The sequence below is a fragment of the Lentilactobacillus senioris DSM 24302 = JCM 17472 genome, from assembly GCF_001436555.1.
GTDB classification, from domain to species: Bacteria; Bacillota; Bacilli; order Lactobacillales; family Lactobacillaceae; genus Lentilactobacillus; species Lentilactobacillus senioris.
Genome location: NZ_AYZR01000004.1, coordinates 1 through 115,343, shown reverse-complemented (window position 1 = coordinate 115,343; position 115,343 = coordinate 1). Strand labels below are relative to the sequence as shown.

Below are 115,343 nucleotides of genomic sequence, written 5' to 3'. Positions count from 1 at the left end.
AATGTAACACCAACAATGTTGGAATACCTTAAGACTAAAGGAATTACTGATAAAGAGTTGATTTTGATCACGGATGACGCTGGGGGCAAGTACTCACTAAATGGTGGGTCCTGTAGCTTAGGGGCTAACTTCACCATTATCGTGTTGGATCAGCCGGACCCAGATTATCAATTGAAAATGGAAAATAACGCTGACCTTCACATGTGGACTTCTAAATACGATACGATGTTTTTTGAATCTGGTTTAACGCTAGATTACAAGAATCACAGTGTTGAAATTAGGGATAACGCCCATATTTTGGATAACGCAGTCCAAATTGCTAACGGGCAGGAAGTGCTTAATGCTGCTGGTAAAGGGATGCAAGCTAGTGGTGGTAATTGCTAAATAATATTTTGACCGATGTTAACAAAACATCGGTTTTTTATTTGTTAAATTCAGAGTAATGGTTTATTGTTGCCTCAAGGGGTGATCAAATGTTAACCATTAAAAAAACAGCAGAATTAAGTAGCACGGAACTTATTGAAATTATGAAACAGCGGGTGGCGGTTTTTGTAGTGGAACAAAACTGTCCCTACCAAGAAGTTGACGATGCTGATTTTAACGATTGGCACATTATTTTGCACGAACACGAACACATTCAAGCCTATGCGCGAGTCATCGATAAGGGTGATTACGTTACCTTTGGCCGCGTGTTAGTTGCTGAACCATTTCGGGGTCAAGGATTAGGTCGTCAGATTGTTAGTGCGGCCTTAGAAATGATCGCCGATAATTTTACTGGACGCCCAATCAAGATTCAGGCCCAGGCTTACTTACAAAAATTTTATGAATCGTTTGGCTTTCAAGCCACGTCAGCAGTGTATTTAGAGGACGATATTCCACACTTGGACATGCAAAAAATTAATTAAAAAAGGAACAGCGACCAAATGGTCAAGTTGTTCCTTTTTATTAGGCTTATTAATATTAAAAGTTAGTCTACAAACTTAACTGCAGTACCGTACGCAGTCACGGTTTCCATCCCCGCATCAATTGAATCGGTATCGTAACGCATCATAACTACGGCGTCAGCGCCCATTGCGGCCGCATTTTGTCGTAATCTGTCAACGGCGGTGTCTCGAGTTTCAGACATCAATTCAGTGAAGGCTTTAATTTCCCCACCAATTACGCTCTTTAGGCCGGCACCAATGTTTTTAACAACGTTTTTAGATTGGGTGGTCAAGCCGAAAACTTCGCCAATTACTTCATAATTTTTACCAGGAATATTTTCAGTGGTAACTACTAAAATTTGTGCCATAATATTATCTCCCTTACTGGATGTGATTTATTAATCCAACAGTACCATAGCGGTTATTTAGAAACAAATAAAACGCCGTGGAAATTTTAGACTGGCGACGGTTTGCTATAATAAAAGCAATTAATTTTTGTAAAGGAGGCCTCTTCATGTCATTTTCTATAGAAATTGTTCCTCCTAGTAGTCCAGATAAAGTGCCGGATTATGAAGAAATGTTGGCTGGATTAGCAGATTTACAGCCCACTTCGGTGGCAGTTACTTTGGGTGCCGGGCAGACCACAACTGCTAAAGAGGCTAGTTTAGTGACCTTAACTAGGGTGCAAAACCAAATGGGGCTGCCGGCGATTGCCCATTTGACTGGCCTCTATGAAACTAAAGCCAGTGTTACCGCCTTTTTAGAACGATTGAGAACCATTAACGTCCATCAGATAATGGCGTTGCGGGGAGATTACCAAGCTGATCGACAAGTGGGGGACTTCTTACATGCTAGCGACTTAATTACCTATCTTAAAACTCAAGGTGATTTTCAAATTAGTGCGGCTTGTTATCCGGCTGGTCATGCGGAAGCTGATTCATTGGCAGCAGATTTGCAGTATTTGCAGTTGAAGGTAGCAGTTGGCGCTGAGCGATTAATTTCGCAAGTTTTCTTTGATAATCAGGTCTTCTATGATTTCACTGATCGGGCGCAAACTGCTGGCATTAACGTCCCAATTGTGGCCGGAGTTATGCCGATTTTGAGTTTGCATTTGGTCGAGATTTTGACTACTAAAATGGGACTAACGTTAACGCCAACGTTAGAACAGTTGGTTTCCAGATATGGTGACGATCCAGTAGCCTTTCGCCAAGTGGGATTGGAGTTTACGCAACGGCAAATTGAAGATTTACAAACTCATCAAGTTGCTGGGATCCATCTATTCACCATGAATGATTTGGCGGCCACCAAAGCCCTTTGCGGTCTGAATTGACAACCAGGTTATAATTAAAGACAGCGAATATCGAAGCATGAGGAGATTTTTTCATGAAACAAATTGTAACTGGGATTGTGGCCCACGTGGACGCAGGCAAAACCACGTTATCAGAGGCACTGCTGTACCAAACTGGAACTGTCAGACAACTAGGGCGAGTGGATAACGGTGACGCCTTTTTGGATTCTGATAGTTTGGAACAAAAACGCGGTATTACGATTTTTTCTCATCAAGCCAACTTGCAATACGAAGATTTAGCGTTAACACTGCTAGATACTCCGGGACACATGGATTTTGCTAGCCAAACGGAGCAGGTCTTAAGTGTTTTAGATTATGCAATCTTGGTGGTTTCAGCTACCGATGGGGTGAGAGGTTACACTAGAACCCTGTGGCATCTGCTGGAACGTTACGAAATTCCAACCTTCATTTTTGTTAATAAAATGGATGTGCCCGGAGTTGACCGCAATGCTGTTTTACAAGATTTACAAACTAATTTAGCGGATGGTTGCGTAGCCTTTGACACCGCTGAATTAACTGAGGCAACTCAAGAAGAAATTGCGATGCAGTCCGAAAAAGCGTTGGATGAGTTCATGGAAGTAGGGGAGTTGAGCGAGCAAACCGTTCAACGGTTGATTCAAAACCGCCAAGTTTTTCCAGTTTATTTTGGCGCAGCCTTGAAGTTGGCAGGCGTTACTGAGTTACTGGCTGGAATGGCGAAATGGACACTTGAAACGCGAACCGAACGCGAATTTGGCGCGCGGGTGTTCAAAATTTCTCGTGACGATCACGGTGAGCGCTTAACCTGGTTAAGGGTGACTGGTGGCGACTTACAACCGAAAATGATGGTAATGGACAAGCAAAAGATTAACCAGTTAAGAACATATAACGGAATTAAGTTTGCGAACCAAACGCGAATTAACGCGGGACAAGTTTGCGCTGTGACTGGCTTAACTGGAACGTATCCCGGCCAAGGCTTAGGCAATCAAGTTGACTCCTTGAGCCCAATGCTCCAACCGGTTTTAAACTATGCGGTCCAACCCGAAACCGTAGATCTACAAACCACTTTGGCAGCATTACGGGAACTCGAAGATGAAGATCCCCAATTGCACGTCCAGTGGGACAGCCATTTGCAAGAAATTCGGGTGCAATTGATGGGGGCCGTGCAACTAGAAGTACTACAACAGCTTTTGCTAGCCCGGTTTGGGTTACAGGTGCAATTTGGTGAAGGCAGCATTTTATATCGCGAAACCATTACCGAAACCGTAGAAGGAGTCGGGCACTTTGAACCCCTTAGACATTATGCGGAAGTCCACTTATTGATGGAACCGGCTCCGGCTGGCAGTGGCCTAGAATTCGTGGCGGATTGCCCGGTAGACGTGCTCGGCAAAAATTGGCAACATCAAGTGATGGCTAATTTAGCTGCTAAGGAACAACTGGGCGTACTAACTGGTTCCCCATTGACCGATGTTAAGATCACCTTGATTAACGGAAGAGCCAGCAACGTCCATACCGTGGGCGGGGATTTTCGTGAAGCTACCTGGCGAGCAGTTCGCCAAGGATTGATGCTATTGAAACAACGAAATGTGTGCCAGTTACTAGAACCCTGGTATCAATTTAGATTGGAGATCGGTAGTGACCAAGTGGGGCGCGCCTTAAACGATATTCAAAAAATGAACGGGACCTTCGAAGCGCCCACTAATGCTGGTAATGCGGAAATGGTTACGATTGTTGGAACTGCGCCGGTTTCTGAGATGCAAGAGTACTCTCAGGATGTTAATGCTTATACTCATGGGCAAGGACAGTTAGAGTGCGTATTTGCCGGTTACCAGCCATGTCATAACGCAGCCGAAGTGGTAGCAAACACTGATTACGACCCAGTGGCAGATGTCGCTAACACCCCGGATTCCGTCTTTTGCGCCCACGGTGCTGGTTATCCAGTAAAATGGGACAAGGTACCAGCGATGGCGCATGTGGGATATTTACAATAAAAAAACACCAGTAATGATCTAGCTAAAAAGATCATCGCTGGTGTTTTTATTTGTATGACTGAACCGATTGCAATTTTCCTTGGACTACAATCCGGTCTGGTTCGTTCCAACGCCAAGAGGCGCAAGTGATAAGGGTGATTAACTTACGTCCTGGTTGATCATCTAAGACTTCCACGTCGTCTTTATCGACAATTTGATTGCTAATGGCTTGGTAGGTGTAGACCTTTTTCATGTCAGTAATGATAATGCGGTTGCCCTTTTGGACGCGTTTGATCGGGGAAAATAAAATGCGGGTGTTGGTCATATAATGACCAGCTAGGGCGTAGTTGCCTTCTCCCATTTTTTGGTCGGGTTTTAAAGTTCCGGCCCCGCGTACTAAAACGGCGTTACTAACCCCGATGCCAATTGGTAAATACAAGCCCACGGCGGGAATCATGAGGCGGCCGGCTGGATAATAATTAGAGCTTCCACCTTTATAGCCACTAGTATCTTTATTAGAACTGAAGCTTTTAATGACATCTTGAGCTTGATAATTAGCGACGGCGACAGGATTTAGTTGCCCAGTTTTAGCGTAGTTAAAATCATCGCTTTGACTACGATTTTGGCGTTCCACTTTAGCTGCTTTAGCGATTTTATCAGCTGTTATGTCATCGTATTCTTTTTTACCCAGGTGCTTGATGGCTGGTGATTCAGTGAGAGCCACGGTTAAAATAATGATCCCAATCAGAAAGGTAAGGATTAACAGCCAAGAAGCTGGATGTTTGGAATGTCTAGATTTCATCTGAATCACCTCCTTTACGGTTCCGGAAGTAACGGATTAATCGGTAGATGAGGTAAGCGACTACTGCAACCCCTAATGCCACCATCAAAATCTTGTACCAGTCCCAAACAAAATGGGCCTTAGGAATCGACTTGGATTCGTTAGGAATGCGGTGCCCAGTAACTAAGAGCCGATGGGTGTTGATCATGTAAGGGGTACAGGTCATCAGAGTCACTTGGTTAGTCTGAGGATCTCGCTGAACCGGGTTAGCAGTGGTTGGCTTGATGGTCTTGATATTATCAACTTCATAAGTCATCAACCCATAAGCGTTTTTGAGGTAAAACTTATCGCCGACTTCTAGACGGGGTAAGTCAGTAAATAACTGGGCTCCTGGCAATCCCCGGTGAGCGGTAATTAAACTGTGTTGGTTTTTCTTACCTATGGGAACGTCGGTGCCTTGAACTAAGCCAGCGTAACGATTTAGGGTCTTATCACTAGTCCCTGGGAAAACCGGTAGTTCCACGTCAATTGCTGGAATGGAAATAAAGGCGAGGGGATCTGTCCCGTAAGCGGTGCTAGAATGATCGCCGAAAGGATCGTTAACGGTCTGCTGTTGGTAAGTTTGCTGCTTGAGAAGGCTTTGTTGTGCTTCTTTAAGTTTCTTTTTACTTGCGTATTGTAGACTAGTTTTATATTCATTAAGGGTGCCTTGTTGGCGAAGAGAGGTATAGTAGTTGCTAACCATGGGGAAACTAAGTAGCCCCAGGCCAAGAATGAATAATAGGATTGCGAGCCATTTGCGCATGGTTAGTTCCTCCTCTCGGATATGTAGAACGAAGCCGAAGCCTCGTTATTAATCTATTGAATTATACGTTGCGTTGCTTCTTGTAGTAAAGGTAACCTGAACCACCCATTAATGCTAAACCAGCGATAACGAAGAGCCAGATACCCATGCCACCGGTGATAGGAAGTGAGTAGCGTTTGTTTTTAATGAGTTGGTCTTTGGAACCCATTTCAAAGTTAAGTTGTGAGTCGTTAGCAGCTAATTTTGCATAGCCTGATGGTGCTTGGGTTTCAACTAAGGAATACTTAGTTACTTTTCCTTCAGCATCGTTGCGTTTGTCATAAACGTAAGGAATACCAGTAAAGCCGAATGTTCCATCATCTTTTGATACTAATTGTGTAGATGCTTTGGCTTCATCTATAGTTCCCCAGCCAGTAAATTCGTAAGAGTTATTAAATTTAGCGTATTCTGTGGTTGGGTTTCCACTTTCGTCAAAACTTTCTTTCTTAACGATAAATTTAGCACCTTCTAGTAATTTAGTATTTTCATCTGCATCCACTTTGATAAAGTCAGCGCCACCTGTAATTAGGTAGTTTTTAACCTCGATACCAGTAACGTTTCCACTTTTATCTTTAGTAATAATGAAGTAATCGTTATTTTTTTGACTAGTAGTAATGGTACCATCTTCAGCTACAGTAAAATTCATAGAAATTGGATTTTCAGCTTTCATTTGTTGGTACCAAGGAATAGATGAAATGGAAGTTTCTGTTATGGTGTATTCGCCTGGAGCCAAGTTACCAAAAGTGATATTACCATTGGCATCTGTAGTTACTTTTTTATTGTAACCACTGCTATTTGTAATAGTAAACTCAACATTTTCAAGCTCTAATAAGTTTGTAATGTTGGTTGGAGCTAATGGGTCAATTCCTTTTTTAGTTAATTGAGTTGTGGTGTCTTTAGGGAACAGGTTCTTAGCATATAGGTGAGCAGTACCGCTCACACCAGTGATTGGTAAGTTAAAAATTAATGGGGCAGAGATTGAAGTGATATCTGTTAAGTTAGCTGCCTTAGTTTCTAAAATCAAGTAAGTTCCATTGTTGGTGATGTTATTAAATTCAAGAATCCCTGAACTATCTTGTAATGTTAGAGCTTTTGAGTTAGTTAAGTTGTTATTTGCAGTATTAGTCTCAATGAAATCATTTTGATTGTCTATAATCTCTGAAGGGGTGGTTGCTCCTTTTTTGATTTGAGAAATTAAAGCATCACGAGCTGTAGCATATTCCGCTTCTGTCATGTTATCTGGATCTAATAAACCTTTACCAACTTTGAAGATTGTAAATTCAACATTACCGTTTTTAGTAGCATCGTATGGTGTCATCCCGTTTAAAGCTTCACCAGTTAACTCGCTACCAGTATTGGTAATAGTTTTACTTGAGTCGGTGTTAAACATCTTGTGCAACTGGATATTTACGTTTTCATCTGGTGCTGGAGTACTTTTAACCTCTGCGCTTGCGTTAATTGCAGATCCACCGACAAACATCAGGGCGGTGACTGCTAACGTCCGTAGTATTTTTTTGAATTTCATGGTCTTATCCTCCTCTTGAGTGAGTGCGCCGAATGGCGAGAGACAGTGAGATAGAGATTAATCCAATAATGACAATCCAGATAATTCCGGATCCCCCCGTAACAGGTAAGCTGTAATGAGTGTTTTCGATTTTCTTGATCTGAGCATCACCTCCTGAATCTTTGTTAACTATGAATATAGTTGGATTTGAATCTAATGAATAACCGTTTGGAGCTTCAACCTCGATTAATTCATAAGTGTTATACGGTAAGCCACTGATACTAATGAGTCCATCCGTATTACCAACAGATTTACTTTCCAATACTGTAGCTTTATCTTGGCTTGCTACTGTACCGGTCATTTTACCGTTAGCATCAAAGGTTAAATAGTCGTTACCGTGTTTAACTACAAACTTGGCTCCATTTAATCCGTTTTTGGATGCGCTATCAATTTTTTGGAAGTTGTAACTACCGCGAGTAATGGTGTTATTAACCGTAATAGTTTTATCTGAAATAGTTGCCTTTGGATTATCAGAAATTGTCCACTTCTTATTTTCTTTATCGTATGAAATAGTTATAGCGGGAACTAGTGGATCGTAACCATTCATAGTATTTTCAGTTAAAATGTACTTCTTAGAGCGGTCCAAGTCGATTAAACTAATTGTGCCGTCTGCGCCAGTAGTATATTCAGTACCATCTCCAGTTGCGCCTTCTTCCTTAAGGTTAAAGGTGGCGCCTGGAAGAAGGTTATACTGACCAGGATTCCAGGGATTTTCACCTTTCTTAACTAATGTGAGATTGTCTGTATCAATAACAAATTTAGTAACTACCTCGTTAGTATCATTGTCCCAAGTATAATCAACTCCAGAATCAAATTTAACGTTAGCCTTATTAGTAAATGTACCAATAAATTTTTCTGAGAACGTAACTTTCATCTGAATGGCGAAGTGGCCACCATTAAACTCTAAAGCTTCAATTTCTTTGTTAGAAAGAGAGTAAGTTATAGATTGACCTACAATATTGATATTCCCTTTGGTAGCAGTTACGAGATTACCATCGGTATTGTAGAGCCTGATATTTGAACTTGTAACGCTCATCCCTTCTGGCAAGGTGTCAGTAAAAATGATTTTGTTAGGCTTAGCGATTGATTTATCTGGAATATTGTAAGTTTTTTGATAAATGGTGTAGTAAAAACTATTCATGTTTTCATCATTTCTATCAATTGTTACTTTATCCAAATTATTATTATCTATACCAATGTTTTCAGTTCGGTGAACAGTTTTAATTGGTTTTTCTGGTTTCAATGGCCTTATAGAGCCACTAGAAATGGATTGCCAAGTAAAACCATAATCACTACGGAGTTTGAATTTATGGGTTACACCAGAAATAGGGAAGGATACGGCTCCTTGTTCATAGTCAGTAGAACCTAAAAAGTCACCCCATTGATTTGCGCCTGAGTAGTCATGCCCTTTTTCCCAAACTCCCTCACCGATACCTTCGTACCAGCCATTATATTTACCATTGCTATCATGCCCTTTTTTAACTAAAGATTCATCTGAAAGAATTCCTTCAATGTAATTGCCATTTTCATCTACAGTGTTAGTACCAGCCCATTCATTACCATTGGAATTTCCATTAAGAGATCCAAAGGTAATAAATGATTTATTACTGTCTGTGCCAGGACTTACAGATAGTGCTTTTGTGCCATCGGCAGTAGTAAAAGTAATATCGATATCGAAACTTTCAATATTGTTGTAAACTAATCCGGAATAAAAGTTATTAGAAAAATCGATATATTTATTTGAAGTTCCGGTAGGTTGCTTACTACTATATTTAATATTGGAGATTTTTATGATAGCTCCCATTTGCTGAGCTAGCGTTTCTTCAGCATTATCTTCGTAGTAAACACCAACGTTATCGTATTTAACGTAGAATGATGCATTACTTTGATTCGTCGGAAGCTTTACAGCATAGGCTTTAGACTGCATGGTATCGTTAGGATTACTAGGATCTTTAACATATGTTTTATATGACTTATAGTAGTCATTTTCATAAGATGCATCATTCCAATAGCCACCGTCTAAATTTGTTTTGTCGCCGTAAATAACAGATCCTGGGATATTTTTTGTATCAATACTCAATTTGCTTGACCAACTATCAGCAGAAACTTGAGTTCGATAAACATCCAGTTTATCATCAGGAACTTTTACTGTTTCAGAAGGTGTGATTGCTTGTGGCTTTATAGTCTTCTGCTCCTCACCATCTTCATCATCTGCTTCCTCTGTAGCTTCTGCTTTGGTAGAGCTACTTTCCGCTTGTTTCTTAACTTGTCTGGCAGTTACTTGTTTTTGAGATGCCTTACTTGCCACCTTTTTGTTGGTGTTGGTAGGTTCTTCTTTAGTAACTTCTTTTGAAGTAGAAGTGTTTGAGGACTGTTCTTCAAACACAGAACTAGAATTTGGATCTGCAATTTTTGATTCTTGATTATTGTTACTCAAGTTAAATTCAGGAATGTCGTATTTTTCCTGATCATGATTCAATAATAGTTGGAGCTTTAATTTGTCGGCAGTAGTTTGATAATTGATTGCTAGAGGAACTTCTAATGTTACGGTTTGAGCTTTTGAAGTTATATTTTCCACCATTAGTCGTTCTTGGTTATCCTTATCAAGGTCAGCCTTAATTTGTTTTTCATCAATCTTTATTTCTGACTCGTCATCAAAATTAGCTTGTTCATTATCAGCCAACTCTAAATTGACCTCTTCGTCTGCATCAAGGTCTAAGATTATTGATAACTTTGCTTGATCTGATTTTGAGTCACTTATCTTTTCAACAGTCGCATTTTTGATAGTTGGGCCACGTTCCTGAGCTTGAATAATTACTAGCGGAAACGGTGCCGCAATGACCAAAAAACTTAAAAAAAACACAATTCGGAGCCATTTTTTCATGAGGAGTACCTCCATTTCGAAAGTGGTTAGGGATTGCTTTATTAATTTATGGTGATGATAACAAATAAATGTGGGCAAAATGTGACTGAAATATGTTTATAATTAAAGCGTAATCGAAACCCTTACATAACAATGGTTAATGGCCTATCACAATTTCAAAAGATGTTATAAGCACAAGTAATAATAAAAGAGGAGTGTGGTTATAAGGTCATTTCATGACTTTTGCCCCCCTCCTTTTTAATTTAAAATTTATTTTCCCTCTAAAAATACGGCGCCAAGTTAAGGAACTGAGCTGACAATTCCTTAAATAATGTGTGTGCTAAAATGTTTTTAACTTATTAAAGGAGTAATCTAGAATGGATTTTTACACTTATCAATACCTCCAAAACAATCAAAATAATTGGCAATATGTTCATATCGGCGTGATTATTATTTTGGTGATTTTATTCATTGCCTTTGGGATTAGGTACCTAAAAAATCGGTGGGACGTTAAATATAAAGACTTAACCATTATTGTGGGGGTCCTGTGTTTGCTGATTGTGGGGATTCAGGCTAATGATTATACGAATTTGCGTAATTCCATTAAACAAACCGGTCAGGTTACGCAGATAGTGCAACAGGTGGCGACCAAACTAAAGGTGAAGCCCCAACGGGTATTGATTAATGCCACTCAACTTAATAACACTACTAACTTATTAGTTAAAACTCCTAAGGGCTATTTTCGTCTTTTGTTTAGCGAGGATGGCACTCAGTTTGTATTAGAAAAAATTCAACTATCTCATCCCGAGATTAAAATTCAGGAGGATTAATTATGTTCACCTATTCAGACATTATTCTTAAGCTAATTGTCGGTTTTTTATTTATCACCTTTTTAATTAATTTTACCGGTAAGGGCAATCTGGCTCCCACTTCGGCTCTGGACCAAATGCAAAACTACGTCTTGGGTGGCATTATCGGTGGGGTGCTTTATAATCCGGCAATTACGCTGACCCAATTTGTGGTGGTTTTGCTCATCTGGTCCCTGTTAATTTTAGTTACCCGTTACGTTAAGACCCATGTCCACTGGGTGGGAAAGTTGATTGATGGTGAGCCGGTCACGATTATTAAAAACGGACGGATTTTGGTAGATAACTGTTTGAAGGTTAATTTATCCGCTAAAGAAGTCGATTTTAAGCTAAGAACCGCTGGGGTTTATAACATTAGCGAGGTCAAACGAGCTATTATCGAACAAAATGGCAGTCTCACCGTCCTCAGACAGGGGGATGGCAGTATTCGTTATCCGGTAATCGTTGATGGTCAAATTGATAACGATGTCTTGGAAATTATGGGTAAAGACGAGAAATGGCTTACCCAAGTTTTGGCTCAACACGGGGTTACCAATGTTAAAGATGTTTTCATGGCGACCTTTAAAAATAACGAACTCCAGGTGGTTCGATATACTGAAAATGATTAATGAAAATAGGTAGTAACAAAACGGTTTACTTCCACACCATAGAATTTAAAAGTAGCTAAACCCTTGTTCTTGAATTGAAAACGCTATAAGATGAATACTAAATTATTTAGGAGGTTGTCATGACACAAAACGGGCATTTATACGAAACATTTCAACCAGAGCATTATGACTTAAATATCGATATTAACCGGGCTAAGAAAAAAATCGCTGGGACTTCAACGATTACTGGGAACGCGGTGGACCCAACCATTGCGGTGCACCAAAAATACTTAACGATTGAATCCGTCATGGTGGATAACCAAGAAGTAACGTTTGAAACCGATGATGAAGCGGAATTAGTGCGCATTAATTTGCCAAGGGCGGGGAAGGTAACCGTGATGATTGCCTATGAAGCACCCTTAACTGACACGATGATGGGGATTTATCCTTCATACTATGAACTAGATGGCAAACGCCAAGAAATTATTGGGACCCAGTTCGAAACTACGGCAGCTCGACAAGCCTTTCCTAGCGTTGACGAGCCAGAAGCCAAAGCTACTTTTGACTTGGCAATTAAATTTGATGAAAAACCTGGTGAAACCATTTTGGCTAACATGCCGGAAGTGCGTGAAGAAAATGGCGTTCACTACTTTGACACCACTAAACGGATGTCGACTTATTTAATCGCGTTTGCCTTCGGTGATCTTCAAAGCAAACAAACTACTACCAAAAGTGGAGTTAAAATCGGTGTCTACTCCACCAAAGCCCATGATATTAATGAGCTCGATTTTCCGTTAGACATCGCTAAACGCTCAATTGATTTTTACGAAGAATACTACGAAACTCCATACCCATTACCCCATTCTTGGCAGTTAGCCTTACCAGACTTCTCCGCCGGAGCAATGGAAAACTGGGGTTTGGTCACCTACCGTGAATCTTACCTATTATTTGACCCAGCCAATGCTTCCATGGCTACCAAACAACACGTGGCAACTACTATCACCCACGAACTAGCTCACCAATGGTTCGGGGATTTGGTAACCATGAAGTGGTGGGATGATCTGTGGTTGAACGAAAGTTTTGCCAACATGATGGAATACGTGGCAGTAGATGCCTTAGAACCAGATTGGCATATTTGGGAAACTTTCCAAACTTTAGAAGTACCACGGGCTTTGCAACGGGATGCTATTGATGACGTTCAACCCGTTCACGTGGCGGTTGAAGATCCCGCTGAAATTGCGGCGCTGTTTGACAGTGCCATCGTTTACGCTAAGGGTTCGCGGATGCTGGTAATGGTCCGTTCCTTAATTGGTGATGAAGCCTTACGTTCTGGCTTAAAGAACTATTTTGCAGCCCACCACTACGGTAATGCTACCGGTGCTGATCTATGGGCAGCGCTAGAAGAAGCTTCCGGTCAAAACGTGGGAATGATTATGAATTCCTGGTTAGAACAACCTGGTTACCCAGTAGTATCTGCCTCCGTGGTTGACGGTCAATTAACGTTAAGTCAACAACAGTTCTTTATCGGAGATGGCAAAGACCAGGGACGTATCTGGCAAATTCCGTTGAACGGTAATTATGATGTGGTGCCAACCATTATGGCCGGCAAAGAAATTAAGTTGGGTGACTATCAGGAATTGCGGCAACAAGCCGGGCAGGCGTTTAGATTAAACGTCGGCAATAATTCCCATTTCATTGTGAAGTATGATGAAACCTTGTTGAACGACTTATTGAGTGAAATGGCTGACTTTGATGCCATCACCCAATTACAGTTCTTACAAGATTTACGGTTATTAGCGGAAGGTCAACAAATCAGTTTTGCAAAAGTCATCCCATTACTACAACAATTTGCAGCCAGTCATTCGGCAATTGTCATTACCGCTCTTTACCGAATTACTACCGACCTCAAGAAATTTGTAACACCAGATTCTGCTGAAGAACAACATTTACAAGCCTTCTTAGGTCAATTAAGCAAGGGACAAGTGGAACGGTTAGGGTTGACTAAACGCGATAGCGATACGCCTGAAGATTTAGTAATCAGACCCGCGGTTATAAGCGCCGCCTTGTATGCGCAGGATAAAGCAATGATTGCCCAAGTCCATGAATTATTTAATGAACATCAAGCTGACTTGATTAATTTGCCGGCAGAAATTCGGGCTTTAACGATCAGCAATGAAATTAAGCATTACAACAGTATGAAATTATTTGATCATCTAATGGACTTGTACCGCAAGTCTAGTGATGCCAGCTTTAAGGCGGATTTACAAGTAGCCTTAGCTGAAACTCCAGATGCTAAACAAGTGGCTAAGTTGATTGAAGATTTTGAAAAACCAACGATCATCAAGCCACAGGATTTACGGGCTTGGTTCCCAGCGGTCTTAGCTAATGATGCTGGTCAACAGGCAGCTTGGGATTGGATCCGCAACGATTGGGGTTGGATGCAAAAGACGGTTGGTGGTGACATGGAATTTACTGGTTTTATTACTTCAATTGCCAATATCTTCAAGACGCCAACGCGGTTACAAGAGTTTAAGGACTTCTTTATCCCTAAACTCAACACTCCAGGATTAACCCGTGAAATCACGATGGATGAACGAATCATTGTTGGGCGAGTGGCGTTAATTGAAGCGGAACAAGCAGCAGTCAATGATGCATTTGCTGCTGAAAGTAAATAAGCCAACTGACTTTATTAACCAGAAACTTCAATCGCAAACCTACCGCACCATGCCCGTTATCATGGGATTGTGGTGGTTAGCGATTCGAAATTATTAATCGGGTTATCAGAAAAAACACTACCCAAAAATTAAATTTCGTGTTAGGTTAAATTAACTAATCAATTGAATATCGTAACTTTAAATTAGTCCCGTGAGGCTAGGAAGTTGAAGGTTTAAATACCAGTGGCAAAATTAAGAAACCACTGTAAATTAAACGGACCAAATACTAGCCTCTTGTCTCTTGTAGACCTGAGGCTTTTTTAGTGCTTGTTTTTAAGTAAAGTTCGTTATTTTACGCAAAAAAATAAATTTAAACGGTATATAAGCCTTTAAAACGGTAAAACACGAACTTGAATCGAAAAATAAATTGACTAAGTTCGTTTATTGGGGTTAGGATGGGATGTGAATCAAATACACTATTGGAGGGACCACTTGATGAGATTTAATCACCGTGCCAAATATGGAGTCGCTATTATTTCCTTGCTATTACTATCTGTCGGCTTGACGGGTTGTGGCAAGTCTAGTGCCAAAAAGGGGGATTATACTCCTAAGAAGTTAACCGTTGAATTCGTGCCTTCGTCCAATGCTGGTACCATCGAAGCTAAGGCCAAACCATTAGAAGGCCTACTGAAAAAGGAACTGGGGATTCCCGTTAAGGTAGCTGTTTCTACGGATTACAACACGATCGTAGAAGCTATGGGGTCTAAAAAAGTCGATGTTGGTTATCTCCCACCTGATGCTTATGTTTTGGCACATAAACAATACAATGCCAAGGTTTTATTACAAGCTCAACGTTACGGGGTTAAGGAACCTAACGATCAATCAACCGGCAAATTAGTTGATTACTATCGTTCTCAAATTTTGGTCCGGAAGGATAGTGGCATTAAAGATATTCAAGATTTAAAGGGCAAAACAATTGCAACCCAGGATACTACCTCAACTGCCGGTTGGATTTATCCAGCCGTAGAAATGCTAAACCACGGGGTTAATATTAACAAAGACGGAATTAAGACCGTTCAAGTGAAGGGTCACGATCAAGGGGTTCTGTCGGTTTATAACAAAAACACCGATGCAGCCTTTGTTTTCCAAGGAGCCCGGTTATTAGTACAGGGCGATGAACCAGACGTCATGAAAAAGGTAGTGCCAATTTATACCACGGGCAAAATTCCTAACGATACCATTACGGTTCGTGGTGATATGAGCTCTAAGTGGCAAAAGAAGATCTCCAAAGCGTTTAAAGACATTGCCAAAACCAAAAAAGGGCACCAAATCATCTCGAGCGTTTACAGTCATGAAGGTTACGTCGACTCTAAGGACAGCAACTTCGATATCATTCGTAAATACGATAAAGAAGCTACTAAGTTAGATAAATAAAACCCCAAAACTGTGATTGTAAAATTAATACTGAAAATGGCTGCTGAAATATTCCGAATGGAGATTATTTCCAGCCATTTTTTTGGAGGAAAAGGGAAATGGATGCAAAACCAATTATTGAATTTAAAGACGTCAATAAAATTTACGATAACGGCACGGTGGGCTTAAAAGATATTAATTTGACGGTGAAGCCGGGCGAATTTTTGGTGGTAGTCGGATTGTCGGGGGCTGGCAAAAGTACCTTGATGCGAACCATCAATAAAATGCATAATCCTAGTTCTGGCAAGGTGTTAGTTGATGGAGTGGAAGTAACAAACCTTAAAGGACGGTCATTGCGAGAACTTCGCCGCAAGATTGGCATGATATTTCAAAACTTTAACTTGGTGAAACGAACTAGCGTGGAACACAACGTTTTGTCCGGTAAAATTAGCTACTATCCCACTTGGAAGAGTATCTTGAACTTGTATAGTAAAGCCGATAAACAACAGGCCGCTGTGGCGTTAGACCGGGTAAACTTACTCGAAAAAATTTATATGCGGGCTGATGAATTGTCCGGGGGCCAACAACAACGGGTAGCGATTGCCCGAACTTTGATGCAAGATCCCAAAATTATTTTGGCCGACGAACCAATTGCTTCCCTGGATCCGTTGACCACTCAAGCAGTAATGAACGACTTGAAAAGATTGAACGAAGAAGACGGCATTACCGTGGTGGTGAACTTGCATTCGGTTCCGTTAGCTTTACAGTATGCGGACCGCATTATTGGGATGCGCGGGGGGCAATTAGTTTACGATCAGCCGATTGACCAGGTAACTGAAGACGCCTTAAGCGCCATTTATCAACCGATTTAGGAGGACCTCCATGGAAGTCATGAAAAAACTCCCCCACCAATCCTGGGGGCAAAAGTATCACGTCAAAACGGTTAGTGTAACGGTCGTCATTATTGGGTTAGTAATTTTATCTGCCAAGGTGGCGGGCGTGGACGTTGCCATGTTCTTTACTAACTTAGATCAATTTACTGATTTATTAGTTCGAATGTCACATCCAGATTGGAGTTACATCGCCATTATTTGGCAGCCGATTTTAGAAACAATCCAAATGGCGGTAATGGGGACCACGATTGGGACGTTGTTTGCCATCCCCTTTTCCTTCTTGGCAGCTAGTAATATCGTTAAAAACTCCTGGGCGCACGGACTAATTCGTTTCTTCTTGGATTTAGTTCGGACCTTACCAGACTTACTGTTAGCGGCGATCTTTGTGGCCATCTTTGGCATTGGTTCCACCGCTGGGGTAGTGACCTTAGCAATTTTCTCGTTTGGGATGGTTTCTAAATTGTTTTACGAAGTAATCGAAACGATTGATGAAGGCCCCATTGAAGCGTTGGAATCAGTAGGCGCGCGGAAATTACAAATCATTCATTTCGCGGTGGTGCCCCAAGTAATGAACCAATTTATCAGTTACTTTTTATACACATTAGAGATTAACGTGCGGGCTTCAACGGTGTTAGGTTATTTAGGAGCTGGCGGGATTGGGGTTTATCTGCAACGGTCACTCAATGAATTTAATTACAGCCAAACGGCGGTTATTATTTTGATGACGTTGGCAGTCGTTATCGTGATTAACGGAATTAGTAATTATCTAAGGGAGCGGTTAATTTAATGACAAAATCACCAGAACTAAAAATAGAAAAAAACTACTATGACCGCTACGGTTGGTTACTTTGGGCGTTTATTATCTTAGTGATTTATGGTTGGGCGTTAAAGGGGCTAAAATTAAGTGGAATTCAGGATTCGGCAGGCCCGGTGTCCAAATCTATTTTGCACGGTATTTTTCATCCGGATTGGGCCTACGTTTACAACGGTAGTGGGGAAGATTTGGTTTCGTTAATTGGTCAAACCCTGGCGATTGCCTTTTTAGGAACCATTATTTCAGCAGTGATTAGCGTGCCCTTTGCCTTTTGGGCGGCCCGAAGCAAAACTGAAAAATGGTATCTCCGTTCTGGCAGCGGCAAGTTAGTGCTCACTTTGATTCGTACCTTCCCAGAAATTGTATTGGCAATTATGTTCATCAAAGCGGTGGGCCCGGGTTCTTACGCCGGGGTGCTAGCAGTTAGTGTGCACTCCGTGGGGATGTTAGGGAAGCTATTTAGTGAGGCTATCGAAAATATGGATGGTGGGGCTGAAGAAGCGATTGTTAGTGTGGGGGGCAATGCTAGTCAGGTGTTTATGCTGGCGACGTTACCCACGATCATGCCAGAATTTATTTCCTACACCCTTTACCGGTTTGAAATCGCCGTGCGGTCAGCTACCATTTTAGGGATGGTAGGCGCCGGCGGAATCGGGACCCCCATGTTGTTTGCCATTCAAACGCGAAACTGGCCCCGGGTCGGCATCATTTTGTTAGGGATTATTATTATGGTACTGGCCATTGACAGTTTGTCTGGCCGGTTGCGAAAGAAGTTGGTTTAATAATGAAAGTTAAAATTTTATCGACTAGTGATGTCCATGGTTACGTTTATCCCACGGATTACAGCACGCCTAATAACATTGCTGATTACGGGATGTTAAAGGCCGCCACTTTGATTAAGCAACAAAAGCAAGCAGCCGCCGCAGATGAAATCGTGATTGCCGTGGAAAATGGTGATTGGATTCAAGGCTCACCGTTAACTAGTTATGTGGCTAAACAAACCACGGCCAAACAGCAAGGCATCTTTAGCCAAATTACTAGTAACATCGGCTATGACGCGGGTGTATTAGGTAATCATGAGTTTAACTACGGCCTGGATTATTTAAGAGCGGCTGAACACTATCGTAACTATCCGCTGCTAGGTGCCAACATTGCTGGTGGACGGCAACAACAAATTGTGGACGCCCCTTACACGATTGTGAAACAAAAGGGCATTAAGGTTGCCATTTTAGGGCTAACAACTGCCTATATTCCCGTTTGGGAACAGGCTAACCATCTAACCGGATTAAATTTTAAGTCAGCACTGGAAACTGCCAAACTGTGGGTGCCGCGATTACGTGAAATGGCAGATGTGGTCGTGGTGGCCTACCATGGCGGGCTGGAGAGTGATCTAAAAACGGGGCTACCCAGTGAAAAAATCACGGCTGAAGATGAAGGCTACCGGATTTTGACCCAAGTGCCTGGAATCGATGCATTGATTACCGGTCATCAACACCGTCAAATCGCCGCAGTTTACAACGGCTTGCCAGTTACCCAGCCAGGAGAACGGGGCCGATTTGTCGGCTGTATTGAACTTCAGCTGGAGAAGAATAATGAAGTGCAAGGCTCAACTGCCACGTTACTAGCGACTGAAGAAATGATACCGGATTCGACGTTAACGCAAATGACCGCCAAGCTAGAACAAAAGGTTCAGACGTGGTTGGATCAACCACTAGGACAAGTTAATGGGACGGCAATGGCGATTGTTGATCCAATGCAGGCTAGGTTACATGGGCATCCATATTTACAGTTTATTAATCAAGTTGAAATGGCAGCCACGGGGGTCGACATTGCAGCTACGGCGTTGTTTAACAACGAAGTCCGAGGCTATGAAGCGGAAGTTACCATCCGCCAAGTCTTAAACAGTTATGGTTATCCCAATACGTTAGTCGTGGAACGGATTACCGGAGCGGATTTGAAAGCGGCTCTGGAACGGTGTGCTAGTTTTTTTGAGGTTCAAGCGGGCCAAGTAGTGGTGGCAGCGGCGTTTGTGAAACCGAAAGTGCAGTATTATAATTACGATTTTTATAGTGGCATTGATTATGAATTTGATTTGCGCCAACCGGTTGGTTCCAGGGTAACCAAGCTTAAGTACCATGGCGAAACGGTAACGGCAGAGCAAACCTTGCAAGTAGCGATGAACCAATATCGTGGTAATGGTGGCGGTGAATATGACATGTTTGGCACCGCCAAAGTAGTCAAAGAAGTGAATCTGGATATGACCGAACTAATTACCGATTATTTTGAACAAAACAACCCCGTGACGGCCACCCAACCCGAAAATTTTCAAGTTAAATGGTAAATTTGCGACTATACTAAGGGAAACGGCTTCATTAAAAATAGTGGGGTGATAGTATGAACATGGTTAATTTTAAAGGCCAAGCGGTACTGCCGATTGGACTAGGAACTTGGCATATGGGTGATGAACCGCAGCACCGAGCCACCGAAATTGCGGCCTTGCGGTCCGGAATTCAAACCGGGACGGAGTTAGGGACGTTGGCGATTGATACGGCTGAAATGTATGGCGAAGGGCGATCCGAAACATTAGTAGGGGAAGCCATTCAGCCAGTTGAGCGGCAGAAACTGTATTTAATTTCTAAGGTGTATCCCTGGAATGCTTCTGAGGATTTGTTGCCTAAGAGTTTGGACGCTAGCTTAAACCGGTTAGGTGTGGATTATTTGGATTTGTATTTACTACATTGGACCGGTAATATTCCGTTAGCGGAAACGGTTTTGGCAATGCAACGGGCCCAAAAGGCCGGCAAGATTCGGCATTGGGGTGTTTCCAATTTTGATACTAGTGATATGCAGGAACTTTGGCAGGTTCCGGATGGCGACCAATGTGTGACTAACGAGGTGCTATACAATCTGGGGTCACGGGGAATCGAATACGATTTGGTTCCGTGGCTGCAGGCTCATCAGTTACCGGTGATTGCTTATTCCCCCGTAGCTCAGGGAGATAGTTTAGGCAATGATTTAACTGCTGATCCATTGCTTAACGAAATTGCGGCTGCCCACCACGTTTCTGTTTTCCAATTACTATTAGCGTGGGTAATTCGAAACGGCGAAACGTTGGCTATTCCGCAATCTAGCAGTGCAGACCACGTTCAAAATAATTTGGCCGCGGCTAAGTTAGAATTGACCGCGGATGAGTGGCAACTGATTCAAGCAAAGTACCCAACGCCAACTAGAAAACAACCGTTAGATGTGCTGTAAAAACGTCCTATGATAATGGAGGGCACAAAAATGTGCCTTATTGCCATTTAGGTAAAACGGTATTTATAATATACCTACAAGTTCTGATAGTGGTTTTACTTGGAAAGGAAGTAGATTATGGAAAATCAAACTTTAAGTAACGGGGTTACCATCCCTATGATGGGGTTTGGAACCTACCTAATTGATAAGGCCGATGTTAAAGACATGATGCAAACTGCCTTGGATGCTGGTTACCGGCACTTTGACTTTGCCGAAATTTACGGCAATCAAGCAGAAATTGGTGACGTGTTAAGCCAAACTGATGTTGCTAGAGAAGATTTATTCTTAACTTCCAAGGTTTGGAATACTGATCAAGGTTATGAAAGTACGTTAAAAGCTTTTGATAAAGCCATTAATGACCTTCAAGTTGATTATTTAGATTTATACTTAATTCACTGGCCTAACGAAGATAACTTCCAATTGTCACTAGATACTTGGAAGGCCTTAGAAACCCTCTACAAACAAAAGAAAGTTCGTGCCATTGGGGTTTCTAACTTCTCAGAAGATCAATTAAAACAAGTTTTTGATATGGCTGAAATTAAACCAATGGTTAACCAAATTGAACGCCATCCTTACAAAACTCAAGCAGAGCTAGGGGCTTTTGATACTGCCAACGGTATTGTTAACGAAGGCTATTCTCCAATCGGTCACGGCCACTTGATTTTAGAAGATCCGGTCATTGTGGAACTTGCTGATAAGTACGGTAAGACTCCTGCTCAGGTAGTTTTGCGTTGGCAAATTGATACTGACTTCGTGGTCTTTCCTAAGTCCAGCAAACCAGCTCGAATCAAAGAGAATATTGATATCTTTGATTTTAAGTTGGACGCTGATGATATTAAAAAGATTAACGCTTTGGATCAAGATAAACATTTGAACTACGACTAAATCAAAATAGGCTTTAACCCATTTTTGCGGGTTAAAGCCTATTTTTGTAATTATAAAAAGTCCCCTAATGCTTGAGGTGTCAAGGAAACGGGGGTTATTAATCTAAGATTTTTAGGACATCGCTAACCGGTTCGCGATCGGTGTGCAGTTGGTTGATTTGGCGAGTATCGTCAACGTAACCTAATCCGATGCCCATGGCAACCGCTTCTTTAGTGGGAACGTCTAGTACGCCGTAAGCCAGTTCAGGATACTTAACGAATTCGTAGGATGGCACGGTGGCAATTCCACGATCCGTGGCTGCTAGCATCAATGTTTGAGCGAAGGCGCCCAGGTCGTAAACAGACCAGGCTAAACTGTTTTTGGGAATGGTCAAAATTGCGATCGCTGGAGCATTATATAATGCGTACTGACTGTTAGAATAGATGTATTGCATGCCATCTAAAGTCTGGGCAAGTTGCACGTTCCATTTGGCCATATTGACTTGTTCCTTAGGATGCCATTGACCTTGTGCCATAGTTTCTAAGAAGGCTTTCGGCTTCTTGTTAGCTTCATTTAAGCTTTGAAACCGGCGTTTGTATTCTGCCAAACTGTCGCCAGTAGCGATATAAACTTTCCAGGGTTGGGAATTGCCCCAGGATGGAGTTCGTTGGGCGTCTCTGACGATATCGATTAAGTCAGCTTGGGGAACAGGGGTGGACTGAAAGTCCCGAATGGCACGGCGATGATTGATCGCAGCTTGAGTTTCCATAAAAACGACCTCGCTTTGTTTTTAACTAAGTAATTGTAAGTATTTAATTTACTCCTTTTTGTTTAGATTTGTCAAAAAAGAATTAAGCTTGGTGTTAAGTCAGCGCAGAAACTTGTTATTATGATTAGTTTTGAGATAATGAAGAAGTTATTAATACAAGGAGGAAGTTAACATGCAATCACAAATGTACGCCTATTTTCACTTTATTAATGCTAGAGAAGCGATTGAATATTACCAAGAAGTTTTTGGGGCGACCAATGTGTTTCGGGTGAGTCCAGATGAGCAACAAGCTAAGGTGCTACATTTGCCTGAGAACGCTAACCTGGACAACATCACCATGAATGGCGGTTTTGACGTTTTAGGTAGCCACTTTGTGTGTGCCGATTCCTTTTCTGGAGCGCTACGAATTGGTAACCAAGTTTCCGTTATGTTGGATTTGGATGCTAACGATGAAGAGAGTGTTAAAGCGGCGGCTGAATTTTATGACCGCGTTAAAGTTAGTGGACTGGTTCAAATTACTATGCCATATACTGATCAATTCTGGGGTGGTAAGTTAGGAATCTTCACTGATGAGTATGGAATTGAGTGGATGCTGCATGTAGCTCCTTGGAATAAATGATTTTATTAGTTTAACTTGCTCCATGTAGTGGGGCTTGTTACACTAAGCTCAACTAAAGATATGTAGAAAGAAGGATCTAAATTGATAATTGCGATCGTAATCATTGCTGTTATTGTGATAGCAGCAATTTTAATTTATAACGGCATGGTTAGTGCCAGAAACTCCGTGGATGAAGCGGAGAGCCAAATTGGGGTGCAACTCAAACGACGGGCCGATTTGATTCCTAACTTGGTGAACACGGTTAAGGGTTATGCCAAGCATGAACACGATACATTTATGGATACCATTGCTGCTAGAAATGAAGGTACCAATGGTTCCACTCTTGATAACTTGGAAAGTGATGCTGCTACCATGGCTGATGATAATGCGGATTTGGCTCAACGGGTTAAAGCCAGTGATGCAGCTAGTGCCGGTCTTGGACGTTTGTTTGCCATTGCAGAAAACTATCCTAACTTGCAGGCTTCCCAAAACTTCAGTCAACTTCAAGAAGAACTGACTAGTACTGAAAACCGAGTAGCTGCTAGCCGGACTAACTTCAACCGGGTGGTTCGAGACTACAACACTCGAATTCAATCATTCCCTGCTAACTTATTTGCAGGCATGTTCCACTTTACTAAACGAGACCAACTTCCTACTGACCCAGCGACTGAAAAAGTCCCAGAAGTTAAGTTCTGAGGTGATTTGATTGGCTAGATTAGATACTTTAGGGGCCCAAGTGACTGCTAATAAACGGCGGTCTGCGTGGACAATTGCAGTTTTCTTACTGCTAATCAATGTCATTTTTGTGGTGTTAGCTTACTTTTTCACCGGTGGTGATTTAAATAGTATGATCAGTTCGCTGATTTGGTTAGAAGTAATTCTGGTACTGTACATCTTGTATCGTTACTGGCAGGGTGGGATGGAAATTGTACGCATGAATAAAGGCCAAGAAATTCCAGAAGATACGACCGATCCGCAATATAAGCAGGTTTACAATATTGTAACTGAATTGAGCTTAGCAGCGGGGATGCCAATGCCACGGGTATTTGTAGTACCGGATGCTTCTCCGAATGCGTTTGCTACCGGAATGAGTCCTGCTAAGGCTAGTGTTTCGGTAACTCAAGGTCTACTAGATATCATGGATCGTGAAGAATTAGAAGGGGTAGTCGCTCACGAAATGAGTCACGTGAAAAACTATGATATTCGGGTCACTACCCTCTCAATTGCTTTGGTTGGGTTTATTAGCTTAATGGGCTACGGTTTAGTTCGAGTGGGACAATCAATGTCGTACTTCGGTGGCTTTAGCAGTGATGACGATCGAGAAGGCAACAGTTCAGCGATGATTGGAGTTGCTTTGATGGCAATTGGCTTTGTCATTGTAGTTGTAGGCTTGCCGATTAGTTACCTACTAGAAAAATTCCTATCCAGAAAACGAGAAGCGTTAGCGGACGTGTCTGGTGCGGAATTAACTAGCAATCCCCAAGGGTTGATTAGTGCACTAGAAAAATTACAAGAGCCACAACCGGCTGCTAAAATTTTGTCCCCACAAGCTGCCGGATTATATTTAGTGGAGCCATTGTTTGGCAAAAATAATCAACGTTCATGGTGGTCGCGGATGATGGATGATCATCCTCCATTGGATGAACGAATTGCGAATTTAAAACGGGTATTGGGAGAAACTGATATGGACGATTCTTCTAATGACCTACGGTGAATCTTAAGAAGAGTGATAATGGCTTAATTAAGGCCGCTACCACTCTTCTTTTAGTTTATAATGGGGGCGAATTACCAAAAAAATAATTAAAAACTAGTAAATGTTATTGGTATTAGTTAACTTAGGCCATATAATTAAGCCTTCTAGACTATATTAAGGAGTTTGTTTAACTTTTGAAGAACACGATCTATGTTGGAGGAAATAATGACTAAAAATAAAACTAACAAATTTATGTTAATGGGAGCTGCGGGGTTATTAAGTATATTGATTATGATTGCAGTGATGGCAATTAATCATGTGACACCTTTTGGCAACCGTAACTTATTAGCTAGTGATGTGGGGGCCCAATACTCGCCGTTTTTGACGATGTTACAGCACATGTTAAAAACGCATACGTTGAGTTTATACTCATTCAACGTTGGTATTGGAAGTAACCTAGTCGCATTAATTTCCTATTATTTGATGAGTCCGTTTAATCTGTTACTGATTTTCTTTAAATCCTCACAAGTGCCGATTTTTATAACGTTAGTTATTATTTTAAAAATTGGACTTAGTGCAGTAGCAATGAATTATTTTTTGCAACGCCACTTTGAAACTCAAAGCTGGGCCACGGTTTTATTTGCCAATGCTTATAGTCTCTGTGGATTTGTAGCTACTAATTACTTTAATTTAATGTGGTTAGATTCTTTGATCTGGCTACCTTTAATTATTACAGGTGTGGATCAACTGTACCGTAATAGAAAATTTGGAATGCTATTTGGATGGTTATCAGTATCGATTATTACTAATTACTATTTAGGTTATATGACTTGTATATTTGTAGGTTTGTATGCAGTTTATCTGGTATTTGCTAATCGAGAAGAAACGCAATCTATCAAATCGACTTTGAAAAATGCATGGTCATTTATCGGCAAAGTCCTTCAAATCGGTATTTTGAGTGCATTAACATCGATGGTGGTTTTATTACCTACCGCATTAGAAATGTTTAAAACTGCTAAAGTAAATACTAATCAAAATTTACCGTGGAACCAATTTGGACTAGATATTTTGACCCAATTAGGAATGGGTGGAACAAACTTTAACAGTCATTTAGTGCATGCTCCGACAATTTATAGCTCGTTGTTTGTAGCTTTACTAGTATTATTTTATTTTGTTCATCCAGCTATTTCACGTATTTATAAAAGAACCGCTCTTGTAATGTTGCTAGTATTATTACTTACTATGTGGATTACTCCCTTGAATCTGGTATGGCATATGCTTCAAGAACCAGTTGGTTTTCCGTTCCGGAATGTTTTCTTTTATAGCTTTTTTGCAGTTATGCTGGCATTTCAAGTTTGGCAAGCTGGAATCCGTCAAATCACTGGCAAGTGGCGGTGGTTAATTCCTGGTGGATTAATTGCGGCGTTATCAGTTGGATTTGTAGCCGCAAAGTGGGGACCAAAGCTCACAGATGGTGGAATTCCTATTGAAAATGTTGATACTCTTGTTAAGCTAACGATTAATTGTGGTTATGTAGTGGTCTTAACAATTGTGTTATTTTGGCTTTCTAAGCGGGTAGCCCAGGTTGTTTTAGTTGGTATGGTTGCCGGAGAATTATTTGCTAACTTTTATTCTGGAATGCATGGTTTTCAATTTGGTAATCAGGCTAATTATGAACGGCAATATCAAAAGGAAACGATGCAATTTCAACCAGTAGCCAATACTTCTAATTTGGTTCGGGCAATTAGTAAAAACCGAAATATTAATGTGGCTCTACAACGCTATCGTAACTATAATGACAGCGCGCTCTTTAACTTTTCTGATGTCTCTTCATATACCTCTACGTTAACCGTGCAAGATATTGATTTATTAAATAACTTTGGAGCTTACGTTAGAAATGCTCGGCGAGTTAGCAATATGGGATTAGTTAATCCGATGTCAGCAATACTGGGAGCCAAATATAATGTCACCACTAAAGGCGCTGTTCACCGAATTCCAGAATATCAAGGAACCGGGATGACGGTACCAGTGGCTTTCACTAAGGTATCAGGTAAGCAACCGTTTATCTCTGATAATTTAAATGACATTATGACCAGTTTAGACAATAAGAACACGAAGTTTATAATGTTGCCTAAGGTGATTGATCAAGTTACTGATTTAAAGACTAGATCACGATACCATTATCAACACGTGGAACGAATTAAGATTAATCGTACCGGTAAACTGTATTTGGATGCGCAAAGTTACGGAATTAATTATGGTCGGACTACTGTAAACGGTAAGCCGCTCTATAATTTCAGAAAAGGGACTCGAAGATTTTATCTGATTGGTCATTTCCGTAAGGGACAAACGGTTATTGTTAAGACACGGGCACGTGATCGGACCAATAAGCGTATTAGATTTGTAATGCTAAATAATCAAAACATTCGTAAAACTCTCAAGCAACACCCTAGTGCGGTGATTCGTAAAGTAGGAAATGATTCACACCTTCAATTTAAAATTAAGGCCAATAGTGGTCAGTATTACTACCTTCCTATTCCGATTGACAGTGGTTGGCACGCAACTGTCAACGGAAAATCAGTGGAGCTTAAATCAGTATTGGGAGGGCTAACGGCCGTTCCTTTAACTAGTGGAACTAATCAAGTGAAGTTAGCTTACCAAGCTCCGGGTATCAAAGCGGGACTACTATTGTCCTTGCTAGGATTGATTGGATTTGGATGGTTAGAATTTAGAAATCGAAAACGCAGTTAAATATTTAAAGCCATAATGGAAAGCTGCTATGGCTTTTTTATTTGCTTAAACCCGTCTTGAATTTCTTTCTCAAGGTTGTTTGCTAATCTAGGAAGTCGTAAGATGAGTTCAGCATTTTGGATCACTGGTTTAAACTGATGAACCAACATTTTAGGAGGACGATGATAATGGCCAATCAAGAATCTGTTCAGCAATTAAAAGATTCCTTTACTGACTGCCAACCTATGTTAGAAGCCTTGGGGACGTTAACCGGCAAAATATTTTACTAACTCTATGTGATACCAGCTGTACAACTGGGCTGAGGGTGGGCGATATTACTGAAGCGGTAAATTTGTAGCGACCAGCAGTTTCTCATCACTTAAAAATTTTAAAGGACTCAAAATTGGTTACTATGCGTAAAGAAGGATCAATGAACTTTTATTTTGCGGATATTCATACTAATTTTGCAAAATTAACGCAGTTACTTGCTAGCTTGGACGCTTTAAAGGAGATTAATAATCGTAATGACTAAAACAATGCAGGCTTTTGTGGCAAAAAATAAACGAGCTACTCCCCAATTGACCGAAATAGTTGTTCCAAAGATTAAACCCAATGAGTTATTAGTAAAGGTAGCAGCGGCAAGTATTAATCCAGTGGACCAGAAATTCGCGACGGTAGGGTTGCTGTCTCCTGGAACCGTTCAGTATCCGGTAACTTTAGGAAATGACATGGCTGGTGAAGTAGTTGCTGTAGGTAGTTACGAGAATTGACCCGGTTAGTTGAAGCTGGTAAAGTGAAACCAATTATTGATCGAACTTATCCATTAGCGCAAATTCAATCTGCATTTGAGTACTCTAATGCCGGCCACACCGTTGGTAAAGTGGTTATTGAAATGCCAAACTAAATAAAACGAGCGTCTCCTAAATAGTTCAGGGAGACGCTTTTTTAATGATAAATAAAATACATTGAGTTTGATAAATAGTTAACGCGTGTTTAAGCACAAACATAATATAATTAAAGTGGAAACGCAATTATTTTTCAATATTATTGAAAGCGCTTTAATTATTTTGAGAAGGAGTGTTTAACCATGTCCAAAACGGGTAAGAAGAAACGATTTAAGTTGAAAATGCCAGGAGCTTTCGTGATTCTGTTTATTTTAACCATTGTGGCTGTGATGGCAACGTGGATTGTTCCTGCCGGTTCCTATTCCAAGCTGACTTATAATCAGTCTAATTCTCAGCTGGTGGTAACTAAACCTCACGGTGAAGTAGAAAAATTGCCTGCAACCCAAGCAGAGTTGGACAAACTTGGGGTTAAAATTAAAATCAGTCAGTTCAAAAGCGGCGGAATTACAGACGCCGTTTCTATCCCGAATACATATGAACGGTTGAAGCAGCGTCCAGCAAGCCTAGGAGCAGTTACGGGTAGTATGGTTAACGGAACAATTGAAGCCGTGGATATTATGGTTTTCATTTTTGTTTTGGGTGGTTTGATTGGAGTAGTTAAAGCTAGTGGTGCGTTTGAATCTGGTCTGTTAGCTTTGACGAAAAAGACAAAAGGACACGAATTTTTATTGATTTTCTTGGTGGCCGTTTTAATGGTTTTGGGAGGCACACTTTGTGGGATTGAAGAAGCGGTGGCCTTTTATCCAATTCTGGTTCCGATCTTTATAGCGATGGGATATGATTCGATAGTCTGCGTGGGAGCGATTTTTCTTGCTAGTTCGGTAGGAACTGCGTTTTCGACTATTAATCCATTCTCTGTTGTAATTGCGTCCAATGCTGCGGGGATTAATTTTACTGAAGGGATGATGTGGCGCGTTTTTGGTTGTATTGTCGGAACCATCTTTGTAGTAACTTACCTTTATTGGTATAGCAATAAGGTTAAAGCTCACCCAGAATTTTCGTATTCTTATGAAGACCATGAATCGTTTGACAAAATGTGGTCAGTGGTTCCTGGTAACAACGAAGTAATTGAAAGCACATTTTCCTTAAGAAAGAAAATTATCCTAGTCTTGTTCGTAGTTACCTTTCCCATCATGGTCTGGGGCGTTATGAGCCAGGGCTGGTGGTTCCCAACCATGGCTTCATCATTTCTGTTCTTTGCAATTATAATTATGTTTTTAACTGCTACCGGACCAAATGGTTTGGGAGAAAAGGGAGTAGTAGATGCCTTTGTGGAAGGAGCTTCGAGTTTAGTTGGGGTATCCTTAATTATTGGTTTAGCACGGGGGATTAACTTGGTATTGAATAACGGGATGATTTCAGATACCATGCTGAACTTCTCTTCGTCATTAGTTGCCAAAATGAGTGGTCCAGCTTTCATCTTGGTTATGTTGGCAATCTTCTTCGTTCTTGGGTTTATTGTTCCATCATCCTCAGGATTGGCAGTATTATCAATGCCAATTATGGCGCCATTAGCTGATACGGTAAATATTCCACGGTATGCGGTAGTGACGGCCTATCAATTTGGTCAATATGCAATGCTCTTCTTAGCTCCTACCGGATTGGTAATGGCAACGTTGCAAATGCTTGATATGAAATATTCTCATTGGTTGAAATTTGTTTGGCCGGTAGTAGTATTCTTATTGGTATTTGGTGGTGGCTTATTAGTAGCCGAAGTAATGGTAAATTAGAAAAGGCAGATTACCTTTTGGGTAGTCTGCCTTTTTATAATTTATAATGCTTGATTTACTTTGCGAACTTGACGGCGATATAAATACCAACCTAAGGCAGCCGTCAAAACGTCAGCAACTGCTTGGGACCAAATAATTCCGTTATAACCAAATAATAAGTTACCAATCACAATCGCGATAGTGAAGAAAACGCCCTGCCGGGAAACGGACATGACTAATGCGTTGAAAGCTTGAGCCGTGGATTGAAAAACGGTGGTATAAACCAAGATAGCGCCGGCGAATGGAGTGGTTACTAGCAAGATTCTAAGTAACTGAGTTCCATAATGAATAACATTAGGATTCTTTAAGAAGAGACTTACAATCCAAGGAGCAACTAAAATCATCAGAGAAGCCATAACTAAGGACCAGAGAACTTCGACAATAATATCAAATCGAATAATAGCCTGAAGCCGTTTATGGTTTTTAGCCCCGTAGTTGTAACCCACTAATGGTTGGGCGCCAAAGGCAAAGCCCACCATGATGGCATTAACCACTTGTGAAACTTTCGTGGCGATTCCTAAAGCGGCCACCTGATCTGCACCATAACGGGCTAAGTAGTTATTGAACAGGGCAGTTTGGTAGCTGATCATTAGATTGGTTACCGAAGCGGGAATTCCGATGATTAATACTTGCCAGACAGAGTCTCGTTGTAAACTCATTTTACGCCAATCAACAGTGATAACCCGACAGCGTTTGATAATGTAAACTACTAATAAAGCATCAGAGAGCAGGTAGCCTAATAAGTTGGCTAAGGCAGCTCCAGCGGCTCCCATATGAAATCCTAAAATAAATAAGGGGTCAAAAATAACGTTAATTACGATACCTAATACCGTAGCCACCATGGTTTCACGGGCACGGCCTTCAGTTCGCATTAAATTACCGGGAATGATTGACATGGTTACTAAGACAGCTCCCACGTTGAAAATCCGATAAAATTGGGCAGCATAAGCATAAGTACTTGCGGTAGCTCCCATTAACATTAAGATTGGTCGTTCAAAGATCAACATTAAAATGGCAACTGCAATACTACTAAAAATACCAAAGTAAAAGCACCAGCTACTAACGTGGCGGGCTAATTCAATTTTATGTTGCCCGAGGAGTCTAGAAATGTAGGCACTGCCACCTAATCCAAAAATATCGCCTAAAGCGATCATCAAATTAAAGAGAGGCGCACAAATGGCGACACCAGCCACTAAATCGGTATTTTGGGTTAAGGACACGAAATATGTATCGGCTAGGTTGTAAATCATGCTGGCCAGCATACTAATTACGACGGGCATTGCCAACTTAAAGTAGGCCTGTCGTATGGGTGCTTTTTCAAATAATTCTTCCAAGGTGGAAAAACCTCCTGTTTTTTCTCGATTCTTCTAGCATACTGGATTTTAAAAAAGGTGTCTAACTGTAAAATGATAATTTGTGTCAGCGAAATTATTATATCTTTCACAATGTATAATTGAATGAATTTCAAGTGTTCAAGCAGAAGTGGATTTAGTAATGGTGGTACATGTTTCATGAAATGAAACACGTGTCATCTCCCTCAATCCCAGTATCAATAGCTTTGAAAACGCTTTTAAAATAATTGCTAGTCTTTTATGATGTGTTTGTAAATTAAAACAAAGACAAAAAGGAGATTACCTATTATGACAAAACGCGACTTTGTAGATACTAACACATACACTCAAGAAGAAATTCAATACATGATTGATTTGGCTTTGAAGATCAAAGAATCAATTAATAACGGTTACTACCCACAACTATTGGCTAACAAAACTTTGGGAATGATTTTCGAGCAAAGTTCAACTCGGACTCGGACATCTGCTGAAGCAGCTATGACTGAATTAGGTGGTCATGCTCAATACCTTGCCCCAGGTCAAATTCAACTTGGTGGTCATGAAACTATCGAAGATACTTCTCAAGTCCTAGGCCGCATCCTAGATATTATTGGTGCCCGGACTGATCGTCATAAGACAGTTGCTGAAGTTGCTAAATACGCTAAAGTTCCAGTGGTTAACTTCATGAGTGACTACAACCATCCTACTCAAGAACTTGGCGACATTATTACTATGACTGAACACCTACCAAAGGGCAAGAAGTTAAGTGATTGCAAGATCGTCTTTGTCGGTGATGCAACTCAGGTTTGTGTTTCTACTATGTTTATGACTACTAAGATGGGAATGGATTTTGTTCAATACGGTCCTAAAGATTTCCAAATGAAAGACGATGTAGTTGCTATTGGTAAAGAAAATGCAAAACGTTACGGTGGTAGTGTCACCATGACCGAAAATGAAGACGAAGCAATGAAGGATGCTGACTTTGTTTACACCGATGTTTGGTACGGATTATACGATGCCGAAATGCCTAAGGAAGAAAGAATGGGAATCTTCTATCCTAAGTACCAAGTAACTGCTGACATGATGGCTAAAGCTGCCCCAGATGCTAAATTTATGCACTGCTTACCAGCAACTCGTGGTGAAGAAGTAACTGACGAAGTTCTTGATTCAGATTACTCAATTGTTTGGGATGAAGCTGGTAACCGTAAGACTGCTATGCGTGCAATCTTTGTTTACTTATTAAACCCAGAATTAGAATATGCTTCTGAAAATGTTGCTGAAAAGTACAATGCTGAATTAGAAATTATGTTAAGAAACGCAATTGACAACCGTAAAAACTAATCTAATACCTGTAATTCTTGGTTTATAGATGGGAGACTCTATCATGACAAATGGTAAAAAAAAGTTCAGGTTGTTTGATGCAGTTTTAATGGCGGTAGTAGTAGTTCTGGTTGTTGAATCAGCAGCTCCAGCGGCAGCAATTGGAACGTCACAATTCTTTTGGTGGATCTTTTTACTAATCTTGTTCTTTCTTCCTTATGGATTGATTTCCTCGGAGTTGGGAACTGCGTATGCTGGTGATGGTGGCCTTTATGATTGGGTAAAGCAAGCTTTCGGAGCCAGATGGGGTGGCCGATTAGCTTGGTTCTACTGGATTAATTATCCAATTTGGATGGCCAGTTTAGCAGTTTTGTTTTTCCAAACTGCCGAAAAAATCTTTGGGTTGCATTTAAGTACTGCTGTTTCAATCATAGTGCAATTGATTTTCGTTTGGGTAGTGGTATTTGTGGGTAACAAGCCAGTATCTGAAAGTAAATGGATTATGAATTTAGCAGCGTTTGCTAAAATATTTACGATTGCATCATTAGCTATCTTAGGTATTTATGTGGCAGTTACCAAGGGAGTCGCCAATGACTTTTCGCTACATAACTTACTTCCCCAATTAAACGTTAAAAGTTTAAGCAACCTGTCTGTAATTATATTTAACTTTTTAGGATTTGAAGTTGTTGCCACAATGGCGGATGATATGGATAACCCTAAAAAACAAATTCCACAAGCGATTATTTATGGTGGTGCGTTAATTGCTTTCTTCTATTTAATCGCAGCATTCGGTATGAGTGCAGCAATTCCAACCGATAAATTGTCAGCATCCAGTGGATTAATCGATAGTTTTATCTTACTGGTTGGTAACTTAAACTGGTTTGTAATCTTGATTGGTGTGTTGTTCTTATACATCTTAGCTTCAGAAATGGTTTCCTGGGCATTAGGAGTTAACTATGTTGCGGATTACGCAGCTAAGGACCACGTTTTACCATCTATTTTTGGTAAAGAAGACGCCAAGGGGATGCCAGTAGGAACCGGTTATTTAAACGGAATTGTTGGTACCATTTTAGTGGTAGTCGCTCCATTTATTCCTAACCAAGATATTTTCTGGGCCTTCTTCTCATTGAATGTTGTTGCCCTTCTGATTTCCTACACTATGATGTTTCCGGCATTTCTTAAGCTTCGGTATTCAGATCCTGACCATGAACGGCCATTTAAAGTGCCTGGTAATAAATTTATGATTCAACTAATGACTTGGATTCCAGAAGTTTTATTAATAGCAACCATTGTATTGACGGTAGTTCCACTAAATGGCAGCCAAGAAGAAATCTCAGCTAAAATGCCAATTTTGATTGGGGTCATTATTACGGTAGTCATTGGAGAAATTGTTGTTCGTTATGCCGAGCATAAAAGCAAGGTAGGTACACCGGTTGCTAATCATATAAATTAAGGAGAGATAGTTATGAAAACACTTGATAGTACCCCAAAACGTGATGGATATAGAATGCCCGGCGAATTTGAACCTCACCGTGGAGTATATATGCTTTGGCCTCAACGCCCAGATAACTGGCGTGATGGTGGTAAGCCAGCTCAAAAAACATTTGCTGAAGTGGCCAAAGCCATTTCTAAGTATGAACATGTTACCGTTGGGGTTAATGATGATCAATTTAACAATGCTCGCCACATGTTAGCTGATGAAGTAGAGGTCATTGAACTTTCTAACGATGATTCATGGATTCGTGATTGCGGGGCAACGTTTGTTAAAAACGAACAAGGTCAACTTAGAGCAGTAGACTGGACCTTTAATGCTTGGGGCGGTTTGGTTGATGGCTTATACTTCCCATGGGATAAAGACGATCGGGTAGCCCAAAAGATGGCTGAATTAGAACATACTGATCGTTACCGGTTGGATGACTTCGTATTAGAAGGTGGTTCAATTCACGTTGATGGTGAAGGGACTTTAATCACTACTGAAGAATGTTTGTTATCTGATGGTCGTAATCCACAACTTTCTAAAGAACAAATTGAAAACGTCTTAAAAGAACATTTGAACCTAGAAAAAGTCATTTGGTTGAAGAAGGGGATTTACCTTGATGAAACTAACGGCCACGTTGATAACATTGCTAACTTTGTTAAACCTGGTGAAGTAGTTTTAGCCTGGACCGACGATAAAAATGACCCTCAATACGAAATTTCTAAGGAAAATTTGGAAATTTTGGAAAATGCTACTGATGCTAAGGGCCGTAAAATTAAGGTAGATAAGCTTTACGTTCCATCACCTGTTAAAATCACCAAAGAAGAAAGTGAAGGAGTAGACGCTGTTGATGGTACGCTTCCTCGTCAAGAAGGAGACCGGTTAGCTGCTAGTTACGTTAACTATTACACCGCTAACGGAGCCATCATTGTTCCTCAATTTGGCGACCCAATGGATGAAAAGGCTAAAGAAACATTGGCTGAATTGTACCCAGACCGTGAAATTGTGGGTGTTTATGCTCGCGAAATTCTCTTAGGTGGCGGTAACATTCACTGCATTACTCAACAAGTTCCAGAAGGTAATAAGTAAACTAGGTGGGCCAGGACTTCTGTTTTGGTCCACTAATCTTAACCGGGTGGAGGAAATAAAAAATGGCAAGAAGAATTGTAGTGGCACTAGGCGGAAATGCAATTTTATCCAAAGATGCATCGGCAGCTGCTCAACAACAAGCATTAAAAAATACAGCTAAATATTTAGTTGAATTTGTTAAAAACGGCGATGAATTGATTGTCTCTCATGGTAATGGCCCTCAAGTAGGTAATTTATTATTACAACAAGCTGCGGGAAGCACCGATACTAACCCAGCTATGCCAATTGATACGGCAGTAGCAATGACGCAAGGAAGCATTGGTTATTGGCTCCAAAATGCCTTAGATGAAGAATTACGTAATAATAATTTAAGTAAAACAGTGGCTACTGTTGTAACTCAAGTGGAAGTTAGTGAAAATGACTCAGCCTTTACTAACCCAACTAAACCCATCGGTCCGTTTTATACTGAAGAAGAAGTTACTAAGCAACGGCAAGAAAATCCAGATTACACGTTTGTAGAAGACGCAGGTCGGGGTTACCGGCGGGTGGTCCCATCACCTAAACCAATTAACGTTGTTGAATCAGAAGTGGTAGACACGTTAGTAGCCAACAACGTAATTCCAGTGTCAGTTGGTGGCGGTGGGATTCCGGTAGTTAAAGAGGGTAATCATTTAGCTGGCCGAGAAGCGGTAATTGATAAAGACTTTGCTTCTGAAAAATTGGCAGAACAAATTGATGCGGATTTATTAATCATCTTAACGGCTGTTGATCATGTTTTCGTTAACTTTAATAAACCAAATCAAAAGGCCTTAAGCCATGTTACAATTGATGAGTTAAATCAATATATTCAAGAAGATCAATTCGCTAAGGGGAGCATGTTGCCAAAAGTGCAAGCCGCAATTGATTTCGTTCAAAACAAAGATGATGCTCAGGCAGTCATTACTTCTTTGGATAATATCTCTGGCTTCCTGGCAAATGGTGATGCAACTGTTGTTACCAAATAAGCAGTAACTAAATATTCTAGATAAAGTTAATAAATGAAGTGGGGTGTGTCAGAAAATATATGTTTCTGGGACACTCTTGCTTTGTTGAGAAGGGATTTTGCATAATGGAATTAGTAACTAATACAACTCCAGCTCAAGATCAATTTAGATTACCAGCAGAATTTGAACCGCATCAATCGGGATACTTAATTTGGCCGCAGCGTCCGGATAATTGGCGTAATGGTGGTAAGCCAGTTCAAAAGCAGCTTGTCCAGTTAGCACAAATATTGGACCGCTACCAAACTACAACCGTGTTAGTTAATGAATCCCAGTATAGAAATGCAAGAGCAATGCTGCCTAACAACATCAGAGTAATGGAAATGAGTAGTGACGATGCTTTTATTAAGGATACTGGTCCGTTTTATGTAGTAAATGCTGATAGTGAAGTGCGCTGTGTTGATTTTCAATTTAATGCTTGGGGTGGCTTGACTGATGGTTTGTATTTTCCATGGGACAAAGATAATCAAATTTCCGTTAAATTAGCGGATATTGATAATTTAGCGGTGTATCAAAATTCAATGATTCTAGAAGGTTGCTCCGTTATTGTTGATGGTCAAGGCACTTTAATTACTACAGAAGAGGTAGTGTTATCTGAAGGTCGCAATAAGAACATGACTAAAGAACAGGCTGAAAAAATTTTTGCGGATTATTTTGGCGCCCAAAAAGTAATTTGGCTTGAGGAAGGTTTTTACTTAGATGAAGCTGGTGGGGATATTGATAACCTGGTCAATTTTGTTAGACCTGGGGAATTAGTTCTTTCCTGGACTGATGATTCTAATGATCCCCAAGCTGCTATTAGTCAGGCTGCTTATGAGCAACTGCAGCAAGTAACCGATGCTGCCGGGAGAAAATTTAAAATTCATAAAATGAAATTGCCAGCTCCTCAAGTGTTATCGGCAGAAGAAGAGCAGGGCGTAGAATCAATTAATGGGATGTTACCAAGAAATATGGGACAAAGATTAACGGCCACTTACGTTAACTACATTACCGTTGATAAAGCAATTATTTTTCCGGAATTTGATGATCCCAATGATGAATTAGCTAGGCAACAATTAATGAATTTATACCCAGAACGAGAAGTGGTTGGCATTAAAGCTCGTGAATTTCTAACTGGGGGTGGAGGAATTCACACACTAGTAACGAGTGTCCCAGGTAATTTAAAGGAGAGTTAAAGATGAACTTCTTTGAAATTGTTAACGCCCATATTAGTTCATTGACGAAAAGCGAACAAGCCCTGTTTGATTACGTGGTTAAAAATATGGATCAAGTGAAAAACCAAAGTATTCGAGAAGTGGCTGCTGAAACCTTTGTTTCTACGGCTACGTTTTTAAGATTTGTAAAGAAAATTGGTTTTACTGGATTTAGTGAGTTTACCACCGTGATTAAATATACCGTCTTGAATAATCAAACGGCTACTAAGCCAATGCCATTTACCGTCCAACAACGTGATTATCGAGAAGAGTATTTAAAAAATATTACCGAATCTGTTCGGGTAATTTCACCAACTAAAATTAACGAGATAGTTAACCATTTAGCTACTCACCCTAATGTTTACCTGTTTGCTAAGGGCATTAGTAAGTACGCAACGGAGTATATTTATTATTTATACAGCATGGCCGGTTTTTCGGTTACATATCCCAAGGACTATGAATTTCGACAAGTAACTATGAAACAGGTTCAAAAAGATGACCTAGTGTTTATTATTTCTTATGATGGTCAAAATAGTGAATTCTTAGAAATGATGCATTCCTTTGAAGCCTCACACCAAAGACCTTTCATAGTTTCGATTACCGAAGCTGATAATAATACTATTCAGAATTTAAGTGACGTTAACCTCTACGTTTTTACGGATCAGGTAACTGTTAACCAAACTGAAATTAGTTCTCAAATTTCAACGATTGCATTATTGGAATTAGTGTTATATCAGTACATTGAAGACTATGGAAAGCGGGATTTTAACTTTATCAAACAATAAAAAACGCAAACTTCGGGGAAAGTTTGCGTTTTTTGATTGCTATTATTTAATGTGAAGCAAGCGAGCCGCATTATCATAAGCAATTTGTTGCTTGATATCTTCTGGCAGACTTAGTTGGTCAAACCAGTTAGCAGCGTCAGAGTTATTTTCATATGGATAATCTACTGAAAACATTACTCGATCAGGGCCAAATGCTTCGATGGCACTTTCCAGTGCGTCGGTGTCATAGTGGCCGGAAGTAGTGCACATGAAATTAGTGTGCAAGTATGAGGTGAGTGGTTTAACGTTTTTGGCGTTCACTTCACCATTTCGTTGCCGGAACAAGCGATGTTCAGTTCTAGGCAAAGTTTGGGAGAGCCCTTCACCTAAGTGGCCTAAGACAACGGTGAGGTTAGGGTAACGATCGAACAAGCCACTCATAATCAAACGAATTGCATGAACCGCGGTTTCTTGAGTGAAGCCCCAAGCAGAACCGATTAATTCTGGATAGCCTTGATAAATTTGAGTAGAAGCTGGCATTGGTTCTCTAGGATGCAAGTAAACTGGAACATCCAATTCACTGATCTTTTGCCAGAAAACATCCACTTTAGGATCATCTAAGTACATAGGAGTGTTAACATCACCCATATTGGTGTAACCGTTAATCAAAATTCCCTTAGCACCCAAATCCTTTACAGCATGTTCAGCTTCCTTAGCAGCTTCGTTGGGATCTTGTAAAGCAACTGCGGCAAACATACTAAATTGCTTTGGATTGGATTTTACATAGTGGTCATAGGCATCTTGATTACTACTATGAGCTAAATCCACTGCAGTTTTAGGGTCATCGATTCCTTGAACCCCAGGAGAAGTTAATGACATTACGGTGTGAACTATGCCTAACCGATTTAATTCATCTTGATAAGCCTTGTTATCATCCCACAACCGATCTACGATAAAATCAGTATAACTTTTACCATTGCGATCTGCCTCGCCAGAGTCATTCCAGAGTTTACTATTTTCTGGTGTGGAAAAATGTTCCTCAATTGCAATTTTTTTAACAACCATTTAAAAAGCTCCTCCCTACATATTTACTAAATTACCCGTTAAATGTATAGCTAACAGTGGAAATGGTCAAAAAAATTAACGTTAATTTGGGGAATATGATAAGTGCATAAATGCCCATTTAATAAGTACTTTAAGGTAAAATAACAATTAGTAAAAAAACTGGTTATACTCATAAGACAGGTGAAGGAATATGACTATTCGAATTCCGCTATATCAAAAATTAGAAAATACTATTATTAAATTAATAGAGTCTAAGGTCCTTTTACCAGGCACTAAGTTGCCTTCGGAAAGCAAACTACATAGAGATTATCAAATGAGTCGGATTACTATTCGGCGAGCATTAAAGGACTTAGAAACTAGTGGTTATATCGAAACTTTTCAGGGAAAAGGCTCCTTCGTTAAAAAACGCGAACACGAAGTAGGCGGAATGCATTACTTTAATGTTTATGAAGCAATTAAGGAAATGGGAGGTCAGGCCGAGGTTAAATTAGCGTCGTTTCGGTTAATTGTGGATGATAGCCTACAAAGTATCCGGAAAAAACTAAAAATTAATGATGATGATTATATCTATGAGATCAAGTATGTTACTACTTTTGATGGTCAAGCCGTCTTTTTTGATTCGGTTTATCTGCCGTATCTACGTTATCCGCAAATCTATCGAAGTGAGTTAACTAACTCTTGGCTATTAACGCTGCTGAAACATAAGTACCAGTTTGATGGGAAATTTCATACAATGTCGACTAATGTAGAGGTAGCAAAACCAGGTGAAAAATTAGTGCAAGAGGCTGTGCGGGTGGAAACTTCAGCTTATGAACTACAAAACGGACAAAGGAAAATGGTCTTGTGGAGTCGGGCCTATTCGTTTGGGGACTTAATGAGGTACTTGAAGCAAAATCATTAATTAATGATATACTTAAAATTAAACATAACGTATTATTAATCGATTTAAAACACGGGAGAGCGGAATGGAATTTACGGAGCGACAAAAAAAGATTATTGAAATGCTAAAGGCAAATAGTCCAATGACGGGGGAAAAAATTGGTGAAAGTCTAGGATTAAGTGTCCCAACTATCAGAGCTGATTTAAGATTATTAACAGCGGTGGAAATTTTGGCTGCTCGGCCCAAAGTAGGTTACATTTACCAGGGAAATCCAGCTAACCGGTTGAACTACAATGAACTATACGATCTGCCAATTGAAGATATCCTCTTACCAGCCACTAAAATTAGTGAAGATACTAGTATGCAAGCTGCGATTACTAAGTTATTTATTGAAGATGTTGGTTCTTTGTACGTGGTGGATGACGATTCAGAACTGGTAGGATTGATTTCAAGAAAAGATCTTTTGCGGGCTACGTTTACTAGCGATGACCCTAAGGTGGTTCCAGCTGGAGTAGTTATGACCAGAATGCCTAATATCGTGATGGTAACGCCGCAAACTACCATCCTAGAAGCAGGCCGTTTGTTGTTAACCCATGAAGTTGATTCTCTACCGGTTGTTGATAAGTCGGGAAGTCGGTCCGTGATTGGTAAAATTACTAAAAACCGCATTTTCCAACACTTTATTGAAAATGGTCAGGCTGATTCATAAATTAAAATAAGTCTTTAAATAAAAAACAAGTTACCAAGGTGTTTAGCGCTTTAGTAGCTTGTTTTTTATTTTTAACTTTAGAAAACGTTTGCATTATTTTAGAAGATAAGTTACATTGTAAATAATAATTGTAATGTATTATTTTCCAGAAAGAAGGATATTATGACTCAACTAGTTTATAATTTTGCTGAAGGAAATATGAACATGCGCGATTTATTAGGTGGTAAAGGGGCTAATTTGGCCGAAATGACCGGATTAGGTTTGCCAGTCCCTCAAGGATTTACCCTGACCACGACTGCTTGCCATGATTACCAAGTCAATCACCAACTGGGCCAAGAGCTATTACACCAAGTAGACCAAGCTTTGGAACAGTTAAGTGAAATTAGTGGCAAACGATTTGAGGACGAACACAACCCCTTATTAATTTCTGTGCGCTCTGGGGCTGCTATTTCGATGCCCGGAATGATGGACACAATTTTAAATATTGGTTTGAATGATAAAACGGTTGCTGTATTGGCTGAATTAACCGATAATGAACGGTTTGCTTACGATAGTTACCGCAGATTACTAGCTATGTTTGGTAACGTAGTTTATGGAATTGCCGAAGATGCCTTTGACCAGGTTTTAACGGATATTAAGACTCAAAAAAACTACGAATCAGATTTGGATCTAACAACTGAAGATTTAAAGGCGATTGTAGCCGAATTTAAGCAAATTTACCGTGATTCAGATAAAGGCGAATTTCCTCAAAAGCCGAAAGAACAATTACTTGCTGCCATTAGGGCGGTGTTTGAATCCTGGGATAATCAACGGGCTCGTATTTACCGTCGAGAAAATCAAATTTCAGAAGACCTAGGAACTGCGGTTAACGTTCAAGAAATGGTATTTGGTAATGCCGGCGCAGATTGTGGAACCGGGGTAGCATTTACTAGAAATCCAGCCACTGGGGAGAATAAGTTGTTTGGAGAGTATTTACAAAATGCCCAAGGTGAAGATGTGGTAGCGGGAATTAGAACTCCACAATCAGTTGAAGTGTTAGCCACGGAAGTGCCACAATTATACGATCAACTCCAAGATATTGCGAAAACCTTAGAGCAACATTATCATGATATGCAAGATTTAGAATTTACCATTGAACACGGAAAGATGTTTTTATTACAAGCTCGGGACGGTAAACGAACGCCAGCTGCGGCCGTTAAAATCGCAATTGATTTGGTTAATGAGGGGCTATTGAGCAAACAAGAAGCCATCTTAAAAGTTAAGCCGGAATCATTAACCGCATTACTGCACCCAGAATTTGATGCGGAGACAATGGCTGAACATCCAGTTTTAACTACTGGTTTACCAGCTTCTCCTGGGGCTGCTACCGGACAGGTATACTTCACTGCAGCAACCGCTAAGCAGGCTAGCGATGAAGGTCATCGAGTAATTTTAGTGCGTCAGGATACTTCCCCAGAAGATATTGAAGGAATGATTGTTAGCCAGGCGATTGTAACGTCACGAGGTGGAATGACTTCCCATGCGGCCGTGGTTGCTCGGGGAATGGGGGCGACCGGAGTTGTTGGAGCAAGTGAATTAAATGTCAATTACGCTAAAAAGCAAGCTAATGTAGGGGACCAATTGATTGAAGAGGGGGATTGGTTGTCTGTTGATGGGACTACGGGTAATTTGTACTTAGGACCAATTGAAACTACCCCAGCCACCATTAAAGGGGATTTATCGGTATTGTTAGAATGGGCGAAGAAATTTGCTAAACTAGGTGTGTATACCAACGCTGATACTCCCAGAGATTTTCAAAAGGCGTTGGAATTTGATGCCGACGGAATTGGTTTGACCCGGACAGAGCATATGTTTTTCAAGCCGGAACGATTATTGCAAATGCGCCGAGTTATTTTGGCTAGAACGGCTGAACAACGCGCAGAACCTTTATCGCACTTACTAGAGATGCAACAGGCAGACTTCTATGAGCTTTACAAGTTGGCTGGTGATAAAGAGGTAACTATCCGATTACTTGATCCACCGCTTCACGAATTTTTACCACATGATATGGCTGAAATTCAAGAAGTAGCAGAACAAATCAATGTATCTGTGGATTACTTAACTGAACGAATTGACTCGTTAAAAGAAATTAATCCGATGCTGGGGCATCGAGGTGACCGATTAGCAATAACCTTCCCTGATATTTATCAAATGCAGGTTAAAGCCATCATGACCGCTGTACTACGGTTATCTGATGAAGGTCAGATTGTTCATCCCCATATTATGATTCCGCTAACTGATTCGCAAACCGAAATGGGATGGGTTCGCAAACTAGTTACCGATCAAATAACTGAGATGTTAGCTGATAAAGAGATCACTATCGACTACACCGTGGGAACCATGATGGAAATGCCTCGAGCATGTGTTACTGCAAATCAAGTAGCTCGAGAATCTGATTTCTTTAGTTTTGGAACTAATGACTTAACGCAATTGACATTTGGTTATTCCAGAGATGATGTAGGGTCATTTTTGCCAGAGTACATTAAGAAAGGAATCTTACCGGCAGATCCATTTCAGACCATTGATGTTGAAGGGGTCGGCGAGCTTATGAAAATGGCTGTTAATAGGGGACGCTTAACTAAACCAGACCTACCAATTGGAGTCTGTGGAGAAGTTGGTGGCGATCCAACTTCAATTAATTTCTTCGAAAAAATCGGAGTAACCTATGTTTCCTGTTCGCCATTTAGGGTACCTGTTGCTCGTTTGGCGGCAGCACAGGCACATATTTTACAAACTGCATAATTAAAAAGAAGGTAGAAGAATAAATCTTCTACCTTCTTTGGCAAAGTTATATTAATTTAGTCCTTGGTAAATTAATGCCGCCCCTAAAACGATTAAAATTATAGCTGTAGTATTTTCTCCGTATTTATGGAAGAAAGTTTCAAAATCCTTGAAGTGGGTGAACCATAGACCTAATCCGCACCATAAGCAGATTAAGAATACGAGGTAGAGGTTCACTAGGATTAAATCAGTGTTATTTAAGGTAGAAAAGAATGGTATGTAGACCCCTAAATTATCGCCGCCATCTGCTAAGATAGTGATGAAAACAAATCCCACTGAAACTACATGTTGGTTGATACTTTTCTTTTGGTGTTCTCGGCGAGCATGCCGCTCAGTCCAAAAAATTTCAAACCCCATAAATAAGGGGATCGCACCTAAACCAGCAATGAAATCTTTGGATAGCATTCTGACGCCTAAGCCGCCTAAATCGGCTAATAAAACAATGACGATAAATCCCAGTATCTGACCAATAAAAACTTTAATGATGTCCTGACGTTTTTTATCAGCGGCTTCACTGACGGCGACCATTAAGAAGGTAACTAGTAAAAAGAGGTCGTCCATGTCAGTTGCCAAAAAGGCTAGAGTCGCCTTGATTAGATTTGCAAACAAGTAATCTCCCCTAACTTTATCAAAACAGAATTTGTCTCCATTTTAGCGCTGGAAGATTTTAAACGGGGAAAAATTAACTTACTTATCTTTTCAAATGTATAAAAATTAACGTTTTTCAATAGCCATTGCATAAAAAAACATTAACCGTTATAATTTTTTAATAACTAAGAGAAAAAGGATGCGATGATAATGAAGGTACAGTCGAAGATTTCTCTGACCGGCTTAATTTTAATGATTTTTTCTACGATTTATGGATTTGCTAATACAACGGTGGCATTTGCCCAGATGGGTTATGCCAGCATTATCTGGTACATATTTGCGGCAATTGTGTTCTTTTTACCATCAGGACTAATGTTCGCCGAGTATGGCTCCGCGTTTAAGGATGATCATGGTGGTTTTTATTCATGGTTATCCGAATCAGTTGGTGAAAAAACTGCCTTTGTAGGAACTTTTATCTGGTTATCTAGCTGGGTAATTTGGTTAGTTTCTACCTCTTCTAAGGTTTGGATTCCGCTAACTACGTTATTAACCGGTTCTGATAAAACTCAGACTTGGCATTTTATGGGCTTGACCCCAATTCAAACGGTTGGGATTTTAGCGTTGATTTGGATGATTGCAATCACCTTCTTCAGTAGTAAAGGGATTGATTCGATTGCCAGAGTTGGGTCCATTGGTGGGACCTTCGTAATGATTTTAACTGGTATTTTCGTGGTAGCTTCTGTAATTTTATTATTTGCCAATCATGGTCAATTACAAGAGCCAATTCACGGGGCAGTGAGCTTCATTAAGTCACCAAATGTTGGTTTTCAATCACCGATCGCAGTTTTCTCTTTTGTAGTGTATGCTATCTTTGCTTATGGCGGGATGGAATCCATGGGGGGGATCGTGGATGATCTCGACAAGCCAGAAAAGAACTTTCCTAAGGGAATTCTAATTGCTACCTTGTTTGTTACGGTGTTCTACTCTCTTTGTATTTTTCTTTGGGGGATTAGTACCAACTGGAGCAAAGTTATTGGTGGCGACGACGTAAACTTAGGTAACATCACTTATGTTTTGATGAATAACTTAGGCCTGTTCTTTGGTCATAGTTTAGGCCTTTCTCATGCAACGTCTGTGATGCTAGGTTCTCTACTAGCTCGGTTTACCGGTTTGAGTATGTTCTTGGGGTACTTCGGTTCTTTCTTCATTTTGACTTATTCTCCATTGAAATCATTTATCATGGGTTCACCTAAAGAACTTTGGCCAGAAAAAATGACTAAGCTGAATAAAAACGGTATGCCAGCATATGCAATGTGGATTCAAGCAGCGATTGTTTCAGTGATTGTCCTATTGATTTCCTTTGGTGGTTCTGGAGCCCAAAAATTCTATTTGATCTTAACTGATATGGGAAATATTTCTACTTCTGTGCCGTACCTATTTTTAATTGCAGCTTTTCCATTCTTTAAAAGCAAACAAAATATTGAACGCCCATTTGTGGCTTTTAAAAATAAAACCTGGACTAATATCATTGTTGCCTTCATTTTAATCATTTTGTCCTTAGGAATTATTTTTACTGCCGTGGAGCCAATCTTACAACATGACTACACAACCGCATTTTGGACTATCATTGGTCCAATCTTCTTCGGAGGAGTAGCGTTGATCTTTTATTCAAGTCAAAGCAAACGACTTAAAAAATAAAAAAAACGATAGCACTTACCAAATTATGGTGAATGCTATCGTTTTTTTATGTCTATTTTTGGGACCGAAAAACCTTAAATAAAAGAAAATCACTAATTAGTGCCAATATTAAAAATAATAAGAATGATATTTGGGTACCAGTTGCCGTTCCTGCAACTAAACTATTACCGACCTTACCAGTTTGGTAGGCAGCAAGCACGGTCCCGGAAAGAGCAGTACCTACTGATCCAGAATATTGCTGAGATGCGTTGAAGAACGCATCACCATCACTTTGCTGCTGATTAGTCAACAAACTAATTCCACTAGTTTGAAGATTACCAGTGGTTAGCCCAATTCCTGACATGAAGATAAAGTAAATAACAACCGCTTCCCAAATGCCTAAGTGATGGGCGGTACTAACGACAAATAATGCTAATCCTAGCGTTAACAAAATCGTTCCTAGTCCAATTGTCTTTTTAGCACCTAATTTATCTAATAAGGTACCGCTAGCTGGAGAAATTAACGCTGACAATAATGAACCGGGTAATAAGATTAAAGCAGCTACCATAGCAGAATTGTGGTCTACTGTCTGAACATAAATTGACAATAAAAAGCCAACAGCTGGAGGAGCAACTTGACTTAAGAAGAAGGAAATATTTTGGTCTCTAAAGTCACGGTTGTGAAAAACGGTGACGTTTAAAATAGGATTAGTTTGTTTAGCAGAATATTTAAAAAACCAGATGGTAGTGATGACAGCTACTACTAGGCTACCAATGGAAATTACCGGGCTGATTACTGAACTACTAATAAACGAAAGACCAAATGTTAAGCAACTTAAAATAATGGTAATTAGAATCAGGCCACCCCAATCTAGCTTGATCGGCTGGGGCTTAGTCAAAGGCTCTACCGTCTTAAATCCTAACGCCAGGCTGATAAATACCACGATCAGCATTAAAAGAAATAGCCATGGTAGGTTAAAGAAGTGAAGAACTAAGCTACCATAAAGGGGACCTAAAGCAGGTCCCATGGTTAACAATAGCGTTCCAACACCGATGAAGGTTCCTCGCTGATTCTTGGGAACCTTGTCGATAATGATGTTGAACATTAAGGGAACGGAAAGGCCGGCAGCTATGCCTTGGATGACCCGTCCCGTAAGTAAAATAGCGAAGTTGGAAGCCAGTCCACTAATTAAAAGTCCCACTGTAAAAATTGCTATAGAGCTACGAAATAACTGAGAAGTAGCAAAACGCTTCAAAAGGTATGGTGACATGAGGATGCAAATTCCCACAATCAAAGAGTAGGCACTATTAACTAACTGTCCTAAATCAGTTCCAATATCATAGGTTTTTAGGATTACGGGCATAGCTATATTTAACCCGGTTAATAAATTAGTTCCTAAAAAACTAAGCAATCCAGTTGCAATAATGGCAAATAATGTTTTATTTTTTTCAGTCATGACTTCCCCCGTTCATGAAATCCTTTTACACTATTTATCCAACTTTTGACGGGGAAAAGCAATTATTCTGAATTGTTAATTGACGTTGAAAAGATACTAAATTGAAGTTAGATTAAAATCCCTTCACAATGATCGATTTCATGTTGGATGATTTCGGCGACAAAGCCGGTAAATTGCTGAGTTTTTGGTTGAAATTGTTCGGTTTGGTATTTAACGGTAATGGCTTGATAACGGGTAGTTGGTCGCTCGCCACTTAAAGAGAGGCAACCTTCACTGGTTGAGTAAGCTTCTTGATGTTTGGTAATGATGGGATTCACCATAATTAATGGGAAAGCACCAATTTCAGCAATGATAATATGCTTATTTTGACCAATCATGTTAGCTGCCATTCCAACACAGTGTTCCTTGTGGGCTGCTAAAGTATCTTTTAGGTCGATAATAATTTGGTGATCAGCAATCGTAGCAGGTTGAGCTTTGCTGGTTAATTGCAGGGGATTAGTTACAATTGGTTGAATCATTTTATTCTCCTATAAAAATTAAGATTAATTACCAGCGCTTATTATACGCTAACTAATTGAGTAATTAAAATTAGCGGAGATTGTGAAAAATAATACTTATTTATAAAGTGAATTTAATCGCAGAATTAACATGTGTATTTAGGAATAAACACTATTACTACGGTTATTGCAATCGATTCCATTATTGATAATATCACAAGTAATAATTTAATAAGAAAACGGTATGGGAGTTGGATTTAAATGGAATATGATCTAAGAATATTTAGTGAAATTTAAAAATGTTATTGCAATCGTTTGCATGTGATGATATTATATTTTTGTCGCTTAACCGTTTTACTAAAAAATAAACTATCAAGTTTATTTTTTTGCTTTAAAAGTAAAAAGGTTTACTAAAACGTATAACCTAGTTGAATGAGGAGAAACAATTATGAAAAAAACTACTGTGATTAACTCAGAACTATCAACAGTGATTGCCGGAATGGGCCACATGGATTGGCTTTCAATCGGTGATGCTGGAATGCCAGTTCCTGCAGGTACCAAGAAAATTGATCTTGCTCTTACTAAGCAACTTCCTAGCTTTATGGACGTTTTGAAAAACGTATTAGCTGAAATGGAAGTTCAACACATTTACTTGGCAGATGAAATCAAGGATCAAAACCCAGAACAATTAGCTGCTATTAAAGAAGTTTTACCTGATGTGGACATTACCTTTGTCCCACATAGTCAACTTAAAAAAGATCTTAGCAAGACCCATGCTTTCGTACGAACTGGTGAAATGACACCTTACTCAAACATTATTTTAGAAAGCGGAGTTACATTTTAATTAAGGAGGAAAATAATTTGCAAGCAAAAGAAGTCGAATCAAAGCACGGTTGGATTCAATTATCCGACGGTTATTTGAATAAAACCCCAATTTTTCAATTTATCTTGGTTTGTTTGATGTTCCCATTGTGGGGAGCCGCAGCTTCATTGAACGATATTTTGATCACTCAATTTAAGACGGTGTTCATGTTAAACGATGCTGCTACTGCCTTTGTTCAAAGTGCCTTTTACGGTGGTTACTTCTTAATCGCCATCCCTGCATCAATTGTTATCAAGAAGATGAGTTACAAGTTTGCCATTATGATTGGTTTGATTGCCTACATCGTAGGTTGTGGCTTGTTCTTCCCAGCTTCTCAAGTGGCCACGTACGGAATGTTCTTAGCTGCCATCTTCGCCATTGCGATTGGACTTAGTTTCTTGGAAACTTCTGCTGAAACTTACAGTTCAATGCTTGGACCTAAGAAGTCCGCTAACTTCCGAATTAACTTTGCTGGAACTTTGGTACCTTTAGGGGATATTTTAGGAATCGTCTTAGGTAAGTACTTGATCTTTGGTACCGTTGGAAATCTATCTGAAAAGATGGCTAACATGCATGGTGCAGCACGACTTGCCTACGGTGAAAAGATGTTGCAACTTACCTTGCGACCATACAAGTACATTTTGATTGTTTTGGTTGTAATGTTGATCATCTTGGCATTGACTCCAATGCCAGCTGCTAAAGCTACTAATACTTCTAGTGATGGAGTGGAAGAAGAAAAGCCTTCATTGGGTGAAACTTTCCGCTACTTAGTTAAAAATGCTCGGTTTAGAAAAGCCGTTGCAGCTCAATTTGTTTATGTTGGTATGCAAACTACTGTCTGGTCATTTACCATTCGTCTAGCTTTGAAGATGGGCGATCATTTGACTGATAGTGCTGCTTCTACCTTCATGATTTACAGTTACATTGCTTGGTTTGTTGGTAAAGTGGTTGCTAACTTCTTAATGGGTCGTTTCTCAATTACCCGGGTTCTTGCAATCTACTCAGTATTTGGAACCATCGCATTGATTTTAACTATGAGTATTCCAAATATGACTTCAGTTATCATGGCTATCGCTGCTAGTTTCTTCTTTGGTCCTCAATGGCCAACGATTTACTCCCATGCTTTAGATACTGTTACTGAAAAGAAGTACAACGAAACTGCCGGAGCTTTCGTGGTTATGGCTATCGTTGGTGGGGCTATTGTTCCAGCTATCCAAGGTTGGGTATCTGACATCACTGGCTCAATGCAATTCTCATTTATCGTTCCAATGCTTTGCTTCTTGTACGTAACTATCTACTGGGCATTAGAATACCGTTACGATAAAAAACACCCTTACACGGTAGTAGAAGATTAATTAGTTATAAATTAATAGGGCCTCAACACATTGTGTTGAGGCCCTATTTTTTTGAATCTATATCACTGTATAGAATTATTCTTTAGGTTCATCTGGATCAGGTAATTCGGTGTAATCAAAGTTGTTAAATTCAGCAGTAGAATTATACCCAGAGTAATCAACAGCTGCTAAACCAACGAACGCACCTGTGAAAAATCCACCATAAGTGGAAAGAACATATTCATCTGAAAGGATTTTGGCGTCCAATTTAACCGGAACTTCATGCCATTCTTGACCATCGAATGAGTATTCGTAAGTATAGAATTGTTTTCTAACCTTAGTTCTGAACCAAACTGATTCAGTTCCCTCTGGAATTTGAATGGCGTCATCCTTCAAGAAGGAAGTGTAATTGTTATTGTCGTTTTGGGCAACTTCGATGACGTGGCCTTTTTCTTCGTTCCAGGTAATAAAGATCCAAGAATAATGTTTATCGTTGTAGAAGTTAGTAAGACCAGCCATTTGTTGGTAACTAAATGGATTGAATTTAACTTTAACTGATGCGTCAAAGTTAAATGCTTGCCACCGCATAGCGATCATAGAAACGTCAAACGTACTGCTTAACGAATCGTGTCCAATTAATTTCAGACTACCATCACCAGTGGAACCCATGTGATCAGTAAATGGAATTCGTAAGGTGTTCCAGTTAGTAGTATCTAGTTTACCAGTAAAGTCATCATGGAAGGAATGATCTTTAGGAGCTTCAGTTAGGATGGCATCTTTAGGGGCATCTACAAATGTTTCACCACCATGACCACCAACGATGCGAGGCCAGCCTTCATCATCCCATTCCACTTTTTGAATGGAAGTTTCACGGCCTAATGGACTCCAACCGCGAGGGTCAGTTGCTGATTCAGTTTCATGATGCCAAGGACGAGCAGAGAGGGAAGCGTAGTACCATTCGCCACCTGGGGTAGAAACTAAAGCACCGTGACCCTGTTTTTGGATGTATGAATCAGGAGTATCAAAGTTAGTAATGAATGGGTCACCAGGTTCAGTAGTAAATGAGTGAGCGTCTAAAGTTTTAGAACGAGCCACTACTTCTTGGTGAGTCCAAACAGTTCCACCTTGAGCAGCAAAGAGATAGTATTCACCGTTGATCTTGTACAAATGAGGTCCTTCGACTAATTTAACGTCGGTGCCATCATAAATTGTCCGAGCGGTTTCTGGCATCACTTCTAGGGTATTAGGATCAATTTCAGTTAAAGTAATACCGTCAAATGGATGCTTGTATTCGCGATGATCCCAAGTTTGTTGCACGATGTATTTACGACCATCATCATCGTGGAATAGGGACTCATCAAAACCAACACCGTTTAATAGTACGGGCTTAGTCCAAGGACCATGAATATCTTTGGCAGTAGTAACGTAGTTGTGCATATCTTTAAAAGGTCCTTCAGTAACCTTAACATCGGTAAAGATTAACCAGAACTTACCATCTGCGTAAGATAGATCTGGAGCCCAGATTCCGCCAGAAGCAGGATTGCCTTTCATGTCTAACATATCAACATCTGCAAGTGGAGAAGGGAGTTCATTCCAGTGAACCAAATCTTTTGATTCATGGAGACGAACACCGGGGAACCATTCAAAGGTCGAGTTAGCGATGTAATAAGTATCATCTACGCGAATAATACTAGGGTCTGCATTGAATCCGGGTAAAACAGGGTTTTTGATTTTCATGAGATAATGATCCTTTCTTTTTAACTTTAAAGATTTTGTTTTTGCCGTTGAGCTGCTAGTTCATGGTTCATTTTATTAACGTCAGCATCTGTTAATGGGTAACGACTCATTACCCACATGCCAACTAATGCTAATGCAATTGGTAACCAGATCATGGAAATAACGATCCCGTTTAAAGCACCGGCACTTTGGGTTGCTTTGTTACCGTCGAAACCAACTGCAGCATTGATATAACCGGGGATAATTCCACCAAGTGCTAAACCAATCTTGAAGAATAAGCCCATTAAGGAGTTAATTAAGGCAGCTGAACGACGGTGAGAGGTGTATTCGCCGTAAGTAACAACTTCAGGAACCATTGACCACATGTAACCAGTAGCAGAAGTGATCCCCCATTGTTGAATGAAACGACCAATGTAACCTAAAGCAATAGAGTTCTTAAATTGTGGGAAACTCCAAACCCAAAGAATTAAACTACCAACGATGAAGAGAGCCAAGAAGAAGTAGAAGAAGCCTTTTTTACCGAAAACTTTTTTAAGTTTAGGCCATAAGAAAACTAAGAAGATACCAGGAATAGAACCAATTAAACCAATTGAACCCATCCATTCGGCATGGCCAATGTTGTATTGGGTGTAGAATGCCCAAACGGTGTTACCAAAGAACATAAAGGTAAATCCAATTAAGAAGAACAAACCTAAAATTCGAAGAGGACGGTTACGCTTAAATTCTGTGATTAAATCAGAGTATTTAACGTTTTCAGTTTCTTCTTTAGTAGCAACTACTCGTTCTTTAACGCCGAAGTAAGTAAGCATTAATAAACAGAAACCGATAATCATGTAGATACTCATAACTTTAAAGTAGGCGGGACCGGCAGCACGAGAAGCATAATTACCAAGGTCTAAGTGAATTCCGAACAAACCGATATCTTTAGTGACTTTGTCAGGTGAAACTAATTGAATAAATAGTGGTAAGAAAGTATAAACCATTAAGTTACCAATATTGGCTTCAGTCATCCGAACAGTAGTCAAACTAGAAATTTCATCACTATCCCGAGTCATTGATGCATTCAATGAACCATAAGGGATGTTTACTAGTGAGTAAACCATAGCTGTTGCTAAGTAAGATAGGAAAGCATACAAAACATTACCGTGAACAGCTGGAATTGGTAAGAATAACATTGCTGATAAAACAGTTAATGGAATTCCAAACCAAAGTAAATAAGGCCGGTATTTACCTGATTTAGGGTTGCGTTTATCGATCCAGGCTCCAACAAATGGATCCCAGAAAACGTTAACCCAACGAACAACTAAGAAAATGGTAGCGCCAACAGCGGCTGAAATTCCATCAACCGTAGTTAAATAGAATAATAGCATGGAACCGATGGTACCGAAAATCAAGTTTTGAGCAAGATCTCCAGCGCCATAAGAAATTTTTTCAAACATACTAAGTTTGGCGAATTCATCGGAATGAGTTTGCGATGAAATGCCTGTTGCTTTGACATTTTCTGCCATAAACTAACATCCTTTCCTGGAAAAAATAAAAACTATAGAACAATAATTGCTTTATTGGGTTAGTTGGTTGTTAATTCCAACTAACTGATGCGATAAGTATACTATTTTTATTTTTATTTGTAAACGATTTCTTGATGAGATGTTATGGATTGCACAAGATAATTGCTTAAAAATCATGAGTAAATGTGCCTTAATTAGAATGTTTTAAGCTGATTAAATTCGATAATATGTATAATTTAATTTTTTTGTGAAATATGTACTTTATGTTTAATTGGATGGACTTTACCTAGATGTACTTAGAAAGGACTAACAATGTAAAAATTTCGGGTTCAGTGCTTGCTGATCATCAATGTGAGCAAAACGTTTGTTGCAAATAAAATTCAGCGTTATATTATGATTGATTTGAGATTAGTTATTTAAAGGGGGAGATTTATATGACTGTTCAAAGTAAACTTGATGTGGTTTATGATGATAAAAATGAACTAGCATTAGACTATTATTGGGATCCAAGTATTACCAACAAAGGGGTTTTAATTGATATTCATGGTGGTGGCTGGTTTAGAGGCGATAAGAGTAAAGATTCTGACTGGGCCACTAGATTAGTTGGTGAAGGTTATTTTGTGGTAGTTCCTAACTATCGCATTACTCCACAAGGTTATTATCCCGATCCATTAACTGACATGGATAATGTAGTTGCTTGGGTTCGTGATCATGCTGATCAGCTAAGTTATGATGCTAACAAGATAGGAGCAGTAGGATCTTCCGTAGGGGGAAACATGAGTGTTGAGCTGGCTATCAAGTACGGAATGCCCGCGGTTTCTCTTTCGGGGATTTTAGATATTGATAGCTGGTTATCTAATCATTCAGATGTAGTGGCTAAACAAGATGCCCGCCAAAACTTTAACGGTGCCAGCTCTGAGATAAATCAAAATGGGGCTAATGACTCGTTTTATAAGTGGTTCGTGATGAATTATTTCAACGGTAATAATGATCCCCAATTATGGCAAAAAGCAACTCCTTACCACAGAGTGGATGCAAAAACCGGACCTATTTTTATGGCAAACTCCCTAAATGAATTTGTTCCTACTACCGGAGTTACTACAATGTTAGAAGCATTGAATAAGGTTCAAGTTCCTTCTGAAAGTCACTTCATTAGTGGAACCAAACATGCCAAAGGCTACCTTGATCAAGTTTTTGATCAGTCAGTGATCTTTTTGAATAAGTTTGTTGCCAATGATGGTATTCAAGCTAAAGCTGTTGATAACGAGGCTAATTAAACTAAAAAAGATTTCCCACCATTTACTGGTGGGAAATCTTTTTTAGTTTTGCTGATTAAGATAAGCAATTAAATCATCGATAGTGATCATGGTAAAGCCATGTTCATCGGAGAAATCCACTAATTCTTGCCCCTTGGCCATGTGACCATCAGGTTTGATAATTTCACAAATATAAGCAACTGGACTATCACTGGTTAATTCCGCTAAGGCAACGCCAGCTTCGGTGTGACCATCTCGTTCCTTAAGTCCACCAACTGCGGCATGTAATGGGAATACGTGGCCAGGATGATAAAAATCAGCAAAGGTAGATTTAGGATCAGCCATTTGCTTGATGGTGTCTGCCCGATCAAAGGCAGAAATTCCAGTACTGGTAGTTCTAGCATCAGCGCTGACTAAGAAGGGAGTCCCAAATGCATCATTGTTGACGTCCGTCATTCGGTCTAGCCCTTGGCGCTCAGCCCATTCTTCAGTCATTGGTACACAAACCAAGCCACGGGCTAAGGTGATCATGGTATTTACTGTCTCTGGGGTGGCGTATTCTGCGACCCCTAATAAATCTCCTTCGCCTTCTCGATCTGGGTCGTCAGCGACCACGATTAGTTTACCAGCTTTTAAATCTGTTAATGCTTGTTCTATATTATTCATGGAGGTCATCTCCTTTAGATGCTTGACTAAATGTTACAGCGACCATTACATTATAAAGATAAATGGGGTACTATTCAAATTAAAGTCATTTTCAAAGTAGCTATGACAAATTAAGTATACTTTTCACAAATATTCCTTAAAGGAATTATCCCTGGAATTACTATCACTAAGCTAGTTAAATGAGCTATAATATTACCAGTTGGTGAAAAAGTTAGCGAGTGTTTGAAAGGATCTTAAATGGCAAAACAAATAACAACTCTTATAGCTGAGGATTTGTCGGCAGTTGGTAATATTTCAATGACGGAAGCTCTTCCGATTTTGGCAGCTTTTGGCCAACGACCAGTGCCGTTGCCTACGGTAGTTTTGTCGGCGCAAACCGAAGGATTAGGAGAGCCAGCTAAGTTGCAGACAGCCAGTTGGCTAGAACAGACCAATCAACAATGGCAGGAAATTACTGATTTGCGGTTTGATCAGGCATTGATTGGTTACGTGGGTAACGTGGCTGCGTTGACGGCTGTTCAGCAACTTTTAACTACCTGGCAGCCAATGGAAGTGGTTTTGGACCCGGTGTTAGGAGATCATGGGAAGCTTTATCCGGGACTGGACACGAATTATGTGTCGGCCTTAAGTTCATTGTTAGAGTTGGGGACGGTCTTAACGCCTAATTTAACCGAATTAGAAATTTTGAGCGGCGTGAATCTAACGGTCGTGGATAATGAGTATTTGCAGCGGGCCCTTCAAACGTTAAACCAAAAGTTGCCGAACCCTAAGCAAATCATTGTGACTGGGGTTAAGCGCAAAAATCAAATAGGTAGTTTTTGGTTAGCTGACGGTAAGCTACAATCTTACTTTGTTAAATACTTACCTCGCCATTTTAGTGGTGCTGGAGATGCTTTTGCGGCGATTTTAACTGGTTATCTAGGTCGTGGATCAACTTTAGCAGATTCAGTCCAACAAACTATGAATACTTTACAATTAGCGATGAACGCTACGTTAGAATCGGACTATGACTCCGGTCTTGACCTAGTGAATGTATTACGGGTAATTACAAACGGTGAAAAATAAGGAGCAGTGAATAATGGAATTAGCAGATATTCAAGCAGATATTAGACGAGTAATGGACAATTACTTTGAATTAGTAAACTTTCCTAAGGGAGGTTTGTTTGTGGTAGGTTGCAGTACTAGTATGATTCGGGGTCACTGGATGGCGACCGATTCCAGTCTGCAAGTTGGTGAAGTAGTGTTTAACACCCTCAATGAATATGCCCAAAAATACGATTTTGATTTAGCTATTCAAGGTTGTGAACACATTAATCGGTCACTTTTAATGGAACGTTCAACAGCCACAAAACATAATTTTGAACAAGTGACGGTAGTTCCTGCCTTACACGCCGGAGGGGCTACTTCTGTTGCCGGCTGGCAAGCCATGAATGATCCAGTTGAAGTAGAACACATTGTTGCCGATGGCGGAATTGATATTGGTGGAACAGAAATTGGGATGCACGTGCGATTTGTTCAAGTCCCAGTTCGCTTGACTGAAACTAAAATTGGTGGCGCCCATGTAGTGGCATTGACTTCACGGCCTAAGCTAGTAGGTGGACAACGAGCTAAGTATGATTTTACTGAGGCTAATTTGAAATAATGGTAAAACAACGATCAGAACTTCGACAAATGATAATCGCTGCGGTTTTAATCGCTGTTAATGTGGTGGTCAGTCGGGTATTTGTGATCCCGGTCCCGATGACTAATGGTTATTTAAATCTTAGCGATGGTTTAATTATCGTGGCCGCTCTTCTCATGGGCACTAAATGGGGAGCAGCGGTTGGGGGCCTTAGTGGCTTTTTGCTAGACCTGTTTGCTGGTTACGGACAATACATGTTTTTTTCGTTGATTATCCACGGACTAGAAGGTTTGGTGGCTGGTTCTGCCCTTCACTTTGAAAATAAATACGTTAGATTTTTAATTGTAGTTGCTAGTGCACTGTTGATGGTAGTTGGGTACTGGCTGGTGGATACGTTCTTGTATTCTCCTGCTGCAGGGCTAGCCGGAATTATTCCGAACTTATTTCAAGCGGGAGCAGGAGTATTGGTAGCTTTAATCTTGTTGCCAATCTTTAGGGACCGGTTAGCAATTAAATAATAATTAAGAGTTGGATACTTAGGTATTCAACTTTTTTAGTGGGAAAAAGGTCATCTCAAGACGAATCGCTTGCGTTGAAACCAATTATTAGGCTTAAATAAAGATAGTTAAAATTAATGGGGGTTAAGAGATGACAAAACTATTAATTATTGGTGCTAAGGGGTCTTTGCAGCAAGCGGTAGCAGCAAACGTATTAGCTGAATTAGAAGCTGAAATCACACTATTTGATCAAAACTTGAATTTAGAAGATGTTACCAACGAAATGAGAGAAAAGGTAGTTACTGGTGAAATTAGTGATGAGCCATTATTAGCTAGTGCCATGCGGGAGCAAGATATTGTGTTCCTGGCAGTTAATGGTAATAATCAAGCAGTAGAAACTATTATTAATCAAATGAAACAAGCTAAGGTAGAACGGTTAATTCTAGTTTTACCTCGAGAAATTAGCAATGAAGTGGCAATTAATGATACAGTAGAAAATTCTGGCTTGAATTATACAATTTTACGACCGGATTGGTTACCGTTAGACGTGGCTAGTCCAGAAGAGGTCCGCCATCAAATTGCCCAAATAGCAACCCGGATCGTTCAAGATCCACAGAACTATCAAACCGAAAGTATGGAAATTAATTAGATTAAAAAGCTTTGATAAGGTTAAACTTGTCAAAGCTTTTTTCATGCATGTTTTCAGGGGCGTTTTATTATTTATGCATAAAAATGGCTTTTTATAAAAATATATTGCATAAATAATCATAAAGCTTTATACTCAATTCATCAGTTAACGAAATGAGGAAAGCTTATGAAAAAGAGAATTGGTTGGCTATTAGGATTAGTAACAATTCTAATAGCAGGGCTGACGTTTCAAGTTCAGTCTGTATACGCAGATGACTCCTTAGCCCAAGTTAAGCAAAAGGGAGAAATTGTAATGGGGACGTCGCCGGATTATCCGCCATATGAATTTGAAGCGACTGAAAACGGCAAGACTAAAATTGTCGGCATGGATGTCGAAATTGCTAAGCAGATTGCTAAGGATTTAGGAGTGAAGTTAGTGATTAAAAAAATGTCATTTGACTCACTGTTAACCGGTTTGCAAACTGGAAAAGTCGACATGGTAATTTCAGGAATGAATCCCACCCCGGCCAGAAGAAAAAACGTCAGCTTTTCTGACGTTTATTACCAGGGTGGTTACTCTATTTTGGTCAATAAGACTGATAGTTGGCGGTACAAAGATAAGAATTCCTTTGAAGGCAAAACCGTGGGTGCTCAAACCGGAACGACGCAATACGTAGAATCCCAGAAACAAATTAAGGATGTGAAGGTTAAAGGGATGACTTCAGCAGCTGATTTGGTTTTGGCGTTGCAAAGTCATAAGGTTAACGGGGTGGCGATGGAGAAGCCGACCGCAGAAGCCTACGTGGCCAACAATAAATCCTTAGTGGCCGTTCCTAGTCACTTTGACCTGAGTTCATCAGCTACCAGCTCAGCCATTGCTTTTCCCAAAGGGGATAACACTTTAGTGGCGGCAGCTAATAAGTCGATCGCCAAAATTAAAAAAGCTAATTTAATCAAAAAAGAGTACTTGCCAGCGGCTGGTAAGTACATGAAAACTAACACGGTAAATACTTCGATGTGGCACTACTGGAAGGCATTTGCCATTGGGGTGGAATACACCTTAATTATTACCGTTTGTTCTGTCTTTTTCGGATTCATTATTGGAGTCATTTTGGCGCTGTTGAGAAGATTGCGTGGCAACTGGTTTAAGGATCTTATTCGTTGGCTAGCAACTGCTTACGTGGAATTTATTCGGGGCACACCGATGATGGTCCAAGTAATGTTTGTGTACTTTGGGTTAGGAGTGCTAGTGAATATTCCAGCACTATTATCTGGGATCATCGCGATTTCCTTAAACTCGGGAGCCTACGTTGCTGAATATATCCGGGGTGGAATTAACTCCGTGGATCCAGGCCAAACCGAAGCGGCTAGAAGTTTAGGATTATCCAGCGCTAAAACGATGCGCTACGTGGTTTTACCGCAAGCGGTGAAAAATATTTGGCCTTCTTTAGGAAATGAATTTATTACCTTGATTAAGGATAGTTCGATCGTGTCCATCATTGGGGTGACCGAATTAATTTACCAGTCCAACATTGTCCGTTCCGACACGTATCGAGGAGTAGCGCCCATTTTCGTTATTATGGTAATTTACTTCATCTTAACGTTCACGGCGTCACGGATTTTGAATCACTTTGAAAAGGGGATGCAACATGACTAAAACGATGATTGCAGTTGATGATTTAACTAAAAACTACGGCAAAAAAGAAGTCCTTAAAGGAATCACCGAACATGTGGATCAAGGCCAAGTGATTGTAGTGATTGGACCTTCTGGAAGTGGGAAGAGTACCTTTTTACGTTGTTTGAATTTACTTGAAACACCAACCAGCGGAACGGTAAGCTTTGAAGGTCAACAACTAAACGGATTAGCAGAAAAAGACCTCGATCAGCTACGTGAAAAAATGGGGATGGTATTTCAAAGTTTCAATTTGTTTGCGAATATGAATACGTTAGAAAACGTTAAGTTAGCTCTGATGAAAGTCAAAGGACTGAGCGATGCAGAAGCCGATGAGATCGCCAAAACTCAATTGGCCCAAGTAGGGATGCTAGAGTTCGCGAACCAGTTTCCGGATAGTTTGTCAGGTGGCCAAAAGCAACGGGTAGCAATTGCTAGGGCATTAGCAATGAATCCGGAAGTAATGTTGTTTGACGAACCCACTTCCGCATTAGATCCCGAAATGGTGGGCGAAGTACTAAGTGTAATGAAGGATTTAGCCAATAACGGTATGACAATGGTGGTGGTTACTCACGAAATGGGTTTTGCTAAATCGGTGGCCGACCAGATTTGGTTTATGGCCGATGGTTACGTACAAGAAACGGGTAGTCCGGAAGCTTTTTTTGCTAATCCACAAACCGAACGGGCACAGGATTTCTTAGGCAAATTATTAAATGTCTAGTGATGTTAGCGCCTAATCTTTAAAATTGACCCTTACTAGGGGGTCCCATATAATGACTTATATAAACATGTTGTCTGTAGGTTGTTGTGAACGGCATTTGAAAGGGGAGAGAACAATGGCAATTAACGCAAGTCCATCCAAGATGAACAAGGGTAATAACGCTGATATTGTTTCTGGTTTGAGCTATTTAAGTATTTTCTTCTTACCAATTATCTTTCCAATCATTACCTGGATCGCCGGCCGGAAAAATAAGGAAGTAGTAGCTAACTCAAAAATGGCACTATTGCTCCACGTGATTCCGGTGGCACTTACAGTAGGGCTCATGTGGTTAATGAATACGGCTCAGATTTATGCCATTGGGTCGTGGGTTGCTTGGGTTGATACTCCATCAACTACCGCAATCTTTTTCATCCTAGCTATCGCTGCTTTCTATATTATTAATATTTATATGGGAGTAAGAAGGATGCTAGGTCTCCACAGTCCTAGTGGAGAAGAAGGGTAACGAATAAGTTTCATCCTGCAGGAGATCAAAAAAACACCGCCATTGGCGGTGTTTTTTATTGTTATAAAATGTGTTGGCGAATGAGGTTAAATGCCCGGAGAACAGAACGTTCTCGCACAGTATTTCGATTACCTGGTAAATGAAACAGTTGAGCGATAGTTGGCTGATCCTTGACCGCTAATCCAATCCAGACCGTCCCAGCAGGTTGACCTTCTAATGGATCAGGACCTGCTGCTCCAGTAAATGAAACAGCGATATCAGTATTCATTTGTTTTCGAGCTTGTTCAGCCATCCAGATGGCAGTTGCTTCACTGACAACTCCGTTAGTTTCGATAACGTTAGTCGGAATGGCCAATAATTGTTCTTTGGCTTCGTTGGCATAAGTGACAAAGCCACCTGGAAAAATGGCGGAGACTCCGGGAATGGTAGCCAGGGTGCTTTGGAATAACCCAGCTGTTAAACTTTCTGCGGCGGTAATGGAAATATCTCGCTTAATTAATTTTTGGACAACCTCGTTAGGTAGAGAATTGTCGTCACCATATCCGTAAAAATAGGCCCCTACCCGTTGTTGAATCTGGCTTTCTAGAGCATCTAACAGTTGGTTGGCTATTACTTCATTGGCAGCTTTGGCGGTCAATCGAAGAGTAACTTCGTTAGGTTTAATATAGGGAGCTACAGTGGGATTAGTTTGGTTAGCAATCAAATCATCGATTTTAGTAACTAATTCGGATTCTCCAATTTCGGTGAAACGCAACACCCTTGAAATTAAAAATTCATCACGGTGATAGGCGGCTTTCAAAGCAGGAATGGCGTAATGATCAAACATCCAACTCATTTCCTTAGGGGGGCCTGGTAATACTAAAACGTCGGGTCCATCAGTTTGCTGGTAAAAACTGCCGACGGCATAGCCCACATCATTGAGTAATTTAGTGGAATGATCTAAGTACATAGCCATTTGTTGGTTGTTAGGTAATGGTTCAATCTGTGATTGTTGGTAGTATTGATCTAATTTGGTCATTGTGAGGGGATCAGCGATTAAATCAGTATGTAAAAATTTAGCGACAGTTTGCTTAGTTAAATCATCAGCGGTGGGACCTAAGCCGCCACTCATAACAATCAGGTCACTTCGAGTGGCTGCTAGATCTAGGGCTTGGGTTAACCGGTTGGCATTATCACCCACAATGGTGTGATAGTAAACTTCAATTCCTAAATCAGCTAATCCCCGAGCTAGGTACGCAGAGTTAGTATCTACAATTTGTCCCAGCAAGATTTCTGTGCCAATTCCAATAATTTCTGCGTGCATAAGCGCTCCTTTGGTAAGTTTTATTTTTAAAGCTAAGTATATTCTGAGGGCAATAAAAGTCAAATGTTGGTAATTCTTTAAATATCAGGTTCGATAAATACGGTATAATGATTCATAGATTAAAAACAGGAGAAATACTATGAAAGCCGCTCAAATTAAACGTTACACTCACCGTATTAAAGCCAACATTGTTGATGTTGACATCCCAGCTTTACGTCTTAATGAAATTCTAGTGAAGGTAGTTTGTGCCGGTGTCAATCCGTTAGATGTGATGGACATGACGGGCCAATTCAAGTTGATTCAAAAATTCCCAATGCCACTTAAACTAGGAAATGAGTTTTCTGGAGTGGTAGAAAAAGTGGGACAGCAGGTTACTGACTTTAAAAAGGGGGATAACGTTTACGGATTATTGCCGATGAACCGGTTGGGTTCCTTTGCTGAATACGTGGTAATTAATGAGCGCGATTTAGCTCCAATGCCGGCTAACGTTACTTTCCAACACGCTGCCACAGTACCATTAGATGCTATGACTGCAGTGCAAGCGGTTATGGAAGAAATGAGTGCTCAAGCAGGGCAAAAGCTGTTCATGCCTTTAGGTAATGATGGCTTGATTAATTTGGTATTACCGTTGGCTAAACGGTTAGGTGTAGAAGTTAACGTAGCTGGAGATAGTCGATTAAAAGAACCACTGTTAGCAGCCGGGGTAACTCAATTTATTGACATGGCTGAAGAAAATTATTGGGAAGTAGCTCCTAAATCTGACATGATTATTGATACGATAGGAAGCAGTGAATTTCGCCATGAATTAGCAGTGGTTAAAGCTGGTGGGCAAATCGTTAGTCTGCGGATGAATCCTAACGAAAATTTTGCAGTGGAACACGGAATGCGGCCCGATAAGCGAGTATTATTCTCAGTGATGGGTGCTAAGTATGATCGGTTAGCTAAGGAACAGAATGCGCGTTACCGGTTTTTATTTGTCCGCTCAGATGGTAAACGGCTTCGTGAAATTACTAAGCGCATTCAAAGAGAGGGCTTTAATCCAATAATTGATCCTCACGAATTTGACTTAGATCATATCAATGATGCCTTGCAATTAGTGGCTAAAGGGACCACCTTAGGAAAGGTACTAGTTAATGTTAGTCAACCTAAGCCTAAGGATAATCCACCTAAAGAAACTATGGAAGAAGAAAAGCCAGTAGTGGAATCGGAAGAACCAGTGGTTGTTACCCCGGATTCCGCTACCGAATTACCAGAGAAATAATTTGTAGTGAAAAGGAGAAGTACCAATGGAAACTGAATTGATGAATCAAGCCTTGCAAGCAGCTGACAGATTGGCATTGAGTACTTCACTTGCTAACTTGGCAGATGTAAAAATTGTAAATTTTGTGTGGTATCAGGATCAACCTGGAGTATTATACTTTGCAGCAAAAAAGAACAGTGCAGCCATCGCTGTTTATGAACAGCACCCAGATGCGGCGTTAGTTACTATTCCTCGTAATGAAATAGAGCATTGCCCGTCAGTTCGTTCTCACCACGTAAATATTGAGCACGCTACTCAATCGATGCTGGACCTATTACCTCGCTACTTAGAGTTAATCCCGGGTTACCAAAAAATTTGGGATGCCTCGGGTGAATCGTTAGAGGCGTTTGAAATTAAAATGTCATCTGCGGTAGTGAATAATGATTTGGGAAACAAGCAAACTTATCGGTTCTAATTAAAAACAGCCGTCCACTAATTGTGGCGGCTGTTTTTAATATGTGGCTATTTTGGCCTGTTTAATTTGTTGTAGGGTATTAGCATCCAATAAATGTTGCTGCTTAGCTTCAGTGATGCTCATTTCAATCCAACTAGAGTTAATATTGAAGTAGTATGACTTGTGATCGAATTGGTTATTATTGTGTGAAAAATCAAACCAGAATTGACTATTGGACGAATTGTAGATCCAGTACCCCGTTTTAGTGACCAGGCTAGCGGGTTGCTCGATAATGGTTACCTTAGTAATTGTGGCTTGCGAATCAGTTTTAGAAATTGTGGGTTGATTAGGATATTGTTTGAAATAATAAACCCGCTTTTGATTATTGGGAGCGCCATCGTCGTACAGTAAAATTCTGGGATGATTAGCGATTGGAGAATAGAGCATACTACCACTAGAATCAATGAAAACATGCATCCCGTAATGGTTTTGGTGGTTAGTAGCAATTAAGTAACTAACCACTGCTAGTAATATTAAACTGACGCTGATAATAATTGAGCGAAATTTCCATTTACGGTGAAATAAATACCCAATCAGAATCAGGATTAAAACAACTCCAATTCCAATTAACATGTTTGATCTCCTCTTAAAAATGCTGCTTTATTATTATTACTGAAATTAAGTGATTTGACCAGCATAAGGTTGTGAATGTTAGTGATTTTTAAGGGTCGTTACCGTTACTTGACTTTTATTAAATTGGTAAAAGGGATTGGGTTATTGAAGTTGGCTCGGTATAATAAATCTTAAAATAGCGATTACAAGGAGGAAATTGGGATGACACAAGCAAACGTAACCATTGGTAAGAGTGACGTGGAATCAACACCGTTAGGATTGGGAACTAACGCAGTCGGTGGGACGAATCTTTTTCCAAATTTGCAAGATCAAACGGGGATAGAGGTTGTTAAGGCCGGACTAGATAATGGTATTAAATTATTAGATACCGCCTATGTTTATGGGCTAGGCCATTCCGAAGAATTAGTTGGACAAGCCATTAAAGATTATGATCGGCATTCTTTTGCATTGGCTACTAAGGGAGCCCATGATTTTAGTAGTGGTAGTGAGGTAATTAATAACGATCCTGAATTTTTAACTGCTCAAGTGGAAGCCAGTCTTAAACGCCTTCAAACTGACTACGTGGATATTTACTATATTCATTTTCCGGATGACAATACCCCGAAAGCTGAAGCGGTTGGAGCTTTGCAACGGTTAAAGGAACAGGGGAAAATTCGGGCGATCGGTGTTTCTAATTTCTCACTAGCTCAAATCAAAGAAGCTAACGCTGATGGTTATGTTGATGTAGTGGAAGATGAGTATAGTTTATTGCATCAAGAAAATGCTCAGGTAATGATGCCATATTTAAAGGATCACCAAATTAGCTTTGTACCTTACTTCCCACTGGCTTCGGGATTATTAACCGGAAAATATACCAGCGAGGTAACTTTTGCAGATGGTGATATTAGAAGTCAGATGCCAGACTTTACTGGCGAGCGCTTCAAACAGATTTTAGCGGCGGTAGATCAACTACGACCAATTGCAGCTAACCATAATGCTAATGTGGCTCAGGTAGTTTTAGCCTGGTACATGCAAAATCCGTTAGTTTCGGTTGTCATTCCGGGAGCTAAACAGCCAGAACAAGTTGTAAATAACGCTGCTGCCATGCAAATTGAATTAAGCGTGGCAGAATATGAAACGATTGTTAAAGCCTTTGCTGCTTTTAAATAAACTAAAAGAAAAAGAACGCGACTATTGCGTTCTTTTTTCATTGGTACTCAAAAGTACCCGTGACGTTCAGCACTTTATCTAAAACGGCTTCGGCACTCAATTAACTCACCTAACCACAAAATAACAGATAGTGGCATTCGCCGAACTACCTGCTATTTTTAGGTTAGAAACTCGTTAGTTCCCGAGTCCCTCAGCACTCTATTCAATTAAATACTCGTCCAAAAATTCCTTAACTCTTCGGCGGTATTCCTCTGGATTAATCCAAAAACTTTCTGCATGCGCGGCATTAGGAACAATCCATTTCTGTTTAGGCCCCTTAGTGGCGGCATAATTTTCATTGACCATTTCGGTAGGTACGTAGGTATCTTTTTCACCGTGGATGAAGAAGATAGGAAGCTTATTATTAGCTAGTTGGTTAATAGAAGATACTTGCTTTAAATTAAATCCTTGGCGGCGTTTATTAATTAAGCTTACAGCTGGTACAATTGGATATTTTGGCATGTGGTAGAGTTGCTTTAATAGGTAGGTTAATTCGCTATTAATATCAGAATAACCACAGTCAGCAATGATTAATTTTACTTGTTCTGGAAGTTTCTCACCGCTTAACATCTCTACCGTGGCCCCACCCATAGAAACTCCGAAGAGCACAATCCGGGTATCAGCGCCGCCATAGTTGATAATTTTGGTGATCCAATCTAAATAATCTAAGCGGTCTAGCCAGCCAAAAGTAATATATTTACCAGCAGAATTACCGTGGGCTCGACTATCAGGAAGCAATACGTTAAAGCCCAATTCATGAAACATTTTAGCGTAATTAGCCATAGTTTCACCGTTACCTTTGTAACCATGGGCAATGATCACCGTGTCATTACTCTCTTGATCGGCGGGGACGAAAATGGCACTTAATTGCTCATCAGTATTGCCATTTAAATGCCAGATTCTAGTCGGCTGGGTATGAAGCCAATCAACGTAGCCATAGTAATCAGCAGCATATTTTTGCTTTTCTTCAGAGGTGGGTGGGACTTCGTTAACCCGGTTAAAAACAAATTTATATAAACGTTCGGAAGCATCTAGTAAGCCGGTTGCCGTAATAAAAGGAAGGGCAATCGCGGCAGCAACGGTTTCTTTTTTCATGTTAGTTAATCCCCCTAAAGAGTTCTGAATTGCATATTATCAGTTTTAGCATGCATTTAGATTAAATTCAATGGATCTGCCTCCAACTTAAAAAAGGTTTGACGTCTATACTATATGACGTATAATATTAAATTGTAATTAATAAAGGATGGAAAAAACTATGGAAATTCAAATCAGCTCGGAGTTGTTAGATGGTTTAGTACTTTCTCTGTTAACGCGAGAAGATTACTATGGGTACGCAATTACCCAAGAAATCCAAAAAACGATTAATATTTCCGACTCAACTATGTATCCAGTATTAAAGCGCCTGCAAAAAAATGATTGGTTAACTACTTATGACCAACCATTTCAGGGAAGAAATCGGCGATATTACCGGATTACGGAAGCGGGAACGCAACACCTGGAACAACTTTTAGGGGCGTGGAAAACGTATAAAAAGAATTTAGATGGCATTTTTGATCAAACTCAAATTCCACCGGTGGCTTTAGGAGGACAGGGATAATGGCAAGGGATGTACAACAGTACTTAGATGAATTAAAAAATCGATTAGCGGGGCATTTGACCGCGGAAGAAATTGATGACGTAGTAGAATTTTACGCTGAATATCTACAAGACGCGGGATTAGTTACCAAATCAGAAGTGGAATCCCGTTTGGGAACTCCAAAGCAACTGACCCATAAAGTATTAGCGGATTACTCCATTAACGCTGATGAAAGTAATTCTGAATTTAGTTCTAATGATCAAGCGGTTAAGGAAAAAATTCAAAAACAAGATGGCCGTTCCAACGTTATGTTGATTTGGTTGGTGATTTTAGGAATTGCTTCAACGCCACTAACGATTCCGCTAGCTTTAGCGGTGTTAGCAGTATTATTTGCGGGGATGCTAACCGTAGGCGCTTTACTATTTGCGGCCGTTGTAATGGTGGGAACGGTATTTGTGTTATCCGTTATTGCCATTTACATTGGAATTATGATGGTATTAACGAACGCTAACGTAGCACTCTTTTACTTAGGAGTCGGGGTCACCGGTCTGGGAGCCCTGTTTATTGGCATTCCAATTGCAATTAGTGTGTTAAAGTGGGCCGTTGCTATGATTGCGATTGCGATCAGCTGGCTTTACCGTAAGATCACTAAGAAACAACCGAAAGTAAAGGGGGATAACCATGAAGAAACTAATTAAATTTGGCGTTGTCTTATTTGTTGGTGGGTTAATCGCTACTTTTATCGGTTGGCGAATGGGCGGTGCTCAACCGGTTGCAGTTGGTAAGGATTGGCGCCCTAAGATCGTCCACGAAGAAGTGCGGAATAAAACTTTACCCACAATAACAGAAATTGATCTAGATGTTACAGACGCTAATATCGCCATTCAACGGGGCAAACGCTATGGTATTCGTTTGGAAGATCGCAACGTGGGTAAGCCCACTTATCGTGTTAGTCACCAAAAATTAACGGTAACCCAAGACTGGAGTGATAGCTTTAGTGGAGGGATCGATTGGCAAGCTGCCCCGGTACACAATATTATCATCACGGTGCCAGAGTCAGCGGTCTTAACCAACGTTAAAATTAATAATGCGAATGGTCAAATTAATTTAACTGATAATTACATTAACCGCTTAGAGACTTCTCAAGGCGATGGTGATTTATTTGCTACCAGGGGAACGATTAAGAACTTTAAGCTCAACAGTAATGATGGTAACGTGCATTTGACCCAGTTAAGAGTTACTAACGGTCAGGCCAAATTAAGAGATGGTAGCTTCGAAATGGATAGTGGTAAGCTAACCAATAAATTAGCTGTTAACAACTACGATGGGCTTAACCGGGTGAACGGTGTCGCAGCCAAAGGTTATTATTTACAAACTACCAATGGGAAAAACCGACTTAAGAGTAAAACCAGCGCTAGCCCAATTATTCATCATGCGGATCAAACTCCGTTAATTAAATTAATTAACCATGACGCTAATAATGTTATTAATTAAAATCAAAAACTTTCGGTTAAGCATTAACCGAAAGTTTTTGTGTCTTTGAGTGCCATCTTTACTTACTTGGCGTATAATGAGCTTACTACTTATAAGGAGGCCCCAATTACTATGCAAGATTTTCGCTTTCATAATACTACGGACATTCGCTTCGGAACTGACGTTATTGACGCCGGCTTACACGATGCGGTAACTCAATTTGGTAACAATGTGTTGCTCGTTTATGGTGGGCAATCGATTAAAAAATCAGGATTATATGATCGGGTTAAGGCATTATTACACGATCTAAACATTACGGAACTTTCCGGAGTGGAGCCTAATCCTAAGATTGATTCTGTTAGAGAAGGCCAACGCTTAGCCAAAGAAAATAACGTTGATGTTATCTTAGCCGTTGGTGGTGGTTCAGTTATTGATGCCAGCAAGGTAATTGCGTCTGCATACTACTACGATGGTGATCCATGGGATCTGGTAGTTAAGGCTAACGGTGCCGACCGGATGAAGTTAAACCAATTACCAGTGGTCGACATTTTAACTTTGGCAGCTACGGGAACTGAAATGAACTTTGGTTCTGTGATTTCTAATCCCGCTACCCATCAAAAATTAGGTACTCAAGGTCCTAACAGTCCAGCTGTATCTTTCTTAGATCCTACCTTGACTTACACAGTCTCAGCTTGGCAAACTGCTGCGGGTTCTATTGATATTTTCAGTCATTTGACTGAACAATATTTTGACGCTCAACCAGCTAACGATGCTTCCAAAGGGATGATCGAAGGTTTGATGCGAGCAGTAATTAAATGGGCTCCAATCGCTTTGGAACATCCTGATAGTTACGATGCTCGGGCTAACCTAATGTGGTCAGCAACGATGGCGCTTAATGGAATTGTGCAGTTAGGTGGCCAAGATGGTTGGACCGTGCACCCATTGGAACACGAATTGTCAGCTTATTACGATATTACCCACGGTGTGGGATTAGGAATCCTTACACCAAGATGGATGAAGTTTATCTTGTCAGATGATACTGAAGCATTATTTGCTCGCTTCGGTCGTAACGTTTGGCATATTGATAACGGTAGTGATCGTGAAATTGCTGAATTAGCGATTAAGAAGACCTACGAATGGTTGAACTTAATGCAAATTCCAATGACCCTTCCAGGTGTTGACATCAATGATGATCAATACTTTGATGCAATGGCCCAAAGTGCGGTCAAGGTCGGTCATTTAGACACCGCACCTTACGTAAACTTGAGTGTAGAAGACGTTAAAAAAATCTATCAAGATTCAATGACGCCAGAAGAATTTTAATATTAAATAGTTGGATCCTAATTAATACTGCTGTGGTATTGGTTAGGATCTTTTTTTAATAGATAGTTATGTTAAAATGTGAACAAAATGGTACCGCTTTCGTAAAAAAACAATGAATATCAGCCATTAGATTTGATATTACGTTATTATTATCATTAAAATAAATACAATCATATTATAGGGTTAGGATGTGAAAGCAATGAAAAAAGATGAACTAACTGGTAATGTAAATGGAATTAGTCTACCGTCTTTGATTGCAATGGTAATTACATCTGCTATTGGAGCGGGAATCTTTGCGTTAACGTCTGACTTAGCAGTAGGGGCCTCACCAGGGCCGGCCTTGATTGCTTGGGGAATTGTGGGATTTGGAATTTTGATGTTGGCTCTTAGTTTGAATAACTTAGTGTTAGAAAGGCCAGAATTAGAAGGAATCTTTGCTTATGCCCAGGAAGGCTTTGGTGACTATGCCGGTTTCATTAGCGGATGGGGATATTGGCTATCTACATGGCTTGGCAACGTTGCCTTCGCCACCGTGATGATGAGTGCGATTGGTTATTTTGTGCCCGCATTCAAATCAGGGCAAAGTGTGATTGCGATTATCTGCGCTAGTATTGTTTCGTGGGGATTAACTTGGTTTGTTAGTCGAGGCGTTGAAAATGCAGCATTCCTTAACGCTATTATTACGATTTGTAAGTTAATCCCACTCTTCACGTTTATTGTTATTGCCTTGCTACTATTTAAGAGTCAAATTTTTACCGCTCATTTTTGGAATAACGTTTCTGGTAATTTCAATGGCGGCAAAGGAGTCGGCGAACAAATTAAAAACTGTATGATGGTAATGATGTGGGTTTTCGTTGGGGTTGAAGGGGCCGTAAATTTATCTTCACGAGCTAAACGTAAATCGGATGCAGGAAAAGCTACCATTATAGGGCTACTGTGTTTAATTTTAATTTATGTCCTAGCATCTATTTTGCCGTATGGTTATATGAGCCGGACCGAATTAATGAATCTTGATCAACCAGCCATGGTTTATATTTTTAAGGATATGGTTGGAACTTGGGGTGGAGCGTTTATTAGTATCGGCCTCATCATTTCTTTATTTGGCTCTTGGATTTCTTGGACCATGCTACCTGCGGAAACCATGCGCTTAATGGCGGATGAAGGCTTGCTACCTAAGTTTTTTGCTAAAGAAAATAAACATAAGGCACCAATTGTCGCTTTAGTTGTGACTGCTGGATTAGTACAAATTTTCTTGATTTCACTTCTTTTTATGGAAAGTGCATATAATTTTGCTTACTCGCTGTGTACGGCAGCAATTGTGATTAGCTATATCTTTGTAGGAGCATATCAAATGAAGTTTGCTTGGCGCAAACGGCAAAATGGGCAAGTGTTAATTGGCTTTTTAGCCTTAGCATTTCAATGTGTAGGGATTTACTTAGCTGGATTACAATATGTATTATTATGCTTTATTGCATATATTCCAGGAATCTGGTTCTTCGTGAAAGCCAGAAAAGAAGAGCATCATGATCGTGCATTGTTCCCTTATGAATGGATTCTTACAGCATTGATTTCCTTGGGTGCAGTAATTGGAATTATGTTATTATTAATGAATAAAATTTCAGTTTAATGCATAAATGGAGGGTGAATAATGGTAGAGATTGCTGGATTTGGCGTAGAAGCATGGTTAAACGAATGGGAAACTAAGGCTCAATATGATATTTCTCAAAGTACAATTGCGTCGTTGACATTAGAAGAACTAGTGGCTTTTGATCCACCTGCTGGGCAGCAATTATTAACGGACCTTAAGCAAAATAAACTAAATTACGGTCATATTGAGGGGTCCCCAGAATTTAAACAAGAAGTTAGCAAGTTGTATGATCACATGTCAGCTGACAATATTTTGCAAACTAACGGTGCCACGGGCGCAAATCACTTGGTACTTTACGCTTTATTAAATTCTGGAGACCACGTGGTGGCTGAATATCCGTCGTATCAACAATTGTATGATATTCCTAAGTCCTTAGGAGCAGAGGTGGATTTTTGGCCGATCGAAGAAGATCAAGACTGGCAACCTAGTTTGACCAAATTAAAGGAATTAGTACGATCAGACACAAAAATGATTTGTTTAAATAACGCTAATAATCCGACGGGAACCGTACTGGATCGTACCTTTTTGGAACAAGTAGTTGCAATTGCTAAGACAGTAGGAGCGTATGTTTTAGTTGATGAAGTTTATCAGCCATTAGCCACTGATGTGGACTACAAATCAATTGTTGATTTGTATGACCGGGGAATTGCAACTAATTCATTATCGAAAACCTATTCAGTTCCCGGAATTCGAATTGGTTGGACGGCTTCAAATGCAGAAGTAACCAATATTTTCCGGACGTTTAGGGACTATACTATGATTTGCGGGGGCGTACTAGGAGATTTAGTGGCAACGTATGTTTTACAGCATCGTGATCAAGTTCTAGCTCGTAACCGTGATTTAGTTACTCGTAATTTAAAGATCTTAACGGACTGGGTAGCTCAAGAACCTCGAGTCTCACTGGCTACTCCGCAAATGGTGTCGACCTCGTTTCCGCGTCTGGATATTTCCGAAGATACAGAAGCATTTTGTTTACGATTATTAAAGGAAACCGGAGTGTTGTTAGTTCCCGGAGAACGCTTTGATTTACCAGGACACGTACGGTTAGGTTACTGTGCCCCAACCCAGGTTCTACAAACTGGGTTAAAATTATTATCTGAATTTTTACGGCAATACAATTAAGAGATGACCTTAACTATTTCGTATTCTTTTTTTAAGTTGGAATTAAGGCGGGATGATTATTATTACAGCATAGTCAATTACAAATTGACTTCTTCAAACATCTGATAGATTGCAAAGAGGTGACCGCAGCTAATCGACAAGGCAAGCGAAGGATTTAGCATCCTGATTAAGCCAACTCTGATCTATTCCACTCTATTCTTAATATATATCTCCCTTACAAAAAAACCACCGCAGTCCGGTGGCTTTTTTGTGGGTATTAATGATTATAACGAACTCGCTTTAATAAGCTTAATCCGGTTGCGCAACAAAAGACAATTGCGGCCGCCATTGGTGTATAGGTATGAGTCCCCATTAATCCGACGATTGGTGACATTAAACTACTGACGGCATTTTGAAATACGCCCATTAAAGCAGAAGTTCCACCAGCATTACTGCTGTTACTGTTCATAATAATAGAAGTAATTGTGGTAAGTAGCATTCCGATGAAGATAACGATGAAAAATACTAGGCCGATCACGAGGAATAAATTATGCCACATAAATGAACTAGCCAAGAGAATTAAGCTTAAAATTCCGGTACCAGTAAATGCAAACCAAGTTTGCGATAGGATGGAATATTTTTGTGATAAGCGTCCGGGAAGTGCTGATCCTAACGCAATTCCCACCCCATTTAAAGCGTAAAGTAAACTGAATTTTTGAACGGACATATGGAATTCTGTTTGGAAAACGAATGAAGAAGCGGAAATATAACTAAAAAGTGCTCCGTAAATCAGACCGGCTAGGATAATTAACCGGAGGAATCCTCGATCGGTTAAGAGCTTAAAGGTGTCTGTAATTGTGGACATAGCACTACTAGTAATTCTAGCATCTTCAGGCAAGGTTTCAGGTAGGCCGACAAAAATGGCTATGACGACTACTAGACCAATAATAGCTAGTAAAGTAAAGATGCCTTTCCAACCGGTGTATTTAACTAAAAAGCCACCAATGACTGGAGAAATAACTGGGAAAATACCGTTGACTGCAGATAGCATGGCATAAAATTTGGTAAGAAGGGGACCGGAGAACATGTCTCTAGCAATTGCTCTAGATAGTACTTGACCACTAGCTCCTGCTAGCCCTTGAACGAATCTTAAGCCGATCAGCATGTATGCTGAAGTACTAAATGAAATTAAAAGAGAAGTAATTCCAAAAATTGAAAAACCAATTATTAAGGGAATTTTCCGACCGTATTTATCACTTAGCGGCCCCGCAATGATTTGACCTAATGCTAGTCCTAATAAACAAGAGCTTAAGCTCATTTGAATTAAGCTCGCAGGGGCATTTAAAAAGGCGCTCATTTCAGGTAACGCAGGTAAATATAAATCAATGGATAGTGGGCCTGTAGCGCTGATGGTTCCTAACAAAATGGTTAACCAAACGCGTTTGGCGGTAGATGGAGTGGTGTTCATAATTGCCTTCTTTCTTGTGGATAGTTCGGAGTTTTAAGCCGTAGGTTAACTTATGGTATAATCGATTATGATTAATTAACGTCTCAATGAGGTGTTAAATAAAAGGAGTATTAGTTGATGAAAACAGTTAAAGAGATACTCAGCTGGGTTATCCCTATCGCAATTGGGTTAATCATCGCTCTTTTATTACGGGCATTTGTTGTTACCGTAGCTCGAGTTGATGGACCTTCAATGGAACCTAACTTAGTAAATAATGAACGAATGATCGTTTGGCGACAAGCGCCAATTAAACATTTAAGTGTAATTGTGTTCGACGCCTATGGCGAAGATCCTAGTGCTAAAACTAAAGGCACGGATTACGTTAAGCGAGTAATTGGATTACCAGGGGATACCGTTTCTAGTAAGAATGGTGATTTATACGTTAACGGTAAGCTAGTAAAGCAAAACTTTATTAGCAAATCAGAACGCACTTCCGGTACTGGTAACTGGGATTTGAAGTCCCTTTCATCACAATGGAGTGAGTATAATGGAGTTACCAAGGTTCCCAAGGGTCAGTACTTCGTAATGGGTGACCACCGAAGTGTTTCTAATGATGGTCGCTACTGGGGCTTTGTCTCTAAGAAGAACATTATCGGGGTAGTAAAGGTTCCATTCTGGGAAACTGATAAAACTCAACGAAATAATGTTAATAATTTAGCATATTAATTAGCTAAAAAGCTGGTACAAAATTGTACCGGCTTTTTTATTATTCATTATATTTAATGATTTGAGCATTATTAGGATCTGTAACGTCTAGCCTAGTGATACTACCATTATTAGGTTGAGGCATTACTGGTTGTCCAGGAGTCAACAAGGTAGCAAGGGTCCTAATATAGGTTCCGTGACTAACTACGATGGCTGCTTGGCCATCCTCTAAACTGTTGCTCAAATGAATTAGTGCTTGGTTAATTCGTTGAGCTAACTGTTCACCCGTTTCTGCTTCGTGAAAAGAGTCGGCGGCATTCATGAAATCGCGAATTTTAAGAATTCCGTACCGTTCAACTAAATCCGGTTGATGACGGAAGCCCTGGGGGCCACCGATCATGTTCCAGGTTAACTTAGAGTCTAAACCTTCAAAGGATCCGAAGTAAGCCTCTCTTAAATCAAGAAGACGTTCAGGAATCGGAGTGGGCTGTGTTTGCTGGGCCAAAATGATGTCTAAAGTATCCATTGCTCGACCTAAATCCGAACTGGCGGCGTATGAAAAGGCAACGTTAGCTAATTTATTACCAGTAGTAGCTGCCTGTTGTTGTCCTAACTCGGTTAAGGGGGAGTCGACCCAGCCCTGCATTTTATTGAAGTGATTCAAAAGGGTTTGTCCGTGACGAACTAAATAAACGGTTTTCATATTTACTGCCTCACTTAAATTAAACTGCTTCAATTTTAGCATATCTCTTCAAGCACACCAACTAGGCTATGATAAACTAGGGGTAATTGAGGAGGGGAGTTAATGACAAAGTTAATCTCTTGGAACGTGAATGGAATTCGAGCAGCGGTGAACACCCATGATTTTATGGCTACCTTTAACCAACTAGATGCAGATGTTTTTTGCATTCAAGAAACTAAGGTGCAAGCGGGCCAAATTGAACTGGATTTACCTGGATACCACCAGTATTGGAATTTTGCTGAACGTAAGGGGTATTCTGGAACCGCCATATTTACCAAGGAAAAACCGTTATCCGTTTCTACTGATATTGGTAATGAAGAGCTAGACCATGAGGGGCGGGTAATTACTGCGGAGTATCCTAAGTATTACGTAGTCTGTTGTTATACCCCCAATGCGCAACCGAAGTTAAAACGCTTGGCATTTCGGCAACAATGGGACGCTGTCTTTTTAGCTTATCTCCAAAAATTAAATGCGATTAAACCAGTGGTGGTCTGCGGAGATCTAAATGTGGCACATGAGCCAATCGACCTGAAGAATCCTGCCAGCAATCATCATAACCCAGGATTTTCAGACGAAGAACGAGCTGATTTTAGTAACTGGTTAGCTGCGGGCTATGTAGACTCATTTAGACTGCTGCATCCGAATAAAGCAGGGATTTATTCTTGGTGGAGCTATCGATTCCATGCCCGTGAAAACAATTCGGGGTGGCGGATTGATTACTTTGTAGTGAGTGAGATTTTGAAAGATAAAATTGAGGCGGCTGAAATCTTAACTAACGTCTATGGTTCCGATCACTGTCCGGTAGAACTCGATTTTGCAAACTGACTTCGCGAACTAGTTTGCGATGTGCTATAATGTTTAGCGAGGTGAACAGTATGTCAGAATCTATTAAAGATATTGCCGATGAAATTGGGGTATCGAAAACTGCCATTCGCAAACGAATGACGGACGAGTTCCGAAAAACGCGAACTGAAAAACAAGGTAATAAAATTTTAATTACCGATGAAGGGGTTGCGGAACTAAAGGAACAATTTAAAGCTAGTGGAATCACTGAACAAGACACTGCTGAAGATGACGATCAAGTTGATTTGGCACGTCAAGAGCTAGGTGTCTTGAGCGAGCAATTGACCAGTCAGTCTGATCAATTAAAGGAAAAGGATCGTCAAATTGCTGAATTACATAAGTTGTTAGACCAATCTCAACAGTTACAGTTGGATGTTCAACAACGAATGAAGCAGTTGGAAACCAGCAAGGCAGAGGTACAGGCGATTGAAACTGCAGAACAACCACAGGCCGATAGTGAAACTAAGCCTGGCAAGGTGAAGTTAGAAAGTCAATCGGAAGAAACGGAACCGGAAAAAATTAATCCGTTACCTCCTCGCAGTGAAGATGCAACTAGCACCACTACCAAAAGAAGATGGTGGCCATTTGGTCGCCAAAAGAAATAAAAAGTCGGCAGATGCCGGCTTTTTTCACATCAAAATAGATCAGAAGGGAAATGATAGTATGGCACAGTTTGGTCAACCGTTAGAGAAAGCAGAATTAAACAAACTAAGCAATTCTTTGCATAAAGAGCCCAATGCTGAAGTATTAACTAGAACTATCACACACAATGGAATTGACGCAGCCGCATTTGATCCGCAAGCAGCAGTAAGATTAGATCCGGTATTTTCATTAGAACTAGAAACGGGCAAAGTCACTAACCAAAAGCGTAGTGGACGGTGCTGGTTATTTTCAGCTGCTAATATGTTGCGACACCAATTTGCTAAACAGTATAAAGTGAAAAACTTTGAACTTTCTGAAAAATACCTCTTTTTCTGGGACAAAATCGAGCGGGCTAACATTTTTTACGATCGGGTGATTGCTACCGCTAATCGACCACTTTCCGATAGAGAAGTGAGCTTTTACTTTGAGATGCCAGATGATGATGGTGGCCAATGGGATATGGCCGCAGCACTAGTTGAAAAATACGGAGTGGTCCCGGTTAGTGCCTATCCAGAAACAGCTAATTCTGAAGATACTAGTGCCTTGGCCGCCACCCTTAACCGGAAATTAAGACAAGATGGCCTGCAATTACGGCAACTAATTGCGGAAGAAAAAAGTGACGTTGAAATCATCGCGGCCAAAGAAGCAATGTTAGCCACTGCTTATAAAATTACCGCCTATGCCTTAGGAGAACCACCAATGCAGTTTGACCTAACGTATCGTGATGATGATAAGCAATATCACCGGGTAACTGACTTAACCCCGCAACAATTTTATCAAGATTATATTGATATGGATTTAAGTGAGTATGTAACGGTGACTAATTCACCGGATAAACCGTTGAATCAATTATATCGATTACCTAGTGAAGAAAATGTGGTCGGCGGTCGCCAAATTCAATTTTTAAACGTGGAAATGGACGTGTTGGAACAGGTAGCGTTAGCTCAGTTGCAAGATGGCCAAGCAGTTTGGTTTGGTAACGATGTAATGCAACAAATGGATCGGAAACGGGGATATTTGGATAGTAATTTGTACCGGTATTCCGAACTATTTGGGGTAGAGCTGCAGATGACTAAGGCTCAACGACTAGAAACTCACGAAGCAGAAGTTTCTCATGCTATGACCCTTACCGGTGCCGATGTGGTGGCAGATAAGGTGACTAAGTGGAAAGTTGAAAATTCTTGGGGCGCTAAAAACGGTGAAGACGGCTACTTTACTATGAGTGCTGATTGGATGAATGACTTTGTATACGAAGTGGTTGTGAATAAAAAATATCTAACAGACACGCAACGAGAATTATTAACTAAAGCACCAGTGGAATTACCCGCCTGGGACTCCCTTGCGTAAATAAAAAAGCATGCCAAGTGGCATGCTTTTTTATGTTATTGAACTGCTACTAAAACTTGATTAGTTTTATCGTAATCTAGATCTCGAACCACCTTGTAACCAGATACTTTTAAGCCGGAAGCTTTGTTAGTACCACTAACAGGTTTTTTAACGCTAATAGTTTGCTCCATATCAAGCCCACTTAGTTGGCCCTTCATACTGATTACGGGGCGAGTCTTTGACTTGTTTTTGAAGCTGTAAGTCAAAGTTCCTTGTTTGTCTAATGCATTGGCTTTTTTAGCGGCATCAAAACTCTTGTAAATTTTGTCGACACCGTAGATAGTTACCTTGTTGCCTTTGAAGTAGTAGGCGTCAAAGCCAGATTTACTTTTGGCGTTTAAACTACCGGCCATATACCAAAGTTTACCACCACTAGTTAAAGCCGTTTTGGCATCGGTATTATTTGTATTGGTATTTTGCATACTTGCTTTACTACTATCATTACTACCGTTAGATTGAGACTTAGAATTGCCGCAGCCAACTAGGACTAGGGCAAGCGCGAATGCAGCGCCAACTGCAGTTAAAATTCGAATTGCTTTTTTCATATATATCACCTCTTCGGTTAAAATATCATAAATATTAGGGGAATACTAGCCCTTTAACTTTGAATTAATAATTCTTTGGTAAACTGAAATCAGAGGTTAACATAAATGAAACTTAAAAAAGAAAAGGGTCTCATTTGACTTTTGACAAGCAAAACTATTTACTATAGTTAACATGAGGTGAAGATATGGATAAACCAACAATTTTGATTGTCGAAGATAATAAAGAATTAGCTAGCGGACTCGCTGATTTTTTAGCGGATACCGTTACGGTGAAAAACGCCTACGATGGTTATACTGGTGAAGAAATGGCCTTGGAACCGGATATTGACCTAATCATTTTAGATATTATGTTGCCAGGCCAAGATGGGTTAGAACTACTTAAAAATATCCGTCAATTTGGCAATGATACTCCAGTTCTAATTTTGACTGCTAAAGATACGATTGTAGATAAGTTAAAGGGATTTCAGGCGGGAAGCGATGACTATTTAACTAAGCCATTTCATCGAGAAGAATTACTGATGCGGGTGAAATCATTACTTAAGCGCGCCGGAAAATTAAATAAAGAGACTACGGTTTCGGGCGGCCCCATTACTTTGGATTTGGCTAAGCATACGACAACCGTCGCTGGGCAGTTAGTGGATTTGAAAGGTAAGGAATTTGATTTGCTTCAATACCTGTTAGAAAATCCGGAAATGATTATCACTAAAGAACAGATTTTTGATCGCCTTTGGGGATTTGATTCCGAAACTTCGCTTAGTGTCGTAGAAGTTTACATGAGTAATCTCCGAAAAAAACTAAAGCCATTTGCGGCTGATAGTATGATTAAAACGATTCGCAACGTGGGATACATCGTGGAGGTGAACGATGAAGGAAGAGAATCAGATTAACCAAAAGCAACAACACCGGTTTTTTGTTGTTGAATTTTTGGCCTTAGCCTTTTTATTTGGCTTACTAGGCATTTTAGTTAGTCACTTCTTCGAAAGTTCTGTCTATTCTAATATCGATCAAAACATCGTTCATCAGCAAAAAATGGTTTTGCTACGACCAGCTGAGAGTATCCAAAATAATGACCAGTTAAATCCGGGCGATGGGGGACCAACTCGATTTCAAGCGGATACTGTAATCTACAGCGAATCTGGTAAAATTTTGAATACTGCTACGCTGGGGAACCGGTATGTAATCTTAAAAAAACTTAAGTTCGACCCTAAAACTACGGGCCAACTGATGACCCAAAAGGTTAACGGCAATTCTTTTCGAACGGTAATGATGAAAGTCAAAAATCAAAATACCAAACAGGTAAACTATGTATTGATTGCCGAAAATATTGATACGCAAACCAGTATTATTAAGGAGTTTGACAAGCTTTTAATTATTATTTTAGTAATCTTTTGGCTGGCTGCGATCTTAATTAGTTACGCCTTGTCTAGTTACTTCATGGGTCCAATTTTACGATCATGGAACAAACAGCAGGAATTTGTTTCTAACGCTGCTCATGAACTTCGGACCCCGTTGACGATCATTCAAAATAAATTGGAATATTTATTTACTAAGCCTAAGTCACAGGTAATTGATGAAACCGAACCGATTAACCAGGCATTAAATGAAACCAAACGGCTAAGTCGTCTAACGTCGGAATTATTGACGGTGGCTAGATCCGATTCCAACCGGATACAAGTAGATCCAGTAGCAGTTGAGCTCTCTGATTTTATGCAAGAAACGGTTGAACCGTATGCAGAAGTGGCAGCTAGCCAGGATAAGCAACTGAGCTTTGGCAATACGGTGGATGGATTTGTTAAAATTGATGTGGATTTGCTAAAGCAGGTTTTAGTTATTTTACTTGATAACGCCTTGAAGTACACTAAAGCTGGTGATCAAATTAATGTTTTTAGTGAGCCGGTCGGTAAAAATTCATGGAAATTAACTGTTTCTAATACGGGTGAATCAATTTCTGATGCTGATAAACAACGAATTTTTGAACGTTTTTACCGGGTAGATAAATCTCGTAATCAAGATACTGGTGGAAACGGATTAGGGCTTTCTATTGCTAGTTGGATTATTGGTCAACATCACGGTAAAATTACCGTAACGGATGTGGCACCAACAGGGGTGGCGTTTATTTGTACGCTGCCTAGAAATTTTAAGTAATTAAAAAAAGTAGGATAGGAGATGCCTTAGGCACTCCCATCCTACTTTTTGGTTGGCAATGTGGTGGTTACTGTTCCTTGCAATACCCCGTAAAACGGCTTCAACCAACTTATTTCCTCCGCTTAAATAAATAGCAGTCAATAGCGACCTTTCAGGCCGAACTATTGACTGCTATTTTCTTAGTGCTCAGAAATAAACCGTGTTGGTCTCAGCACTCTACTAAAACGGCTTCACCTCACTGCTTTTTCCGTCCAACAAAAAATGCCAAATAGCGATTCAAAAAACAAATCGAACTATTCAGCATTTTTCTATTGGTACTCGAAAGCACCCGTGAGGTTCAGCACTTTATCCTAAATCGGCCTCTCAAAGCGAACAGTTCCGCCTAGCTCAATTAATTCAATAGCGATTCAAAGTTCGAATCGAACTATCTAAATTAATTAGCACTATGCTCGCTGTTTAACCGCTTTGCTCAGAACTCTATTCTAAAACGGCTTCGGGACTCACCTAACTACAAAATAACGGGCAGCGGCTTATGCCGAACTGCCCGTTATTTTTAGGTTAGAAACTCGTTAGTTACCGAGTCCCTCAGCGCTTTACTTAACTTCCGTTGTTGGGAAACGTAAAACGGCAGCGTAATCTGCTTGAACTGGCATTTCTTCTTCTGGTAGGACGTAAACATCGCCATTGAAACCAGTAGTGGTGATAGCCAAATCGTTTAGCAAGTTACTTGGATGACCGGTAGTGTCTTGGCTATCAAATTGAACGTGGCTAACGTCTTTTTCAGCAACGTAAGCACCATCTTTAATAAAGAGGGTAGCCACTGAACCGGACATTGCAGCTTCCGCAATTTTATTGATATCGGTAAGGGTCTTCTTAGCGCCCGTAGCGTTGTCGAATCGATCAGCCAATTCCAAGACCGTCAAATGGTTGTATTGAGCGTTAACGTTGCGCACCATGTCTAGCAATTCTTCGTGTGAAGTCTTTAGACTAGGGATCTTTTCGAAGCGAACATCAGAAAGCATCTTGTTCTTAGTGATTTTTCTGAATTCGCCTTGGACGGCAGGTTCGGCGGCCAAGACAACTGGCAAATGATCCTTGTTAGTAAAGTTCTTGATTACATATTCATCAACTGCTTGGAAGTAGCGAAGTTGATCACTTCTATCAGATTCTTCTTTAGGATCATAACCACGTTTGAAAGTGGCACCATGACCACGGCCGTGACCAGCAGATTTTAATTGTTGATCATCAGCAGGGATGTAATCTCCTAAGGCGTCTGTTAGAGTAGAAGGAGTATCAGCGGTAACTTCTGGTTCTTCGATTACCCTATTTTGGATTTGGAAGAGATGAAATGAGTTCTTCCGCAAAACAACTAAATTGTATGCGAGTGGGAATTGGAAATCTTTTAGTAATGGTAAGACTTGCATAGTGTCACCCACTGCAAAGGCTGGCTTAGCTGGGTAGTTAAGCCGGAACATGTTGATTTGATCTGCGGTAACATAGATAGCTAAACCTTGAGAAACGTCGTTGCCTAAGGTTTCGGTTTGGAGTAATTGGTTTAATTGAGCTTCATAGTCAGGCCAGAATTTGCTTAAGTATTTTGATAGGTATGCTTTTTTGGCTTGGGCAATCAAACTATTGAGTTGAGTTTTGTCTTCTACGGAATTGTCCGCTTTAGGATTTAAAGGAAGCACGATTGTTACGATAGGTCCTTTGTGAGCTGAAACCGTTAGTAAGTTTTTGATATCTGCATTAATAGCCATAATTGATCCCTCCAAATTAACTTTTGTGATTAAGTTCATCTTATCACGGATGATTTTAAAATGGGGTTTTAACGATTGAGGGCTCTATAAATCAAATACAAAATAATAGCGACAATGACGGCGGTACCAATCATTGGTTGATTTTTGAAAAGTTCATGGAGAATATGGACAGAATGAATTCCGTGAACTCCCGCAAATAAGACAATTTTAGGCCACATTTTTTCCAACTTCTTTCTAGTATCAAGGTGTAATTTGAGTTATATTAATAATATTATTGATCAAGATATAGAAAGGAGTCGATTATGTCAATTGACTGGCAGGCAGTTTTTAATGTAATTGTAGTGGTCAATGCTGTTTTAGCCATTATCACTGTTTTTAAAGAAAAACGGGATATTGCAGCTATTTGGGCTTGGCTATTGGTACTAATTTTCTTGCCAATCGTGGGCTTCATTGCCTACGCCTTTGTGGGGCGGCAATTACCCCAGAATAGATTATTTAGATTACATAACCATGTGCAAATGCAAATCAATGATCGCCTGAATGAACAGCGTAAGCAGGCGGGAAATCAAGATCCCACCCCTGCCGATTTGGTGGCGGAAAAAAACCACACCGTGGTTCAAATGTTTAAGGAAACCGATGCCGCATTTTTGGCTCGGAAAAATAAAGTTAAGGTGTTTACTAAGGGAACTGACTTGTTCCACCGTTTAATTGAAGATATTGAAGCAGCTAAAAAGAGTATCCATATTGAATTTTATACGTTCTACAACGATCAAATTGGCAACTTAATTTTAGATTTATTGGTTAAAAAAGCGCAAGAAGGACTAGAAGTACGGGTGATTTACGATTCTTGGGGTTCTTTAGGAACAACCCGTAAGTTCTTTGAACCGCTACGGAAGGCTGGCGGCTATGCCTATCCATTTTTGAATACCCACTCTGCTATCTTGGATTTTCGGTTAAACTTTCGGGACCATAGAAAAATTGTGGTGATCGATGGAATGATTGGTTATATTGGCGGTTACAATATTGGTGACCAGTATTTGGGGCGGAAGAAAAAGTTTGGTAATTGGCGTGATACTCATCTACGAATTATTGGTTCTGGAGTGTTTGGACTACAGTCTCGATTTATCTTAGATTGGAATGCTACTAGTCCGCATGATCAAATCAATGAGGATCAAGTGGATCCTAAATACTTTCCAGTTACGACTACTAAGGGATTAGTCGATATGCAAATTGTTTCTAGTGGACCTAATTCCGAAATGCAGCAGATTAAGATGGGCTATATTAAAATGATTCTCAAAGCTAAGCAATACTGTTGGATCCAAACCCCATACTTAATCCCAGACGATAGCGTCTTAGATGCGCTGCGAATAGCAGCAAAATCAGGAGTGGACGTTAGGATTATGCTGCCTTGTATGCCAGATCATGCGTTTGTGTATCGAGCAACGCAATATTACGCTCGCCAGCTATCTGAAGAGGGAGTTAAAATTTATTATTACCAAAATGGCTTTTTACATGCTAAAACGATGGTAATCGATGGCGAAATTGCTTCTGTAGGTTCAGCTAATTTGGATTATCGTAGTTTTAAATTGAATTTTGAAATCAATGCTTTCTTGTATGATGAAAAATTGGCAATGGAACTGACGAATATTTATCAAAATGATATTGGTGTCAGTGAGCTCCAAACGCCAGAAATGTTTGATCAGCAGTCTACTTGGCTGAAATTTAAGCAGACTTTTAGTCGCTTGCTGTCACCAATCTTGTAAGCAAAGCAAGATAATTGATCTTCTAATGAGATAAGCCCTATAATGATTATGAAAGATGAGGAGCTGTTATTTAGTTGATTACACCAAAGCGGTGGTTCTATGTCAGCGAACTAGACGACTAAACAGCAGGGCGCTATTGATGGTTTGTTAGGTAAATGGGCAGAGAAAACGTAATGTTCATTTTCGCTTTTTAAGTAGGGAAACCAGGCGTCTTCATTAACTCATCTTTCAAAATTGGTTCTTTAATAAGGTCCACCCCGACCGATACGCCAATTTGGCGGAAGCAGAAGCTTCCGCTTTTTTTGTGTCTAAAAATGTTGCCCGGACAAATGTTATCGTTTACAATCATATTTATCCGGACAAATATTAAGGAGCAGAAATATGGTAATAAAAGATACTAGAAGCGAACGAGAAAAAATGATTGCTGAAGAACCTTATAACGTACAAGATCCAGAGTTGGTGGCCGATCGCATTCGAGCTCAACGACTATTTAAGAAACTCAATACGACAACTTTAACCGATTTAGAAAGCAATGCCCGAATTGCTAAGGAATTATTTGGTTCGACGGGAGAAAAGATCGAAGTACGCCCAGATTTTAGTTGTGATTATGGTTATAACATCCACGTGGGAGAAAACTTTTTTGCTAATTGGAACTGTATTTTATTAGATACCTGTCCGATTAATATTGGTAAGAATGCTTTATTAGCTCCTCGAGTACAAATGTATTCTGCCAGTCATCCGTTTGATATTGAACGGCGAACTCACTGGATAGGAACTGGCGCAAGTATTAACATCGGAGACAATTGTTGGATCGGTGGAGGTGCGATCATTACTCCGGGAGTCACCTTAGGTAATAACGTGATTGTGGGAGCTGGTTCGGTGGTTACTAAATCTTTTGGCGATAATCTCGTGATTGCTGGTAATCCGGCGAGAGTGATTAGGGAATTGGATCCGAATGAAATTAGACAATAAAAAAACACAGCGGAAGCTGTGTTTTTTTATTTGATTAAAATTCAACATGATAATCAATTTCATGAACTTTGGTTTCACCGGCTTTAATAATAATATCGCCAAAATTATCGAAACGGGTAGCATCTGGAAGGTTTTGAGCTTCTAACGCGACACCTTCGTATGGAATTCCGATGCCGTTAGTACGGCTAAAGTTCATGTCTTCTTTGGTAAATGAATTAGCTGTGAAAACGACTAAACCATTTCGATCGGAAGTAATACTTACACTACGATTAGTTTCTGGATCTTGCAAGGTAGCTATGGTGTTATTAATTGCATCATCATTGATTTTAAAAATATCATCAAACCCTTTTTCTGGGGTATTTTGCATATTTTGTATAGCATTTCCTAGGCTGGTAGTTTGTCTAAAGTCAAATGGAGTATTTTCTACTGATAAGAAGTTTCCAGTAGGTAATTTCTTATCATCGAATTCAAGATGTTGTTCAGCATTTACTTGCAAATTATGCTTCAAAATGGTGTCGTTATCCCCAAGATTAAAGTAAGTATGGTAGGTAGGGTTGAAAACCGTATCTTCGTTTAAAGCAGTAGCTTCAAAAGTTAATTTTAGGGTGTTGTCATTAGTTAAACGGTAAATGATCGTGACGTCTATATCTCCTGGAAATCCATCTTCTGAGCTTAGTTGAGTGTGATGGAATTGAATGGTAGGTTCGCCATCTTCTTCAACAATTTCACCATCCCAAACCTGAGTATTAAAACCATTAGGGCCGCCATGCAATGTGGTAGTACCTTCGTTAGTTTGTAATTGATAAGTTTGGCCATTCAATGGTAATTGTCCGTCCTTGATGCGACCACCTGTCCGGCCGATCCCCATTGATACATAAAACGGATTAGCCAAGTAATCCCCTGAATTAGGATAGTTTAGGACTAAATTAGTACGGCCAGTATTTGTAGGAATTGAGAATTCATATAGGGTGGCACCAAGGCTAATAGCAGAAACAGTTACGTTATTTTGGTTAGTTAGTGAAAATTTAACAATGTCTTGGTTGTTAAAACGATCAAAAAAAGTAGAAGAAGCTTTAATTGAATTGGTTGACATATTGATTCCTCCTAATGATTTTATCGGTAATCGTTTTCATTCATCGTAAAAGATTGATACGTATAAGTCAATTAAATCTAGGGGTAAATTAAGAAAATTAAAATAAAACTCAAAAATCAATTTAAAATCGACTCAAAAACAAATAAATAAAATAAATTTTTAAGCAACATTCACAACTAGAAACCGCTTTATGAAAGCGATTCAAGGTAATCATTTCACAAAAAAAGTACGTATGAATAAAAACCATTGTTGATTTATCCGTATAAATATTATAGACTACATTTGTTGATAAGTTGAAACCGCTTCATACGAGAATTTTGTTTCAGCTATTTTTTATTCATTAACATGAAAGCGCTTGTATGAAGGGCTGGTACATTAAGGAGGAAAAGTCTTTATGAAGAAAGAGAAGAAAATTTCCAGTGGCTTTATTTATTTCTTCGGATCATTTGGTGGAATTTTGTTTGGATACGATATCGGGGTTATGACTGGGGCCTTACCTTACTTAACCACTGATTGGCATTTACAAAATGCACCATCCATCCAAGGATGGATTACATCAGCCGTTATGTTCGGAGCTATTTTTGGGGCTGCAATTGCGGGTCAACTATCTGATCGCTTGGGTAGAAGAAAAATGATTTTGATTTCATCATTAATCTTTGCCGTTGGTGGCTTGTTATCAGGATTGGCACCAAATAATGGATCACTATATTTGATCATTGTTCGAATTTTACTTGGGACTGCCGTTGGGGCTGCCTCAGCATTAGTACCACCATATATGTCTGAAATGGCTCCGGCCAAAGCTCGTGGGATGTTATCCGGTTTGAACCAAACCATGATCGTTTCAGGAATGTTAATTTCTTACATTATGGACTTCATCTTAAAAGATTTACCTGAAAATTGGGCATGGCGCTCAATGTTAGCTATGGCAGCTGTACCAGCTTTGATTTTATACTTTGGGGTTTTGAAATTACCTGAATCACCACGTTTCTTGGTTAGTGAAGGCAAAGTTGATGAAGCTCGTCACGTATTGTCATCATTAAGACCTGCTAATGAAATTGAACCTGAATTAGCTACTATTCAAGAAACCGCTCAAGCAGAAAAAAATGCTGCTAAGAGTACTTCATGGGCAACCTTATTTAGTGGTAAATATCGTTACCTAGTTATCGCTGGTGTTGGGGTTGCTGCTTTCCAACAATTCCAAGGAGCCAATGCTATTTTCTACTACATTCCATTAATCGTTGAAAAAGCAACTGGTAGTTCAGCAAGTAACGCTCTAATGTGGCCAATCATTCAAGGTGTCATTTTAGTTGTTGGTTCTCTTGTATTCCTGCCATTGGCTGATCGTTTCAACCGCCGGACATTATTAACCCTTGGTGGATTAGTAATGGGTGGGTCATTCATCTTACCATCTATCCTTAAATGGATGATGCCAAACATGAATAACATGGTAATTGTTGCATTCTTATGCTTATATGTTGCATTTTACTCATTTACTTGGGCACCACTTACTTGGGTTATTGTTGGTGAAATGTTCCCACTTCAAATTCGGGGTCGTGCTTCAGGATTGGCTTCTTCATTTAACTGGATTGGTTCGTGGTTAGTTGGGTTACTCTTCCCAATTATGACCGCTTCTATGTCACAAGAAGCTGTGTTCGCTATCTTTGGAATTATCTGCCTAATCGGGGTAATGTTCATTCGCTTCTTTGTTCCAGAAACTCGGGGCCGTTCACTTGAAGAAATTGAAGAACAAGGTACTAATCGCCACTCTAAAGCTAAAAAGGAGGTTTCACTATGAATCTCGTAGAAACTTCTCAAGCCATCCAAGCCGGCAACGTTTCTCTTGGTATTGAATTGGGATCTACCCGGATCAAGGCCGTTTTGATCACTGCCGATTACAACACGGTGGCCGCTGGGAGCTATAACTGGGAAAACAAACTAGAAAATAACGTTTGGACTTACTCACTAGAAGATGTTTGGGCTGGAATTCAAACCAGTTACAAACAACTAGCTGCAGAAGTACAAAGCAAATATCATCAACCCATTACCAACATTAAAGCGATCGGAATCAGTGCCATGATGCATGGTTACTTGGCTTTTGATCAAGCTGATAATTTGCTGGTACCATTCAGAACTTGGCGAAACAACATTACTGGTCAAGCAGCTGATGAATTAACTAAACTATTTAACTTTAATATCCCACAACGTTGGACCATCGCTCATTTATACCAAGCGATTTTAAATGACGAAGCTCACGTTAACGAATTAGATTTTGTAACTACCTTAGCGGGTTACGTTCACTGGCAACTGTCAGGAGAAAAAGTATTGGGTACAGGGGATGCTTCTGGGGTCTTCCCAATTGATCCAGCTACCGGTTACTATGACCAAAAAATGCTTGATCAGTTCAGCGCTCAAGCAAACGTTAAGAAATATCCTTGGAACATTGAAAAAGTCTTACCAGCCGTTAAACCAGCTGGTCAAGCAGCGGGACAATTAACTGAGACGGGAGCGAAGTTATTGGACCCAACCGGAAACCTCCAAGGCGGTAGCTTGATGGCACCACCTGAAGGGGATGCTGGAACTGGAATGGTTGGTACTAATAGTGTTCGGCAACGAACTGGAAATATTTCGGTAGGGACTTCTGCTTTTTCAATGGTGGTTTTGGATCAAAGTCTAAAACAAGTGCACCGAGATATTGACATAGTAATGACGCCAGATGGCTCACCGGTTGCCATGGTCCACGTTAATAACTGTTCTTCAGATATTAATGCTTGGACTTCACTATTTGGTGATTTTGCTCAACGTTTAGGTGTCGACGTTCCGGCCGACAAACTATACGGCACGTTATTCTTGGAAGCTACGCGCGCTGATCCTAACGCTGGCGGGCTCATCAACTACAGTTACTTATCTGGAGAAAACATTACCAAGATGGATGCGGGACGTCCCTTGTTTGTTAGAACCCCTAACAGTAACTTCAATTTACCTAACTTCATGCTGACTCAGTTGTACGCTGCGTTTGCACCTTTAGAAATCGGAATGGAAATCTTAACCGAAGAAGAAGGTATTCAAACCGACGTCATGATCGCTCAAGGTGGTCTCTTCAAGACTCCGGTGATTGGGCAACAAGTTCTCGCTAACGCCTTGAACATTCCAATTACCATTATGGAAAACGCGGGTGAGGGTGGCCCTTGGGGCATGGCCGTTTTAGCTGAATTTGCTGAAAATGGTGCCGGTCAAGACTTAGCTGATTACCTAGACAGCAACGTCTTTAGTCATCCAGAAACGATGACTCTAAGCCCAGAACCTGCTGGTGTGGCTGGTTACCAAGAGTTCTTGAAGAACTACGTGGCCGCATTACCGGTAGAAAGTGAAGCTATTAAAACGATTCCTGATCAAAACGGAGGCAAATAAGTAAACAATGTTAGAAAAATTAAAACAAGAAGTCTATGACGCCAACATGCAACTCCCCAAATTGGGATTAGTTACCTTTACCTGGGGTAACGTTTCTGGAATTGACCGGGAAAAAGGGTTGTTCGTAATCAAGCCTTCCGGGGTTGACTACGACGATTTAAAGCCTAGCGACATGGTAGTGGTTGATTTAAACGGGGAAGTAGTTGAAGGAGAAATGAACCCTTCTAGCGATACCCCAACTCATACCTACCTTTATAACCATTTCCCAACTATCGGGGGAATCACCCATACCCATTCTCCATGGGCGGTATCCTTTGCGGCAGCTAAGATGGACATCCCAGCTGTTAGCACGACCCATGCTGATACATTCTTTGGTGATATTCCTTGCGCCCCAGCATTGACTGAAGCCCAAATCAAAGAAGCCTACGAATTAAACACCGGTAAGGTAATCGTAGACGAATTTGAAAAACGGGGAGTAAATCCTGACGCAGTTCCTGCCGTTTTGGTTAGTCAACACGGTCCATTCTCATGGGGACCAACACCAGCCAAGGCAGTATACAACGCCAAGGTATTAGAAGTCGCAGCGGAAATTACTTACCACGGTTTGCAATTAACCCGCGATGAAATTCACGTTCCACAATACTTGCTTGATAAGCATTATTATCGTAAGCACGGTGCTAACGCCTACTACGGTCAAAATAATGCCAAATCAAAAGACCATGCAGCTCACATCTAACAATAAAAGGAGATTTTAATCATGAAAAACACACAAGATTACAAGTTCTGGTTCGTTACTGGGAGTCAATTTTTATACGGTGAAGATCAACTTAAGCAAGTTGGTTCTGATGCAGAAGACATCGTTAACAAATTAAATGCTAGTGGCAAATTACCATACGAAATTGTTTACAAAGGCGTAATGACCACTGCCGATGGCATCACTGACTTCATGAAAGAAGCTAACTACCACGATGAAGTTGCCGGGGTAATGACTTGGATGCACACCTTCTCACCAGCTAAAAACTGGATTCGCGGAACTAAGTTATTGCAAAAACCTTTGCTTCACTTAGCAACTCAATACCTCAACAACATTCCTTATGACACAATCGATTTTGACTACATGAACTTAAACCAAAGTGCTCATGGTGACCGTGAATATGGTTACATCAACACTCGTTTGAACAAGAACAACAAAGTCGTTTACGGCTACTGGGGTGACGAAGACGTCCAAGCAGAAATCGCTTCTTGGGAAGATGTTGCCGTAGCTTACAACGAAAGTTTCAAGATCAAAGTTGCTTTGTTTGGTGACAAGATGAGAAACGTTGCCGTTACCGATGGTGACAAGGTAGAAGCCCAAATTCAAATGGGTTGGACCGTTGATTACTACGCAGTTGGTGACCTAGTTGCTGAAATGGACAAGGTTTCTGATGAAGACATCGACAAGAAGTACAAAGAATTAGGCGAAACCTACACCATGGTACAAGGTGACAACTCAGCCGAAAAATTTGAACACAACGTTAAGTACCAAATCCGCGAATACTTTGGTTTGAAGCGTTTCATGGATGATCGTGGTTACACTGCTTTCTCAGATAACTTTGAAGATCTTTACGGCATGGAACAATTACCTGGTTTAGCTACTCAATTATTGATGGCTGAAGGTTATGGTTTTGCTGGTGAAGGTGACTGGAAGACCGCTGCCTTTGATCGTTTGTTGAAGGTCTTGAGCCATAACAAACAAACTGCCTTCATGGAAGATTACACTTTGGATCTTCGTAAAGGTCACGAAGCGGTGTTAGGTTCACATATGCTTGAAGTTGACCCAACCTTAGCATCTGACAAGCCAAGAATTGAAGTTCACCCATTGGATATTGGTGGTAAAGAAGATCCAGCTCGATTGGTATTTACTGGTTCTGAAGGCGAAGGTGTGGATGTAACTATCTCTGACTTCCGTGATGGCTTCAACATGATTAGTTACGCGGTTAACGCTAACAAGCCTGAAAAGGAAACTCCACATTTGCCAGTTGCTAAACAACTTTGGACTCCAAAGGTTGGTTTGAAGGCCGGTTCAACCGCTTGGATCTACGCTGGTGGTGGTCACCACACTGTCTTCTCATTGGCAATTACTGAAGAACAATTAGCTGACTTAGCTAAGATGTTTGATATGAACACAACGGTGATTGACTAGTAATAAGTGTGACGAGTACCGGTAAAAAGGGGAGAATTAATTTAAAAATTGGAAATAGTTCGATCTTTAGATCGCTATTAACAATTTTGAATTAAGCGACTCTTTTTGGTACAAGGAGCACGAGAAGTGAGTGTAAGTAAAGCGGTTAGTCAGCGAGTATAGTGAAATTTAATTTCAATAGTTCGATCGGATTGGGATCGCTATTAAATTAAATGAACTAGATGGAACTGGCTGCTTTACGAACAAGTTAGCGCTAGAATGCTAAAAGAGTCGCTTAATCATTGAATAAAAACAAGCGAGGCCGAAGCTGCCTCGCTTGTTTTTTAGTAAATTTCACAAAGTAGAATTGATAGCTGGTCGGATTAGCGAAAAACTGTCATAATATATGGTAATAATTAATTTGAGTGGAGAAAATAGGGAAGTTCATGGCAACTAAATACGAAAACGTCAAACAAGACTTAAAACAAAAAATAACCTCCGGAGAATATGCAATTAACCAAAAATTGCCGACAGAATCCGTATTAATGGCTAAGTATAAGGTTAGTCGTTACACGGTTCGACGAGCTATTAGCGATTTAGAAAATGATCACTTCATCTACAAAATCCAAGGTGGCGGGATGTACGTCGATGATTGGCGGCAAAAGGATACCCATTCCAAGAAGGAAAATAAATTTATTGGGTTACTGTCAACGCACATTGCGGATTACATTTTCCCTAACATTATCAATGGTGTTGACCGAATGATTTCTGATCATGGCTATATGCTGGTGATCAGCAACACCCATAATGATCAGGAACGCGAACGTGAATCATTGATGGAGATGCTGGATAAGAACGTAGCGGGACTTATCATTGAACCAACTCAATCAGCATTACCTACAACCAACGCTGATTTGTACGATCGCATTCGAGAACTTGGCATTCCAACGGTATTTATTAACGCTATTTATCCGGAAATGGAAGCTGATTTTCCTTACGTTACCACTAATGACTACGGTGGAGAACGCAAGTTAACTAACTATTTGATTGAGCAGGGGCATAAGCGTATCCTAGGGATTTTTCAGGTAGATGATATTCAAGGGGTGCGACGGATGGAAGGCTTTACGGCAGCCTACCGTGAGCATCCAGATATTTTCTTAGACGCCCAAATTTTGATGTATCAATCATCTGATAAACTGGTGAATGTGTTTGATCGGATTGAGGGTTACTTAAAGGGACCTGATCGGCCGTCAGCAATTGTTTGTTACAATGATCAGTTGGCCATTCAGGTAATTGACTTGGTACGGTCACTAGATTTAACTGTGCCCACTGATATTTCAGTAGCTGGGTTTGATAATTACCAAATCGGAGAATATATCGATCCTAGCCTCACTACTATGATGCACGAAAAAGAAAAAATGGGTCATGATGCCGCTGACCTATTATTACAATTAATTGATGGTAAAACGGATGGGGAGTCAATTGAGTACGATCCAAGCTTGATTGTCCGTGGCTCGACCAGTCCATATAAAAATAAAGAGTAAATAAAAACTGGAACTTCGACGAAAAGGTCAAAGTTCCAGTTTTTTTATTTACTTAAATCAAAGCGTAAATTAACGAAATACAAGACTACCGCGCCCAAAGTCATAGCGAGAAATTCACCGATGGCGGTAGTGAGGTAAGCACCCCAAAAAGTTGGCCAAAAAGCTGCGTTACCCACGTAGGCAATTTCAAACGCGATGATGAACATGTAAAAGGTAGCGATTAAAACGGAAGCTGCTAAGCGAGCTGGCACTGATTTCATGTTTCTAGTTACCAAGTTAATGGTTACTAAGGCGATTAATGTCTCAGCCGTCCCCACTACTAAGTCGATGGGACCTAATGAAGACATCATGTTAGAAACAAAACAACCTAGAGTCACAGCTAGCACATAGCGCTTATTAAACGCGGCTAAATTGTTGAGCCCTTCAGAAAAGCGTAACTGAATCGGGCCAAAACTAAAGGCTGCAAAGACCATTGTAATTACAATGTAGAGGGCAGCAACAACGGCAGCTTTGGTTAAATCTAGGAGGCTGTCGATGCCGAATAAACCAGTCTTAGAATTCATCACAAATTCCTTCCTTTATTTAATTTTAGTTGAAATCAACCGTTTCAACTTTACCGCTTTTTGCTACCCGGGTCAAAATTAGTTTAACTATTCAAAATCCATAAGAAGATTACGAAGACGACTGCTAAGGCGTACATCATTGCAGACACTTCTTTACCACGTTTAGCTGCAATCATGGTGATTGGGTAAACGATAAAGCCTAACGCAATTCCGTCAGCGATACTGTAAGTAAATGGCATCCCTACCAGGATTAAGAAGGATGGCGCTGCAATTTCAAATTCTTCCCAATGAACTTGCTTGAGAGATTGAGCCATCAAGATCCCAACAATAATTAGGGCAGGAGCAGTTACTTGAGTAGTGATGACTGATAGTAGTGGCGAGAAGAAAGTACCTAAGATGAACAAAATCCCAACCACGATGGTAGTGAAACCAGTCCGGCCACCAACGGCGATACCAGCTGAAGATTCAACGAAGGCGCCCATTGGAGAAGTCCCTAGGATGGAACCAACCATCATAGTAGAAGAGTCAGCAATTAAGGCTTTTCCAACGTTAGGAATCTTATTATCTTTGATTAAACCTGCTTGTTGAGCTAGGCCTACTAGAGTACCAGCAGTATCAAAGAACGTTACTAATAAGAAGGTCAGGACCACAACGACCATTTGAACTGAATCGATGTTACCAATATGGGTGATCGCTTGACCAAATGTGGGAGCGATACTTGGAATGCTAGAAACTAAGTGAGTAGGAAGCGGAATTAAGCCCACGGCCATGCCCAAGATAGTATTTAAAACCATTCCGATAAAAATAGCTCCCGGAATTTTCATGCTCATCATTACTAAGGTAATGACTAATCCAAAGATAGTGATCCACGTGGTGCCGGTATGTAAACTCCCTAAGCTAACTAGAGTTTCTTTGTTGCCCATTACTAAGCCACCGTCTTGCAAACCTAGAAAGGCGATGAATAAACCAATCCCACCACCGATAGCAGCCTTTAAATCAGCAGGAATGGCGTCGATGATTTTTTCTCGGAGCTTTAAAGCGGTTAGGATGATGAAAATAATAGAAGCAACGAAAACGCCAGAGAGCGCGGTTTGCCATTCAACGTGCATTCCTAAGCAAACGGAATAAGCGAAGAAGGCGTTGATTCCCAAACTAGCTGAAATGGCGATGGGGTAATTAGCCAAAAAGCCCATTAAGAAGCACCCAAAGGCAGAAGCAAAAGCAGTAGCCGTAAAAATAGCGCCTTTATCCATGCCGGTAACGCCTAAGACGTTGGGGTTAACGAATAAAATATAAACCATGGAGACGAAGGTAGTGATCCCGGCGATCGTTTCCTTCTTAAAATTGGTGTTTCGGTTTTCAAAATCAAAATATTTCGAAATCGAATTTAGCATAATAGCAATCTCCTTTGAATAAATGTTCGTGTTTATCATAAAAACAACAAAATAATAATAACATTATTCGATAAACAAGACAATCCCCGAACTTAAAAAGCGAATTCTTTTTATAAAGTTCTGATTAAGCGGTTGGTTTTGAGCTAGCGATTAGTTTTCTTTAGCAAGCAATTCAACTATAATGAAGCAATAGTAAATATTAATTAGTAAAGGATAGGCTAGTGCTAAAAGTAATGGTGTTGGGAGCCGCTTCGCCGGTTTCAGAATTAGTAATTGAAGATTTAGAAACGAACGCAGACGTTGAGTACGTATTTTATAACAGTGATGTGGTAACACCCAATGAACTTCAAGTGATGTTGAAGGGCGTCAACGTAATTTATTGTAATTTACCTGCCGAAGATATTGATCAAAACATTTTGACGGTGTTTGAAGTACTGCGATCTCAGCAGCAAGTGCTAGACCGGTTTGTTTTGCTTACCGAAGTGGGCGTGAATGGTGAGTTAAATGATCAAGCGCAATTAACTGCTGAGCAGCAAGAAATTCGATGGCAACAGCAGTACGCAATCAAAATTATCGATGAAGAAGAAATTAACTATACGGTTATTAGACAGAGCCCGTTAACACGGCAATCTACTGGTAAACTAACTATTTATCAAGAAGGAGAACCTATGCCGCTAGGAACGGTCAGTATTACAAACGTCGCTCAGATCAGTCTGGAAGCTATCTTTACCGAACAATTCGTTAATCAATCTATTGGTTTGCTCGATCATTTGACTACGGAGGAAGCAAAATGACAATTAACCTGAAAACCGCTGAATTACAAAGTATTAAGGAACGCTTAGCCCAACGTAATCTGGAATCACATTTTGTGATTGTATTATTGCGCTCTAAAGAAACTCAAGAAAAAATGCACATTATCACTGATTACGAAAGCTACCGCATTATGGCCGATCAAAACTATCAACTGTTTGATTTTCAAATTGTTAGAGACATCGTTCCGATTACCACAAATTTAGCATACTGGGCATATGCATCCGATAGCCTAGCCGAACATCCAGAAGATGAAAATCAATCAATTCTAGTTGATTTAGACAAGTACACTGAATTAGTCTTGGCCGAAAATCGACTAGAAAATTAGTTCTAATACACAAAAAAGTGAAGGATAGTGCCGAAAGGCATTATCCTTCACTTAAGTTTGCGAAGAGACCAGGTGAGTCTCTGTGGTAGTTTGACGAAAGAAGTTGGCGGATTTGTAATATATCGTTTGAAGAAATATTATATGCTGCTTGTCGATTACGTTCTAAGATTCTTAGGAAGAATTTTGATTTTCAATCAGTACCAGCTTCTTATGGTGAAACAATCGAAATGATTCACCAAGTCATAACTAATGATAGTCATTTTAACTGTAAAATTCAACTAAAAAGGTCTCCTTTTTTCACAAACATTTAAAATTAATCGAAGGGGGTTAACTATATGGCACTGCAATTTATTTTAGGGACTGCTGGTATGGATCATCAACAAGAAGTGGTTAACCAAATTAAACAGCAACCAACTCAAACATCTGCCTTTTATCTAGTTCCTAACCATATTAAGTTTGAAAGTGAAGTACAAGTATTAAAGCACCTCCAGGAAAATCAACAAGAAACGGTTGCTACTAGCCAACTTCAGGTCCTGTCTTTTTCTCGGTTAGCTTGGTACTTTTTACGCAATCATCCGGTTTACCAAAAGCAACGGATTAGTGCGACCGGAACTAATATGGCGATCTATCAAATTATTATTGATCGGCAAGCTGATTTATATTTATTTGACCAAGAAATACATCAAGTTGGGTTTACAGAACAAATTGCTAAACAGATTACCGAAATGCAAAACGGAAATGTCTTACCGGTAGACTTGCAACAATTATTGGCAGGGCAACAGTTGTCTAATGATCTTAGCGATAAACTTCATGATTTCGTTATCGTATATGAAGAGTATCTAACCCGAATTACTGATCGCTTTTATGATGAAACTAATATTTTACGACTCTTAACTGAATATTTACAAACTATCGATCTTAGTGAGACGGATTTTTATATTGATGGGTTTTCGCGGTTTACAGCTGTGGAATTACAATTAGTCCAGACATTAACTCAGTGTGCTCATAAAGTAGTGGTGTCATTAATTTTAGATCATCCTTACCCAGTAGAGTTGCCTGACACGACTAGTTTATTTTATCAACCTGCTAAAACTTTTTGGCAGTTGTACCATTTTGCTAGTGATAACCAAATTCCATATTTAGCGCCGATTACCGCAACAACTCCCAGAATTTGTCCACCGTTGATGGCGTTAGAACAATATTGGATTACTTCGAATACTTTAAATGCTGAATTACCCGCTTCGCAATCATTGGGTGAGGAAGTTCAGGTATTTCAAGCTGATAACCGGTATTCCGAATTAATGCAGGTAGCCACACGAATTCGTCAGGCGGTGGCTAGTGGTAAGTATCGGTATAGTGATGTCTTGATTTTGACACGCCATTTAGATCAGTATCAGCAGTTTTTGACTCCTGTGATGAACTTAAACTTGATTCCTTTCTTCGAAGATCAACAAAAAACCATGGCCGATCATCCGTTAGTGGAATTGATTTCTGCGTTGTTTGCGGTACAAACACCTGATAAGAATCGACGCAGCTATCGGTATCCTGATATGATGCGTTTACTAAAAAGTGAATTACTAATTCCGGTAGTTGATGGTCAGTCCATGCCGTTAGAACAGTTTCGCCGTTCTGTGGCGTTGACTGAAAATTTAATCTTGAAAAACGGGTACGAAGGCTATGCCTGGCTGCAAAAGGAAGACTGGCCATACGGAACAGCCCAAACTGATAATAATGAACTCGTGGTAACTAGTAAAGACCAAGTTTTAAGCGAGCAAGTTAATCAGATTCGCCATTTTATCCAAGCGATCTTGCCACCATTTTATCGTAAATTATTTAAGGCTAGAACTAACCGGGATGCTGCTGCCATTTTGTATAATTTCTTGGAAGCTAACGGGGTGTTATCACAACTAGAAGGTTGGCGGCAAACTGCTGTGGACAACGGTAGTATCACTCAAGCCAATGAAATTGAGCAAGTCGTTAATAACTTAAATAGCCTATTGGATGAAGAGGTAATGATTTTAGGCGAGCAACCATTTGTATTTGACGATTTTTGGCAACTACTATTAACTGGTTTTCAAAATGCCAAGTATTCTGCTATTCCATCAACGTTAGATCAAGTGCGAATTTCTGAAAGCGGAATTGTACAGACCAGTAACCGTAAAATTACTTTTATGATTGGTTCTACGGACAATAATATGCCGGCTCAACTTACTAATGACCAACTATTTGGGGACGATGATTTAGTTCAACTCCAAGAACAACTTACTGATAGTCAATATTTAGGTGATGATAGTGGTCTGCAAATGGCAGGCGAACCCTATTTAAATTATTTGGCTTTTACTAGCAGTAGTCAGCAACTAATCTTTAGTTACTGTCCTCAGGATGATGAAGAGGGGAGTGCTGTAATTTCGCCATATGTTAGTCGAATTCAGTCATTCTTCAAAATCCAAACTCAGCACGCACCCGCCATACCAACAGCTAGTGAGGATATTTTGCCGTACCTAGGAACAGCTAGAGCCACGCTGCACCATCTAATTCAAGTGATTCAAGCTGCCTATGCCAAGGATAAACCGTTACCGACAGCTTGGCAGATGGTGTACCAGAAACTTCGGCATCAACCCCAAACTGCTGACTTGACCGCTAAGCTGCTAAGTAGTATTGACTATCAAAATGTGCCGGCCCAGTTAAATCCGGACATCGTGACTGGTTTGTACGGGCAAGCCATTGATACTTCAATTTCACAATTAGAGTTGTTCTACCGTAATCCTTATGAGTACTATTTGCGATATGGTTTGCGATTACAAGAACGCGAAGTTTTCGATTTATCGACCCAAAGTACCGGCCAGTTCTTCCATGAAGCGCTAGACCGGGTAGTTAAAATCACGAATGCTAATCAACAAGAATTAACTGAATTAAGCGACACCGAAATCGCTAACCTGGTTAAGCAGGTGGTTAATGAAATCATCCACGACCCTAGTCAGTTACAGTACGTCATCTTGACTAGTTCGGCACGAATGCAATATTTGACTAACCAACTGACGCAGACCGTGATCCAAATGGTGCAAACGATGCGACGACAAGGACAATTGACCCCGATGCGGCCTAAGCAAACGGAGTTGATTTTTGGCCAAGCTGGACCTAATACTTTGAAGGGGTTAGATTTTACGTTGCCAGAAAAACGCGAAGTACACGTGCGAGGACGTATTGACCGAATTGATAGTATCAAGGTGGATAACCAAAGTTATTACGGAGTAGTGGATTATAAATCCGGTGACAAGACTTTTGATTATGCTCAAGCTTACGATGGGACTTCTATGCAGCTATTGACTTATTTGGATGTCTTACGCAAAAACTTAGATCTAATTACCGATGACGAAGAAGCCTTACTGGCTGGGGCGTTATACTTGCATGTTTATAATCCGCGGTTTACCACTGAGAAGTTGCGTAAAGCAGATTATGATTTGGAAAAGGCCTTACTAGAGGCCCACACCTATAAAGGACTAATTGTGGATGATGCACCGCTGGTGGATGAGATGACCAAGGAAGTTGAACCGGGGCAAAAGTCCCTGGTTTACCCATTGAATCGTTTAGCGAAAGGAACGATCGCTAAAAAGAACACTTTGATTAATCCTAGTGATCTCAATGCCTTTTTATTGCATAATGAGGATCTGATTAAATCGGCTGCTCAACGTATTTTTGCCGGAGATAATAGTTTAAGACCGGTGAAATACGGTCCTAACGATACGGCGATGCAGTTTACGCCGTATAAAGCGATCATGAACTTTGATCCACTGCTACCACAAAATAACTACCGAATGCCAACCAAGTTAACGGTCAAAGAAGTACTAGATTCATTAAGGGGGCAACAATAGGATGGAATATACTGAGGGCCAACAAAAGGCCATTAATGATCATCCCGCTGGTAACATTTTGGTATCCGCATCAGCTGGTTCCGGGAAAACGCGGGTTCTAGTCGATCGGATTATCAAAATGGTAGTGGAAGATGGAATTAATATTGACCAACTATTAGTGGTGACGTTCACTAATGCCGCAGCCAAGGAAATGAAGGAACGGCTTCAAAGCGCGCTGCGAAAAGACTATCAGGATGCCAAGGATCCCCAACTAAAGCGCCATTTGCTACGACAAATTCAAAAAGTGCCAGTAGCAGACATCACCACCATTGATGCCTACTGTCAAAAATTAGTTGGCAGGTATTATTATTTGTTGGGATTAGATCCTAATTTTCGTTTATTGACTGACAGTACCGAAGTGAGCTTGTTGCAAGAACAAATTTGGGATGACGTACGTGAACAATTATATGCAAATGATGAAACCGGTGAATTTTCGGCACTAACCGATAATTTTTCTAATGACCGCAGTGATGATGGGTTAACCAACTTGGTGATGGAGATGTATCGCTTCGCTAACGTCAACGAAGATCCCACTGGTTGGTTAAATGCAGCGGCGTCGTTTTACGAATTAGATACCGAACAATTAACTCAAAGTCGGTTGTTCATAGACGATATTCTGCCAGAATTAAAAATCACATTAGAAAAAGAACTATTGGTAGCTGACCAAATCATTCGTAATTCTCAAAAAGCGGAATTACCTAAGGACGAAGAACTGGGCCAAAAGTTAAAAACACTATTAACCGATTTGAATGCTCGGGTAGCTACCTCCGATTGGAATCAACTAAGAGCTACTCTAAGTCAGATTAAATTACCATCTAGCACTTTACGAAATGCGGAACCGGAACAAAAAGCAGTCCACAAACAAAACTTGGAATTGAAAAAGGAAATTAAAAGTAGTTTGGATAGTCTCCGGACGGATTATTTCGAATTGGATGAAGAACACACCGTGGCCTTGATTAAAGCAGCTGCTCAGCGGGTGCAATTGTTAAGTGAAGTGGTAGTTAAGTTTGCTGAGGCCTACGATTTGGCAAAACGCCAACGGCACGCCATGGAGTTTATTGACGTGGAACATGCGGCGTATGATATTTTGACGCTGGATACTAAACCGGGCCAACAGGTACTGGCAAAATTACAGAGCCAGTACGTTGAAATCATGGTAGATGAATACCAAGATAATAACCAGTTACAAGAAGCAATTTTGAGCCAGCTAGCTAATCCTCAGCGAGGCAACCGGTTCATGGTGGGGGACGTCAAGCAGTCAATCTATCGGTTCCGCTTATCTGATCCAACGATGTTTATTGATAAGCAAACCGCTTATCAACAGGCTGATACTCCAGATGAATTAATTAACTTGGCTGAGAATTTCCGTTCAATGGCCAACGTGGATCACTTTACCAACTTGATCTTTCAACAGGTGATGGATCGCAAAGTAGGAGAAGTGGATTATACAGGGGCTGCCCATCTGAAGTTTGGTGCTACGTATTATCCCCAAGACGTGCAATTGCCGGCAGAAATGTTACTTTATTCAGCTGATGCTACGGCTAAACCGGAATTAGAAGTTAACGCTAGTTTTGTACCGGAAGACGGGGCTAACGGGCAAGCGGAAATTATTGCTCAGCGCATACGCCAATTAGTCGACGACCAGGTAGAGATTTTTGATCGCAAGAGCCAACAAATGCGACCAATTAAGTATCAAGACATTGCAATTTTATCTTCCACCCATAATAATGATCTCACTATTTCTGATGTGTTTAGTAAGTACCAAATTCCGGCGATGATCGGGCAAGCTCGGAGTTATTTTAAAACTACCGAAATTCAAATTATGATGGCGTTGTTAACGATTATCGATAATCCGTACCAAGATATTCCATTAGTAGCGGTGTTGCGATCACCAATTGTCGGGTTAGATGAAAACCAACTGGCATACATTCGAATTAACCATAAAACCGGCAACTATTATCAAGCGGTGTTAGATTTTTATGAACAGTTTCAGGAAAGTGAAGCGACTGAGTTTGGTCGCCGAGTTTATGAAATGGTGGACCGTTTCTTAAGTCAGTTGACCACTTTCAAGAATCTGGCCCAACAAAACGATTTAGTGGCCTTAATCTGGGCAATTTATGATCAAACCGGATTCTTGGACTACGTAGGCGGGATGCCCGCTGGTTACCAACGCCAGTCTAATTTGCATGCGTTATATCAACGAGCAGCTCAGTACGAACAAACTAGCTTTAAAGGATTGTTTGCGTTTGTTCAGTTTATTGAACGGATGCAACAGCGCGATGATGACCTTGGTCAAGCTAGCATTCAAACCGGCGATGATGCCGTGACGGTTACCACAATTCACGGTAGTAAGGGCTTGGAATTTCCGGTGGTATTCGTCAATGATTTGGGGAAACAATTTAACCAACAAGACTTACGGCAACGATACGTTTTAAACGATCATTTAGGGGTCGGTATTTCTTACTTTAATCCCCAAACTAGAGAGGTCAGCGATACCCTACAAAAACAGGTGATTAAAAATCGTTCAAAAAGAGCAGCTGTTTCCGAAGAAATGCGGAAGCTCTACGTGGCTTTGACCCGGGCGGAACAAAAATTATACCTGGTAGCTAATTTGAAAAAAGCACCTGAATCGGTGTCGGAATTAATAACTGACTGGCAAGCAAAAACAAGTGCCGATCAATTATTATTGCCAGAAGCATTGCGCGAAAATGCCAATAGTTATCTAGACTGGATTGGGCCAGCCGTTTCGCGGCAACCTGATGTAGTAGCCACCTATGGGGATAGTTTGGGCAGCTCCGTTTTAGTTGATGATCCTACCAAAATTCAAATTCACTTAATTACCGATCAGCAGTTGGCTGAAGCTCAACCCGTCCAATTAACGGGGAGTCAACGGGCTAAAGAGTGGATGACTAAAATGACTCCGCAACCCAATTCAATAGACGAGCCAAAAGGAACGGAAAAAGCAACTAGTCGAACGCAAATCGATGCGATTCTTGATTTTAATTACCCTTATCAAACAGCTACGAAAACGACAGCTTACCAAGCAGTCTCTGAAGTTAAACGGTTATTTGATGATCCGGACAACGTTGAATTGGGGAGCTATCAATTATTAGATGTTGATCAAGTGGGAGCTAAACAAGCGGCATTCACTACTCCGTTGAACCGACCGCAATTTCTTCAAGAACAACAGGCTCCTAAAGCCACTGAGATCGGGACGGCAACCCACTTGATACTCCAACAATTGCCGTTAACCGCACCGCCAACCGATGAAACGATCCAAGAAGTTATCGAACGCTTGGTAGCCGATAATGTTTTGGATGATACGGTGGCCCAACAAATTAATGCCAACCATATTCATCAGTTCTATCAGAGTGAACTAGGAAAATTGGTGGTCGCTAATGAAAAGCAAACTAAACGAGAAGTGCCATTTTCATTATTAATCCCAGCGCAACAAATTTTTACCGGTTTTGAAAATGATACAGAACAATCAGTATTAATTCACGGAATTATTGACGGTTATACGATCGCTAATGATGAACTGATTTTATTTGATTACAAAACCGATCACGTAGCTGGATCCGATTCCGTTGAACAAATTGTAGATCGTTACAAAGGGCAGTTAGAACTTTATGGCATTGCTTTGGCCCACGTGTTAGACCGGCCGGTCACCCATAAGTATCTGTTCCTGTTAGATAGTGGAGAAACGGTGGAAATTAAATAAATTAGAGTGGAACTTGAAATTTTTAGCAAATACAGGTAAGCTATTGATGTTACTTTATTAAAATAAGTGGTTTAATTATTAGGAGGACTTATGAAAAAAGTTATTCGTGTCTGTATGGCCTTGGCCTTAGTGCTTATTATGGCCGGATGTTCCAACGGCAAACAGGCTAACTCGAAAACCGAATCTAATACGGCTAGCAGTAGCTCTGCCAAAAAAAGTCCAGCCAAAAAGGCAGCCCCAGTTATTAACTGGCGCAAGTCATCTGAAAACAAAGCTTACCCGACGATTACTAACCAAAACGGGCGGTATTTGCGTGTCTCAATTAAAAAACAACGGGTGTACGTAATGAGTGCGAAAAACAAAGTACTTTACACTATGTACGCTTCCACCGGTAAAGACGATTCAACTCCTAAGGGAAACTTCAAGATTCAAAGTGAACGCGGTGATTTCTTCTTTAACCAAGAGTCTAAAGAAGGAGCTAAGTATTGGACTTCCTTTAAGGATCACGGAATCTATCTTTTCCATACGGTACCCACTAACTCTAAAGGCCAATACATTAAGTCAGAAGCCAAACAGTTAGGGAAGAGTGCGAACTCACACGGTTGTGTGCGTTTGTCTGTACCGGATGCTAAGTGGATTAACCAAACGGTCCCAGTGGGTACTAAAGTGGTTATTCGTTAATTGAACAGCAATTACTTAAGTGAAGTTAGGATTTAAAAACGACGGGGGCAGTGTCTGCACCCCGTCGTTTTCTGCTTAAATGAGGGTTATATCATTTTAAATTTATTGGAGGAATTATCATGAAGAAGTCAAATCTCAAGAAGTTAACTGCCCTGATTACCGCAACTCTTGCCATTGTGCTGGTATTAGCTGGCTGTGGTAAAAAACAATCTGCTGATTCAGAACTAGTAACTCCTAAGACGTTAACCGTTGGTTTGGAAGGGACTTATGCTCCTTATGCTTACCGCCAAAATGGTAAGTTACAAGGATTTGAAGTTGAACTAGGTCAACAAATGGCCAAGAAGATGGGCCTTAAAGCTAAATTCATCCCCACTAAATGGGATTCTTTGATTGCTGGTTTGGGTGCTAAAAAGTTTGACGTAGTGCTCAACAACATCACCGTTACACCGGAACGGAAAAAACAATTTATTTTCTCCACTCCATACATTTACTCTAAGTCAGCCTTGATTTTGCCTAAGAACAGTAAGATCACTTCTGTGGACCAAATTAAAGGCAAGACCTTCCCCGAAGGAACTGGGACTGAAAACTCAATTCAAGCTAAGAAATTTGGGGCTAATGTGATTCCATCTGAAACTTTCCAAAATACGGTAGCTTTAATTTCTCAAGGTCGAGCTCAAGGAACTATCAATTCTCGGGAAGCCTTCTTAAGTTGGGCTAAGGATAATCCTAAAAACAACTTAAAAACGATGAATATTTCTACCGATAAAATTGCTGCTTCTGAAATTGCCGCAATGTTTAACAAAAACTCACCTAAATTACGGACTAAAGCTAATAAAGCTTTGAAAGAATTACGAGCAGATGGCACCTTGGCTCGTCTTTCTAAGAAGTACTTTACCGCTGATATTACTCAAAAATAGTTAGGAGTTGAAGTTATGTGGCAAACAATCAGTGACTCACTGCCACAATTAATTGCGGCGGGAATTAAATTTACAATTCCGCTGGCGATTATTTCGTTTATCTTTGGCTTGATTTTGGCGGTAATTACTGCCTTGATCAAGTTGGCCCGGCCTAAAGGTAATGTGTTAGTTAAGGCAATTTGGGGAATTCTAGATGCCATTGCTTACTTTTATGTTTGGCTATTTCGTTCAACACCGTTATTAGTGCAATTGTTCATCATTTTCTTTGGGTTACCCAATATTGGGATACAAATGCCAGCGTTCACTGCAGCGGTGATTACCTTTTCTTTGAACACTGGAGCGTACGCTTCAGAAAATATCCGGGCGGCGTTATTATCCATTCCGGATGATCAATGGGAAGCAGCAGCAACTCTGGGTTTTAATACTCGGCAAACGTTGTTTAAGATTATTTTCCCGCAAGCTATTAGAATTGCCTTGCCAACGTTATCAAATGAATTCATTGGCTTGGTGAAGGACACGTCATTGGCTAGCTCGATTACCATTTTAGAAATGTTTACTGTTAGCCAGGAAATTACTGCGAAAAACTACCAACCACTTTTAATGTATTGCTTGGTAGCTGCACTATACGCGGTGGTCTGCTCCCTCTTGAGTATTTTGCAACATTATTTGGAAAAGCATGCCAACCGTTATATCAAACGGGGTGAAAGCTAATGATTGAATTACGAAATGTGGTTAAGCAGTATAAAGAAAAGTTGGCATTAAATGACATTAACGTCACTTTTGCCGATGGGGAAAGCACAGTAATTGTGGGCCCTTCAGGATCTGGGAAATCTACGTTGTTACGTTCTATTGATTTATTGACGAGACCTGATAGTGGGACACTCACAATTGACGATTTAACCGTTGATTTTAGTAAACCAATTTCGCAAAAAGAAACCTTTGCCATTCGCCGTAAATCTGGAATGGTATTTCAAAATTGGAACCTCTTTCCACACCTTACCGTGATGAAAAACATTACGGAGGCTCCACGGACAGTATTAAAACAATCTAAGGAACAAAGTGAACAACGAGCCCACGAACTTTTAAAGATGGTGGGGTTAGATGAGTATGCTGATCAATATCCTAGTCAACTATCTGGAGGACAGCAACAACGAATTTCAATTTGTCGAGCGTTAGCGATGCAACCGGAATTTCTCTTGTTGGATGAACCTACCTCGGCACTGGATCCGGAATTAGAGATGCAAGTTTTACGCATTTTAGAGAATTTAGCTAATCAGGGTCAAGCGATGGTGGTTGTAACCCATAATATGGAGTTTGCTCGTTTAGTGGCTAAGAAGTTAATCTTCGTAGAAGACGGAAAGATCTTGTTTACTGGTCCTACGGAAGAGTTCTTTAACTCAGATAATGCTAGAATTCAAACCTTTTTGGCTGGATTATCCCTAGCAGAATAAATGAAAAAGCTACCGAAATGATACTAAATTTCGGTAGCTTTTTATTATTGTCATGATAACAAACCCCAATCGTGAGCATCTAACAGCTCATTTATCTCAAAAGGTGCTAACATGATCTTAGTCACAATGACACTGTATCTATCATAAATTAAGGGGGAAATATTATGAAGTACAGAAAAAAATATTACTTATTAGGGGTTTTAGGTCTGACGTTGGCATTAGGGTTCGGTAGCGGAGCTTCAGCTAGCGCCAAGACTAAAAGTACACCGGTTAATGGGAATAAACAGCAGACTTTTGATGTTATTTTAAAGAGTCGCAACGCCAGTCAATTAACTAGTTATACATACGCTGTAACTAAAAAAGGCAATGCAAATTATCGTAATTATTTAACACCTAAGGAATACGCTCAGAAGTTTGGGCAGAGTGATGCAACTGTTAATAAATTTAAGAACTACTTTAAGAAATACCACTTGAAGGTGAAGGTCTTTGGCGGTAATTCCGTCATGACCGTTAAGGGAAGTACCAAAAATATGCAAAAAGCTTTCCACGTTAAATTAGTTAACAAAAAAGTTGCCGGGGATATGATGCAAAATAAGGCCGATGCGATTAATTTGCCTAAGTCGTTATACAAAAACGTAATGTCTATTACTGGTTACGCTAATATGGTGGATACAGCTTCCAAGAAAAAAATCGCCTTGAAGCCCGCTTCAATTACTAAGTCCGCTTCTTTAGCCGATAATGCTGCAGATTCTGGCACAGATAATACGAAGAACCAAACTCCACAAAAGTTTATTGATCGTTATAAGGTTTCGTCGCTTTATGATTCTGGCCGAAATTTGGGTCAGGGAAAGACAATCGGAATTATCTCATTTGCTAACTTCAATCCATCCGATGCCCAAACTTTTTGGGCTAAAGAAGGCATTCCCGTAAAAGCTAACCGAATTAGTCAAATTCATACCGATGGGCTAAAAGGTTCATGGGATAGTATGGATGAAACCACTTTGGATGTTGAACAGGCTGGGGCGGTTGCTCCGCAAGCCAATATCCGAGTTTACACCAGCAACCAAAATGGTTCTATTTCGATGATCAATAACTTTGCAACTGCCATTGGAGAAAATAAGGCGGATTCGTTATCTACTAGTTGGGGAGAAAATGAAATTGCTGTTAAAGAAGAACAACAATTAGGTATTGTTCCTAAGCAATATTTCAACGTTCTTAACATGTTATTTAAGCAAGCTGCTGTTCAAGGAATTAGTATGTTTGTTGCCGCTGGCGATAACGGGGCGTATGAAGGCGCAACTCAAAGTGGAGTTGCTGATGGGCTAGCTGTTAGCGACCCCGCAACTTCTCCTTACGTAACTTCGACTGGTGGGACTACCTTACCCGCAACTTATAAGCTCAAAGGTAAAACCGAACCTTATAAAGTGACTAAGGAACGGGCTTGGGCTGATGAATTTTTGTATCCAGAAATTACTAATAGTAAACTCTCAGCTGCTTTAAAGAACCAAGCTTACTTCACTGGTGGCGGTGGTGGTTTCAGTAAGATTTACAATACCCCCGCATACCAACGTGGTTTTAGCGGTGCTCAGACTTTTAGAGCCGAACAACTTTGGAATTTCTCAAAGGGCAAGTTTAGTTTAGCTAACCCAGTTAAGACGGTTACCGGGACTAAGCAAGGCCGAAATTTACCAGACGTGTCAGCCAACGCTGATCCAACTACTGGTTACCAAATTTACATGACTAAGCCTAACAATGGCGGTCATGGTAAGTGGGTTGGAATGGGAGGAACTAGTATTGTTGCTCCTCAAATGGCCGCAAGTAGCGTTTTGATGAGTCAAAGTAATGGCGCCCGGGTTGGTTTTTGGAACCCAGCTATTTACAAGTTTGCTCAAAGTAGTGATTCACCATTTACACCATTAGATAGTGCTGAAGATAACACTAACTTGTACTACACTGGTCAACCAGGTAAGCTTTACAACCAAGCAACTGGTTTAGGAACCATCGACTTTGATAAACTAAATCAACAATTTAGCAAATAATTCAAATAAAAAGGAATTGACTTACAAGTCAATTCCTTTTTTATGTATCTAACTTAAGTTAAATACCGTATTTAAAATTACTGCCATGATCATGATTACGACCATCAATCCTATTGAAAATTTTGTCCAACTGCGACCATTAACTTTACGTAAAAAGAAAAAGGTAACAATCAAACAAATAATACCAATTAAGTACATAATGATCAGCGCTAATTGAACCCTACTATCTGCTTGTGACATTATCTCACCCCATGGCTTTATTTTACAACAGGCGTTGATTGTTAATCAATGATCAATTGATAAGCGTAACGAGGGGTCTCTTCATGTTCGTTTTCTTTCATGTAGATGATGCCTCGTTTTTCAAAACCATTGCTGGTAATGACGTGTTGCATTCCCTTATTGTCGGGATGTGTATCAATTCGGATATCGTGATAACCCAAAACGGAGGAAACGGTGATTAATCCGCTCATTAACCGTTGTGATAGGTGTTGACCTCGGAATTTTGATGACACGGCGATTCGGTGGATGGCAGTATAACGACCTTCAACTCCGTTAATCCATTCGCCGTCGTGGATGCTAAGATAATTAATATCTAGCCCTTGGTGCAATGCAGCAAAACCGGCAATTTGCTTGTCTACAACTAAAACGTAGGCAATCCCATTTTTGACATCTGTTTCTAGATCCCCATCATTCGGGTAGCCTTTTTGCCATTGGTCGATGCCTTGTTCGTGCAGGAAGGCAATCGCCTCGTGAATGATATTTTTGATTTCTGGGAGATCCTCGTTTGTTGCTTGCCGTAAGTAACTTGCAGCCATTCGTGTCACATCCTTCTGTTTTTATAGATTGGTTACGGGCTCACGCACTCATAACATAGGAAGAAATTATAATTCAAAAACTTTTTATCCGCAACCAATTTTAACACCAAACTGCAAAATATTTTAGTAAAGAGCAAAAAGATATTTGAATGCGTTTTAATTATACTTTAAGATTAAGGTAAGTTCGGTTGATAATAACCAGATCATTCAAGATAATGGTTATCATTTAAAGTAAAGTTTAGTGAACTAACTTACATAGATTAATGTTGACTCAGGGGTGAAATTAATGGCAAAAAACCAGCCACTGGAGGGTTCGTTAGATGTGAACCAACCAGAAGTAACGCGGTCTGAACTGCGAGAGAAAAAAAGAAAAGAAAAGAAAAGTAATAACGGGGAAGGCGTTAGCGCCAAAGAAGTAGCGAATAACCAGACAACTATTAAGAATGAAAGTAAGACAGATAAACGAAATAAAAAGCAAAAAGAACCTAAGTCAAAAAAGCCTCGTCCCAAAATCAACGTATCCGAATGGTTAAGTGACACTACCGCGGCTGTGTTAGGTGCCCGCGAGTATGCTTCTAGTCAGTTTAGTGCAGAAGATATTCAACGAGACCAACAGCCTATTGTGACTGCTAAAATGGTGGAGCTGGTAACAGAGGAAGATTTAAAGCTGCAACCAGAAGCTCGGTTAGGATATGGGGCTGCGATCGTTGATTTAATGAAAATGCCAGTAGAACGATTCTACTATTTAGTATTGTGGGTCAGTGGTCAACATACCCATGATGTGATTAATCGAGCTGCAGGGATGAACTATGCTACTTACCATGAACAATTGATCGATCCAAAGTGGTTTGAACGGGGATATCAAACTGCAACGAGTCAATTTGTAATGGCAATTGTAGGTGATGATCGAGACGATAATTCTCAGGCCGTTATTCCAGCACTCAGTCGCAGATTGAGTCGGTTAACAGTAGAGCAGCAAACTGAGCTGTCCAATCAATGGTTTCAACACTTTAATAGTAACTTGAAGGGGAGAAACCCTGAACGGAAATTAAAAAAAACTAGCGATAAAAATGCCAAAAAAGTGGAAATTGATGAAAATAACCAAAGAATTGGAACCTTTATCAATCGGGAAATGACCCACAGCTTCATTAAGGATTATCGATTTGCCGATGGGGAACAATTATTAACTGAATACAACTATCAAGGACCGGATTTTACTAGAATTTTAGATGAAAAGGTCAAAAAAGAATTAGAGTTTAAAGATCGTACTAGCTTGGCATATGCTATTCAACGGTTTGTTAATCAGCCAATGCAAGAACTATTATCCATTGCGGCTCCTATGGAATTTTATGATACGTTGTACAAAATGGCCACTAATGGTCGAGATACTATCGGGGTACCCGTAACTATGAGTACCGATAAAGCGGATATTGCGTTTATCGTTGATAAGTACTATCAGGACATGATTAACCGGTTAAGATTACCCAAAAATATTGCTACGGCGGTATCACGATTAGGAATCTTGAATTTGGCAGGACTTAAAACCAATGGAGACAAAGCACCGGTTAATAATTATCGCGCCAATTACCAGGCTAAGTACAGCTATGTTTTAGATAGTCGGGGCAATCAAGTTTATAACGAAGTGACAGGCCAAGCTCTTAAGGTTCGGTATGGGGTGTTGGAAAAACTGTATCAACAGCTTCGTAAAGTGTTAATGACGCCAGTATTGATTAGCTACACTCAGGTTCGTAATGATTTATTGGCTCAAATTAATAACGGGGAATACACAACTAGTCGTGACGTTGTCAAAGTGGATTTAACTGATCCTAATTTGACTGCTCAAGATGTGGCCGAACAGGTTGCCCGTTATACAATTGACCAGTTGTTAGGACTAGTAAGTAAGGGTCAATTTGATTATGAAAAGGGGATGTATTCTAAGACCCTTAAGGAATTCAACCGAATGATCAGACTAGACCCTAGTGTTCGTCGTTATGGTGGGAGTCGTTATCGACTATTGCTCAAGCAAACCCGTCATGTTTATTTCTGGATTTACCAAAGTTCCTTCGCAGATCACTTAAAGCCGGGGGAACGAGCAGAAGTAGATAATCATCCCAATGCATTTGTGGGCACTGACCCACGGATGGTGGCTAATTTATTGAAGAATATTCGAGTTACTCACCGGCCAGCTCCAACGGATTGGGAAGATTCGATTCGGTTTGAAGACAGCGTCATCATTAAATTGATGCACGACCAAGTAACCACCACCACTGAATTTGTGGAGCAAACCGCTCAAAGTGTAAGAGATGTAATAAACATAATGGAACAAATTAGTGGAAGTGGCTCTAATGATTTAGTGGAAGCTAAAAAACAAGTAGCCATTTCTAATCATACGGCCGAACAAGCACAAGAATTGTCTGTGGGGATTCAACCACTAGCAACGGGAATTAATCAAGACGACCTACTAAGAATTAATTTGGTGACGGATAAACTGCGTAAGGACGCAATGGCATCGTTAAATATTGTCAATCAGGCATTTTATCGAAGTCAAATGCAGGCAGCCGGAATTCAGCTGGCTCCGGCCAAGCCAGCTAAGAAATCCCAAGCTAATGGCCAACCAGATAAATTAGTGAGGATGCTAGAACAATCTAGCCAATTGATTAATGAAATTAAACGGTTAAAGGGTCAAGTAGATACGATGATCCGTGATGGTGAACGTCTAAGACGAAAAAATCAGGATGGCATGATGGAAACCTACATGGCAATCAATCAAATGCTTGCCCGGTTAACCGGTCAAAAGGCAGAAATCGATCAATTATTGACAACGGCAACCCAGGCACATGCAGAGGCCAGGTTAGCATTGGAAAATAAGCAGCGAGATACTGCGATGCAATCAGCTAATGAAGTTCTCAATTTAAGAGTTAAAGTTGAGGATTTAACCCAATCATTGGAAGCACAACGAGTTCAATTAACTGAATTAGATAAATAAAAAAGGAATTATCATCATTGGTGATAATTCCTTTTTTGGGTTAAGACTAAACTTCGACTGACAATGCTGCTCCGATACCGCCACCCATACAAAGAGTAGCAATTCCAGAATGCTTGTGAGCGTGTCTAAGATTATAAATTAAAGTCGTAACAATTCGTGCACCTGAATCTCCTAGCGGATGGCCTAAAGCAATAGCGCCACCGTTAACGTTAATTTTGTTAGCTGGAATATGAAGATCACGAGTTACGGCTACTGATTGAGAAGCAAAGGCTTCGTTAATTTCAAATAAATCAATATCTTCTATTGAATGATTTTGGCGATCTAATAATTTATTGACCGCATAGTAAGGAGCATAGCCCATGATGCTAGGATCAATTCCGTGTTCGGCGTAACCATTTAATTTGGCGAGCACGGTGAGATGGTGAGCTTTAGCAAATTTAGCCGTGGTGAGGACTAGAGCTGCGGCCCCATCGTTTAAGGTAGGGGCATTACCAGCTGTTATGGTTCCGTTAGGAAGAAACGCGGGTTTTAATTTAGCTAACTTTTCTAGACTAGTGTCTGCTCGAATTGATTCATCGACGGCCATAACGTCACCGGATGGTAAGAGAACCGGGATGATTTCATCAGCAAATGCGTCTCGCTGATAAGCGGCTAATGCCTTTTGATGAGATGCTAAAGCAAACTGATCTTGTTCTTCTCTACTAACATTAAACTGATCAGCTACATTCTCACCAGTGATTCCCATTGGCATTTCGGAAAAAGCATCGGTAAGGCCGTCAGTTTCCAAGGCATCTTCTAAGGTTACGGAACCAAATTTAGTTCCAGTTCGTTGATTCTTATTTAAGAAGGGAACGTTTGACATGCTTTCAGTACCACCAGCAATAATTACTTCAGCATTACCTAACATTAACTCGTTCATGGCGCTTTGAATGGCTTTTAATCCAGATCCACACACCTGATTAACGGTAAAGGCGGTACTCTTTGAACTTAATCCAGCGTTGATTTCAATTTGTCGGGCGATGTTTTGACCGTTACCGGCTTGAATTGCATTACCAAAAATGACTTGTTCTACTAATTGTGAATCGATATTGGCTTGCTTCAAGGCTGCTTGGACTGCGATAGTTCCCAGCTCAACCGCTGAGTAAGAAGCAAGGCTTTTGTTGATTTTGCCGATTGGAGTTCTTTTGGCTCCGACAATAACGACTTCTTCCATAAGATGTGTAAACTCCTTCGTGTCATATTTAAGCTTCCAGTATACACATTAATAGTTAGTTTAGCTAAATAGAAGCTTAATCTTAAATGGAAGTTTAACAGTTCTGCGGTTTTCATGACCTATACCACTGCGTTTTGAGCATAATAAAACGGAGCTGAGAAAATCGTTTTAATTAATTTCAAATAAGTGTTGACACTTTTCTGTAAAGTTGGTATATTTATACATGCGCCAAACGAAAGAGACATCAACGAAAAAAGAAATTAAAAAAAGTAGTTGACAAATTAATCGCTTGGAGTTATAGTTAAATAGTTGTCACGAAGACGTGATCAACAAGGTAGACCTTTGAAAACTGAACAAAATATTCGATGAAAACAAATGTGCTGGGCGTC

Annotated in this window: 101 protein-coding genes (1 of these 101 running past the window's edge); 73 read left to right on the top strand and 28 right to left on the bottom strand. The window is 40.2% G+C overall.

Annotated elements, in window-relative coordinates; genetic code table 11:
- Together FC56_RS00850 and FC56_RS00845 are read left to right on the top strand one after the other, a co-directional pair.
- Positions 1-384: the 3' portion of an iron-sulfur cluster biosynthesis family protein gene (locus FC56_RS00850; protein WP_054670327.1), read on the top strand. 12 nt of this gene lie to the left of the window's left edge; 384 of the gene's 396 nt are visible here — the last part of the coding sequence; its start codon lies off the left edge, out of view; the stop codon is at positions 382-384.
- An 89-nt stretch (positions 385-473) separates the two neighbouring features.
- Positions 474-905 carry a GNAT family N-acetyltransferase gene (locus FC56_RS00845; protein ID WP_056977377.1) on the top strand — a complete coding sequence of 144 codons (432 nt, stop codon included), beginning with the start codon at positions 474-476 and terminating at the stop codon, positions 903-905.
- A gap of 62 nt (positions 906-967) precedes the next feature.
- Here the strand turns inward: FC56_RS00845 and FC56_RS00840 are convergent, their stop codons facing one another.
- Positions 968-1,291 (bottom strand): heavy metal-binding domain-containing protein, encoded by a 324-nt coding sequence (locus FC56_RS00840; RefSeq protein WP_056977375.1) that lies wholly within the window; start codon positions 1,289-1,291, stop codon positions 968-970.
- 146 nt (positions 1,292-1,437) lie between these two features.
- Between FC56_RS00840 and FC56_RS00835 the strand changes: the two genes are divergently transcribed.
- Both FC56_RS00835 and FC56_RS00830 read left to right on the top strand, forming a co-directional pair.
- Positions 1,438-2,253 carry a methylenetetrahydrofolate reductase gene (locus FC56_RS00835; RefSeq protein ID WP_056977373.1) on the top strand — a complete coding sequence of 272 codons (816 nt, stop codon included), beginning with the start codon at positions 1,438-1,440 and terminating at the stop codon, positions 2,251-2,253.
- Positions 2,254-2,306: 53 nt separating this feature from the next.
- On the top strand, positions 2,307-4,241 hold the full coding sequence (locus FC56_RS00830; RefSeq protein ID WP_056977370.1) for an elongation factor G: 1,935 nt from the start codon (positions 2,307-2,309) through the stop codon (positions 4,239-4,241).
- Positions 4,242-4,287: 46 nt separating this feature from the next.
- Here the strand turns inward: FC56_RS00830 and FC56_RS00825 are convergent, their stop codons facing one another.
- The 4 genes from FC56_RS00825 to FC56_RS00810 all read right to left on the bottom strand — a co-directional run bounded on the left by FC56_RS00825 (position 4,288) and on the right by FC56_RS00810 (position 10,293).
- Positions 4,288-5,022, bottom strand: a complete 735-nt coding sequence (locus FC56_RS00825; protein ID WP_056977368.1) for a class A sortase — start codon at positions 5,020-5,022, stop codon at positions 4,288-4,290.
- The gene (locus FC56_RS00820) at positions 5,012-5,806 is read right to left on the bottom strand and encodes a class C sortase (protein WP_056977366.1); all 795 of its coding nucleotides are present in this window, start codon (positions 5,804-5,806) and stop codon (positions 5,012-5,014) included. The genes FC56_RS00825 and FC56_RS00820 overlap by 11 nt, the downstream gene beginning before the upstream one ends.
- Positions 5,807-5,867: 61 nt before the next feature.
- Positions 5,868-7,370, bottom strand: a complete 1,503-nt coding sequence (locus tag FC56_RS00815; protein WP_056977364.1) for a SpaA isopeptide-forming pilin-related protein — start codon at positions 7,368-7,370, stop codon at positions 5,868-5,870.
- Positions 7,371-7,374: 4 nt separating this feature from the next.
- Positions 7,375-10,293 (bottom strand): MSCRAMM family protein, encoded by a 2,919-nt coding sequence (locus FC56_RS00810; RefSeq protein ID WP_056977362.1) that lies wholly within the window; start codon positions 10,291-10,293, stop codon positions 7,375-7,377.
- 356 nt (positions 10,294-10,649) lie between these two features.
- On the opposite strand from FC56_RS00810, the gene FC56_RS00805 reads away from it, so the two are divergent.
- The 10 genes from FC56_RS00805 (at position 10,650) to FC56_RS00760 (ending at position 21,678) form a co-directional block, all read left to right on the top strand.
- Complete coding sequence (locus FC56_RS00805; RefSeq protein WP_056977360.1) at positions 10,650-11,102, top strand: DUF3290 domain-containing protein; 453 nt, start codon at positions 10,650-10,652, stop codon at positions 11,100-11,102.
- A 2-nt stretch (positions 11,103-11,104) separates the two neighbouring features.
- The gene (locus FC56_RS00800; protein WP_056977358.1) at positions 11,105-11,746 is read left to right on the top strand and encodes a DUF421 domain-containing protein; all 642 of its coding nucleotides are present in this window, start codon (positions 11,105-11,107) and stop codon (positions 11,744-11,746) included.
- A gap of 119 nt (positions 11,747-11,865) precedes the next feature.
- Positions 11,866-14,400 (top strand): M1 family metallopeptidase, encoded by a 2,535-nt coding sequence (locus FC56_RS00795; RefSeq protein ID WP_056977357.1) that lies wholly within the window; start codon positions 11,866-11,868, stop codon positions 14,398-14,400.
- 474 nt (positions 14,401-14,874) lie between these two features.
- Complete coding sequence (locus FC56_RS00790) at positions 14,875-15,813, top strand: phosphate/phosphite/phosphonate ABC transporter substrate-binding protein (protein ID WP_056977355.1); 939 nt, start codon at positions 14,875-14,877, stop codon at positions 15,811-15,813.
- A gap of 98 nt (positions 15,814-15,911) precedes the next feature.
- A complete protein-coding gene (gene phnC / locus FC56_RS00785; protein ID WP_056977353.1) occupies positions 15,912-16,664 on the top strand; it encodes a phosphonate ABC transporter ATP-binding protein in 753 nt (250 codons plus the stop codon).
- 19 nt (positions 16,665-16,683) lie between these two features.
- Complete coding sequence (phnE, locus tag FC56_RS00780; protein WP_056977902.1) at positions 16,684-17,472, top strand: phosphonate ABC transporter, permease protein PhnE; 789 nt, start codon at positions 16,684-16,686, stop codon at positions 17,470-17,472.
- Entirely contained in the window at positions 17,472-18,281 is an 810-nt protein-coding gene (phnE, locus tag FC56_RS00775; protein ID WP_056977351.1) for a phosphonate ABC transporter, permease protein PhnE, read from the top strand. The genes phnE (FC56_RS00780) and phnE (FC56_RS00775) overlap by 1 nt, the downstream gene beginning before the upstream one ends.
- Positions 18,282-18,283: 2 nt before the next feature.
- On the top strand, positions 18,284-19,840 hold the full coding sequence (locus FC56_RS00770) for a bifunctional metallophosphatase/5'-nucleotidase (protein WP_056977348.1): 1,557 nt from the start codon (positions 18,284-18,286) through the stop codon (positions 19,838-19,840).
- A 53-nt stretch (positions 19,841-19,893) separates the two neighbouring features.
- Positions 19,894-20,754, top strand: a complete 861-nt coding sequence (locus tag FC56_RS00765) for an aldo/keto reductase (RefSeq protein WP_056977346.1) — start codon at positions 19,894-19,896, stop codon at positions 20,752-20,754.
- Between the two features lie 117 nt (positions 20,755-20,871).
- Positions 20,872-21,678: an aldo/keto reductase gene (locus tag FC56_RS00760; protein WP_056977344.1), complete on the top strand. Its 807-nt coding sequence runs from the start codon at positions 20,872-20,874 to the stop codon at positions 21,676-21,678.
- A gap of 97 nt (positions 21,679-21,775) precedes the next feature.
- On the opposite strand, the gene FC56_RS00755 is transcribed toward FC56_RS00760, so the two are convergent.
- Positions 21,776-22,426, bottom strand: a complete 651-nt coding sequence (locus FC56_RS00755; protein ID WP_056977342.1) for a nitroreductase — start codon at positions 22,424-22,426, stop codon at positions 21,776-21,778.
- A gap of 172 nt (positions 22,427-22,598) precedes the next feature.
- Between FC56_RS00755 and FC56_RS00750 the strand changes: the two genes are divergently transcribed.
- The 7 genes from FC56_RS00750 to FC56_RS00725 all read left to right on the top strand — a co-directional run bounded on the left by FC56_RS00750 (position 22,599) and on the right by FC56_RS00725 (position 30,082).
- Positions 22,599-23,045, top strand: a complete 447-nt coding sequence (locus tag FC56_RS00750; RefSeq protein ID WP_056977340.1) for a VOC family protein — start codon at positions 22,599-22,601, stop codon at positions 23,043-23,045.
- Between the two features lie 81 nt (positions 23,046-23,126).
- Positions 23,127-23,720 carry a LemA family protein gene (locus tag FC56_RS00745; protein WP_054671175.1) on the top strand — a complete coding sequence of 198 codons (594 nt, stop codon included), beginning with the start codon at positions 23,127-23,129 and terminating at the stop codon, positions 23,718-23,720.
- 10 nt (positions 23,721-23,730) lie between these two features.
- The gene (locus FC56_RS00740; protein ID WP_056977338.1) at positions 23,731-24,738 is read left to right on the top strand and encodes a M48 family metallopeptidase; all 1,008 of its coding nucleotides are present in this window, start codon (positions 23,731-23,733) and stop codon (positions 24,736-24,738) included.
- Between the two features lie 204 nt (positions 24,739-24,942).
- Positions 24,943-27,468 carry a YfhO family protein gene (locus FC56_RS00735; RefSeq protein WP_056977336.1) on the top strand — a complete coding sequence of 842 codons (2,526 nt, stop codon included), beginning with the start codon at positions 24,943-24,945 and terminating at the stop codon, positions 27,466-27,468.
- A 503-nt stretch (positions 27,469-27,971) separates the two neighbouring features.
- A complete protein-coding gene (locus FC56_RS00730) occupies positions 27,972-28,217 on the top strand; it encodes an alcohol dehydrogenase catalytic domain-containing protein (RefSeq protein WP_054671165.1) in 246 nt (81 codons plus the stop codon).
- Positions 28,214-28,351, top strand: a complete 138-nt coding sequence (locus tag FC56_RS07965) for a zinc-binding dehydrogenase (RefSeq protein WP_082620530.1) — start codon at positions 28,214-28,216, stop codon at positions 28,349-28,351. Before FC56_RS00730 ends, FC56_RS07965 begins: the two co-directional genes overlap by 4 nt.
- A 183-nt stretch (positions 28,352-28,534) precedes the next feature.
- On the top strand, positions 28,535-30,082 hold the full coding sequence (locus FC56_RS00725) for a YfcC family protein (protein ID WP_056977333.1): 1,548 nt from the start codon (positions 28,535-28,537) through the stop codon (positions 30,080-30,082).
- A gap of 41 nt (positions 30,083-30,123) precedes the next feature.
- On the opposite strand, the gene FC56_RS00720 is transcribed toward FC56_RS00725, so the two are convergent.
- The gene (locus FC56_RS00720) at positions 30,124-31,455 is read right to left on the bottom strand and encodes an MATE family efflux transporter (RefSeq protein ID WP_056977331.1); all 1,332 of its coding nucleotides are present in this window, start codon (positions 31,453-31,455) and stop codon (positions 30,124-30,126) included.
- A gap of 306 nt (positions 31,456-31,761) precedes the next feature.
- Here FC56_RS00720 and ptcA point away from each other — a divergent pair, with 306 nt between their 5' ends.
- From ptcA to FC56_RS00690, 6 genes are all read left to right on the top strand, one after another.
- Positions 31,762-32,793 carry a putrescine carbamoyltransferase gene (gene ptcA / locus FC56_RS00715; RefSeq protein WP_054671161.1) on the top strand — a complete coding sequence of 344 codons (1,032 nt, stop codon included), beginning with the start codon at positions 31,762-31,764 and terminating at the stop codon, positions 32,791-32,793.
- A gap of 43 nt (positions 32,794-32,836) precedes the next feature.
- Entirely contained in the window at positions 32,837-34,225 is a 1,389-nt protein-coding gene (locus FC56_RS00710) for an APC family permease (protein ID WP_056977329.1), read from the top strand.
- A 12-nt stretch (positions 34,226-34,237) separates the two neighbouring features.
- On the top strand, positions 34,238-35,338 hold the full coding sequence (aguA, locus tag FC56_RS00705) for an agmatine deiminase (protein ID WP_056977327.1): 1,101 nt from the start codon (positions 34,238-34,240) through the stop codon (positions 35,336-35,338).
- Between the two features lie 62 nt (positions 35,339-35,400).
- Complete coding sequence (gene arcC / locus FC56_RS00700; RefSeq protein ID WP_056977324.1) at positions 35,401-36,342, top strand: carbamate kinase; 942 nt, start codon at positions 35,401-35,403, stop codon at positions 36,340-36,342.
- Between the two features lie 104 nt (positions 36,343-36,446).
- The gene (gene aguA / locus FC56_RS00695) at positions 36,447-37,553 is read left to right on the top strand and encodes an agmatine deiminase (RefSeq protein ID WP_056977322.1); all 1,107 of its coding nucleotides are present in this window, start codon (positions 36,447-36,449) and stop codon (positions 37,551-37,553) included.
- A gap of 2 nt (positions 37,554-37,555) precedes the next feature.
- Complete coding sequence (locus FC56_RS00690) at positions 37,556-38,356, top strand: MurR/RpiR family transcriptional regulator (RefSeq protein ID WP_054671150.1); 801 nt, start codon at positions 37,556-37,558, stop codon at positions 38,354-38,356.
- Between the two features lie 42 nt (positions 38,357-38,398).
- Here the strand turns inward: FC56_RS00690 and FC56_RS00685 are convergent, their stop codons facing one another.
- Positions 38,399-39,400, bottom strand: a complete 1,002-nt coding sequence (locus FC56_RS00685; protein WP_056977320.1) for an amidohydrolase family protein — start codon at positions 39,398-39,400, stop codon at positions 38,399-38,401.
- Positions 39,401-39,590: 190 nt separating this feature from the next.
- Here FC56_RS00685 and FC56_RS00680 point away from each other — a divergent pair, with 190 nt between their 5' ends.
- The 3 genes from FC56_RS00680 to ppdK all read left to right on the top strand — a co-directional run bounded on the left by FC56_RS00680 (position 39,591) and on the right by ppdK (position 43,770).
- Positions 39,591-40,301 (top strand): GntR family transcriptional regulator, encoded by a 711-nt coding sequence (locus FC56_RS00680; protein ID WP_056977318.1) that lies wholly within the window; start codon positions 39,591-39,593, stop codon positions 40,299-40,301.
- 64 nt (positions 40,302-40,365) lie between these two features.
- On the top strand, positions 40,366-40,989 hold the full coding sequence (locus FC56_RS00675) for a helix-turn-helix transcriptional regulator (protein ID WP_056977317.1): 624 nt from the start codon (positions 40,366-40,368) through the stop codon (positions 40,987-40,989).
- A 162-nt stretch (positions 40,990-41,151) separates the two neighbouring features.
- Positions 41,152-43,770 (top strand): pyruvate, phosphate dikinase, encoded by a 2,619-nt coding sequence (gene ppdK, locus FC56_RS00670; protein ID WP_056977315.1) that lies wholly within the window; start codon positions 41,152-41,154, stop codon positions 43,768-43,770.
- A 51-nt stretch (positions 43,771-43,821) separates the two neighbouring features.
- Here ppdK and FC56_RS00665 read toward each other — a convergent pair whose 3' ends face one another.
- Positions 43,822-44,418: a cadmium resistance transporter gene (locus FC56_RS00665; protein ID WP_056977313.1), complete on the bottom strand. Its 597-nt coding sequence runs from the start codon at positions 44,416-44,418 to the stop codon at positions 43,822-43,824.
- Positions 44,419-44,607: 189 nt separating this feature from the next.
- Here FC56_RS00665 and yjeM point away from each other — a divergent pair, with 189 nt between their 5' ends.
- The gene (gene yjeM, locus FC56_RS00660) at positions 44,608-46,095 is read left to right on the top strand and encodes a glutamate/gamma-aminobutyrate family transporter YjeM (RefSeq protein WP_056977311.1); all 1,488 of its coding nucleotides are present in this window, start codon (positions 44,608-44,610) and stop codon (positions 46,093-46,095) included.
- Positions 46,096-46,147: 52 nt separating this feature from the next.
- On the opposite strand, the gene FC56_RS00655 is transcribed toward yjeM, so the two are convergent.
- Complete coding sequence (locus FC56_RS00655; RefSeq protein ID WP_056977309.1) at positions 46,148-47,530, bottom strand: MFS transporter; 1,383 nt, start codon at positions 47,528-47,530, stop codon at positions 46,148-46,150.
- 107 nt (positions 47,531-47,637) lie between these two features.
- Positions 47,638-48,048: a peptide deformylase gene (locus FC56_RS00650; RefSeq protein ID WP_056977307.1), complete on the bottom strand. Its 411-nt coding sequence runs from the start codon at positions 48,046-48,048 to the stop codon at positions 47,638-47,640.
- A 427-nt stretch (positions 48,049-48,475) separates the two neighbouring features.
- Here FC56_RS00650 and rbsD point away from each other — a divergent pair, with 427 nt between their 5' ends.
- Together rbsD and fucP are read left to right on the top strand one after the other, a co-directional pair.
- A complete protein-coding gene (gene rbsD, locus FC56_RS00645; protein WP_054671125.1) occupies positions 48,476-48,871 on the top strand; it encodes a D-ribose pyranase in 396 nt (131 codons plus the stop codon).
- A gap of 17 nt (positions 48,872-48,888) precedes the next feature.
- Positions 48,889-50,244, top strand: coding sequence for an L-fucose:H+ symporter permease (gene fucP / locus FC56_RS00640; protein WP_056977305.1), 1,356 nt, complete (start codon positions 48,889-48,891; stop codon positions 50,242-50,244).
- 75 nt (positions 50,245-50,319) lie between these two features.
- Here fucP and FC56_RS00635 read toward each other — a convergent pair whose 3' ends face one another.
- Both FC56_RS00635 and FC56_RS00630 read right to left on the bottom strand, forming a co-directional pair.
- Positions 50,320-51,960, bottom strand: coding sequence for a glycoside hydrolase family 43 protein (locus FC56_RS00635; protein WP_056977303.1), 1,641 nt, complete (start codon positions 51,958-51,960; stop codon positions 50,320-50,322).
- Positions 51,961-51,986: 26 nt separating this feature from the next.
- Positions 51,987-53,468: an MFS transporter gene (locus FC56_RS00630; protein ID WP_056977301.1), complete on the bottom strand. Its 1,482-nt coding sequence runs from the start codon at positions 53,466-53,468 to the stop codon at positions 51,987-51,989.
- Positions 53,469-53,902: 434 nt separating this feature from the next.
- Between FC56_RS00630 and FC56_RS00625 the strand changes: the two genes are divergently transcribed.
- Positions 53,903-54,745, top strand: coding sequence for an alpha/beta hydrolase (locus tag FC56_RS00625; protein WP_056977299.1), 843 nt, complete (start codon positions 53,903-53,905; stop codon positions 54,743-54,745).
- 42 nt (positions 54,746-54,787) lie between these two features.
- Here FC56_RS00625 and ribB read toward each other — a convergent pair whose 3' ends face one another.
- On the bottom strand, positions 54,788-55,390 hold the full coding sequence (gene ribB, locus FC56_RS00620) for a 3,4-dihydroxy-2-butanone-4-phosphate synthase (RefSeq protein ID WP_056977297.1): 603 nt from the start codon (positions 55,388-55,390) through the stop codon (positions 54,788-54,790).
- Positions 55,391-55,627: 237 nt separating this feature from the next.
- Between ribB and FC56_RS00615 the strand changes: the two genes are divergently transcribed.
- From FC56_RS00615 to FC56_RS00585, 7 genes are all read left to right on the top strand, one after another.
- On the top strand, positions 55,628-56,455 hold the full coding sequence (locus tag FC56_RS00615; protein ID WP_056977295.1) for a PfkB family carbohydrate kinase: 828 nt from the start codon (positions 55,628-55,630) through the stop codon (positions 56,453-56,455).
- A 13-nt stretch (positions 56,456-56,468) separates the two neighbouring features.
- Complete coding sequence (locus tag FC56_RS00610; protein WP_056977293.1) at positions 56,469-57,032, top strand: TIGR01440 family protein; 564 nt, start codon at positions 56,469-56,471, stop codon at positions 57,030-57,032.
- Positions 57,032-57,529: an ECF transporter S component gene (locus tag FC56_RS00605; RefSeq protein ID WP_056977291.1), complete on the top strand. Its 498-nt coding sequence runs from the start codon at positions 57,032-57,034 to the stop codon at positions 57,527-57,529. Before FC56_RS00610 ends, FC56_RS00605 begins: the two co-directional genes overlap by 1 nt.
- A gap of 130 nt (positions 57,530-57,659) precedes the next feature.
- Entirely contained in the window at positions 57,660-58,157 is a 498-nt protein-coding gene (locus tag FC56_RS00600; RefSeq protein WP_054671110.1) for an NAD(P)H-binding protein, read from the top strand.
- 165 nt (positions 58,158-58,322) lie between these two features.
- Entirely contained in the window at positions 58,323-59,792 is a 1,470-nt protein-coding gene (locus tag FC56_RS00595) for an ABC transporter substrate-binding protein/permease (protein ID WP_056977289.1), read from the top strand.
- A complete protein-coding gene (locus tag FC56_RS00590) occupies positions 59,785-60,528 on the top strand; it encodes an amino acid ABC transporter ATP-binding protein (RefSeq protein WP_056977287.1) in 744 nt (247 codons plus the stop codon). The genes FC56_RS00595 and FC56_RS00590 overlap by 8 nt, the downstream gene beginning before the upstream one ends.
- Before the next feature lie 115 nt (positions 60,529-60,643).
- Entirely contained in the window at positions 60,644-61,030 is a 387-nt protein-coding gene (locus FC56_RS00585; protein WP_054671101.1) for a hypothetical protein, read from the top strand.
- A 61-nt stretch (positions 61,031-61,091) separates the two neighbouring features.
- On the opposite strand, the gene FC56_RS00580 is transcribed toward FC56_RS00585, so the two are convergent.
- Complete coding sequence (locus FC56_RS00580) at positions 61,092-62,333, bottom strand: competence/damage-inducible protein A (protein WP_056977285.1); 1,242 nt, start codon at positions 62,331-62,333, stop codon at positions 61,092-61,094.
- Positions 62,334-62,472: 139 nt separating this feature from the next.
- On the opposite strand from FC56_RS00580, the gene FC56_RS00575 reads away from it, so the two are divergent.
- Positions 62,473-63,594, top strand: coding sequence for an NADP-dependent oxidoreductase (locus FC56_RS00575; protein ID WP_056977283.1), 1,122 nt, complete (start codon positions 62,473-62,475; stop codon positions 63,592-63,594).
- A 25-nt stretch (positions 63,595-63,619) separates the two neighbouring features.
- Positions 63,620-64,048 (top strand): hypothetical protein, encoded by a 429-nt coding sequence (locus FC56_RS00570; protein WP_054671096.1) that lies wholly within the window; start codon positions 63,620-63,622, stop codon positions 64,046-64,048.
- A 36-nt stretch (positions 64,049-64,084) separates the two neighbouring features.
- Here the strand turns inward: FC56_RS00570 and FC56_RS00565 are convergent, their stop codons facing one another.
- A complete protein-coding gene (locus FC56_RS00565; protein ID WP_056977281.1) occupies positions 64,085-64,660 on the bottom strand; it encodes a DUF4811 domain-containing protein in 576 nt (191 codons plus the stop codon).
- 201 nt (positions 64,661-64,861) lie between these two features.
- Here FC56_RS00565 and FC56_RS00560 point away from each other — a divergent pair, with 201 nt between their 5' ends.
- A complete protein-coding gene (locus FC56_RS00560; RefSeq protein ID WP_056977279.1) occupies positions 64,862-65,809 on the top strand; it encodes an aldo/keto reductase in 948 nt (315 codons plus the stop codon).
- A gap of 198 nt (positions 65,810-66,007) precedes the next feature.
- Here the strand turns inward: FC56_RS00560 and FC56_RS00555 are convergent, their stop codons facing one another.
- Complete coding sequence (locus tag FC56_RS00555) at positions 66,008-66,943, bottom strand: alpha/beta hydrolase (protein ID WP_056977277.1); 936 nt, start codon at positions 66,941-66,943, stop codon at positions 66,008-66,010.
- Positions 66,944-67,103: 160 nt separating this feature from the next.
- Between FC56_RS00555 and FC56_RS00550 the strand changes: the two genes are divergently transcribed.
- From FC56_RS00550 to FC56_RS00525, 6 genes are all read left to right on the top strand, one after another.
- Entirely contained in the window at positions 67,104-67,445 is a 342-nt protein-coding gene (locus FC56_RS00550; protein WP_056977275.1) for a PadR family transcriptional regulator, read from the top strand.
- Positions 67,445-68,122 (top strand): DUF1700 domain-containing protein, encoded by a 678-nt coding sequence (locus tag FC56_RS00545; protein WP_056977273.1) that lies wholly within the window; start codon positions 67,445-67,447, stop codon positions 68,120-68,122. Before FC56_RS00550 ends, FC56_RS00545 begins: the two co-directional genes overlap by 1 nt.
- On the top strand, positions 68,106-68,918 hold the full coding sequence (locus tag FC56_RS00540; RefSeq protein WP_056977271.1) for a DUF4097 family beta strand repeat-containing protein: 813 nt from the start codon (positions 68,106-68,108) through the stop codon (positions 68,916-68,918). Before FC56_RS00545 ends, FC56_RS00540 begins: the two co-directional genes overlap by 17 nt.
- Before the next feature lie 111 nt (positions 68,919-69,029).
- Entirely contained in the window at positions 69,030-70,220 is a 1,191-nt protein-coding gene (locus FC56_RS00535; protein ID WP_054671072.1) for an iron-containing alcohol dehydrogenase, read from the top strand.
- 199 nt (positions 70,221-70,419) lie between these two features.
- Positions 70,420-71,847, top strand: coding sequence for an arginine-ornithine antiporter (arcD, locus tag FC56_RS00530; RefSeq protein ID WP_056977269.1), 1,428 nt, complete (start codon positions 70,420-70,422; stop codon positions 71,845-71,847).
- Between the two features lie 21 nt (positions 71,848-71,868).
- On the top strand, positions 71,869-72,990 hold the full coding sequence (locus tag FC56_RS00525; protein WP_056977267.1) for an aminotransferase: 1,122 nt from the start codon (positions 71,869-71,871) through the stop codon (positions 72,988-72,990).
- A 256-nt stretch (positions 72,991-73,246) separates the two neighbouring features.
- Here FC56_RS00525 and FC56_RS00520 read toward each other — a convergent pair whose 3' ends face one another.
- Positions 73,247-74,437, bottom strand: coding sequence for a multidrug effflux MFS transporter (locus FC56_RS00520; RefSeq protein WP_056977265.1), 1,191 nt, complete (start codon positions 74,435-74,437; stop codon positions 73,247-73,249).
- Positions 74,438-74,554: 117 nt separating this feature from the next.
- Here FC56_RS00520 and lepB point away from each other — a divergent pair, with 117 nt between their 5' ends.
- On the top strand, positions 74,555-75,142 hold the full coding sequence (gene lepB / locus FC56_RS00515) for a signal peptidase I (protein ID WP_054671068.1): 588 nt from the start codon (positions 74,555-74,557) through the stop codon (positions 75,140-75,142).
- 40 nt (positions 75,143-75,182) lie between these two features.
- On the opposite strand, the gene FC56_RS00510 is transcribed toward lepB, so the two are convergent.
- On the bottom strand, positions 75,183-75,824 hold the full coding sequence (locus FC56_RS00510; protein WP_082620528.1) for a histidine phosphatase family protein: 642 nt from the start codon (positions 75,822-75,824) through the stop codon (positions 75,183-75,185).
- A 102-nt stretch (positions 75,825-75,926) separates the two neighbouring features.
- Between FC56_RS00510 and FC56_RS00505 the strand changes: the two genes are divergently transcribed.
- The 3 genes from FC56_RS00505 to FC56_RS00495 are packed head-to-tail and all read left to right on the top strand — an operon-like array spanning position 75,927 to position 78,695.
- Positions 75,927-76,688, top strand: coding sequence for an exodeoxyribonuclease III (locus FC56_RS00505; protein ID WP_056977263.1), 762 nt, complete (start codon positions 75,927-75,929; stop codon positions 76,686-76,688).
- Positions 76,689-76,738: 50 nt separating this feature from the next.
- Entirely contained in the window at positions 76,739-77,311 is a 573-nt protein-coding gene (locus tag FC56_RS00500; RefSeq protein WP_056977262.1) for a DUF536 domain-containing protein, read from the top strand.
- A 58-nt stretch (positions 77,312-77,369) separates the two neighbouring features.
- Complete coding sequence (locus FC56_RS00495; RefSeq protein ID WP_056977898.1) at positions 77,370-78,695, top strand: C1 family peptidase; 1,326 nt, start codon at positions 77,370-77,372, stop codon at positions 78,693-78,695.
- Between the two features lie 35 nt (positions 78,696-78,730).
- On the opposite strand, the gene FC56_RS00490 is transcribed toward FC56_RS00495, so the two are convergent.
- Positions 78,731-79,279 carry a hypothetical protein gene (locus tag FC56_RS00490; protein ID WP_187116924.1) on the bottom strand — a complete coding sequence of 183 codons (549 nt, stop codon included), beginning with the start codon at positions 79,277-79,279 and terminating at the stop codon, positions 78,731-78,733.
- A gap of 185 nt (positions 79,280-79,464) precedes the next feature.
- Here FC56_RS00490 and FC56_RS00485 point away from each other — a divergent pair, with 185 nt between their 5' ends.
- Positions 79,465-80,166, top strand: coding sequence for a response regulator transcription factor (locus tag FC56_RS00485; protein WP_056977260.1), 702 nt, complete (start codon positions 79,465-79,467; stop codon positions 80,164-80,166).
- A complete protein-coding gene (locus FC56_RS00480) occupies positions 80,144-81,424 on the top strand; it encodes a sensor histidine kinase (RefSeq protein ID WP_056977258.1) in 1,281 nt (426 codons plus the stop codon). Before FC56_RS00485 ends, FC56_RS00480 begins: the two co-directional genes overlap by 23 nt.
- Positions 81,425-82,017: 593 nt before the next feature.
- Here FC56_RS00480 and FC56_RS00475 read toward each other — a convergent pair.
- On the bottom strand, positions 82,018-83,184 hold the full coding sequence (locus FC56_RS00475; RefSeq protein ID WP_054671042.1) for a baeRF6 domain-containing protein: 1,167 nt from the start codon (positions 83,182-83,184) through the stop codon (positions 82,018-82,020).
- Positions 83,185-83,252: 68 nt separating this feature from the next.
- On the bottom strand, positions 83,253-83,402 hold the full coding sequence (locus tag FC56_RS08185; protein WP_164477427.1) for a hypothetical protein: 150 nt from the start codon (positions 83,400-83,402) through the stop codon (positions 83,253-83,255).
- A gap of 84 nt (positions 83,403-83,486) precedes the next feature.
- Here FC56_RS08185 and cls point away from each other — a divergent pair, with 84 nt between their 5' ends.
- Both cls and FC56_RS00465 read left to right on the top strand, forming a co-directional pair.
- A complete protein-coding gene (gene cls, locus FC56_RS00470) occupies positions 83,487-84,947 on the top strand; it encodes a cardiolipin synthase (protein ID WP_056977256.1) in 1,461 nt (486 codons plus the stop codon).
- A 381-nt stretch (positions 84,948-85,328) separates the two neighbouring features.
- On the top strand, positions 85,329-85,919 hold the full coding sequence (locus FC56_RS00465) for a sugar O-acetyltransferase (protein WP_054671039.1): 591 nt from the start codon (positions 85,329-85,331) through the stop codon (positions 85,917-85,919).
- Between the two features lie 34 nt (positions 85,920-85,953).
- Here FC56_RS00465 and FC56_RS00460 read toward each other — a convergent pair whose 3' ends face one another.
- A complete protein-coding gene (locus FC56_RS00460; protein ID WP_056977254.1) occupies positions 85,954-87,012 on the bottom strand; it encodes an aldose epimerase family protein in 1,059 nt (352 codons plus the stop codon).
- Between the two features lie 394 nt (positions 87,013-87,406).
- Between FC56_RS00460 and FC56_RS00455 the strand changes: the two genes are divergently transcribed.
- The 5 genes from FC56_RS00455 (at position 87,407) to FC56_RS00435 (ending at position 94,125) form a co-directional block, all read left to right on the top strand.
- Positions 87,407-88,807: a sugar porter family MFS transporter gene (locus FC56_RS00455; RefSeq protein ID WP_056977253.1), complete on the top strand. Its 1,401-nt coding sequence runs from the start codon at positions 87,407-87,409 to the stop codon at positions 88,805-88,807.
- Complete coding sequence (locus FC56_RS00450; protein WP_056977251.1) at positions 88,804-90,420, top strand: xylulokinase; 1,617 nt, start codon at positions 88,804-88,806, stop codon at positions 90,418-90,420. Before FC56_RS00455 ends, FC56_RS00450 begins: the two co-directional genes overlap by 4 nt.
- Before the next feature lie 7 nt (positions 90,421-90,427).
- A complete protein-coding gene (locus FC56_RS00445; RefSeq protein ID WP_056977248.1) occupies positions 90,428-91,156 on the top strand; it encodes an L-ribulose-5-phosphate 4-epimerase in 729 nt (242 codons plus the stop codon).
- Positions 91,157-91,177: 21 nt separating this feature from the next.
- A complete protein-coding gene (araA, locus tag FC56_RS00440; protein ID WP_054671977.1) occupies positions 91,178-92,602 on the top strand; it encodes an L-arabinose isomerase in 1,425 nt (474 codons plus the stop codon).
- A gap of 425 nt (positions 92,603-93,027) precedes the next feature.
- The gene (locus tag FC56_RS00435) at positions 93,028-94,125 is read left to right on the top strand and encodes a GntR family transcriptional regulator (RefSeq protein ID WP_056977246.1); all 1,098 of its coding nucleotides are present in this window, start codon (positions 93,028-93,030) and stop codon (positions 94,123-94,125) included.
- Between the two features lie 44 nt (positions 94,126-94,169).
- Here the strand turns inward: FC56_RS00435 and FC56_RS00430 are convergent, their stop codons facing one another.
- Together FC56_RS00430 and FC56_RS00425 are read right to left on the bottom strand one after the other, a co-directional pair.
- A complete protein-coding gene (locus tag FC56_RS00430; RefSeq protein ID WP_056977244.1) occupies positions 94,170-94,688 on the bottom strand; it encodes a QueT transporter family protein in 519 nt (172 codons plus the stop codon).
- Between the two features lie 83 nt (positions 94,689-94,771).
- Positions 94,772-96,082 (bottom strand): NCS2 family permease, encoded by a 1,311-nt coding sequence (locus FC56_RS00425; RefSeq protein ID WP_056977242.1) that lies wholly within the window; start codon positions 96,080-96,082, stop codon positions 94,772-94,774.
- Between the two features lie 221 nt (positions 96,083-96,303).
- Between FC56_RS00425 and FC56_RS00420 the strand changes: the two genes are divergently transcribed.
- The 9 genes from FC56_RS00420 (at position 96,304) to FC56_RS00380 (ending at position 109,940) form a co-directional block, all read left to right on the top strand.
- The gene (locus FC56_RS00420) at positions 96,304-96,876 is read left to right on the top strand and encodes an NAD(P)H-binding protein (RefSeq protein ID WP_054671965.1); all 573 of its coding nucleotides are present in this window, start codon (positions 96,304-96,306) and stop codon (positions 96,874-96,876) included.
- Entirely contained in the window at positions 96,873-97,220 is a 348-nt protein-coding gene (locus FC56_RS00415) for a hypothetical protein (protein WP_054671962.1), read from the top strand. Before FC56_RS00420 ends, FC56_RS00415 begins: the two co-directional genes overlap by 4 nt.
- A 335-nt stretch (positions 97,221-97,555) precedes the next feature.
- The gene (locus FC56_RS00410) at positions 97,556-101,092 is read left to right on the top strand and encodes a PD-(D/E)XK nuclease family protein (RefSeq protein WP_056977240.1); all 3,537 of its coding nucleotides are present in this window, start codon (positions 97,556-97,558) and stop codon (positions 101,090-101,092) included.
- 1 nt (position 101,093) lies between these two features.
- Positions 101,094-104,852 carry a helicase-exonuclease AddAB subunit AddA gene (gene addA / locus FC56_RS00405; RefSeq protein WP_056977237.1) on the top strand — a complete coding sequence of 1,253 codons (3,759 nt, stop codon included), beginning with the start codon at positions 101,094-101,096 and terminating at the stop codon, positions 104,850-104,852.
- Positions 104,853-104,942: 90 nt separating this feature from the next.
- Positions 104,943-105,533 carry a L,D-transpeptidase gene (locus tag FC56_RS00400; protein ID WP_054671952.1) on the top strand — a complete coding sequence of 197 codons (591 nt, stop codon included), beginning with the start codon at positions 104,943-104,945 and terminating at the stop codon, positions 105,531-105,533.
- Between the two features lie 119 nt (positions 105,534-105,652).
- Complete coding sequence (locus FC56_RS00395) at positions 105,653-106,450, top strand: transporter substrate-binding domain-containing protein (protein WP_056977235.1); 798 nt, start codon at positions 105,653-105,655, stop codon at positions 106,448-106,450.
- Positions 106,451-106,465: 15 nt separating this feature from the next.
- On the top strand, positions 106,466-107,161 hold the full coding sequence (locus tag FC56_RS00390; RefSeq protein ID WP_056977233.1) for an amino acid ABC transporter permease: 696 nt from the start codon (positions 106,466-106,468) through the stop codon (positions 107,159-107,161).
- Complete coding sequence (locus tag FC56_RS00385) at positions 107,161-107,901, top strand: amino acid ABC transporter ATP-binding protein (protein WP_056977231.1); 741 nt, start codon at positions 107,161-107,163, stop codon at positions 107,899-107,901. Before FC56_RS00390 ends, FC56_RS00385 begins: the two co-directional genes overlap by 1 nt.
- A 164-nt stretch (positions 107,902-108,065) precedes the next feature.
- Complete coding sequence (locus FC56_RS00380) at positions 108,066-109,940, top strand: S53 family peptidase (protein ID WP_056977229.1); 1,875 nt, start codon at positions 108,066-108,068, stop codon at positions 109,938-109,940.
- Between the two features lie 48 nt (positions 109,941-109,988).
- Here FC56_RS00380 and FC56_RS00375 read toward each other — a convergent pair whose 3' ends face one another.
- Entirely contained in the window at positions 109,989-110,180 is a 192-nt protein-coding gene (locus FC56_RS00375; RefSeq protein WP_054671931.1) for a hypothetical protein, read from the bottom strand.
- A gap of 41 nt (positions 110,181-110,221) precedes the next feature.
- Positions 110,222-110,755 carry a GNAT family N-acetyltransferase gene (locus tag FC56_RS00370; RefSeq protein ID WP_056977227.1) on the bottom strand — a complete coding sequence of 178 codons (534 nt, stop codon included), beginning with the start codon at positions 110,753-110,755 and terminating at the stop codon, positions 110,222-110,224.
- 286 nt (positions 110,756-111,041) lie between these two features.
- On the opposite strand from FC56_RS00370, the gene FC56_RS00365 reads away from it, so the two are divergent.
- Positions 111,042-113,741 carry a hypothetical protein gene (locus FC56_RS00365; protein ID WP_056977225.1) on the top strand — a complete coding sequence of 900 codons (2,700 nt, stop codon included), beginning with the start codon at positions 111,042-111,044 and terminating at the stop codon, positions 113,739-113,741.
- 46 nt (positions 113,742-113,787) lie between these two features.
- Here FC56_RS00365 and FC56_RS00360 read toward each other — a convergent pair whose 3' ends face one another.
- Entirely contained in the window at positions 113,788-114,954 is a 1,167-nt protein-coding gene (locus FC56_RS00360) for a thiolase family protein (RefSeq protein WP_056977223.1), read from the bottom strand.
- Positions 114,955-115,343 lie beyond the last annotated feature (389 nt).

Coding starts and splice junctions, on each gene's coding strand:
- FC56_RS00845 (WP_056977377.1), top strand. CDS start 474: ATGTTAACCATTAAAAAAACAGCAGAATTAAGTAGCACGGAACTTATT.
- FC56_RS00840 (WP_056977375.1), bottom strand. CDS start 1,291: ATGGCACAAATTTTAGTAGTTACCACTGAAAATATTCCTGGTAAAAAT.
- FC56_RS00835 (WP_056977373.1), top strand. CDS start 1,438: ATGTCATTTTCTATAGAAATTGTTCCTCCTAGTAGTCCAGATAAAGTG.
- FC56_RS00830 (WP_056977370.1), top strand. CDS start 2,307: ATGAAACAAATTGTAACTGGGATTGTGGCCCACGTGGACGCAGGCAAA.
- FC56_RS00825 (WP_056977368.1), bottom strand. CDS start 5,022: ATGAAATCTAGACATTCCAAACATCCAGCTTCTTGGCTGTTAATCCTT.
- FC56_RS00820 (WP_056977366.1), bottom strand. CDS start 5,806: ATGCGCAAATGGCTCGCAATCCTATTATTCATTCTTGGCCTGGGGCTA.
- FC56_RS00815 (WP_056977364.1), bottom strand. CDS start 7,370: ATGAAATTCAAAAAAATACTACGGACGTTAGCAGTCACCGCCCTGATG.
- FC56_RS00810 (WP_056977362.1), bottom strand. CDS start 10,293: ATGAAAAAATGGCTCCGAATTGTGTTTTTTTTAAGTTTTTTGGTCATT.
- FC56_RS00805 (WP_056977360.1), top strand. CDS start 10,650: ATGGATTTTTACACTTATCAATACCTCCAAAACAATCAAAATAATTGG.
- FC56_RS00800 (WP_056977358.1), top strand. CDS start 11,105: ATGTTCACCTATTCAGACATTATTCTTAAGCTAATTGTCGGTTTTTTA.
- FC56_RS00795 (WP_056977357.1), top strand. CDS start 11,866: ATGACACAAAACGGGCATTTATACGAAACATTTCAACCAGAGCATTAT.
- FC56_RS00790 (WP_056977355.1), top strand. CDS start 14,875: ATGAGATTTAATCACCGTGCCAAATATGGAGTCGCTATTATTTCCTTG.
- phnC (WP_056977353.1), top strand. CDS start 15,912: ATGGATGCAAAACCAATTATTGAATTTAAAGACGTCAATAAAATTTAC.
- phnE (WP_056977902.1), top strand. CDS start 16,684: ATGAAAAAACTCCCCCACCAATCCTGGGGGCAAAAGTATCACGTCAAA.
- phnE (WP_056977351.1), top strand. CDS start 17,472: ATGACAAAATCACCAGAACTAAAAATAGAAAAAAACTACTATGACCGC.
- FC56_RS00770 (WP_056977348.1), top strand. CDS start 18,284: ATGAAAGTTAAAATTTTATCGACTAGTGATGTCCATGGTTACGTTTAT.
- FC56_RS00765 (WP_056977346.1), top strand. CDS start 19,894: ATGAACATGGTTAATTTTAAAGGCCAAGCGGTACTGCCGATTGGACTA.
- FC56_RS00760 (WP_056977344.1), top strand. CDS start 20,872: ATGGAAAATCAAACTTTAAGTAACGGGGTTACCATCCCTATGATGGGG.
- FC56_RS00755 (WP_056977342.1), bottom strand. CDS start 22,426: ATGGAAACTCAAGCTGCGATCAATCATCGCCGTGCCATTCGGGACTTT.
- FC56_RS00750 (WP_056977340.1), top strand. CDS start 22,599: ATGCAATCACAAATGTACGCCTATTTTCACTTTATTAATGCTAGAGAA.
- FC56_RS00735 (WP_056977336.1), top strand. CDS start 24,943: ATGACTAAAAATAAAACTAACAAATTTATGTTAATGGGAGCTGCGGGG.
- FC56_RS00730 (WP_054671165.1), top strand. CDS start 27,972: ATGACTAAAACAATGCAGGCTTTTGTGGCAAAAAATAAACGAGCTACT.
- FC56_RS00725 (WP_056977333.1), top strand. CDS start 28,535: ATGTCCAAAACGGGTAAGAAGAAACGATTTAAGTTGAAAATGCCAGGA.
- ptcA (WP_054671161.1), top strand. CDS start 31,762: ATGACAAAACGCGACTTTGTAGATACTAACACATACACTCAAGAAGAA.
- FC56_RS00710 (WP_056977329.1), top strand. CDS start 32,837: ATGACAAATGGTAAAAAAAAGTTCAGGTTGTTTGATGCAGTTTTAATG.
- aguA (WP_056977327.1), top strand. CDS start 34,238: ATGAAAACACTTGATAGTACCCCAAAACGTGATGGATATAGAATGCCC.
- arcC (WP_056977324.1), top strand. CDS start 35,401: ATGGCAAGAAGAATTGTAGTGGCACTAGGCGGAAATGCAATTTTATCC.
- aguA (WP_056977322.1), top strand. CDS start 36,447: ATGGAATTAGTAACTAATACAACTCCAGCTCAAGATCAATTTAGATTA.
- FC56_RS00690 (WP_054671150.1), top strand. CDS start 37,556: ATGAACTTCTTTGAAATTGTTAACGCCCATATTAGTTCATTGACGAAA.
- FC56_RS00685 (WP_056977320.1), bottom strand. CDS start 39,400: ATGGTTGTTAAAAAAATTGCAATTGAGGAACATTTTTCCACACCAGAA.
- FC56_RS00680 (WP_056977318.1), top strand. CDS start 39,591: ATGACTATTCGAATTCCGCTATATCAAAAATTAGAAAATACTATTATT.
- FC56_RS00675 (WP_056977317.1), top strand. CDS start 40,366: ATGGAATTTACGGAGCGACAAAAAAAGATTATTGAAATGCTAAAGGCA.
- ppdK (WP_056977315.1), top strand. CDS start 41,152: ATGACTCAACTAGTTTATAATTTTGCTGAAGGAAATATGAACATGCGC.
- yjeM (WP_056977311.1), top strand. CDS start 44,608: ATGAAGGTACAGTCGAAGATTTCTCTGACCGGCTTAATTTTAATGATT.
- FC56_RS00655 (WP_056977309.1), bottom strand. CDS start 47,530: ATGACTGAAAAAAATAAAACATTATTTGCCATTATTGCAACTGGATTG.
- FC56_RS00650 (WP_056977307.1), bottom strand. CDS start 48,048: ATGATTCAACCAATTGTAACTAATCCCCTGCAATTAACCAGCAAAGCT.
- rbsD (WP_054671125.1), top strand. CDS start 48,476: ATGAAAAAAACTACTGTGATTAACTCAGAACTATCAACAGTGATTGCC.
- FC56_RS00635 (WP_056977303.1), bottom strand. CDS start 51,960: ATGAAAATCAAAAACCCTGTTTTACCCGGATTCAATGCAGACCCTAGT.
- FC56_RS00630 (WP_056977301.1), bottom strand. CDS start 53,468: ATGGCAGAAAATGTCAAAGCAACAGGCATTTCATCGCAAACTCATTCC.
- FC56_RS00625 (WP_056977299.1), top strand. CDS start 53,903: ATGACTGTTCAAAGTAAACTTGATGTGGTTTATGATGATAAAAATGAA.
- ribB (WP_056977297.1), bottom strand. CDS start 55,390: ATGAATAATATAGAACAAGCATTAACAGATTTAAAAGCTGGTAAACTA.
- FC56_RS00615 (WP_056977295.1), top strand. CDS start 55,628: ATGGCAAAACAAATAACAACTCTTATAGCTGAGGATTTGTCGGCAGTT.
- FC56_RS00610 (WP_056977293.1), top strand. CDS start 56,469: ATGGAATTAGCAGATATTCAAGCAGATATTAGACGAGTAATGGACAAT.
- FC56_RS00605 (WP_056977291.1), top strand. CDS start 57,032: ATGGTAAAACAACGATCAGAACTTCGACAAATGATAATCGCTGCGGTT.
- FC56_RS00600 (WP_054671110.1), top strand. CDS start 57,660: ATGACAAAACTATTAATTATTGGTGCTAAGGGGTCTTTGCAGCAAGCG.
- FC56_RS00595 (WP_056977289.1), top strand. CDS start 58,323: ATGAAAAAGAGAATTGGTTGGCTATTAGGATTAGTAACAATTCTAATA.
- FC56_RS00590 (WP_056977287.1), top strand. CDS start 59,785: ATGACTAAAACGATGATTGCAGTTGATGATTTAACTAAAAACTACGGC.
- FC56_RS00585 (WP_054671101.1), top strand. CDS start 60,644: ATGGCAATTAACGCAAGTCCATCCAAGATGAACAAGGGTAATAACGCT.
- FC56_RS00580 (WP_056977285.1), bottom strand. CDS start 62,333: ATGCACGCAGAAATTATTGGAATTGGCACAGAAATCTTGCTGGGACAA.
- FC56_RS00575 (WP_056977283.1), top strand. CDS start 62,473: ATGAAAGCCGCTCAAATTAAACGTTACACTCACCGTATTAAAGCCAAC.
- FC56_RS00570 (WP_054671096.1), top strand. CDS start 63,620: ATGGAAACTGAATTGATGAATCAAGCCTTGCAAGCAGCTGACAGATTG.
- FC56_RS00565 (WP_056977281.1), bottom strand. CDS start 64,660: ATGTTAATTGGAATTGGAGTTGTTTTAATCCTGATTCTGATTGGGTAT.
- FC56_RS00560 (WP_056977279.1), top strand. CDS start 64,862: ATGACACAAGCAAACGTAACCATTGGTAAGAGTGACGTGGAATCAACA.
- FC56_RS00555 (WP_056977277.1), bottom strand. CDS start 66,943: ATGAAAAAAGAAACCGTTGCTGCCGCGATTGCCCTTCCTTTTATTACG.
- FC56_RS00550 (WP_056977275.1), top strand. CDS start 67,104: ATGGAAATTCAAATCAGCTCGGAGTTGTTAGATGGTTTAGTACTTTCT.
- FC56_RS00545 (WP_056977273.1), top strand. CDS start 67,445: ATGGCAAGGGATGTACAACAGTACTTAGATGAATTAAAAAATCGATTA.
- FC56_RS00540 (WP_056977271.1), top strand. CDS start 68,106: ATGAAGAAACTAATTAAATTTGGCGTTGTCTTATTTGTTGGTGGGTTA.
- FC56_RS00535 (WP_054671072.1), top strand. CDS start 69,030: ATGCAAGATTTTCGCTTTCATAATACTACGGACATTCGCTTCGGAACT.
- arcD (WP_056977269.1), top strand. CDS start 70,420: ATGAAAAAAGATGAACTAACTGGTAATGTAAATGGAATTAGTCTACCG.
- FC56_RS00525 (WP_056977267.1), top strand. CDS start 71,869: ATGGTAGAGATTGCTGGATTTGGCGTAGAAGCATGGTTAAACGAATGG.
- FC56_RS00520 (WP_056977265.1), bottom strand. CDS start 74,437: ATGAACACCACTCCATCTACCGCCAAACGCGTTTGGTTAACCATTTTG.
- lepB (WP_054671068.1), top strand. CDS start 74,555: ATGAAAACAGTTAAAGAGATACTCAGCTGGGTTATCCCTATCGCAATT.
- FC56_RS00510 (WP_082620528.1), bottom strand. CDS start 75,824: ATGAAAACCGTTTATTTAGTTCGTCACGGACAAACCCTTTTGAATCAC.
- FC56_RS00505 (WP_056977263.1), top strand. CDS start 75,927: ATGACAAAGTTAATCTCTTGGAACGTGAATGGAATTCGAGCAGCGGTG.
- FC56_RS00500 (WP_056977262.1), top strand. CDS start 76,739: ATGTCAGAATCTATTAAAGATATTGCCGATGAAATTGGGGTATCGAAA.
- FC56_RS00495 (WP_056977898.1), top strand. CDS start 77,370: ATGGCACAGTTTGGTCAACCGTTAGAGAAAGCAGAATTAAACAAACTA.
- FC56_RS00490 (WP_187116924.1), bottom strand. CDS start 79,279: ATGAAAAAAGCAATTCGAATTTTAACTGCAGTTGGCGCTGCATTCGCG.
- FC56_RS00485 (WP_056977260.1), top strand. CDS start 79,465: ATGGATAAACCAACAATTTTGATTGTCGAAGATAATAAAGAATTAGCT.
- FC56_RS00480 (WP_056977258.1), top strand. CDS start 80,144: ATGAAGGAAGAGAATCAGATTAACCAAAAGCAACAACACCGGTTTTTT.
- FC56_RS00475 (WP_054671042.1), bottom strand. CDS start 83,184: ATGGCTATTAATGCAGATATCAAAAACTTACTAACGGTTTCAGCTCAC.
- FC56_RS08185 (WP_164477427.1), bottom strand. CDS start 83,402: ATGTGGCCTAAAATTGTCTTATTTGCGGGAGTTCACGGAATTCATTCT.
- cls (WP_056977256.1), top strand. CDS start 83,487: ATGTCAATTGACTGGCAGGCAGTTTTTAATGTAATTGTAGTGGTCAAT.
- FC56_RS00465 (WP_054671039.1), top strand. CDS start 85,329: ATGGTAATAAAAGATACTAGAAGCGAACGAGAAAAAATGATTGCTGAA.
- FC56_RS00460 (WP_056977254.1), bottom strand. CDS start 87,012: ATGTCAACCAATTCAATTAAAGCTTCTTCTACTTTTTTTGATCGTTTT.
- FC56_RS00455 (WP_056977253.1), top strand. CDS start 87,407: ATGAAGAAAGAGAAGAAAATTTCCAGTGGCTTTATTTATTTCTTCGGA.
- FC56_RS00450 (WP_056977251.1), top strand. CDS start 88,804: ATGAATCTCGTAGAAACTTCTCAAGCCATCCAAGCCGGCAACGTTTCT.
- FC56_RS00445 (WP_056977248.1), top strand. CDS start 90,428: ATGTTAGAAAAATTAAAACAAGAAGTCTATGACGCCAACATGCAACTC.
- araA (WP_054671977.1), top strand. CDS start 91,178: ATGAAAAACACACAAGATTACAAGTTCTGGTTCGTTACTGGGAGTCAA.
- FC56_RS00435 (WP_056977246.1), top strand. CDS start 93,028: ATGGCAACTAAATACGAAAACGTCAAACAAGACTTAAAACAAAAAATA.
- FC56_RS00430 (WP_056977244.1), bottom strand. CDS start 94,688: ATGAATTCTAAGACTGGTTTATTCGGCATCGACAGCCTCCTAGATTTA.
- FC56_RS00425 (WP_056977242.1), bottom strand. CDS start 96,082: ATGCTAAATTCGATTTCGAAATATTTTGATTTTGAAAACCGAAACACC.
- FC56_RS00415 (WP_054671962.1), top strand. CDS start 96,873: ATGACAATTAACCTGAAAACCGCTGAATTACAAAGTATTAAGGAACGC.
- FC56_RS00410 (WP_056977240.1), top strand. CDS start 97,556: ATGGCACTGCAATTTATTTTAGGGACTGCTGGTATGGATCATCAACAA.
- addA (WP_056977237.1), top strand. CDS start 101,094: ATGGAATATACTGAGGGCCAACAAAAGGCCATTAATGATCATCCCGCT.
- FC56_RS00400 (WP_054671952.1), top strand. CDS start 104,943: ATGAAAAAAGTTATTCGTGTCTGTATGGCCTTGGCCTTAGTGCTTATT.
- FC56_RS00395 (WP_056977235.1), top strand. CDS start 105,653: ATGAAGAAGTCAAATCTCAAGAAGTTAACTGCCCTGATTACCGCAACT.
- FC56_RS00390 (WP_056977233.1), top strand. CDS start 106,466: ATGTGGCAAACAATCAGTGACTCACTGCCACAATTAATTGCGGCGGGA.
- FC56_RS00385 (WP_056977231.1), top strand. CDS start 107,161: ATGATTGAATTACGAAATGTGGTTAAGCAGTATAAAGAAAAGTTGGCA.
- FC56_RS00380 (WP_056977229.1), top strand. CDS start 108,066: ATGAAGTACAGAAAAAAATATTACTTATTAGGGGTTTTAGGTCTGACG.
- FC56_RS00375 (WP_054671931.1), bottom strand. CDS start 110,180: ATGTCACAAGCAGATAGTAGGGTTCAATTAGCGCTGATCATTATGTAC.
- FC56_RS00370 (WP_056977227.1), bottom strand. CDS start 110,755: ATGGCTGCAAGTTACTTACGGCAAGCAACAAACGAGGATCTCCCAGAA.
- FC56_RS00365 (WP_056977225.1), top strand. CDS start 111,042: ATGGCAAAAAACCAGCCACTGGAGGGTTCGTTAGATGTGAACCAACCA.
- FC56_RS00360 (WP_056977223.1), bottom strand. CDS start 114,954: ATGGAAGAAGTCGTTATTGTCGGAGCCAAAAGAACTCCAATCGGCAAA.